We start from the raw sequence: 115,343 nt of genomic DNA, 5'->3' as shown, positions 1-115,343 counted from the left end.
CCTTTACCCAGTGGGTGTTGGAAGATCACTTCCCCTTGGGCCGCCCGGCGTTCGAGAAGGTCGGCGTGCAAGTTGTTGAGGATGTCGAGCCGTACGAACTCATGAAGCTGCGCCTGCTCAATGCCAGCCATCAGGCGCTGACCTACTTTGGCTATTTGGTGGGCTACCGCTACGCCCATGAAGTGTGCCAAGACCCGCTGTTTGTCGAGTTCTTGCTCGGCTACATGCGCGAAGAGGGCACGCCGACACTGTCCCCCGTGCCGGGGGTGGATCTAGAAACCTACCGGCTGACGCTGATTGAGCGCTTTGCGAACCCGCAAATCAGAGACACCTTGGCGCGGCTGTGCGCCGAAAGCTCGGATCGCATTCCTAAATGGTTAGTGCCGGTGATTCGCCAGCAGCTTGCCCAGGGCGGTGAGATTGAGCGCAGCGCCGCCGTGGTGGCCAGCTGGGCACGCTACGCCGAAGGCGTCGATGAGCAGGGTCAGACCATTGAGATCGTGGACCGTTTGCGCGAGCCGTTAATGGCCATTGCCGCCAATAACCGCACCCATCCAGCGGCCTTCGTGGAAAACCGCGAGCTGTTTGGCGACTTGGCGGACCAGCCTCGCTTCCTTAACGCCTACCTGGAGGCGCTGAAGTCGCTGCATGAACGAGGCGCACGGGCTACTCTTGAGGCTCTGGTCGCGTCCAAAGGAACGTTGTGATGTATATCGGGGTGGATTGCGGTACGCAAAGTACCAAAGTCGTGGTAGTGGATGTAGAACGGGGCGTCATTCTGGGCGAAGGCAGCCGCCCGCATCGCCTGGATGAAGGGGAGCATGGCCGCCGGGAGCAGGCACCCGCGGAGTGGCTGGCGGCGCTCAAGGGCGCGTTCTTTCAAGCGATTGAGCGCGCCGGGATCGATGCCAAGCAGGTGCGCGGTATTGGTGTGTCTGGCCAGCAGCACGGCATGGTCGCGATTGATGCCGATGGCGTGCCGGTGTATCCCGCCAAGCTGTGGTGCGATACCGAAACCAGCGCTCAAAATAGCGCACTAGTGGAAACGCTGGGGGGCGAGGCGGGCTGCCTGGAGAAGCTGGGCCTGGTGCTGCAAACGGGCTATACCGCTTCCAAAGTGGCCTGGTTACGCGAGCATCAACCAGATGCCTACCAGCGTATTGCTACGCTCTTGCTGCCCCATGACTACCTGAATTTCTGGCTGACTGGCGAACGGGTTACCGAGGCAGGCGACGCCTCGGGCACCGGTTACTTCGATACCCGCGCCCAGTGCTGGCAGAAAGAGGTGTTTGCTGCCATTGCACCGGAGCTCGACCCTGACCGGGTACTGCCTCGGATCATTGACGCCCATGAACCCGCTGGCCGCGTGCGCCCATTAGTGGCTCAGGAGCTGGGGCTAGGCGATAACGTGGTGGTCTCCTCCGGCGGTGGCGACAACATGATGGGGGCGATTGGCACCGGCAATATTACCCAGGGGCTGGTCACGCTCAGTTTGGGCACTTCCGGCACGGTGTGTGCTTACTCACCTAATTCGGTGGTGTGTGACAGCGCCATGGTGGCGAATTTTTGCGCCAGCCACGGAGGATGGCTGCCGCTGATCTGCACCATGAACGTGACCTCGGCAACGACTCGCGTGCGTGAGCTGTTTGGGTTGGACTTGGCTACTTTTGGCGATCAGGTCGCCAGCGCCCCGATTGGTGCCGAGGGCGTCACCGTGCTGCCGTTCTTCAACGGCGAACGGGTGCCCATGCTGCCCGATGCCACCGGCGATTTTCTCGGGTTGACCAGCCTGAATATGACCCAGGCCAACCTCTGCCGAGGCGTGATGGAGGGCGCGACCTTTGGCCTACGCTATGGGCTGGAGCTGTTGGGCGAGCTGGCGGCGGGCACCAGCCAGATTCGATTGATTGGCGGCGGGGCGAAAAGCCCGGTGTGGCGGCAAATGGTCGCTGATATTACCAACACCCAGGTGATTTGCCCCGAGATTACCGATGCCGCTGCGCTAGGGGCAGCCATTCAAGCGGCCTGGTGCGATTTACAGCCCGAGGGCGTTAGCCTGGCATCACTCTGCGAGCGCCTGGTGCATCTGGATGCGGCCTCGCTGGCGGAGCCTGATGCCGAGCGTGTGGCCGCCTATGAAGGGGCCTATCAGCGCTATTTGGCCGCGCTAGGGCAGCGCCATACGCTGTAACCACCCATTGCCTCCATGGCCGATTGCCCTGTACCGTGATCCACTCAACCACGGTAACGCAGCGGAGAATGCCATGGAGGCCAGCTTACGCCATCTGCTCACTACTCACGATATAGCGCCCACCGGCGAGCTAGAGCCGCTAAGCGGCGGCGACAGTGCGGCGGTGTATACGTTAGCCACGCGCCAGGGGCGGGTGATCGTGAAGCATGACGATCCCGAGCGTCTCAGGGGCGAGGCAGAAGGGCTGCACGCTCTGGCCGGGGCCAACACTTCGCTCATCATTCCCGAAGTGCTCGGCCAGGCGGAAGGCTGGCTAGTGATGGAAGCCCTGGAGACTCAGCCCGCCAACAAGCAGGATGCGACCGCGCTGGGAGAGGGCCTTCGCCAGCTGCACGGCGTGATAGGCGCCTCCCACGGTTGGCATGAAGACAACGCCTGCGGATTGACCCCGCAGCCCAATGCGCCACTGGCTGACGGGCGGCAGTTTCAGCGCGAGCGCCGCCTGCTCCCCCTTTGCGAGGCCTGCTTTCAGCATGGTTTGCTTGATAGCGCGCTACGTCGCCGTATCGAGCAGCAGGCCGAACAGCTGGAGCGCTGGTTGCCGGATGCTCCTGGGAGTTTGGTTCACGGCGACCTGTGGTCGGGCAATGTACTGACCACGCCCCGCGGGCCAGCGCTGATCGACCCGGCGATTTATCGCCACTACCCCGAAACCGACCTTGCCATGCTGACGCTGTTCGGCTCCCCCGGTGACGCATTTTTCGAGGCCTACTGGAACGGCAACGCCCCGGCCGACTGGCCGAGGCGTGAAGCGCTGTTTCAACTCTACCCACTGCTTAACCATCTGCTGCTGTTTGGTGCCAGTTACCGCAGTGGGGTCGAGCGCAGCGTAACGCTGCTGGAACGCGATTAAGCGCGCGTATTAACGTTACCAGGACTTATAAGGCAGGAATTTGCCGTTCAGGGTCAGCAGTACTCGGTCGCCTTTCGGGTCTTCGATTTTGTCCACTTCCATGGTGAAGTCGATGGCGCTCATGATGCCGTCGCCGAACTTCTCTTGCACCACGTCTTTCAGCGTTTCGCCGTACACGCCGACCACTTCGTAGAGGCGGTAGACGAACGGGTCTTGGGGGATGGCTTCATCCCACGCTTTTGTGGGGAAGGCCGTGAGCGCGGTGGCGACGTCGCCATCCACTTCGAGTACGTCGCAGAGTTTATGGGCGATATCGGCGCTGGCGCTGTTCATGCCGTAGCAGGCAGAGGCGACCCACACCGGCGACATGCCGACGGCGCTGGCAATGTCATCCCAACTCATTTTTTTACGGGCTTTGGCAGCCAGCAGGGTATGGCGCATTTCGAGCTTATCCATGACGGACCTCCTTGGGAGTGAACTTCACTAGGTTTTCTTGTGGTTCGGTGGCAGGGGATGCCGGGGTTGAATCTGTAGTGGTGTCTGCAGACGCTAGCTGTACCGGGTTCACCGGCGTCGGGTAGCGCAGGCCTTGGCCGTCGAACTCCTGGGTGCGCAGCTCGCTGGAGCGGTTCACCAGAAAATCGACCAGGTAGTTACGAATCGTGTAGAAGTGCGGATGCTTGACGATCTCTGCCCGCTGGCGGGGCCTTGGCAGGTCAATTTCCACCGCTTCGGCGATACGCGCTTGGGGGCCGTTGGTCATTAAGAAGATGCGGTCGGCCAGTAAGATCGCTTCGTCCACATCGTGAGTGATCATGAACACGGTTTGCTGATCCTGGCTCCAAATTTTGATCAGCTCGTCTTGAATGACGCCCCGGGTCAGCGCATCCAGCGCGCCGAACGGCTCATCCAACAGCAGCAGTTTGGGTTTGGTGGCAAACGCCCGGGCGATGCTCACCCGCTGGCGCATACCGCCAGAGAGCTGGGAGGGCTTGCGGTCTACCACCTCTTTCAAGCCGACCATTTCCAAATACTTCATGCTGTGGTCGGTGACTTCCCGATCGCTCCACGCTTTCCAGCGGGCGCGTACGCCAAAGCGAACGTTTTCAAGCGCGGTGAGCCAGGGCAGCAGGCTGTAGTTTTGAAACACCACGCCACGCTCAAGGCCAGGGCCACTGATCTCTTTGTTCTCCATCACCATGGAGCCTTCAGAGAACTGATCCAGCCCGGCGAGTGCGTTCATAATGGTGGATTTGCCGCAGCCAGAGTGGCCGATGATGCACACAAACTCGCCCTTCTTGAGCTGAAAACTAATGTTCTCAAACACCGTTAGCGGTTCTGCCTCTTTAGTGGCGCCGGGGAAGCGCTTGGCAGCTTTCTGTACCTCTACAAAAGCATGACTCATGGTCGGCTCCTTATTCGGCGTAAGTGACAAAGCGGGCAATATAGGCAAGCGACATATCCAGCAGCATGCCCACCACGCCGATCATCAGGATGGAGAAGATCACGCTGGTCAGGTCGAGGTTGTTCCACTCATTCCAGACGTAGTAACCAATGCCGGTGCCGCCCACCAGCATCTCGGCAGCCACGATGACCAGCCAGGCAATGCCGATGGAGATCCGCATGCCGGTCAGAATGGTGGGTGCGGCCGCAGGTAGAATCACTTTGAAGGCCGTTTGCAGCGACGACAGCTCGTGGGTGCGGGCCACGTTCACCCAGTCGTTGCGCACGCCCGCCACGCCAAAGGCGGTGTTGAGCAGCATTGGCCAAATCGAGCAGATAAAGATCACGAAGATAGCGGAGGCTTCAGAGTCGCGAATGATGAACAGTGCCAGTGGCATCCAGGCCAGCGGCGAGATAGGCCGCAGCACTTGAATAAACGGGTTGAGCGCTTTGTACGCCAGGGGCGACATGCCAATTAAGAAACCAATCGGAATCGCCACCAGCGCGGCCAGCAGGTAGCCGCTGAGCACGCGGTAGAGCGAGTAGCCCAACTGAATGCCAATGCCTTTGTCGTTGGGGCCTGCATCGTAAAAGGGGTTAGAAAGCTCCTGCCACGCTTTCACGGCAATTTCCGAGGGCGGCGGTACTTTGGCGCTCTCATCGGCCCCGGCCAGCAGCTGTTCGTACTCGCTTAGCGCCTCGCCGCCGCCCATCAAGGGCGATTGATTCAACCCTTCCCAGACGCCCAGGCCAACCACGAGCAGCATAATGGCGAGAATCGTGGCGCGGGCGTTCAGGCTTAATTTCCATTCGGTGGTGGTGCGATCCATGGTTAGCCCCTCCGAATGGCGAAGCTTTCGACATACGCTTCAGGCTGGGTGTAATCAAAGGTTTTACCCATGATTTGGTAGTTGCGGGCGGTCTCTTCGGGCGCTTCGTACCCCAGCTCGCGCATCACGGTCTGGGCATCGGTGGCCAGATACACATCCCGGGCAATCTGCTGATAATCCACGTCGCCTTCGATATAGCCCCAGCGCTTCATTTGCGTCAGGATCCACACCGCCATGGAGTGCCAGGGGAAGGGATCGAAATCGATGCGGTCCGGCACGTTCTGTACGCCGCCTAAACCGTCGGCAAAGCGCCCGGTGAGTACCTGTTCAATGACCGTGACCGGCTGGTTCAGGTAGTTCGTCGGGGCAATGGCTTCGGCAATTTCTGAGCGGTTAGCGGGGTCTGAAGAGTACTGGGTGGCATCGATAATCGCCCGCAGCAGCGCGCCATAGGTGTTCGGGTTTTCGCGGGCAAAGCGGGCGCTGGTGGCAAAGGCGCAGCAGGGGTGGCCGTCCCAAATCTCTTTGGTCAGCAGGTGAATAAAGCCGATGCGTTCAAACACCGCGCGCTGGTTAAAGGGGTCGGGGGATAAGAAGCCGTCGATGTTGCCTGCCCGCAGGTTGGCGACCATTTCGGGCGGCGGAATCACGCGGATTTGAATATCTTGATCCGGGTCTAAGCCGTGCTCGGCCACGTAGTAGCGCAGTAGGAAGTTGTGCATGGAGTACTCGAACGGTACGCCAAAGGTGAAGCCTTTCCACTGCTGGGGGGCGCGCTTATCCAGGTGGTCGTTATGCAGCACAATCGCCTGACCGTTGATGTTTTCGACGGCGGGCATAATGAACGGCTCTGGGGTAGAGCCTGCACCGAGGGTCATCGCCAGCGGCATGGGCGTTAGCATGTGCGCCGCGTCGTATTCGCGGTTGAGGGATTTGTCCCGCGCTACCGCCCAGCCAGCGGTTTTAATCACCGAGACATCCAGGCCGTAGCGCTCATAAAAGCCCATGGGGTGGGCCATGATGATGGGCGTGGCGCAGGTGATCGGAACGAAGCCGACATTAAGCTGGGTTTTCTCAAGCGGCCCTAAACTCTCTTTTACCGCGGCTTTAATCGAATCCAGGGGGAACAGGCTCGCCAGCGCCGCAGCGGCCGTGCCGCCACCTACCAGCTTCATAAACTGGCGGCGGTGCATATCGCTATGGCCAAACATGCCGCGCACCAAAGCGCTTTCGACCATGCGATCCATCACATCATCGGCACTATTCGGCGTGGACGCCGCTGTTTTCGCGGTTGGCTGAGTAGACGACGTAATAATGCTGGGTTGGGAAGAGTGGCACTGATGACAATCGCACTGCCGTCCGTGAATCAGTGATTGGCGATGATCAAACGGGTTGCCAAGACTGCTGTGGTCGTTGTTCTCTTTCATGGACGTTTACCTCACAGGAGCAAAAGGGCTTTAGGCTGCGCCGTCTTGGTGCGTGATGATTCCCTGCGGCGCTATTCCTATGGATAGCGAGTTGCATGCCAGAACGCTTGTTTCTGGATTTTTTGTATATCGATCATGGGTTTGCTGTTGTTAAGCGGCGAGCTTGTAGTTCCTCGAGTAGTCACGGTTTTTCGTAAATAACGATATTTCGTTGTTTAAATAACGAAAGTTCGTGATTGGCCCGTTGTTTGTATGGAGTAAGCGACATCCTGCTGGCAAATGAGGAGCCTGCGATGCACGCTGCCACCCTGAAAGATGACGCTCACCCGTCCTTAACGCTGATGGCTCACTACACGCCGTTGGCCATGGTGATTATTGATCCTCTGAGCGACCGCTTAATTGATGCCAATACCGCAGCGTGTCAACTGCTGTTGATTCATCACGAGCAGCCGCTCGCTACTCCTTTTAGCCACCGTCTAAGCGCTTCATTGCCGCTATGGGTCAGCTTTACCGATGAGGTGCTGACGACCGGCCAAGGCTGGTCGGATGATTTAGTGCTGTTGGATAGCGTCCGCCAGCCTCGCCGTGTCGAGGTCTATGGGCAGCGCTTACACGACTCCTCACAGCTATTGCTGACGGTGATAGATCGCAATAAAGCCGAGCAGCGCCGCGCCAAGGCCGAACTCAGCCGCCAGCACCGCCAGGGGGAGGTGGGTTGGCAGCGGGTCGAGCAGGTGTTCGAGCGTATCGAAAAGCAGAACCAGCTGATTCTCAGCGCCGCCGGGGAGGGCATTTATGGCCTGGATGCGGAGGGGAAAACCACCTTCGTCAACCCGGCTGCCGAACGCATTCTCGGCTGGAGCACGGAAGATATGGTGGGCCACGATGCGCACCTAATGTTCCACCACACCCACGCCGATGGCAGCCACTTTCCGGTACAGCAGTGCCCCATCCACGCCTCGTTTAGCGATGGCCAAGTGCACCATGTGGATGACGAGGTGTTCTGGCATAAAAACGGCGAGGCGATTCCCGTGGAGTACACCAGCACACCGATCTTTGAAATGGGCCGCCTAGTGGGGGCCGTTGTGCTGTTTCGCGATATCCGTGAGCGCAAGCACGCCGAGCAGCAGCTGCGCGATGCACTGGAAGAGGTGGAGTCGCTCAAGCGCCGGTTGGAGCTGGAGAACCAGTACCTGCAAGAAGAGATTAAAGCCGAGGTCAACCACCGCAATATCGTCGGCAACAGCCCGGCGGTCGCAAAGCTGGTGCAGCAGATCGCCATGGTAGCCCCCACCAGCGCGAACGTGTTAATTAGCGGCGAATCGGGCACGGGTAAAGAGCTGATTGCCCGGGCGATTCATGCGGGCAGTAGCCGCAGCGACCGGCCGTTGATCCGCGTGAACTGCGCCGCGATTCCTCGTGACCTCTTCGAGAGTGAGTTTTTTGGCCATGTAAAAGGCGCCTTTACCGGTGCGGTACAAGACCGGCCAGGGCGCTTTGAGTTGGCCCACGGCGGCACGCTGTTTCTGGATGAAGTGGGGGAGATCCCGCTGGAGCTACAAAGCAAGCTGCTGCGCGTACTGCAGGATCAGCAGTTCGAACGGGTGGGGGATAACCGCACTCGCGAAGTGGACGTGCGGGTGATTGCGGCGACCAACCGCGAGCTAAAAGAGATGATCGATGCCGGTCAGTTTCGCGAGGATCTCTACTTCCGTTTGAACGTTTTTCCCATCGATTCCGTCCCGTTGCGAAAACGTATCGAAGACGTCCCGCTGCTGGCGCGCCACTTCTTGCATCGCGCCTGCCTGAAATTCAACAAGCCGGGCGTGCGAATACCGCCAGCTCAGCTAGAGGTCCTCGCTCGTTACCCATGGCCGGGCAATATTCGTGAATTGGAGAACGTGATCGAACGTCAGGTGATCGTGACCCAGGATCAGCGGCTCTCTTTTGATGATTTGCTACTGGCAGAGCCGCCATCCCGTCATACGACGTTCAACATACCGGCGCAAGATCATAGCGCGCTACCTGACCACCCGCTCACCGAGCAAGCGCTATGTCACCAGCAGCGCTGCAATGCGCTAAAAGCGTTGAAAGCGGCAAAGGGCAAAGTGTCTGGAGCGGGAGGGGCGGCGGAACTGTTAGGGATGAAACCGACGACGCTGACCTCACGGCTACAGAAATGGGGCGTCGATCCGCGGCAATATCGCCAGCGTGGTCGCAAAAGTGCGCCCACCAACGATGCTTTGGACTAAGGTAAGGAAGGATCCGCTTGACATCAGTGTTGTACACACAAATCAGGCAAGTTCAAGTCTAGCATACATACATGAATGTAACTATAATGCCACTCTTTCAGAATGGCGCTCTGCCGCGCCGTCTTACGTTGACACCTAGAGGCAATCCCATGCGACTAGCACACTGGGCAGTCAATGCCCCCTTTCGCCCCCTGTTGTTAGCAGTGCTCACGTCTTCGTTCATCCTGCCTGCCCAAGCGGCCGACTTGGTGACCATTACCCGTGATGCGCTGAATAACAACGCGGCCCTGGCCTCTGCACGGTCTGAGTTCTCCAGCGTCGAGGCGGCACGAGACGTTGCACGTGGCGGACTGTTGCCGCAGGTGAATGCCTCCGGTAGCGCTACGCATAACGAGCAATTCGAGAGCCAGGGCTCTGCCCGCAGTGCAGGCACTGGCACCGGTGCTGGAGCGGGTTCCAGCGCTGGCGTCGGCGTCAGTGATGATAGCTATAACACTGTCTCCTTGACGCTAGAAGCCACCCAGGCGCTGTTCAACGCGGTCACGCGCCAGGAAGTCAACCAGGCAGAGCGTCAGATCGATCAGCAGGTGTATCTGCTGGCCGCCACCGAGCAGCAACTGCTGATCGATGTGGCAAGTGCCTACTTCGATATTCTACGCGCCCACGAAGTGTTAGAAGCGCGCTTGGCCCAAGAGCGTGCCATTGGTCGCCAGCTCGAGCAGGCCCGCGAGCAGTTCGAAGTCGGCCTGATCGCGATTACCGAGGTAGAGGAAGCGCGGGCGAGCTTCGATCAATCTCGCGCCGATCGCATTGCCGCCGAGAGCAACCTGCAAGTGGCGTTTGAAGTATTAGAGCAGCTCACGGGGCAGCGTTATGCCAGCATCGAAGCCCTGGGCGACAGCATGCCCATCGCGCTGCCGACGCCCACCGACCGTGACTACTGGGTTGAGCAGTCTCTGGAGCGCAACCCGCAGGTACTTGCCCAGCAGGCGGGTATCGAAGTTTCCCGTGTGGGGGTAGAGCTGGCCCGCGCGGGTCGCTTGCCCACCGTGCAAGCGTTTGCCAACTACCAGTACGCCGACAGCGATAGCGAGCTGGTCAGCGGTTACGACACGTCCGCTCAGGTCGGTGTGTCAGCGAACGTGCCGATTTACACCGGCGGCAGTACCAGCGCCAGCATTCGTCAGGGCACGTTCCAGTTAGAGAGCAGTCAGTACGACTTCGAGTCTCAGCGCCGCACCACGATTCAGCAGGTTCGCTCGCTCTACACCCAGGTCAGCAACAACGTCGAAACGGTCGAAGCGCGCCAGCAGGCCATCGTGTCCAACCGCAGCGCCCTGGAAGCGACCCGCGCCGGTTACGAAGTGGGAACCCGTAACATCGTCGACGTGCTGAACGCCGAGCAGAATCTCTATAACGCCATCGCCAACTACGCCGAAGCGCGTTACGACTACGTCGTGAACCTGTTGTCGCTGCGCCAGCAGGCGGGACTGCTCGACGTGGACGCCATCGAAGAAGTGAACGCATGGCTCACCGGCGATGACGTCAACTTCACCCTACCGGAAAGCAACGAGCCCGACGCGTACCAGCGCGCGATGGATATTGGCGCGCCGCCCACCCCAGGCGCCTAATCTTCGTTGTGCATGCCCCCGTGGCGATCGGTCAATGTTTAGAAAAATGAATGGGAAATCGACGCATGAAAAGAGTGATTCACTCAGGTAGAGCGAGTCTAGTGACGCTGATCGCCGCGTTAGCGCTCACGGCATGTGGTCAGGAGCAGCCACAAGAGCAGCAAAGCCAGCAGGAAGCGCCGCCCCACCCGGTGGAAGTCGCTGAAATAGCGCGTCAAGACATACCGCTGGATAAATCCTACCCCTCGCTGCTACGCAGCGACAGCGAAGTGACGCTGGTGGCGCGGGTGAGCGGGTTTCTGGAAGAGCGCCACTTCGAGCCGGGCCAAATGGTGGAGCAGGGCGACCGGCTTTATACCATCGAGCCTGACCTTTATCAGGCGACCGTCAACCAGCGTGAAGCCGACCTGCAAAGCGCTCGCGCCGAGCTGGCGCGTGCCCAGCGGGATGCTCAGCGTTTCGAGCAGTTGCTGAGCCAAAACTCCGTTAGCCGCCAGCAGTACGACCAAGCGCTTGCCGAGCAGCGCGTGGCGCAAGCCAACGTGGCCCAGGCGGAAGCGGCGCTGACCAGCGCCAATCTGGATTTAGGCTACTCCAACGTGACGGCACCGGTGTCCGGTATGATCAGCTTGAGCCAGATCAACGTCGGTAACCTGGTGAATTCGGGCACCGAGCTCGCCACGATCACGCCGCTGGATCCGCTGGAAGTACGCTTCCAACTGCCCCAGCGGGATGCCTTCGAGCTGCGTCGTCAGCTTGGCAACGACGGTGATGCTTCCCAAATCACCGCTCGCCTACAGGTGCCTGGGCTGGATGGTAGTGAAGGCAGCGAGCTGGAAGGTCGTTTGGACTTCCTCGGCTCCCGCGTGGATACCGGCACCAGCACCGTGCAGGCCTCGGCGACCTTTGCCAATCCCGATGGCGCGGTACTGCCCGGCCAATTCGTGCGCGTGCGCATCGAAGGTTTGAAACGCTTCGATGTACTGGCCGTGCCGGAAATTGCCGTGACCCAAGGTCTGATGGGCCCGCTGGTCTACGTGCTGGATGACGAGAACAAAGCTCGCGAACGCACCGTTCAGTTAGGCGAAGTCGCAGGCCCCTGGCAAATCATCCGCGATGGCTTGGAGCCAGGTGACCGCGTTGTCGTCGGCGATCCGGCTGGCTTGGAGGCGGGCGTCGTGATCGACCCTCAGTCGTTTAGTGGCGACGCTGCTGACCTCGTGGAAGAGACCGAGCAAGAAGAAGCCCAGGAAGAAGCGGAAGCCGCCGACGCGATGCAACAAGCCGACGGCGCACAACCCGCTGCTGAAGGGGAAGAGGGCGCGCAATAATGAATTTCTCTAACTTCTTTATCAGCCGCCCGATTTTTGCCACGGTACTGGCAATTATCGTCACGCTGGTAGGCGTGATGGCCATGCGGGTGCTGCCGATCGAGCAGTACCCTAGCGTGGTGCCGCCCACGGTATCGGTTCAGGCCCAGTTCCCAGGGGCGGATGCCGAAACCGTGGCACAGACGGTGGCTGCGCCGCTGGCCGAGGCGATTAACGGCGTCGAGGACATGCTCTACATGACCTCCAACAGCGCCGATAATGGCACCATGAGCCTGAGCGTGGCGTTCAACATCGGCACGGATGGCGACATCAATACGATCAACGTCAATAACCGTGTTCAGGGGGCACTATCGCAGCTGCCCGAGGCCGTCCAGTCTCAGGGGGTGACTGTCGAGCTGCGGTCAGACTCGATCCTGATGCTGGTGGCCTTGACCTCCCAGAGCGGTGATTATGACAAGATCTATATGCAGAACTACGCCACGCTCAATATTCTCGATGAGCTGCGCCAAGTGCCTGGGGTGGGTAATGCCGAGGTACTTGGCGGTGGCGAGTTTGCCATGCGTATCTGGATGGACCCTGACAAGCTAGCGCAGTACGACCTTACGCCTAGCGAAGTGGCCAGTGCCATTCGTGCTCAGAACACCGAAATCCCCGCCGGTAACTTGGCCGCTACGCCACAAAGCGAGCCGCGCGCCTATACCTATACGATTACCGCCGGTGGACGTCTCACGAGCACTGACGACTTCCGCGAAATCTTCCTGCGTACCAACCCCGATGGCTCATCGCTGCGTCTGGAAGACGTCGCACGGATCGAGCTGGGTGCCTCCTTTTATGGTGTCGATGCGCGTTTGAACGGCGATGCCATGACGCCGATCATTATCAACCAGCAGCCGGGGGCCAACGCGCTGGAAACCGCGGATGCGGTGCGCGCTACCATGGAGGAGTTGTCCGGGCGTTTCCCGCCGGGCCTGGAGTACGTAACTCCGTATGATACGACGCTGTTCATCGATGCCTCGGTCGAAACGGTCATCAAGACGTTCATCGAAGCGTTCCTGATCGTTATCGTAATTCTGTTTATCTTCCTGCAGAACTGGCGCTTTACCGTCATCGCCATGTCGGTGGTGCCGGTATCGGTGATCGGTACCTTCGCAGGCTTCTATCTATTCGATTTCTCGATCAACCTGCTGACGCTATTCGCGTTGGTGTTGTCGATAGGTATCGTGGTGGATGACGCGATACTGGTGGTCGAAAACGTCGAGCGGGTCATTAGCGAAGAGGACGATATCAGCGTTCGTGACGCGACGATCCGCGCTATGAAGGAAGTGGGCGGGCCGGTTATCGCCACGTCACTGATCATGGCGGCGGTCTTCGTGCCGGTGGCTTTCCTGGGCGGGTTTACCGGGCAGATCTATCAGCAGTTTGCGATCACCGTGGCCATTTCGGTAGCGCTGTCGGCGTTGATGGCGTTGACCTTTACCCCAGCCCTGTCGGCGATCTTCATCAAGCACAACTTGCACCATTCCAAGCAGTCGGCCTTTAGGCGTGCCATCAGCACGCCACTGCGTCTGTTCGACCGCTTCTTTGCCGGTTTTACCGCCGTGTACATGTGGTTCGTCAAGAAGCTGGTGCGCTTCTGGGTGCTGGCGTTGGCGCTCACCGTGGCAGTGGGCGCGGGCTCCTATTGGCTCTACGCCAACACGCCCTCGACACTGGTGCCCGAGACCGACCAGGGGATCGTGCTGGCGAGTATCTCCTTGCCGGATGCTGCCTCGCTGAGCCGTACCCAGGCATACATGGCGGAGCTGAGCGAGCAGATCGAAGCGATTCCAGGGGTCGAGTACTCTTCTGCGGTGGCGGGCTATGACATTCTGTCCAGCGCGGTGAATACCGCACGCGGCATCATGTTCATCAACATGAAGCCATGGGCGGAGCGTGAGCTCACTGCCAATGAGCTGGTTGGCCGCATCATGCAGCTGGGTGCCAGTATCGATGGCGGTTCGGCGATGGCCTTCAACGTGCCGCCGATCATGGGACTGTCTACCACCGGTGGTTTCACCGGTTACCTGCAGTCGTTCGACGGGGCGTCTACTCGGGAACTGTATGAAGCCTCGCTGCAAATCATGCAGGCCGCGAACCAGCACCCTGTATTGAACCGAGTGTTCACGACGTTCAACGTAAACGTGCCCTCGTACCGGGCGGAGATCGACCAGCAAAAAGCGCTCAGCTACGGCGTCGCGCTTGAGAATATCAATTCGGCGCTGGCGAACACCTTTGGTAACGGGTTCGTGAACTACTTCAGCTACCAAAACCGTAACTTCCAGGTGTACTTGCAGAACGAAGACGAGTTCCGTAAAACGCCGGAAGATGTCAACAACGTCTACGTGCGCGGCGGTAATGGCGAGCGTATCCCGCTCTCTGAGTTCGTCACCCTCGAACGCCAGACGGGGCCTGCGGTCGTGTCACGGTTTGGGGTCTACGCAGGGGCGCAGTTCCAGGGTAACCCGGCACCGGGCTACAGCTCGGCTCAGGCCATCGAAGCCATGGAAGAAGTGGTGCAGGAGACGCTGGGCGATAACTGGGGCATGGGCTGGACCGGTACGGCGTATCAGGAATCCAACCTGGGGAATACGGCAACGCTTGCGATCGTGTTCGGTATCCTGATGGTGTTCCTGATCCTAGCGGCGCAGTACGAAAGCTGGTCGTTGCCGCTGGCGGTACTGACCGCCACGCCTTTCGCATTCCTTGGCGGTATTGGGGGGATCGTGCTGCGTGGTTTGGATACCAGTGTCTATGTGCAGATCGGCATGCTAGTGGTGGTCGGTCTGGCGGCGAAGAACGCCATCCTGATCGTCGAGTTTGCCGAGCTGCAGCGTAAAGAGCTGGGTAAATCGATTCGCGAAGCGGCGATTACCGCAGCAGAACTGCGCTTCCGTCCGATCGTCATGACGTCGCTGGCGTTTGTCTTCGGTACTTTGCCCTTGGCCTTGGCGACCGGTGCCAGTGACGTAAGTAGTCACCACATCGGTACCACGGTCGCCGTGGGGATGGCATCCGTAGCGATTCTGGGGAGTCTGTTCATTCCCAGTTTCTACGCCATGATTGCCGCAGTATCGGATTGGCTCTACCGCAAGCGCCATCCGAACCAGGAGCGTCAAGAGCAAGCGGAGCTCGGCCACGATAAGGCGTAACCTATCTGGCCAGGCCTACCACGGGCGCCCCTTTACGGGGCGCCCGTTTTTTTTGCCAGCGTTATGATGCGGGTCAAATCTGCCGCTTCATAAGCGATTAAGATGAGCTACGCTAGTAGTGACCACCGCTTTCAGCTTGTACTAATAAACGCCAATAAATAGAGCTTGGGTCAGGCGAAAACAAGACTGGGCAACGCGCTCAGAGGAGAACACGCCATGCAAACGCTTATCTCTGCTGCTCTGCAGTTTCCTACCATCGTTTTTACCTTTTTATTAGCGCTCATTGCGCTCTATTGGCTGCTGGTGCTCATTCGGCTAGCGCCGTTGGAGCTATTCGAACGCGACAGCTTGCGCGATGATCACATGGCCAGCACGCTCGTTTCGCTAGGGTTTGCTGGCGTGCCCGCCACGCTAGCGCTCAGCGTCTTAGTGCTCTTTGCTGGGGCGCTGTCGCTTGCCGTTGAGCTTTTGGCCCTGCGCTGGATGGCGCTGGGCATGCTTAGGGTGCCGGTGGGGGTACTGGTGGTGTGGGCTGCGCTCGCGGTGGCTTCTCCCATGGCCGCCGCTGTATGCCATGTGTTGCAGCGTGGGCTGCACCGTTATCAACCCTTCAAACGTCGCTGCCTGCTGGGCGCTACCGTCGTGGTGGCAGAGCGCCAAAACGATGAATCTGCCAGCGCTACGCTGCTCAATGAGCCCAGCAGTACGGTCAAATTGCACTGCAAAGCCGGGGACTGCCCGCAGCCAGGGGAGCGCCGTGTGCTGGTGAAATATCTTGCTGAGGAGGGTGCGTACCGAAGCGTTTTAGAGCAGCACTACTTGGACACGCGCGTGCGTATCAATAAGCTTCGTTTGCAGCACAAGCATCACCCTAACGGCTACTCTACCTGACTTCTGTTTGGGTTAATGAAACCAGCGCCGCCACTGCTTCGTCAGCCAACTCAGTAATGAGGACGAAACGGCGGTGCTGGGGGCCGCTGCGCGATGTGCACGTGCCGGTTCGTTGAGGAAGTGGCGAATGGGCGTAACCTGCTCAGGCGTATTGAGCATCGGCGCGTGACCACAGCCCGCTGCGGTCAACGTCGTCAACGTAGGCTGTGCCTCCGCCATCTTGGGAAGCGTCTCGGCGTCGAGCAGGGTCGATGTCTCCCCTCGAATCACCATGATCGGGCAGCGTATATTGGCCCAGTCCGCCCAGGTGTCCCTGGGCGTGTCGTGGATAAACTGCTCGCCGATGCGTGGGTCGAAGTGGTAGGTCCAACTGCCATCGGGCAGGCGGCGGGCACTATGAAGGGCAAGCTCTCGCCACTCCTCGGCGCGAGTAATGCCGAAGCTAGCGTAATGCTTGGTGAGTTCCGCTTTTAAGTCGGCAAAGTTGTTGAACCGATGCGTCACGCCAAAGTAGCTCGACAGAGCGATCAATCCCTCTTTGTTCAATTCTGGCCCTACGTCGTTGAGGATCAACCGTGAAATACGCGCGCGATGCTGCTCGTTAGCCGCGATCAGTATCCCTAACAGGCCGCCCATCGACGTGCCGAGCCAGTCCACCTGTTCGAGCTGATAGTGATCCAGTAGTGCGATCGCGATGGTGAGGTAGTGACTGTAGAGATAGTCGTGAGCGGGAAACAGCGACCAGCTCGATAACCCTCGTCCGGGGGTATCGGGCGCGAGGATTCGCCATTCACTGCCCAGCTCTCTTGCCAGCGCAGCAAAGTCGCCGCCGTGACGGGCAAGCCCGTGCCAAGCGATCAACGTGCGTGGTGCATCTGGGTTCCAGATGCGAACGGCAATGTCCAGTTCGCGCACGCGAACAAACTCTAACGCATCCATACGGGGTACCTGTCAAAACGGATACGCTCAGTATAGTCCGCTATGCTGCAACGCAATAGGAAGAGTCAGCTCAGCGGTGAAGCATGGCCATCAGGGCATCGATCAATTCGCCGCCTCGTTCGCGAAGCGAAAAGGCATCCGGGTTGCGCAGCCAGTCGTGGAACAGGCCGCCCAGCGTGGACTGCATGAGCCGCGTGGCCACCTCCGGCGTGACATCATCGCGTAAAAGCTGTTGCTGTTGGGCGAGCTGAAAAACCACGAACATCTCGTCGAAGCACTCTTCCGCAATTTCGTCCTGCATTTCGATGGGATTGATATCACTAAAGAATTCACAGCGATGCAGCAAAATGGAAAGGATGCGCTGGTGGGAGGGCTGCTCCAAACGGTTCAACCCCGCGTGGCAGGCAAGACGAATGGCATCGAGCGGCGATACGGTTGGGTCGGCGTTATTGACCTCTTCCATCAGCGACTGGAACGGCATGCGCACTCGCTGCACCAGGGCCATGAACAGGTCGCCTTTGTTCTTAAAGTGCCAATAAACGGCGCCTCGGGTAAGGCCAGCATGGCGAGCGATTTGCTCTAACGACGTGCGTGCAACGCCTTTTGCGAAAAACACCTCTTCAGCAGCATCCAACAGCGCTTCGCGAGTTGCAGCAGCCTCCGCTTTGGTTTTTCTTGCCATGAAACCATTACCTCAATATCAACACAGAATGGCACTATTTTATCTGATGTGACGGCTTTTTTACATTCAAAACTGTATGGATAGCGGGTTAAGTTGATAATGTAGGTTATCAAGCGCGTTACTTGATGCTGAAAAGCGTATAAGATCGATTTAGAAACGCTGTTTTAAAACCCTGAGGCACCGTGTTTTGGCGTGTCAGGCTCTGTCTCAACGTACGTGTAAGGAATGGCAATGGCGCGAGCACCTTTCTCTCTAGCTGGGCATACTGTGATGCCCGGACAACGTTTACAGATCGACGTGCCGGTGGCGCGCCTGTATACCCATACGCCGCTGCATATTCCGGTCGAAGTGGTCCACGGCCGCAAAGAGGGGCCGGTGATGCTGGTGTGCGGCGGGATTCATGGCGATGAGATCAATGGTGTGGAGATCGTCCGCCGCTTGCTGCGCTCGAAAGCGATCAATAGTCTGCGCGGTACGCTAATTGCGGTGCCGGTGGTGAATGTCTTTGGCTTTCTTCAGCAGACTCGTTACCTCCCTGACCGCCGGGATTTGAACCGCTGCTTTCCGGGCAGTGAAAAGGGCTCGCTGGGTGGCCGCATTGCGGCGCTGTTCCGGGAGGAGATCGTCGATCATGCCACCCATATCATCGATTTGCATACGGGGGCCATTCACCGCACTAACTTGCCTCAAATCCGTGCACAGTTGAGTGCGGGCAGCGAAACCGAGCGTATGGCCGACGCTTTTGGCGCGCCGGTCATTTTGAACGCGGAACTGCGCGAAGGCAGCCTGCGCCACTACGCCCAAAGCCGCGGTATTCCGGTACTCACCTATGAGGCTGGTGAAGCGTTGCGCTTCGATGAGTGGGCTATCGCCCCTGGCGTGCAGGGCGTTCTGCGCGTTATGCGCCGGTTGGGCATGCTGACAGGCGAGCAGCGCCGCCGAGCACCGGCCCCGGCGGAGCTGGCCAATGGCTCAAGCTGGGCGCGTGCGCCCATCGATGGCATCCTGCGCCCCAAAGTGCGCCTGGGGGCACGGGTGGCCAAGGGCGAAGTGCTGGGCAAGGTAGCGGACCCATTCGGCAACGATGAAGATGAAGTACGCTCCATGGCCGACGGCATCGTCATCGGCATGAGCCGCTTGCCGCTTGCCAACGAAGGGGAAGCGCTCTACCACATCGCCCGCTTCGACGAAATCGAAGAGGCCGAAACGGCGATCGAGAGTTTTCAATCCAGCCTAACGCCTCCGCCAGACGCAATGTATTAATACGCTTCGATAGGAAAATGCTATTAGGCTAATAGCCATGCAACCAGCGCCATGGATGGCGAGATACCGCCTTGTTGACTATACCTGTGTGGGTGCCGCCTTAGCTTACGTTAAAAAAGCAGCAGCGAGCGGTGCTTTCCAGTGGTACAGACCGTGCCATGTCGAGCGTGACAAGGAGGAAGAGTAATGAGCAGTGGTAGCCAGCATCCCACCACCAATGAAGCAGGTATTCCGGTATCGAGCGATGAGCATTCGCTATCGGTAGGCGCGGATGGCCCGATCGTCATGCACGATCACTACCTGATGGAGCAAATGGCGGCGTTTAACCGGGAAATGATTCCCGACCGCCAGCCCCACGCCAAAGGCAGCGGCGCGTTTGGCCACTTCGAAGTCACTCACGACGTCAGCCAATACACCAAAGCGGCCTTCTTGCAGCCAGGCACAAAGACCGATGTGCTGATCCGTTTTTCCACCGTGGCAGGCGAGAGCGGTAGCCCGGACACGTGGCGCGACCCTCGTGGCTTCTCGATTAAGTTCTACACCGAAGAAGGCAACTTCGACATGGTGGGTAACAATACCCCCGTGTTCTTCGTGCGCGATCCCATGAAGTTCCAGCACTTCATTCACTCCCAAAAGCGCCGCGCGGATAACGGCCTGCGGGACCACGATATGCAGTGGGATTTCTGGACGTTGGTGCCCGAATCTGCCCACCAAGTCGCGTGGCTAATGGGCGACCGCGGTGTGCCCGCCACGTGGCGACATATGAACGGCTACTCCAGCCACACCTATATGTGGGTGAACGAGGAAGGTGAGCGGTTTTGGGTGAAGTATCACTTTAAAACCGATCAGGGCATTAAGTGCATGACCCAAGAGCAGGCCGACCAGATGGCCGGTAGCGATGCGGACTACCACCGCCGGGATCTGTTCGAGGCGATCAAGCGCGGCGACTACCCGACTTGGACGCTGCACATGCAGATCATGCCGTTTGAGGATGCCAAGACCTACCGCGTTAACCCCTTCGACCTTACCAAAGTGTGGTCGCATAAGGATTATCCGCTGATCGAAGTGGGCAAGCTGACGCTAGACCGCAATCCCACGGATTTCCATAGCGAGATCGAGCAGGCCGCGTTCGAGCCCAACAATATGGTGCCGGGCACCGGGCTTTCGCCGGATAAAATGCTTTTAGCCCGCTCCATTTCCTACGCCGACGCTCACCGTGCGCGGTTGGGGGTGAACTACAAGCATATTCCGGTCAATACGCCCAAGTGCCCCGTGCATAGCTACGGTCAGGGTGGTGCGATGCGCATTCGTCATGCCACCGACCCGGTGTACACGCCCAATAGCAAAGGCGGTCCCAAGGCCGACGGACAGCGCTATCCGGAAGACGCGGTGTGGTCGACGGACGGGCAATTCGTGCGCGCCGCGTATACGCTGCGCAAAGACGACGATGACTGGAGCCAAGCGCACGCACTAGTGCGTGAGGTGATGGACGATGCCCAGCGCGACCGTTTGGTTTCCAACGTGGTGGGGCATCTTTCCGGTGGCGTGACGGAACCGGTCTTGGAACGCGCCTTTGAGTACTGGCGCAATATTGATCAAGAAGTAGGCGAGCGTATTGAACAAGGCGTTCGCGCGCAGTAGCCCCTCAAAGAAAACGCCCAGCGATAGCATCGCTGGGCGTTAGCTAAATATCCAGCCCGCAGGCCGTTAGGTCACGGGCTGGTCGGTTGTATTTTCCTCAAAAGCTTCCACTTCGAACTCAGGCTCGCGAACGAGGCCGAGCGCGTCATCAAACAAGCGTAAGCCCGCGCCCTCTTTATGTGCGTGCTCCGACAGGTGACGACGGAACCGACGCCCGCCAGGGCAGCCCTGGAAAAGTCCTAGCAAGTGGCGAGTAATATGGTTGAGCTTCGCCCCTTCATCTAGCCGCTGCTGAATGTACGGGCGAAACGCCGTGGCCGCTTCCAAGCGTGTACGGGCAGGGCCCTGCTCGCCAAAGAGCTGCTCATCCACACCCGCCAGTAGCCATGGGTTTTGGTACGCTTCACGACCCACCATCACGCTATCCACCTGCGCAAGCTGCTCTTGGCACTCCGCCAGGGTTTTAATCCCGCCATTGATACCGATATGCAGCTCAGGATGGCTCTGCTTTAGCCGATGTACGCGGGGGTAATTGAGCGGCGGAATATCGCGATTCTCTTTCGGCGACAGCCCCTGCAGCCACGCCTTACGGGCGTGTACGGTAAATACTTCACAGCCTGCTGAGGCCACAATATCAATAAACCGCGCTAAATCGGTGTCTTCATCCTGGTCATCGATACCAATACGACACTTCACCGTGACCGGAATCGACACCGCCGCCTGCATGGCCTTCACCGCAGCGGCCACTTTGTCGGGGTGGCCCATTAGGCACGCGCCAATCATATTGTTCTGCACCCGGTCACTGGGGCAGCCAACGTTTAAGTTGACCTCATCATAGCCCCACGCCTGCGCAATCGCCGCGCATTCCGCCAGCTCACCCGCATCGCTGCCTCCCAACTGCAAAGCAATGGGATGCTCCACTTCGCTATATCCCAAAAAGCGCTCGCGGGGAGAACCATGCAGCACCGCCCCGGTGGTCACCATCTCGGTATACAGCAGCGCCCGCTTGGTGAGCGTGCGGGCGAAGGCGCGGTAATCGCGGGTCGTCCAATCCATCATGGGGGCGACGGAGAATCGGCGGGCCGCGTTTGCTGGGTGTTGTGTCGTCATATCAATCACTTGCATCAGTAGGATGCTGTCTATATGTCTTGCTCGGAGGACCACTCATGTACCAATGTCAACGTTCTTGCCGTGTCACGAAAAGAGGTGGTACGCCGTGGCTATGTAGTCGGAGGGGTATCGTTAGCGTGCAATTGTACGCAAGAAGGGCTGAACAGTACAAAGCTGGGCGTACCGCTCAAACGTTAATAGGGCAGTGTCGCCCAATGATGCGTGGCTTATCAAAGGGGGCGATGTGGGAAGGCTTGTATCAATAATGGCACAGCAGATCGCTCTTCTTATAAACCCTTGCATCACTTTGCGTATTTTGCGGTCAAAAGCGGTATGGTGAGAGCTTGCGTTGTGCTGTCGTGGGCGGAACACTAACAAGAGGAGTCGTTATGGGGAAAACGCTCGGTAGTATTGGCGTGGCGCTGGTAGGCACCCTGCTATTGAACGGCTGCAGCGGGCCGGAAGAGGAGGTGGCCCAGTCACAGCCGACCTCGGTTGCCGAGGAGCGTGCATCGGAGCCAGAGCAACCGACTGAGTCAATGGAGCCGCTGCAGGTCGCGATCTCTACCACGGCATCGTTAAGGCCGGATCGTCGTCTCATGGTGCAAGGGGAGACCAACTTGCCGGATAGCGCTCAGGTGCAGGTGATCGTCGAAAGAGAGCTTAGTCGTGTCCGCTGGCAGGCGCGGACGCGGGTTGACGGCGGCCGATTCGAAGCAGGGCCGTTTGGCTCGGGCAGCGGACTCCCGGATGGCGGCTACTTGGTTACGGTACAGCTAGGCGAATCCACCGTTCAACCGGAAAGCGTACAGACACGCATTGGCCCGGAAGGCGAATATTTGGCGGGAGAGCTAGTGAGCCAATCCCGCCATGGGTTAGGACAGATAGCCACCTACTCGCGCCGTTTCTTGATTGGCAACGAACCAAGACGAACACGCGACCAGGTGGAAGTGATTGAGGACAACTAAAGGGATGGGGAGGTAGTTGCTTTAGGCAGGACACCAGTGTGCCAACAGCACGGCATGGATAGAGGTGTCACTGGGGGCTTTCGCAAAGTGTTCGATCACGAAGCGGTCATCACGTTGGACCAAGTAATGGCCTGCTTTGTGGAACACATGCGTCGGGCCGAGCAGGAGTAAATCACCGGATGCAATGGGTGAAAAATCCGTGTCTTTTCCAGGAGTCGCCATCACGCAAGGCGCTTTCCAGTCGATCTTTAACGGCAGATGATGCGGTACGGTAATGGTCGTTGCCTGAACCTGTTCCCAGGGGAGGGGACCCGTATGGCTCAGGGTTAACAGTTGTGGTGCACTGTCGCCTTCTAGCAGGGTAGCCAGCGAACAATCAAGGGCATCAGCCAGCGCGACCAAGCGCTCGTGGCCGATCTGTTTGATCGCCCCAGACTCCCAGTAAGAAATGGTGACATCTGACACGCCAACTTTACGTGCAAGGGCAGCTTTGTTGAGCTTGGCCCTAAGCCGCAGTTGCTTGATACGTGAGCCTAGCGATTCCATTTCATTTTCCTGTCGATGAGCCAAATCAGCTCGTTGAATGTACTTCCACCCGTAAGGTGGCGCTCTGATCATATTGAGAAAGGCGCAACTCTTTCTCATGTATGAACACGAATCATAGGTACTACGCCATACTAAGCGATTGTGCTTTAACGCGCATCTTCCTATCGACGATCCTTGAGCATCCGATCAGACGCTTTTAAGTCGAACTCGTTCCCTTGCTAAGGCTGTTGGTTGTTCTAAGGGTGCGTATAATGGCGCCACGCTTCATTGCCAAAAGGATCCGTTGATGACCGTTCGCACTCGCATCGCGCCTTCTCCCACAGGAGATCCGCACGTAGGCACTGCTTATATTGCGCTGTTTAACCTCTGCTTTGCTCGTCAGCATGGCGGCCAGTTCATTCTGCGTATCGAAGATACCGACCGGGTGCGTTCCACGCCTGAATCCGAGCAGATGATTCTGGATTCCCTGCGCTGGCTGGGGTTGGAGTGGGACGAGGGGCCCGATGTTGGCGGCCCCCATGGCCCTTACCGTCAAAGCGAGCGGGGTGATATTTACGCAGTGCACGCTCAACAGCTGCTAGACGCCGGACATGCGTTCAAGTGCTACCGCACGAGTGAAGAGCTGGACGAGCTGCGGGAGTCGCGTAAAGAAGCGGGGCTTCATCTTGCGCTGAAGCCCGCCGATCTGGCCCTAGAGGCCGCCGAGCAGGCGCGCCGTGAGCAGGAAGGCTGGCCGTACGTGATACGTATGAACGTGCCCAGCGAGGGCGTATGCGTCGTGAATGATATGCTGCGCGGCACCATCGAGGTGGACTGGGCGCAGGTCGATGCGCAAATCCTCATGAAGTCTGACGGCATGCCAACCTATCACCTGGCTAACGTGGTAGATGACCACTTGATGGGCATTACCCACGTGCTGCGCGGTGAAGAGTGGATCAACTCAGCGCCGAAGCACCAACTGCTATACGAGTACTTTGGCTGGGACATGCCGCAGCTGTGTCACATGCCGTTGCTGCGTAATCCGGATAAGTCCAAGCTCTCCAAGCGTAAAAACCCCACGTCGATCAACTACTATCGCCGCATGGGTTTTTTACCTCAGGCCGTGACCAACTACCTGGGCCGTATGGGTTGGTCGATGCCTGATGAGCGTGAAAAATTCAGCCTGTCCGAGATGATGGCGGAATTCGATATTCAGCGAGTCTCACTCGGTGGGCCCGTGTTCGATCTGGAGAAGTTGACATGGCTGAACGGCGTCTACATTCGGGAAGACCTGGATGACGACTCACTGCTGCAGGCGCTCCGTGAATGGGCGTTCAACGATGCGTACGTGAAGCAGATTTTGCCGCAAGTACGTCCCCGAGTAGAGACGCTTTCCCAGGTCGTTCCGCTAGCGGGGCACTTCTTCTCGGGCTTACCGGCGCTTAGCGAAGATGACTTCGAGAGTGTCAAGCTCGAGAACGAGGAGCTCGTCAAGCTCCTGCAGTTCCTGGTATGGCGCTTTGAAGCCGTGCCTGCATGGCATAAAGAGGCGCTATTGGCCGAGGTGAAAGCATTGGCGGAGCACTTCGATCTCAAGATGAAGGCTTTTTTGGCACCGGTGTTCATCGCCATCACAGGAAGCACGTCTAGTACGTCGGTCATGGACGCGATGGCCATCCTGGGCTCCGACGTGACGCGTGCTCGGCTGCGCAACGCCATCGAGGTGCTTGGGGGCGTGTCCAAAAAGCAGGCGAAGCGCTTTGAAAAAGAGTATCGCGACCTGTAATTGACCATCTTCCCTGCACACGAGGAGCGCCACGTGACCCCTAGTGAGAAAGCGTGGCGTTTTCTTCGATAAATACGCTTGACGAAGATCAGGCGAATCAGTAATATACGCTCCGTCTTCACGACATGTGGGGCCTTAGCTCAGCTGGGAGAGCGCAACACTGGCAGTGTTGAGGTCAGCGGTTCGATCCCGCTAGGCTCCACCAACATCAATTTCCATTGGTGTTGTTTTGTCCAAGATATCTCAGGTCAGATACGTCCCATTCGTCTAGTGGTCTAGGACACCGCCCTTTCACGGCGGGAACAGGGGTTCGAACCCCCTATGGGACGCCACCTCGTTTATCTGCTTCTTCAAAACAGTCTAATTCGCAAATAGCAATGAGTCTTCTCACTTGCCTTTTTTGCATTCCCGCCGTTTAGAACTTGCGTCCATTTCACGCGTTTTTTGTCAATATTGTGCTTGACTTGTCCACTTTTGCGTCTCGATGAAACGGGTTGTGCACAACCGCATAAATATGACGCAAAAAATCAGCGATTTACCTTAAACCCTTTTAAATCAGTAACTTATGTTAGGTTAAAAAATAACCAATTTAAGGCTGGGTCACTGTTCATGGCGATTGTGGGACGTTTTCTAGTGGTTGTGAACAGGGTTATCCACAGATAGTGTGGAAAACCCTGTCCAGATTGGCAGTGCCCGAAAGTCAAGCGTTATTCTGGCTTGCGCAGCCGTTTTAACAGCGAGGACGTGTCCCAACGGCCACCGTCCATACGCTGTACGTCCGCATAGAATTGGTCGACCAGGGCGGTGACGGGGAGAGTGGCGTTCAGTCGTCGCGCCTGCTCTAGGCAAATGCCCAAATCCTTGCGCATCCAGTCCACCGCGAAGCCGTGGTTGTACTCGTTGGCGATCATGGTGGTGTGGCGGTTCTCCATTTGCCAAGAGCCAGCGGCGCCTTTGGAGATGACGTCGATCACCTGGTGCTGATCGAGGCCGGCCTGTTCGGCAAAGTGCAGGCCTTCCGCTAAGCCTTGTACCAGTCCAGCGATACAGATCTGGTTCACCATTTTCGTGAGCTGACCGCTACTGGCAGGACCCATGAGCGTCACGGCACGTGCATAGTGGTTCAGAAGGGGGGCGACCGCATCGAAGTGAGCCTGCTCGCCACCGCACATGATGGTGAGGGCGCCGTTTTCCGCCCCTTGCTGCCCGCCTGAGACAGGGGCGTCGATGAATGCTACGCCGCGCTCCCGGCACGCAGCTTCTAGCTCCAGCGCTAAATCTGCCGATGCGGTGGTGTGATCGACCAGGTAGCTTCCGCTGTCCATGGTGCTCAGGGCGCCGTCGCTGCCGGTAGTCACTTGGCGCACGTCGTCGTCGTTGCCCACGCAGACCAGCACTAGGTCGGCCCCTTTGGCGGCCTCGGCAGGCGTCGCGTGGGCTGTGCCTCCGAATGCGTTGGCCCATGCCTCCGCCTTGCTGGCGGTGCGGTTATAAACCCGTGTGGTGAGACCTTGCTTGGAGAGGTGGCCCGCCATGGGGTAGCCCATGACGCCAAGACCGATAAACGCAACGGTTTTGATAGATCGCATAAAACACCTTTGTTGTTGGTAGAAGGTACGAGCAAACAAAAGGCCACCCGTGGGTGGCCTTTGTCATCCTATGCGTGCATTAGCGCGTTAGCCGCCAAATCACTTGCTAGGATAGTCACGTTTTTCGTGACCGACGTACAGCTGGCGCGGGCGGCCGATTTTGTAGCTTTCACTGAGCATTTCATGCCAGTGAGAGATCCAGCCAATGGTGCGCGACACCGCAAAGATTACGGTAAACATGTTGGTCGGGATGCCCATGGCTTTCAGGATGATGCCCGAGTAGAAATCGACGTTCGGGTACAGTTTACGTTCGATGAAGTACTCATCCTCGAGCGCGATCTGCTCCAGACGCTTGGCGATTTTGAGCTGCGGGTCGTCGGCCATGCCGAGTTCGGCCAGCACTTCATCACAGGTCTCTTTCATCACTTTGGCACGCGGATCGAAGTTGCGATACACGCGGTGACCAAAGCCCATCAGCTTGAACGGGTCGTTCTTGTCTTTCGCTTTGTCGACGAAGCGCTGAATGTTCTCTTCTGAGTCGTCGCCGATCTCGTCGAGCATGTTCAGCACGGCCTCGTTTGCGCCGCCGTGGGCCGGACCCCACAGGGCGGCGATACCCGCGCTGATGCAGGCAAACGGGTTAGCGCCGGTGGAGCCCGCCAAACGAACGGTCGAAGTCGAAGCGTTTTGTTCGTGGTCCGCATGCAGCATAAAGATGCGGTCCATGGCTTTCGCGTAGACCGGGTTGATTTTGTACTCTTCGCACGGATTGCTGAACATCATGTAGAGGAAGTTCTCTGCATAGCTCAGATCGTTACGCGGGTAGTTGAACGGCTGACCCACGTTGTACTTGTGCGACATGGCCGCCAGGGTCGGCATCTTGGCGATCAGGCGGATAGCGCTGATGACCCGGTCTTCCTCTTGAGTGATGTCCATGTGGTCATGGTAGAAGGCTGCTAGGCCGCCTACGACACCACACAGAATCGACATCGGGTGCGCGTCGCGGCGGAACCCTTTGAAGAAGTTGTTGATCTGGTCATGCACCATGGTGTGATTGCGAATGCGCGATTCGAAATCAGCGTACTGCTCGTCGTTGGGGAGTTCGCCAAACAGCAGGGTGTAACAAACTTCTACAAAGTTCGACTCTTTCGCCAGTTGATCAATGGGGTAACCGCGGTGCAGCAGTACGCCCTTGCCGCCATCAATATAGGTGATTGCGGACTGGCAGGAAGAGGTGGCCATAAAGCCGGGGTCGTAGGTAAACAGGCCTTCAGCACCTAGGCCGCGCACGTCGATGACGTCGGGGCCAAGTGTGCCGGAATACATGGGCAGCTCGATCGTTTTATCAAGACCGTCTACCGTCAATGTCGCTTTCCTGTCAGCCATGCTGGCCTCCTTTCGAATTCGGTTTGGGACGTAAAGTCGTTGTTTCGCATACCGCGCCGGCGAAAAGGCTTGCCCACTATAGAAGTGTGCGACATTTTGTCAATTAGCCTAAGCGCTAGTAACGCTTGTACAGACATTGTTGTTTTGAACAATTATTGTATATGATGAATAGGGTGTTCATAGTAGCGAAGTGCCAGAGGATTGACGATACGTTAACAGGCTTATCAAACCATCAATCTGCTGTCACTATAACCATGCTGCATCGCAAAATCGACTCGGGTAGGCGGCATTTTTCTTGCACCATGGTCGAGTTAAGCCTGAGATCGGTTTGTCAGCAGGGGCTAAGGTTCTTATAATCCACGGCGCGCGACCGGCAGGTAGGTGGTCGTGCCCGACTTGGCAACGGCCGAGCCCCTTCCAGCAACCACTGCCCGCTCGGGCTATGCCCGACCTGTCGCAGAGCGGGCCAAGAGAGTGTGTATAACGCCGTGAATAGCAAACGACCCGTAAACCTAGACCTAACCACGATACATTTCCCACTACCGGCGCTAACGTCGATTACACACCGTATCACGGGTGTCATCCTGTTCGTTGGCCTGATCTTCGCTTTTTGGGCGTTGGGTAAATCCCTGTCATCTCCGGCTGGCTTCGACGCTGTCAGCAGCGCCTTGGCTAACAATTTCTTCGCCAAGTTCGTTGCGTGGGGGCTGCTGTCTGCCTTGGCGTTCCACTTCGTCGCGGGCATCAAGCACTTGTTGATGGATGCCAACATTGGCGTGACATTAGAAGGTGGCGTGAAAAAAGCACAGGCGACCGTCGTAGTAAGCGCAGTTCTGATCATTCTGGCAGGAGTTTGGGTATGGTAACCAACATCACAAGTTTTGGGCGCAGCGGGCTGTCTGACTGGCTAATGCAGCGTGTTTCTGCGGTCGTTCTGGCCCTTTACACCGTTTTCGTGGTCGCCTACCTGCTGCTCAATCCGAATCTGGATTACTACACCTGGAGCGGTCTGTTCGAGCAAACCTGGATGCGCATTTTCTCGCTGCTGGCGTTTATCTCGATCGCCGCGCACGCCTGGATCGGTTTGTGGACAGTCACCACCGATTACCTCAAGTCCACTCGCCTGCGCGTGGGTGCCCAGACGCTGATCATTCTGGCCATCTTCGTGTACTTGGTGTGGGGCATTCAAATTCTGTGGGGAGCTTGATACATGTCTAACCTTCGTAGCCTGACATTCGACGCCATTATCATCGGTGGCGGTGGCTCTGGCCTGCGTGCTGCGCTTGAACTGGCGAAATCCGGTAAGAAGACAGCCGTTCTGTCCAAAGTGTTCCCGACACGCTCTCACACGGTTTCCGCTCAAGGCGGCATCACTTGTGCCATCGCGTCTGCCGACCCGAACGACGACTGGCGTTGGCACATGTACGACACGGTCAAAGGCGGCGACTACATTGCTGACCAAGACGCCGCAGAATACATGTGTTCCGAAGGCCCCAAAGCGGTCTTCGAACTGGAGCACATGGGCCTACCGTTCTCGCGGTTCGATAACGGCCGTATCTACCAGCGCCCGTTTGGCGGTCAGTCAAAAAACTTTGGCGAAGGCGGCCAGGCGGCTCGCACCTGTGCGGCAGCCGACCGTACCGGCCATGCGCTGCTGCATACTCTGTACCAGAACAACCTCAAGAACAACACCACGTTCTTGAACGAGTGGTACGCGGTGGACCTGGTCAAGAACGCCAGTGGTGATGTAGTAGGCTGTATCGCCATGTGCATCGAAACCGGTGAAGTGGTGCACGTCAAATCGAAAGCCACGGTTCTGGCCACTGGCGGTGCGGGCCGTATTTACGCCTCTACCACCAACGCTCTGATCAATACCGGTGACGGCATTGGTATGGCGCTGCGCGCTGGCTTCCCGATGCAGGACATGGAAATGTGGCAGTTCCACCCGACCGGTATTTACGGTGCGGGTACCCTGGTGACCGAAGGTTGCCGTGGTGAAGGCGGCTACCTGATCAATAAAGACGGTGAGCGTTTCATGGAGCGCTATGCGCCCAACGCCAAAGACCTGGCAGGTCGTGACGTCGTGGCACGCTCCATGGTCATGGAAATCCTCGAAGGCCGCGGTTGTGGCGAGAAGGGCGACCACGTCTTCTTGAAACTCGATCACCTTGGTGACGAAGTTCTTGGCAAGCGTCTGCCGGGTATCGTAGAACTGTCTAAAACCTTCGCTCACGTCGATCCGGCGAAAGACCCGATTCCGGTCGTGCCGACCTGCCACTATATGATGGGCGGTATTCCGACCAACATCCATGGCCAGGCCATCACCCAAGACGACGACGGCAACGATCGTATCGTCAACGGCCTGTTCGCTTGTGGTGAAGCGGCGTGTGTATCTGTTCACGGTGCTAACCGCCTGGGCGGTAACTCACTGCTCGACCTGGTGGTGTTCGGCCGTGCGGCGGGTATGTTCATCGAAGGCGCGCTGAACGAAGGTATCGAATACCTCGACGCTTCCGAGTCGGACATCGAGTTCGCCATGAAGCGCATCACGCGTTGGAACGAATCCGAAGAGGGTGGCGAAAGCATTCCGGCGCTGAAAGCCGAGCTGCAAGACATCATGCAGAACTCTTTCGGTGTATTCCGTGAAGAGAAAAACATGCAAGAAGGTGTCAAAAAGCTGGCGGACCTGCGTGGCCGCATTGCCAATGCGCACCTGCCGGACAAATCCAACGCGTTCAACACGGCTCGTGTCGAAGCGCTGGAGCTGGACAACCTGATGGAAGTGGCAGAAGCAACGGCGATTGCTGCCCTCGAGCGTAAAGAGAGCCGTGGTGCCCACTCGCGCTACGACTACCCTGACCGTGATGATGTCAACTGGCTGAAACACTCGCTCTACTTCCCGGCCAGCAAAGAGCTGAAGAAGCGCGACGTCAACTTCAAGCCGAAAACCGTCGATACGTTCGAGCCCAAGGTTCGTACCTACTAATCTCTGCACCGACGAGAGGGAGTCACCATGTCCAATCTTCAGGTATCCGTATACCGCTACAATCCGGAAACCGACTCCGCACCTTATATGCAGGAGTTTCAGGTCGATACCAAAGGCCGCGATCTGATGGTGCTGGATGTTCTGCACTTGATGAAAGAGCAAGACAGCGGTCTGGCCTATCGCCGTAGCTGCCGTGAAGGCGTGTGCGGTTCCGATGGCATGAACATGAACGGCAAAAATGGCTTGGCGTGCATCACGCCGCTGTCAGACGTTGTGAAAAACAACAAGCTGACGCTGCGCCCGCTGCCTGGCCTTCCGGTCATCCGCGATATGGTGGTCGATATGGGGCTGTTCTATAAGCAGTACGAGCGTATTCAGCCGTACCTGCAGAACGACACCCCGGCACCGGCCATCGAGCGCCTGCAGTCGCCGGAAGAGCGCGACAAGCTCGACGGCCTGTACGAGTGTATTCTCTGCGCGTGCTGCTCCACGTCGTGCCCGTCGTTCTGGTGGAATCCGGACAAGTTCGTAGGCCCAGCGGGTCTGCTGCAGTCCTACCGCTTCCTGGCCGACAGCCGCGATACTGCAACTCGTGAGCGCCTGACCAGCCTGGAAGATCCGTTCTCGGTCTTCCGCTGCCGTGGCATCATGAACTGCGTCGCCGTGTGTCCGAAAGGGCTCAACCCGACCCGTGCGATTGGTAAAATTCGTGAAATGTTGCTCGCGGACGCCACGTAACTACTTAATCCTATGAAGAAAAAGCGTCTACCACGTAAGTTGCAGCATAAAGCTACTTAAATCGTAGCGCTTCGCTTGTTATCATAGGGGCTGTCACGGTGCGGCGACGCGTCGCACCATGACCAGTCAAGTTTAAAAGCCGGTGCTTTAAGTACCGGCTTTTGAGCATGAACTGAGTGAGAAACGCGTCGCAAATACGTGTATGAACAAGGGCTTCCGGCCTTCGGTCGGCGCCGCCGGCAAACGTCCCGCCCCGCCGGCAGGGCAATAGCGATGTCGTTGCGCGCATGCAGCGATGCCGATACCACCCCATCAGTGCAGGGTGACCGAGAGATGCAACAAGGCATAATGGAGTTGATGTGGCGTTCCTCTCACGTTAGTGGTGGCAATGTCCACTACGTGGAAGCGCTTTACGAGCAGTACCTCGCCGATCCTGATTCTGTCTCAGACGAGTGGCGCAGCTATTTTGACCAGCTGCCGCGTCCTGAGGGCAGTGCCTCCCACGATGTTCCACTAAGCCCCATTCGTGATCAGTTCTACCAACTGGGCCGTGAAAGCCGCCCGGGCCGGGTAGCCGCCGCCCCCGACAGCGGTGAGAACAAAAAGCAGGTCAAAGTCCTGCAGCTGATCAACGCTTATCGCTTCCGTGGCCATCAGAAGGCCAATATCGACCCGCTTGGGCTGCGTAATCCCACCCCCGTTCCCGACCTCGACCTGTCGTTCCACCAGCTCTCTAAAGCTGATCTCGACACCGAGTTTCAAACCGGTTCGTTCTTCCTGGGTATTGATAAAGCGCCGCTGCGTGACATCGTCGACGCGCTGGAGCAGACCTACTGTCGCTCCATCGGTTGCGAAATCATGCACATCGTCGATACCGAAGAGAAGCGTTGGTTGCAGCGTCGTTTCGAGTCTGTCCGCAGTGCGCCCAAGTTCAGCGACGATGTGCGTAAGCACGTACTGGAGCGCTTGACCGCAGCGGAAGGTTTGGAAAACTACCTGGCGTCCAAGTACCCAGGCACCAAACGCTTCGGTCTTGAAGGTGGTGAGTCGTTCGTGCCAATGATGGACGAACTGATTCAGCGCGCCGGTGGTTACGGTACCAAAGAAGTCGTCATTGGCATGGCTCACCGTGGCCGCTTGAACCTGCTGGTCAATATCCTGGGTAAAAACCCGGCGGATCTGATCGACGAGTTCGATGGCAAGAAAGTCATCGAGCGTGGCTCTGGCGATGTGAAATACCACCAGGGCTTTAGCTCGAACGTCATGTCACCGGGTGGGGAAGTCCACCTCGCCATGTCGTTCAACCCGTCGCACCTGGAGATCGTTGCGCCGGTGGTCGAAGGGTCCGTACGCGCCCGCCAGGATCGTCGTAACGACGATGAAGGCAGCAAAGTACTGCCCATCAACGTCCATGGTGATGCCGCTTTCGCCGGTCAGGGCGTGGTGATGGAGACATTCCAGATGTCTCAAACCCGTGCCTACAAAACGGGCGGCACGGTGCATATCGTCATCAATAACCAAGTGGGCTTCACCACCTCGAACCCCTTGGATGCGCGCTCTACGGAATACTGTACTGACATTGCCAAAATGGTTCAGGCGCCGATTTTCCATGTCAACGGCGATGACCCTGACGCAGTGATTCACGCCACCCAAGTGGCGCTGGATTATCGTCAGCAGTTTAAGAAAGACGTCGTGATCGATCTGGTGTGCTACCGCCGCCGTGGTCACAACGAGGCGGATGAGCCGTCAGGCACTCAGCCGATGATGTACGCCAAGATCAAAGATCATCCCTCTTCGCGCACGCTTTACGCGCAGCGCTTGGTAGAGCAGGGCGTTATCTCGGAAGAGGACGCCAAAGCGATGGTGGAAACCTATCGCGATGATCTCGTGGCGGGTAACCACGTGGCCAACGCCCTGGTGCAAGAGCCGAACACGTCGCTGTTCGTGGATTGGGCGCCGTACCTTGGCCACGAGTGGACCGGCGATGCCGATACCACCTTCGATATGAAGCGCCTTCAGCAGCTAGCCGCGAAAATGTGCGACATTCCGGACGGTGTCGACGTTCAGCGCCAGGTTGCCAAGATCTATGAGGACCGTCGAAAAATGCAGGCGGGCGGCATGGGGCTCAACTGGGGCTTTGCAGAAACCCTGGCGTACGCCACGCTGCTGGACCAAGGCCATCCGATCCGTATCACCGGCCAGGACGTAGGTCGCGGGACGTTCTCCCACCGCCATGCGGTCGTGCACAACCAGAAAGATGGTTCGACCTACGTGCCGCTGCAAAACATGTCCGATGGTCAGCCGCGCTTCACCATTCACGACTCGTTCCTTTCGGAAGAGGCCGTGTTGGCGTTCGAATACGGTTACTCGACCACCGCCCCGAATGACCTGGTCATCTGGGAAGCTCAGTTCGGTGACTTCTTCAACGGCGCCCAGGTAGTGGTGGATCAGTTCATCTCCTCGGGTGAAACCAAGTGGGGCCGTCTGTGTGGTTTGACCATGCTGCTGCCTCATGGCTATGAGGGGCAGGGGCCCGAGCACTCCTCAGCCCGTTTAGAGCGCTTCTTGCAGCTGTGCGCCGAGCACAACATGCAGGTGTGCGTACCGACGACGCCTGCGCAGATTTTCCATTTGCTGCGCCGCCAGGTGATTCGTCCGCTGCGCAAGCCGCTGGTGGTCATGTCGCCGAAGTCGCTGCTACGCCACAAAGAAGCAGTGTCGAGCCTGGAAGATCTCGCCCACGGCAAGTTCCACATGGTACTGCCGGATCAAGCGAATCTCGACGCCGACAACGTCACCCGCGTCATCATGTGTGCCGGTAAGGTCTACTACGATTTGGCTAACTGGCGCGCTGAAAACGAGCGTGACGATACGGCGATCATTCGTCTAGAGCAGCTCTACCCCTTCCCGAAAGAAGAGCTTCTGGAAGTGCTCCAGGCGTATGCCAATGTGGAAGACATCGTGTGGTGTCAGGAAGAGCCGCTGAACCAAGGCGCCTGGTACTCCAGTCAGCACCACATGCGTACCGTGGCCGATATGTTGAAAGACGGCCTTGGGCGTGAATTGAAATTCGCAGGGCGTCCTGCCTCGGCTGCTCCGGCAGCGGGCTACATGTCCGTCCACACTGAACAGCAGCGCCAGCTGGTGGAAGACGCTTTTAATCTATAAGCGCCCACCGGGTTTAGAGAACACATAAGGGAAACGACATGGCTACTGAGATCAAAGCGCCAACCTTTCCGGAATCCGTTGCCGAAGGCACTGTGGCCGCGTGGCATAAAAAGCCGGGTGACAGCGTCGAACGCGACGAGCTGATTGTTGAAATCGAAACCGACAAAGTGGTGCTCGAAGTCGTCGCACCGGAAGCGGGTACCCTAACCGACGTAATGGCCGAAGAGGGCGATACCGTCGAGTCTGAGCAAGTATTGGGCAAAATTGGCGAAGGCAGCGCGTCTGGCAGCAAAGAAGATAGTTCTTCTAAAGAGAGCGCTTCTAGCGATAGCAGCGCTGAAAAAACCGAATCAAAAGCAGAGTCTAAGCCTGCTGGCGGCGGTAAAAAGCACGATGTAAAAGCGCCTAGCTTCCCTGAGTCCATCCAGGAAGGCACCGTCGCCACGTGGCACAAGAAGGTCGGCGAAGCGGTCAAGCGTGACGAAGTACTCGCCGACATCGAAACCGACAAAGTCGTGCTGGAAGTCGTAGCACCGGCTGACGGCGCGCTGCAAGAGATCAAGGCCGAAGAGGGCAGCCAAGTAGAGTCCGAAGCGATTTTGGCGACCTTCGTTGAAGGTGGCGGTAGCGATGAAGCTAGCGCACCGGCTTCTAACGACACTTCCAGCAGCGACGACGAAGGCGCTGACGAGAAAGTCGGCGATAAGATTCTCGCACCGGCGGCACGTAAAATGGTGGCCGAGCACGATTTGGATGTGTCCAAGATCGAAGGTACCGGCAAAGGCGGCCGTATTCTGAAAGAAGACGTTCAGAAAGCCGTTAAAGATGGCTCGGCCAAGAAAACGGCCAAATCTTCTGCGCCTGCCAAAGCCGCTGCTGCGCCAGCGGTCGAGGGTGAGCGTGCCGAGAAGCGCGTGCCGATGAGCCGTCTGCGTCAAACCATCGCCAAGCGTTTGGTTCAGGCTCAGCAGACCGCTGCCATGCTGACCACGTACAACGAAGTGGACATGGGCGCGGTGATGTCACTGCGTGCCCAGTACAAAGATACCTTCCTGAAGGCCCACGACACCAAGCTCGGCTTCATGGGCTTCTTCGTGAAAGCCGCATCCGAAGCTCTCAAGCGCTTCCCGGATGTCAACGCCTCCATCGACGGTACCGATATCGTTTACCACGGCTACCAGGATATCGGCGTGGCCGTATCGACGGATCGCGGCCTCGTGGTACCGGTTTTGCGTGATACCGACAGCATGAAAATCGCCGACGTCGAGAAGACGATCGTCGACTTTGGTAAGCGGGCGCGTGACGGTAAGCTGGGCATCGACGAAATGCAGGGCGGCACCTTCACCATTACCAATGGCGGTATCTTTGGCTCGCTGATGTCGACGCCGATCATCAACCCGCCGCAAACTGCGATCCTGGGCATGCACAAGATCCAGGAGCGTCCGATGGCGGTCAATGGCAAGGTCGAGATTCGCCCGATGATGTATCTGGCACTCTCTTACGACCACCGCATGATCGACGGCAAAGACGCGGTACAATTCCTGGTTACGATTAAAGAGCTGTTGGAAGACCCGGCTCGTCTGCTGCTGGACGTATAACGAAGCGCGCTGATCCGCCTTCGCTATTCATGAGCACGCTTAGTTAATCGCACTCAGCCTCCTGCCCGCTGTCATCCCACCGGGAGGAGGCCACCAAGCTAAAGGAGCCAACATGGCTGACAAGTTTGACGTGATCGTTATCGGTGCAGGCCCTGGTGGCTACGTAGCGGCTATTCGCGCTGCGCAGCTGGGTCTGAAAACCGCCTGTGTTGAAAAATGGATCGGTAAAGAAGGTAAGGTCGTACACGGCGGCACCTGCTTGAACGTAGGCTGTATCCCGTCCAAAGCGTTGCTTGAAGCGTCGCACAAGTTCGTCGAAGCCAAGCACGATTTCGACGACATGGGTATTGAAGCCGGTGACGTCACCATGGACGTCAAGAAGATGATGGCGCGTAAGGACAAAATCGTTAAGAACTTGACCGGCGGCATCTCTGGCCTGTTCAAGGCTAACGGCGTTACCGCCATCGAAGGGACCGGTAAAGTGGTTTCTGGCAAGCAGGTTGAGGTGACCGACCTCGACGGCAACACCACCACTTACGACGCCGACAACATCGTCATCGCAGCAGGTTCCGTGCCGGTGGAAATTCCGCCGACCCCGCTGACCGAAGGCCTGATCGTCGATTCTACCGGCGCACTGGAATTCCAGGAAACGCCGAAGCGTCTTGGCGTTATCGGTGCTGGTGTTATCGGCCTTGAGCTGGGCAGTGTTTGGAACCGTTTAGGTTCTGAAGTGACCGTTCTGGAAGCGATGGACTCCTTCCTGCCGATGGTCGACACCGCCATTGCCAAAGAGACCCAGAAACTGCTCAAGAAGCAAGGTCTGGACATCAAACTGGGCGCCCGTGTGACCGGTTCGGAAGCGAAAGGCGACGAAGTCGTCGTCAAGTACACCGATGCCAACGGCGAACAGGAAATGACCTTCGACAAGCTGATCGTTTGCGTTGGCCGTCGCCCCTACACCAAAGGCGTGATCGCTGACGGTGTAAGCGTCGAGCTGGACGAGCGTGGCTTTATCTTCGTCGACGACCAGTGCCGCACCAACGTGCCGGGCGTTTACGCCATCGGTGACTGTGTACGCGGTCCGATGCTGGCGCATAAAGCGTCTGAAGAGGGCATCATGGTGGCGGACATCATCGCTGGCCACAAAGCCGAGATGAACTACGACACCATTCCGAACGTGATCTACACCTTCCCGGAAGTGGCGTGGGTGGGTATGACGGAACAAGATGCCAAAGCTAAGGGCATCGAAGTCAAAACTGGCAGCTTCCCGTTCGCGGCCAGCGGTCGTGCCATGGCGAACAACGCTACCGAAGGCAGCGCCAAGATCATTGCCGATGCGGAAACTGACCGTATCCTCGGCATGCACATCGTGGGTCAGCACGCGGGTGAAATGATCGCCCAGGGCGTTATCGCGATGGAATTCGGCTCTAGCGCTGAAGACCTCGCGCTGACCTGCTACGCGCACCCGACCATGTCGGAAGCCGTGCACGAAGCGGCACTTGCGGTAGAAGGCCATGCGATTCATATGGCAAACCGTAAGAAGCGTAAGTAATTCGCTAAGCAACAACCAAGCGCCACCGTCAGGTGGCGCAACACTTTCAGCCCTGCGCGGTAGCTTGTAGGAAACTGAAAGTACGGGGATGATCAGTGCCTTGCAGGTAGTCTGTCGAGCCAGCTGATCATCGTTCGAGTCACATGCAACCAATGGCATGAATCGATGAACCTTCACGAGTATCAAGGCAAACAGCTGTTTGCTGATTATGGTCTGCCAGTGTCCAAAGGCTTTGCCGTGGACACTCCCGAAGAAGCAGTAGAAGCGTGCAAAAAAATCGGCGGTGACATGTGGGTGGTTAAAGCCCAGGTTCACGCTGGTGGCCGCGGTAAAGCGGGCGGCGTTAAGCTGATTAAAGACCCGGCAGAAGCTAAAACCTTCGCCGAGCAGTGGCTGGGTAAAAACCTGGTGACTTACCAGACTGACGAAAAAGGTCAGCCGGTTGCTAAAATTCTGGTAGAGACCTGCACCAACATCGCAGACGAGCTCTACCTGGGTGCGGTTGTTGACCGTACTACCCGCCGTGTGGTCTTCATGGCCTCTACCGAAGGCGGTGTTGAGATTGAAACCGTCGCCGAAGAGACGCCGGAAAAGATCCTCAAAGCTGAAATCGATCCGCTGGTCGGCGCACAGCCCTACCAAGCTCGCGAGCTGGCCTTTGCGCTGGGCCTGGAAGGTGATCAGGTGAAGCAGTTCACCAAGATTTTCCTGGGTCTGTCCAAGCTGTTCCACGACAAAGATCTGGCACTTCTTGAGATCAACCCGCTGGTCATCACTGACGAAGGCAACCTGCACTGCTTGGATGCCAAACTGGGCCTGGATAGCAACGCCCTGTACCGTCACCCGGACCTGCAGGCCATGCGCGATCCTTCCCAGGAAGATCAGCGTGAAGCCGACGCGGCGAAGTGGGAACTTAACTACGTCGCCCTCGACGGTAACATTGGTTGCATGGTGAACGGCGCAGGCCTGGCCATGGGCACCATGGACATCGTCAACCTGAGTGGCGGCAAACCCGCTAACTTCCTGGACGTTGGCGGCGGCGCGACCAAAGAGCGCGTCGCAGAAGCGTTCAAGATCATCCTGTCTGACGACAACGTGAAAGCTGTTCTGGTGAACATCTTCGGCGGCATCGTTCGTTGCGACATGATTGCTGAAGGCATCATCGGTGCCGTTGAGCAAGTGGGCGTTAACGTCCCGGTGGTCGTTCGCCTGGAAGGTAACAACGCTGAATTGGGCGCTGAAAAACTGGCGTCTAGCGGTCTGAACATCATCGCTGCTACCAGTCTGACCGACGCGGCTCAGCAGGTTGTAAAAGCAGCGGAGGGCAAGTAATGAGCATCCTGATCGATAAGAACACCAAGGTCATCTGCCAAGGTTTCACCGGTGGCCAGGGCACGTTCCACTCCGAGCAGGCGATTGCCTATGGCACGCAAATGGTCGGTGGTGTTACGCCGGGCAAAGGCGGCCAGACGCACCTGGGCCTGCCTGTTTTCAATACCGTGAAAGAAGCGGTCGAGAAAACTGGTGCAGAAGCTAGCGTGATCTACGTACCGGCACCGTTCTGCAAAGACTCGATCCTTGAAGCTGCGAACGCTGGCATCAAGCTGATCGTGTGCATCACCGAAGGCATCGCAACCCTCGATATGCTTGACGCAAAAGTAAAATGCGACGAGCTGGGCGTACGCCTGATCGGCCCGAACTGCCCGGGCGTGATCACTCCCGGTGAGTGCAAAATCGGTATCATGCCGGGTCACATCCACCAGCCGGGCCGCGTTGGTATCGTTTCCCGCTCTGGTACTCTGACCTATGAAGCCGTTAAGCAGACCACTGACCACGGTTTCGGTCAGTCTACCTGTGTCGGTATCGGCGGCGACCCGATTCCGGGTTCTAACTTCATCGACATCCTGGAGATGTTCGAGAAGGACCCGAAAACCGAAGCGATCGTGATGATCGGTGAAATCGGCGGCACCGCCGAAGAAGAAGCCGCGGCTTACATCAAGGCCAACGTTTCCAAGCCGGTGGTTTCCTACATTGCCGGTGTCACTGCACCTCCTGGCAAGCGTATGGGCCACGCGGGCGCCATCATCTCTGGCGGTAAAGGTACTGCCGATGAGAAATTTGCGGCTCTTGAAGACGCCGGTGTGAAAACCGTTCGTTCTTTGGCGCAAATTGGCGACGCGCTGAAAGAAGTGACCGGCTGGTAAGCCGCGCATTTTCTTCGTGACGCTGAAAAGGGCACCTTCGGGTGCCCTTTTTGCGTTTGAGGAGGTTAAGTCAAGCGGTGAGGTGGCTAGCGCTGACGCAGCATGCGCGCGCTGTAGAGCAGTAGCAGCGGCGCGCCAGCGGCAAGATACAAGTGGTAGCTAATCAGCCGCCAAACCAACACGGCGGCAGCGGCCTGCTCCCGGCCCATTAAGGGCAGCAGCAGGCTTCCCACCCCCACTTCAGCCGCCCCCGCGCCGCCAGGCAGAAAGCTGAATTGGCTAGCGGCCATAGCTAGCATCTGGGTTAAAAACGTCCAGAGCCAGTCGGCATGCCCCCCGATGCCAATCACCGCTAGGTAAAGCAAGCTGTAGCGCAGCAGCCAGTGTAGGGTTGTGAGTGCCAGCATCGCTGCCAATGTGGCTTTGGGTAGCGCCAGCGTCATACGCAGCGCATGGCGACAGCGTAACAGCCGCCGGACCAGCCAGCGCCTGCGGCTAGGACGTAGCCAGGCCAGCCACTGGCGTCGAGTACGCAGCAGCCTGGGTAAGTACCCCATCATCAGCGAGACGCCCACCGCTAACAGCGCCAATCCCAGTAACGAGAGCTGAACCAGCCCCTGGTGTGGCCACTGGGCATCCCCGAAAACCGACATCGCCACCAAACCGCTCAGCATCAGCAGAAAGAACAGCAGGTCGCACCCCTGGTCGATGAGAAACACGGCGGTGCCTTTTGAGGGCGAAAATCCCCGCTGGGCAAGTAGTAACAGCAGAGTGGCCGGGCCGCCGCTACCGCCTGGCGTGGCGCAGAGCGCGCACTTCGCCGCCAGCTCGATGCCCAGCGCGCCCCGCTGCCCAAGCTGGCCAGCGCGGCCGTTCAGCATCAGGCGTAGCCGGGCAGCGTTCAAGTTCCAGCACAGCGCCGCCATGGCGATCATCAGAACCAGTAGGCCAATGGGAAACTGCGCCACATGCTCAAACGCTTGGCTGCCCCCTGCAAGCGATGTGAGCACCAGCGGCGCTACCAGGGCAGCCAGCAGCAGAGCGCCGTGTAGCGGACGAAAGCGCAGCAGCCGTTGGGCGTTAGCGGCGGACGACACGGGCATCGGGCTGTTCGAGTCCACAGAGGTCGACATAGTGCGTCAGCAGCGAGCCAATGACGCTATCCCAGCTAAACTGGCGCTCAACAAAATGGCGCGCGTAGCGTCCGCTGGCGGCAATATCGTTGCTAAACAGCGCGGAGCAGGCGTCCGCCATCGCGTCCGGGTCAAGAGGCTGGCAAAGCACGCCCGCGCCCAGCGGTACGTTCTCGATCAGCGCGCCCGCCCGCGCGCCAATCACCGGCAGGCCGCTGGCCATCGCTTCCTGGGCCACCAGCCCAAAGGTTTCGCGGGTGCCCGCATGCAGCAGCGCATCGCTACTGGCAAGCGCGCGGGCCACTTCATGGCTACCGCAGCAGCGATTGACCACCGTGACATTGCTAGGTACTTGAGTCGGCATGCCCGGTCCCATTAGCAGCAGGTGGTAGTCGCTGCCAAGCGCCCGCATGGTGGCGAGTAGTACGTCGATATTCTTTTCTCGGGAAAAGCGGCCGACAAAGATCAGCAGCTTTTTATCCGCAGGAATACCCATGGCCGCACGGAAGCCGGGGTCGCGCCGTGACGGGTGAAACTGCTCTAAATCAACCCCTAACGACTGCACGCGCACGTTGGGCACGCCCCACTCGGTGAGTCGGTTGGCCATCGCATGACAGGGGGCCAGTACGCTATCAAAGCGCTGGTACAGGTCCACCACGTAGCGAATTAGTCGCTGGCGAACATGGCGGCCAAAACGGTCGCCCATCAAGTGGGGTAAATCGGAGTGATAGAAACCCACCACCGGCACGCCCAAGCGTTGGCCAGCCTCCAGCGCTGCCCAAGCGGTAACGTAAGGGTCGCCTGCTTCGATTAACGTGGGGGAGAGGTCTACCAAGGCATCACGCCAAGGGCGGCGGCGCAGCGGGAATCGATAGCCTTGCCCAAGAGGCAGATGCAGCGCTGGTAGCGTGTGGTGGTCGCCCAAACTATCACGCTCAGCCCCTGGCACCAGCAGGCTGGTACGGAGGTTGGGTGTGCGCGAGAGGACGCGATGTTTGGCCTGTAAATAGGTGCGAACGCCGCCGCTTGCCGGGGCGTGGAACATGGTCACATCGGCGATGTGCAAGGTAACCTCCGAGCCACATGAGTGTCATCGAATTACCTTAGGGTAGAAATAAGTCAGTTCTGCGACAACGTCACCGCGCGGCGGAAATAAAAACGCCACGGCATGGCCGTGGCGTTTAGCGCTTGCTGGCAAATGCCCCGTGGGTTTAGGCAGCGGGTTTGGCAACCAGCGAGCGCGTCTCTTCGCGGGCTTCCGTGAGCGATACGCGCAGGCTATCGCCCAGCTTGAAGCGCTCTTCGCCTTCGATCTGAATGCGGCCCTCTTTGTCATCGATGACCACTTTATCGCGGTCGCTGTGCATCAAGGGGGCGGGCACGAACGCCGTCGCGCCGTTCTCGATCAGGCGAACCCGCATGCCGCCACGGTTGATCGCCATGATCTCTGCGTCAAAGGTGTCCTGATTCTGCGCGGCCGGGGTCAGGTAGCGCACGTAGAGCCAATCTTTCACGTCGCGCTCGGCCATGCGGTTCAGGCGGCGGCGCTCGGTGAGCTGCTCGGTGAGCTGTTGGCTGGCTTCTGCCGGAGCCTGCTCGCCCTTCAGCACGCGCTTGATCAAGCGGTGGTTGACCATATCGCCATATTTACGAATCGGCGAGGTCCAGGTGGCGTAGGCGGGCAGGCCCAGGCCGAAGTGCGGGCCAGGTTGGGCCGACATGCTGGTGAAGCCCTGGAAACGGCGTAGGCGCGCATCCAGCCAAGCGTCGTCGCGGCTCTCAAGCGCACGCTTCAGCTCTTTATAGTGGGCAAGCTCGGTGAGCGCTTCCTGGGCCACTTCGATGTCCTGAGTCGCCAGGAACTCTTGTGCCGCTTCGGCTTTTTCCGGCTCGAAAGCGCGGTGCACGTTGAAGATGCCGTGGCCGATATGGCTGGCCAGGAAGTCCGCACAGCAGGCGTTGGCAGCAATCATCGACTCTTCGATCATGCGGTTGGCAATGCGGCGGTCTTCGGTATGAATCCCCAGCACGTTGCCCGCTTCATCCAGATCGAACACGTAATCAGGACGATCTTTAAATACCAGCGCGTGCTCGTTACGCCACGCGGTACGCGCTTCGGTCAGCTCACGCAGGGCGTGTAGCTGCTCAGCAATATTATCTGCCGGTGCCCAGTCGCCTTGGCCTTCAATCCAGTCAGAGACGCGCTCGTACACCAGCTTAGCGTGGGACTTCACGTTGGCCGCGAAGAAGCGGTAGTCGCCCAGGCTGCCGTCGGCGTTAATGTTCAGCGTGCAGGCCAGGGCAGGGCGCTCTTGGCCTTCCCACAGCGAACACAGGTTATCCGCCAACTGCTCGGGCAGCATGGTCACGTTCTGGCCCGGCAGGTACACGGTAAATGCACGAACGCGGGCTTCCAGGTCGGCAGCATGGCCCTCTTCCACATAAGCGGTGGGGTCGGCAATCGCCACGCTCAGTTGCCAGCCGCCTTCCGGGCGTGCCACTACGTGTAGCGCGTCATCCATATCGCGGGTTTTTTCACCGTCGATCGTGAAGTACGGCTGCTCGGTGAGGTCTTCACGCGTCAGGCCTTCATCGTGCAGCGGCCAGTCGCTGCCGGCATCCGGGCACTCTTGCTCCAGTGCGTGGCGAGCAAGCGTCACGCGCCACGGTACGGCCGGGTTATCGGCTTTGGCCACTAGCTCATCAATCTGAGTGAAGAAGCCGCGGTCGTTCTCTTTTAGCGGGTGACGCACCAAACGCGCCACGACCCAATCGCCGTCGGCAATCGAGTCTTCATCCAGGCTGTTTTTGATGCGTGCTTTTAGAACGTTGCGAATCGAGGGATGATCCGGCACCACCGCGAGGCGGCCTTCGCGCTTTTGCACGCGAGCAACGAAGCGGTCTAAACCGGCTTCAATAAGCTTTTCAGGCTCAACCGACTTTTTATCACCGTTTTCGTGAATCACGGCTTCCACACGGTCGCCGTGCAGCACCTGTTTCATGGCGGGGGGCGGCACGAAATAGGATTCGCCGCTATCAGTTTCAAGAAAACCAAAGCCTTTTTCTGTGGCTTTGATCACCCCTTCAGCGCGCGGGGTGGTTTCACGGATCTGTTGCTTGAGCTGGGCAAGCAGGGAGTTGTTTTGAAGCATGTGTTCAATCAGTTGGCGAGAGTAGGTTGCCACTATACGGATTCCCACTGGCCGCGCCAATCGTTGCCCCTGGGGAAGTGGCGACGGCGACGGCAGGTCAATGACTTACTTACGGTTGGCTGAATCGGTTAAGCTGAGCGAACTGCCACGCTAACCCTGCTAACGCACAAGGAGCGCTTTGATGACCCCTCGCCTGATCGTTTCCGACCTGGATGGTACGTTGCTGGGCAGCGACCACCGGTTACATGACAGCACCGTGGAGGTGCTCCGAGAGTTGGTTCGGCAGGGGCACCATTTGGCGCTGGCCTCTGGCCGCCACTACCACGATATGCGCGTCTTCCGCGATGAGCTGGGCGTGCCTGCTCACCTGATCAGCACCAACGGGGCTTACACCCACGACCCGGACGATGGCTTGGTGAGCGCGTCGCACCTCAACCCGGATCACGCCCACACGCTGATTCATTTACCCCGGCCGCCACAGGTGCGCCTCAACCTTTACCGCGAAGCGGGCTGGCATGTGGACGCCGAAGCGCCGCACCTGCTTTCACTGCACGCCTCGACGGGCTTTCGCTATGAGGTCGTGCCACCGGAGAAGATGGACGCCAACGGCGTAGGTAAAGTGCTCTATTTGGGCGACCCGGATGCGCTGGCAGAGCTGGAGGCTCAGGCCCAAGCGGCGCATGGCGATGGGCTGCACATTACCTACTCCACGGTGGACTCGCTAGAGATCATGGCGGGCGGGGTGAATAAAGGCGTGGCGCTAGCGGCGTTGCTGGAGTCGCTTGGGCTCACCGCCGCCGACTGCCTAGCCTTTGGCGATAACCTCAACGACACCGAAATGCTCACCCTGGCAGGCGAGGCCCAGGTTATGGCCAACGCTCATCCGGCGCTGTTCGATCGCGTGCCAGACGCCCAGCGGATCGGCCACCACGGCGAAGCAGCGGTGGCGTTATTCCTGAAGCAGCGCTTTGGGCTTTAGCATTTGTCGCTGTCATTTTCGCTCTGCCACCTTAGTCGATAGCCGCTTGCGGTAGGCGGAGCGCTCCACCATCATCTAGCCCTTAAAACGATAATAACTTAGGGGCGCTTTCCACGATGACAACCACGCCTGCGACCTTGATGGTGGTCGACGATGACCCGGAAATTCGCGAGCTGCTGGCGGATTACCTGGGGCGGCACGGTTACCACGTGCTGACCGCAGAAGGGGCGAATGCGCTCTACCAACAGCTTGCCGAGCACACGCCGGATTTACTGATCGTCGATGTGATGATGCCGGGGATGACGGTTTTACCATCTGTCGGGAGCTGCGCAAAACCAACGACACTCCCATCATCATGCTCACCGCTAGCGCTGACGATACCGACCGTATCCTGGGGCTGGAGCTAGGGGCCGACGATTACATCGGCAAACCCTTCAATCCCCGCGAGCTGCTGGCGCGCATTAAAGCGGTACTACGCCGCACGCGCCCGGCGGCCGCAGCGGCCGCCCCTCATGAAGCGCGCTGGGTACGCTTTGGTGAGTGGCAGCTCGACCGAATGACGCGGGAACTAGTTGATCACACCGGCGAGCGCACCGCGCTTTCCGGGGCAGATTTTCAGCTGCTCCAGGTGTTTTTAGAGCGCCCCGCCCAGGTGATTACTCGCGATGATCTCTACACCCTGACCCGTGGCCGCGATGCGCCGCCGTTGGACCGCTCGATTGACGTGCACGTGTGTCGGCTGCGTCAGCGCTTAGGTGAAGATGCCCAGCATTCACAGTTGATTCGTACCGTACGCGGGGCGGGCTACGTGCTCACGGCCAGGGTAGATGCGGCACCGTGAGGCAGTGGCGACGCTGGCTGAAACGACACTCGCACTGGCTGCCCGGCAGCCTGCGCGGGCGCTTTGTCATTATTATGATTGCCGGGGTGCTGGCCGCTCAGGTGGCAAGCTATACCATTTGGACTTCCCAGGTGCGCGCCAGCCAGCTCGAACAGCTCGATGAGCTCTCCAGCAATATGGCGTTTAGCATCGCCTCCACCATGAAATTCTTCCGTTCACTGCCGGTGGACTATCGGCATATCGTGCTCGACCAGCTGCGCAGCATGGGCGGCACGCGTTTTTTTGTCAGCGTGAATGAGCGGCGTATTCCCGTGGCGGATATCGGCAGCGGCCCGGAAAAAGAGGTGGTGGTGAGCAACGTGCGCACCATTCTGACCCAGCAGCTCTCGATTGACGATGTGGTGGTGGAGTTCTCCCGCCCGGAAACCCTACGGGTCTTCAATAATGAAGTGCTGCTTTACGACCTGCCGCCCCGCTGGGGCCAGCACAGCCTGCTGATGGAGCCCCTTTCGCCGCCCATTCTGGTGGTGCAGCTGGAGCTTGCTCCCGATACCTGGCTCTATGTCGCCACGCTGCTGGGCGTGCCGGATATTTTCAGCGGCTACCGCTGGCTCTCAGAAGAGCGACTGCTAGCGGGCATCGTCGTGCTGCTCACCGTGCTGGCGCTGTCGCTATTGGGCATCACCAGCGTGACGCGGCCGCTGGCAAGGCTCTCCCGGGCGGCACGTCAGTTAGGTGATGACCTGGACAGCCCGCCGCTGAAAGAGAGCGGCCCCAAGGAGGTAGCGGCCACCGCCGTAGCGTTTAACCGCATGCAGCGGCGTATTCGCGAGCAGGTGGAGGAGCGCGAGCGGCTCTTCTCTGCGATCTCCCACGACTTAAAAACGCCGATTACCCGCATGCGCTTACGAGCTGAAATGCTGGATGACCCGCTTCAGCGCGAACGCTTCTGCGCCTCGCTGGATGAGCTATCCGAGCTGGTCAAAGGCGCGCTCGCCTCGGTCAAGGGGTTAGACCTGCATGAAGAGCCGCAGCCAACGGATCTCAACGCGCTAACGACCGAGCTGGCCGAGGCGCTGCGCTTGCAGGGGGGCGAAGTGCAGGTGGCAGGGCAGGTGGCGCCACTCACGGTCAAACCGCTGGCGATGAAGCGCTGCCTGGCGAACCTATTAGAAAATGCGGTGTTTTACGGCCAGCGGGCGAGGGTAACGCTGGAAGAGCAGGCGGGCGTGGTGCGCCTACATATTCACGACAGTGGCCCTGGCATCCCTAAGGATCAGCTTGGCCGCGTGTTTTCACCCTTTGTACGCCTGGAGGTGTCCAGAAGCCGCCACACCGGTGGAAGCGGCCTGGGGCTAGGCATTGCCCGGCATATCGCCCGTGCCCATGGGGGCGATATTACCCTTGCTAATCACCCCGCAGGCGGCTTGCTGGCCACGCTAACGCTGCCTCGCCAATCAAGTGTTACAGACTTGTAATACATCGCTAACACTATGCAGGACTCGGTAACTCCCGTTATGCGGCTCGCTGTCGTACTCTGCTAAAAGCCGTTTTGCACCGCGTGTGTCACGGCATTACAACAGCGACAGCCGCCAAGTCTTTCAGGGCTGGTGTTCGCGATAACAACAATAGCAGGAGCTACCCATGCTGATTAAGCAGTTGCCCACGTTTAAAAAATCCGCCCTCGCACTGGCCTTAGCGGCAGGCACCGCCATGGCCGCAGGCACTACCCAAGCAAGCGATGTAGAAGTACTCCACTGGTGGACATCCGGTGGTGAAGCCCGCGCGGCCAACGTCCTCAAAGAGCTACTCGAAGCCGAAGGTTACGGCTGGCAGGACTTTGCGGTGGCCGGTGGTGGCGGTGAAACCGCCATGACGGTGCTTAAATCCCGCGCCATGTCAGGTAATCCACCCTCCGCCGCGCAAATTAAAGGCCCGGAAATTCAGGAGTGGGGCGAGCTTGGCCTGCTGGGTGACTTGAACGAAGTGGCGGATGCCGAAGGCTGGAACGACCTGTTACCAGAGATTGTGGCCGATATTATGCGTTACGACGGCCAGTACGTAGCCGTGCCCGCGAACGTACACCGGGTTAACTGGCTATGGGCCAACCCGGACGTGCTGGAAGCCGCAGGCGTAGAAATGCCCACCACCCTAGATGAGCTGTTTGCCGCCGGGGAAGCCATTCGAGAAGCGGGTTTTGTGCCGCTAGCCCACGGTGGCCAGTCCTGGCAGGATGCCACCGTGTTTGAAAGCGTGGTGTTAGGCAGCCAAGGCACCGAGTTTTACCAGCAGGCGCTGGTGGAGCTCGACCCAGAAGCACTGGGCGGCGAGCAGATGGTCGCCGCACTGGAAGACTTCAAACGCCTGCGCGAGCTGATGGATGAAGGCATGCCGGGCCGCGATTGGAACATTGCCACCGCAATGGTGATTGAAGGCGTGGCCGGTTTCCAGTTGATGGGTGACTGGGCGAAGGGGGAATTCACCGCCGCGGGTCTGACCGCCGGTGAAGACTACCTGTGCGCCGCCGCTCCGGGCACCGAAGACGCCTTTACCTTCAACATCGATAGCCTGGCGATGTTCCGCGTGACCGATGATGCCGAGCGTGAAGCTCAGCACACGCTGGCGCGCCTGGTGTTAGAGCCCACCTTCCAGGAAGCCTTCAACCTAGCCAAAGGCTCCATTCCCGCGCGTCCTGACCTGGATATGAGCGAGTTCGACAGCTGCGCCCAACAGTCGATGGCCGATTTCCAGAGCACTGCTGATGAGGATGGCTTAGTACCCAGCATGGCCCATGGTATGGCCGTTCGTGCCGACGTTCAGGGGGCTATCTTTGACGTTGTGACCAACTACTTCAATGACGCCGATATGCCCGCCGAAGAGGCTGCCCAGCGACTGGTCAGCGCCGCAGAAGCCGCCTCGTTTTAAGCGCGGCACTGTTGGCAATAGCGCAAGCACGCGCTAAACGTACGTAACCAGCGCCGCCGCAACGGCGGCGCTAGCGGTTGACTGGTGAGGAATTCCCCATGAGCGAAACCCCAACGCGCACCGCGTTGCGGCCAACGGCCTCTGGTCGGCTGCAGGCCTGGCTGCCAAGGCTAGTGCTGGCACCCTCGGTGGCGGTGTCTCTGTTTTTCGTTTACGGCTTTATGCTGTGGACCTTTGTTCTATCACTCACCAGCTCGCGCATGCTGCCCAGCTACGATTTTGTCGGGTTTGGCCAGTATGCGCGGCTGATGGCCAACGAGCGCTGGTGGGTGGCCTCTACCAACCTGATGATCTTTGGCACGCTGTTTATCGTGATCTGCTTAGTGCTGGGTGCGCTGCTGGCGATGCTGTTGGATCAAAAGATTCGTCAGGAGGGCGCGCTACGCACGGTGTATCTCTACCCTATGGCGCTGTCGTTCATCGTCACGGGGGTCGTGTGGAAGTGGCTGCTGAACCCGCAGCTAGGCATCCAGGCCATGGTGCGCAGCTGGGGCTTCGAGTCGTTCGAGTTCGACTGGATCGTTGATCCGGATATGGCGGTGTATACCTTGGTGATCGCCGCCGTTTGGCAGGCCTCTGGCTTTGTGATGGCGCTCTTTCTCGCCGGTCTGCGCGGTATCGACGATAGCGTTATTAAAGCTGCCCAGCTCGATGGCGCGAGCCTGCCGCGCATTTACTGGCGGGTGGTCATGCCCTGCCTGCGCCCGGTGGTGTTCAGCGCGGTGATGATTCTGGCCCACATTGCGATCAAGAGTTTTGACTTGGTAGTGGCACTTACCGGCGGCGGGCCGGGTTATGCAACGGACTTACCCGCCACCTTTATGTACACCCACGCCTTTAACCGCGCGCAAATCGGCCTGGGCTCTGCCAGTGCCATGCTGATGCTCGGCGGTGTGCTGGCCATCCTGATTCCTTACCTCTACTCCGAATTAAGGAGCCGCAAACATGGCTAATGTGATTCGTCGCCAAACGCCTGCGGCCAAGTTGTGGCGGGGCGTGCTGTACGCGGTGCTGGTCATCGCTGCGCTGTTCTACGTGCTGCCGCTGGTGGTCATGCTGATGACCTCCATTAAGCCGCTGAGCGAAATCAGCGCCGGTACGCTGCTGTCGTTACCGCAAAACCCAACGCTGGCCCCCTGGACAAAAGCCTGGGGCGAAGCCTGCACCGGCATGCGCTGCGAAGGCGTGGGCGGTTATTTCTGGAACTCTTTTGCCATCGTCATTCCTGCGGTGCTGATCTCCACCGCCGTAGGGGCGCTGAACGGCTACGCCCTGACCAAATGGCGCTTCAAAGGCTCTGAGCTGGTGTTTGCGCTGATGCTGTTTGGCTGCTTTATCCCGTTTCAGGTGGTGCTGCTGCCCATGGCACAAACCCTGGGCTGGCTGGGGCTTTCCAGCTCGCGGGCGGGGCTGATCCTGGTGCACGTGGTGTTTGGTATCGCCTTTACCACGCTATTTTTCCGCAACTTCTATGTGGGCATTCCCAACGAGCTGGTCTCGGCGGCCAAGCTGGACGGTGCCGGATTCTTCCGTATTTTCTGGCGCATCCTGCTGCCGGTGTCCGCCCCTATCATCGTGGTCTCGGTGATTTGGCAGTTCACCCAAATCTGGAACGACTTCCTATTCGGCGTGGCGTTCTCGGCACACGACACCCAGCCGGTTACCGTGGCGCTCAATAATTTGGTGAACACCTCCACCGGCGTGCGCGAATACAACGTCGATATGGCCGCCGCCATGATTGCCGCGCTGCCCACCCTGGTGGTGTACGTGCTGGCGGGTAAATACTTCGTGCGTGGGCTGACGGCAGGCTCCGTAAAGGGCTAATAACAATAGGATTTTGATAATGGCAGCGTTAGAGATTCACAACGTACGCAAAGAGTTTGGCAGCGAACGGGTGCTGAAAGATGTCAGCATCTCCATCGATTCCGGCGAGTTTTTGATTCTGGTGGGGCCATCCGGCTGTGGTAAATCCACGCTGATGAACGCCATCGCAGGCCTTGAACCGGTCACCAGCGGCAATATTTACATCGACGGCGAAGACGTCACCTGGCGCACCCCCGCCGAGCGCGATATTGCCATGGTGTTCCAGTCTTACGCCCTGTACCCCAGTATGACTGTGCGCCAAAACATCAGCTTCGGCCTAGAGATGCGCAAAGTGCCCAAGGCCGAGCGGGAAGCCGCCGTGGAGCGGGTGGCCGATCTGCTGCAAATCTCCCACCTGTTAGAGCGCAAGCCCGCCCAGCTCTCCGGCGGCCAACGCCAGCGGGTGGCCATGGGGCGCGCCCTAGCGCGGGAGCCTAAGGTCTATCTGTTCGACGAGCCGCTCTCGAACCTGGACGCCAAGCTGCGCGTGGATATGCGCACCGAGATCAAAAAGCTCCACCAGCGTTTAGGCACCACCATCGTCTACGTTACCCACGACCAAGTAGAAGCCATGACCCTGGCGGACTGCATCGCGGTGATGCGTGATGGCCATATTCTGCAGTTAGGCAGCCCTGATGAGGTCTATAACAACCCGGTGGATATGTTCGTAGCGGGTTTTATGGGCTCACCGTCGATGAACTTCATCCGCGCTACGCTGGAAGCCGACGGCGATGGATATGCACTGCGCATTGCCACCCCCGACGAAGCCGACCTGCTGCTGCCGTGGCCAGCGGCCCGCCATACGGCAGGGCTGGTGGAGCAGCTCGACAAGCCGGTGATTCTCGGCCTGCGGCCTGAACATTTAAGCGAAGAGGATGTGCGGCTCAGCGAGCAGGCCGAAGGCACGCTGCTGGAAGCCAAGGTGAGCGTGGTGGAGCCGACCGGTGCCGATATTCTGCTGCGCCTGCCGTTAGGGGAGCAGGAGATTACCGCGCGGGTCGGGCCGAAGTGTGAGGTGTCGCCCGGTGAGCGCTTGGCGCTGAGGGTCGATATGTCCCGGGCGGTGCTGTTCGATGCTGAAACCGAGCAGCGGCTGGCTTGAGCCGCTGGGTAAGCGGTATTAATCGCTGTTGCGTGCGGCGGGGGCGGGCTCTTTATCTAGCCGCTTGATCTGCCGCCAGAGGTCTTGGCGAAGGTCGGCTAGTTTGGGCTGCTCTTCTGGTGTAAACGCCACCGGGCGGCACAGCCGCTGAGCGCGCATACCGAGGCGGGCGCTTAGCAGCCCTGTTGCTAAGCCTTGGCCGGCTCTTGCTGAAAGGCGGCCTGCCAAATCCAGCGAGAGCATGTCCATGCTGGCATCGGTAGCCAGTTCGCTGGCGCCTGCAAACGCCATGTTATGCAGCACGTGGCGAAATAGCCGCAGGCGGCTGGCGTAGCCAAGCTCCAGGCCGTACAGGCGGCTCAGCCTATCCACCATGGCAAGGCTGCGCCACGCCACCAGCGCCATATCCACCAGAGTTAGCGGGGAAACCGCCACCATGATGGCGGTTTCCCCCGACATGCGCGTAATCAACCGCTGAGCTTCCCGGTCACGGGGGGCTAGCAGGTGGTAGCGCAGCAGGGTTTGAATCTCTTCACCGCTATGGTGCGGCTGGCACGCCCGCTGAAAGGCCACCCAGTGCGGGTCGTCGTTGCTCAGTGCAAGCTGCTGTTTTAACTGAACGGCCATCGCCTGGGCTTGTTTGCTGGAGCGCTGGGGAAGCTCGGCTAGGTTGGCCCGTAGCTGATCGTGCCGCTTTAAACGCCGCAAACGGCCCAGCTCCTTGAGAAGCGATATGCCGCCCAAGCCAATCAGGCTAATCCCAAACAGCTGCCACGCCATCGCCATCCACTGAGACTGGGACAGCGCTTCAGGAATGCCGGTTGCCAGCTCTACCGTGCCGAGTGTGGCACCGCCTGCCAAAGCGAACATCAGCCCCCAGCGGCGCTTGCGGGGCGCGCCAAGGGTCTCTTCCGGCAACGCTTTGAGTTCGGCTTGGGTCGCTAGCGGCTGGTGCGATTCAGTCGCTGCAAAGCGTTCATGCTGGCGCAGGGTTTCCTGGGTAGGTTCGGGCGGCGCTTCGGTTTGGAAGTCGCGGCGGGGCTGAGGGTTGCTCATGTCAGTTTGTCTCCAATCAGCCAGTCAATCGCGGCGTCCATACGGATGTGGGGCAGTGCCTCGCTATCGGCGGGCATCGGGCGGAAGCTGGGGAAATCAAACCCTTGCTGCTGCCAGAAATCGGCTTTGGGCAGGCGGCTGGGCACATCGCCGGGGTACACCAGCACATCTTCACCTTCTAACGTGGTGCCTTTCAGCGCTGGCGTTCGCTTGCCATCATGCAGCACTTCGCGGGCCTCGGTGGCGCGAATGGCCGCCAGCGATAGCGCTTTCACCGGGATATCGGCAAAGCGTAAGTCTTTCAATGGCTCCGCCAGCAGCGCTTCTAACAGCTGCACCACGTGGGTGTGTTGGTCGGGCGTCACGTGGTCCGCTTTGGTGGCGGCAATGGCGAGGCGGTCAATTTTGGGAGCGAACAGGCGGGTCAACAGGCTGCGCTTGCCGTAATCAAAGCTCTTCATCAGCTGTTGCAGCGCGCGGGAAAGATCCTCAAAGCGCTCCGGCCCGGCGTTGAGCGCGCCCAGTACGTCCACCAGCACAATCTGGCGGTCAAAGCGGCGGAAGTGGTCGCGGTAGAAAGGGCGCACCACCTGCTGCTGATAGTAGCGAAAACGCGCCGCCAGGGTGGCATAGAGGCTCGATTCGGGCAGGGCGTCGAGGGTTTCTTTGGGAGTATCTAATCCGGGCAGCGGGAAGAACTGCAGCACCGGTGCGCCATCCAGCTCGCCGGGCAGCAAAAAACGCCCCGGCTGCAGGTCAGAGAAGCCCGCCTGCTTGGCGCGACGCAGGCCCAATGCGTAGGCCTCGGCAAGCGTGGCGAGCTGCGCTTCATCGGCTTCTGCCCTGGGGTCTAGCTGCTCTGCCTCGGCCAGCCATTCGCTAAATAGTGCCCGGCGATGAGGGCCTTCGTGCTGGGCCTGGCTCTGGCTCCAGCTGTAGAAGTCGTGCTGCAGTAGCGGCAAATCCAGCAGCCATTCGCCGGGGTAGTCGAACAGATCCAGCGTCAGGTGAGCGATATCCGGCGTAAACCAGCCCTGTTGGGCAGGGCGGTAGCGCAGCTGTAAACGCAGCTCGCTAATGCCTCGAGTGGGCTCGGGCCAGCGCGGCGGTACGTCTCTCAGCGATGCCATGCCGGGGTCATAAGGGAAACGTGGCACGCCTAAGTCCGGCTGATTTAAACGCTGCGCGCCTAGCAGGCGGCCTTCACGGGCAACCGGTAGCAGGTCTAACTGTGCTTCTACGCCCGCATGGCGTAGTTGGTTCACCAGCGAGGTTAAAAACGCCGTTTTACCCGCTTGCGAAAGGCCCGTTACCGCCAGCCGCAGCTGCCGGTCTCGGCTTCGCTCTAACATGTTGCTCAATTCGCGGCTTAACGGCTGGCGCATCCTGTCGCTTCCTTCATCGGGTGGGGCATCTTGGCAAGGTAGTCGAGCGTTAACGCTGCCACATCAAGACAAGCTGGGAGAGCATGGGCAGGGTCGCAATGATAAAACCGACGACCGCGAGGCTATAGCCGGGCCAGCGGCGCTGCATTTTTTGTGCAAGCGTTAAGCCAACCAAGCACACCACCATACCGATCAGGTTAAAGGCAAGCGTGGCTGCTTCCAGCCATTGCTGTGGATCCATCGTCGCTCCTTGGGGATATCAATGGCTTGATCATAGCAAAGCCTCAATGAACCGATCATTAACCGCGGCTTATTGTCGTCCCTAGAAGGTGCTGTGCCCCGGGTACCAACCAAACGGGGTCAAGGCGCGTATTGGCGGCCTCGACGCATAAAAAGTGTTTGGCTGCGTCGGCGGGCGTGTCGCTGGGCAGGCCGCTATCCGGGTGCCAGACCACCGTGGAGTCGCTGGACTGCTTGCCGATGCGCAGCGTGCGCTGGCCGTCGTTGAGCAGCACCGCTTCATTGGTATGATAAATACGGTCGACGGGGCCACGAATCGCCAGCGTGCCCTGTTGCTCAGATTCAGCAAAGTCACGCAGCTTATCCAAATAGCGCGCACCCGCGAGGCCCTCTAAGCGGCATTGATGCGTCTCATTAACGGCCAGATAGGTATGCAGTGCGCCGCTGGTTTTGATCGGGGCATCGCCAATGTTTTCGCTGATGATCTCAACGTTTAACCGCTGGGCGTTGGCTTGAATGACCACGCGGGCGGTGAGCTGGCTATGTAAGCGCTCTTCCGGTGACAGGTGCACTTCGATGCCTTCGGCGTGGTCGTCAACGGCGTCCAGACGCCACATGGCGTGGCGGGCAAGCCCATGGAAGGGGCCGTTACGCTCAGGGCTCTCATCGGCGTAGCGCTCGTCGGCAAACCAGGGCCAGCAGAGCGGGATGCCGCCACGGATCGCGCCCGGCAGCGCCTGCGGCGTTGGCGTCACCCACAGCCAGCCGGTGTCGTCTGCTGGCTGGAAGTGCAGCACTTGAGCGCCCTGTAGGCTGATCGCCATTTCCCCCCAGGCCATGTTGAAGAGCGCGACGTCACGGCCTTCCCAATGGGCCCGTTGATGGCCATCAACGTGGCTAAGTAGCTGTTTAAGGGAGTCGGGAATCATAAGGGAATCCTTGTGGGCAAAGGCAACAAATGGGCAGAACAGTAGCGCCGTGTGCTATGGTAGGACAAGCATAGGTGGAAGAATAGTTTGAAGGTAAAACCCCAAGCTGAGTGAAACCAAGGAGGTAGTATGGGCTTTATTGCGTGGTTAATCATTGGTGGTTTAGCTGGCTGGATCGCTGGCAACATCATGCGTGGCGGCGGTTTTGGCGTACTCGGTAACATCGGTGTGGGGGTGGTCGGCGCCCTCGTAGGTGGCTTCCTGTTTAGTCTGCTGGGGCTGCAGGCGGGCGGCTTCATCGGTTCGCTGGTGACGGCGACCGTGGGGGCGGTGGTCTTGTTATGGGTGATCAGTAAAGTCAAAAGCGCTTAGCGCTTCTCCCCCTAAGTGGTACCCGCTGCCCGGCCTTTGTGCCGGGCAGCGCTGTTTTGTGCGGCTGCTATCGGTCTTGGCAATAGTTTCCGTTACACTATGCGTCTTTGGGCAGCCTTATCAGGCTGCTTTATTTTGTACGGTTTTCATTGATCGCTTTCTGCTTCTTGTTCGAGGTGTCTTTTGGTCGACGCACTAAATACCTGGTGGGCCCAACAGCTGGTGCTGTGTGACTGGGCTTTTACACCGCACCCACTGGCGGTGGATGCGGTAGCGGCTGAACAGCGCTTGCTGCAGCTGGGTATTGCCGATCGTGGCGCGTTGGCGGATCAGCTGTTTTTTTCACTGGGCGCACCGTCAGGCAGTGCCGATCAGCTGCTGGGTGCGCTGGAGTGGGCCGCTCTGGCGGGCGCGGCGGGCTGGTTGAGCCAAGCGCAGGCGACGAACTGGGCACACCATCTCATACGACGCATCACGTCGGACTACAGCGATCAGCGAGCGTGGCTGTCGGATCTACGTCGCGCGCTGGGGGCCAAAGGTTGGGAAACCGGTGCCGACGACCGCTTCATCGACGCTTGCCAAGCGCTGTCCAACCTGGAGAGCGAGGGGGAGGGGGTGACCTGGCAGTCGCTGGATGCCGCGCTTGCCCAGCGCGACGCTCCCACATCGCTATGGCCGCAGCCCGCCGAAGCGCAGCCTTGGCGGCTAGGTGCTCTGTTTCGCCCCCTGGTGTGCTATCCGGCCAGCGCTGCCGACTGGCCCGACGCCACTCAGTGGTTGGAGCGTATCTGGCAGATTTACGACCGTGAGCAGCTACTGGAAGTGATGCTCTGGCTAAGCGCTCAAGGTGAACGTCAGCGCTGGGATATCGAAGCCCGCGAGCTTCTGACCATGGATCACGCGCAGCGTCAAGAGTGGCAGCGGGGGGCAGTAAACGATGCTCCCTACGCACCGGTGCTCACGACGTTCGTCAATCAGGGCGAGCCGTTGGAGTGGGCCGCCTGGGACTGGCTGCGGCTAGTGGAGCTCGCCTGGGCCGGTGCCTGCTGTGGCTGGCTAAGCCAGGCGGAAGCGGACGACCTAGCGGCCCATGCGGCTGATCTCGTGGGGCGCCGTTACCACGACTGGCACGCAGTGCTGAAAGCCTACCTGCGCGGGCAAAGCCTCTTCGAGGGCGTCGATCGGCGGGGGATGACACCCAGCGCCCGCCACAAGCTGTTAATGCACGCTGCCCATAGTCCCTGGAAGCACTCGCTGGCTGCACTTTTGGACGAGCCGACGCGGCAAGCCTCGCGTACGCGTATCAAGGCCTGGCGCAACACGGCTCACCATTGGCTGCTCGCCCTGGCTGGCGTACGCGAGCCGGATGTCATGCTGCGTCAACTCAATCCCTCGGCCCCGATAGCCGAGCAGCGCCGCGCGGATGCCGCTGTTTACCTTCAGGATTCGCTTGGCCTGCATGCGGATGAAGGTCACCAGGTGCTGGCGCGCTACTGGCTTCCTGCTCAGGCGCACCACCTCAACCAGCTCGCGGCAGATGCTGTGCATGGCGTACTGCCTCCATCGCAAACGCGCTTTGGCCAGCCCACGCCTGATGAGCTAAAACAGCGTAACGCGGTGAAAGGAGTCAGTCGTCACGCCGCCACGATTCACATGGCCGAGAAGTTTGCGTTCTACCTGCACATGGCGCTCGACAGCGGCCTGTTCGAGCGCGAACCGCTCATGCAGCACGCCAGCGCTCTGCGAAGCTGCCTGTGCCGTTTTTATGCCACGCCCAAGCGCCTGCTAGAGGCCTGGTTTGCCTGGGAGAGCTGCCTGCCCGAGCCCGAGCATGACTCGTTGATCAATGAAATCGCGTGGCATCTGGAAGACCCAGGCAGCCTGTTCCATTGGTTGGATTGGCGCCCCGATGCTTGGTGCGAGCCGGGTGAGCGGCCAACGTTGACTCACTTCACGGCGATGTCGCTGGTAGGGCCGCTGAACAGCGCGGTGTGGAGCGAGCCGCAGTTGGAAAGTCCGCGCGAGTGCGCCGACATTCGCGAATGGGTCGAGAGCCACTACCACCTGACCAGTGCCGACGACATGCAGGAATTTTTGACCTTCATGTTGGAAGCTGGGGACCGTCAGGAATATCAGATCAACTACGCGCCCTACACGCTGAACCCGGAGCGGTTGGCGGCGGAAATCGCCATATTGGAGTCCGGCGACTGCGGCGAAGAGGAGCGTCACCACTTGCTGCGTCTGCGCCGAGTGAGCACCAACGAAGATGGTTGTAATGACGTTGACATGGCCGCCTGGGATATTGCCCAACTCGTGGATCTTGCCATTGCGGCACGGCAGCTAGGTTGGCTCGACAAGCCAGCGTTTGCGAACGTGCTCGACCGCGCCTACCAGTTGGCGGCAGACCACTACGCTGGTTGGCAGGAGTATGCGGCAGGCATGTACGCCGGCTTCTCGTTTTTCATGGGCGAAACGCCTGAGCGAGAGAGTTTCTTGGCCGGGTTTCGTCAAGCGCTGGTGGCGTGGCTGTGCGGTGCGCCGGTGCTTGCCGGCCCCTGGGCGAGCCTGGATTTTCCCGGCAACAAGCCGCGCCATTTCGCGCCGCTGCATATCGATACGTTGCCCGGGGATCAGCGAATCTTACATTAGACTCGCCAAGCATAGGATAACTGGCTTATAGTCCAGAGTTTGTAAAAAATGAGTTTTCTCATGCTTGGGTCTTTTCCATTTTTCATTCTGTCACGAGGTTAATCGCATGGTTGCGTCGCCACACCCCGCTGTGACCGCTGTCCGTGTTGTGAGTGTTTGTGTCGTCGTTGCTTTGTTAGCTGGCTGTGCAGGCTCCGCCTCGCGCCAGGGCATGGAAGCCCCCGAGGATTATTTCTCGATGTCGCTTCCGGGCATGGAGGGAGCCGATCCTAAAATGTCGCCCGTTGACCCGATTGATGCGCATCTTCGCAGTTTGCAGACGCCACCACCAACAGTGGTGCGCCAAGCGCTGTTAGAGCAGCACCAGCGGTGGGCGGGAACGCCTTATCGCATTGGTGGCACCACCGAACGTGGTATCGACTGCTCGGCCCTGGTCAGAAACGTGTTCCGCGATACCTTTGATGTTGAGCTACCCCGTTCTACCTACGATCAAGTGCATGAGGGACGCCCGATCGACCGCCAAGAGCTGCAGGCGGGCGATCTGGTCTTCTTCCGCCCACCCGGACGCTACAACCATGTGGGCATTTACGTCGGAAATGGCTATTTCCTCCATGCGTCCACGTCGAAAGGCGTGATTATTTCCAGCTTGGACAATAGCTATTGGCGGCGCTATTACTGGCAGTCGCGTCGTGCCTTGGAGCCGACCAACCTTGCCCAGCTAAGCAGTCGCTTCCTGCCGTAAATGCGCGCTGGCGGCGTCGGTTACTGTTGGAAAGGACATGATTGAAGCAAAAACGCGCGCCTGGTGGCGCGCGACGGCGGCTCTATGTTTAGGGTCGTTCCTGGTATTCATCAATCTGTACGTGCCACAACCGTTGTTGCCGGGCCTCAAAGAGACCTACGGGGTGTCGACACTGGGCGTCAGTTTGCTGATGTCGGTGTCGACCCTTTCGTTGGCCCTGGCACTGCTGGTGTTTGGACCGCTCTCCGATGCGATTGGCCGTGAAGGCATCATGCGCATCACCCTTCTTTTGGCCGGCGGGCTGTCGCTTGCCCTAGCCTTTGCACCGACCTTCGAAAGTTTACTGGTACTGCGTTTGCTGCAGGGTTTCGTGCTTGGCGGCTTGCCCGCCGTGGCGATTGCCTGGATGGGCGACGAGTTCGATAAAACCGCCTTGCTGAGCGCCGTGGGGCTCTACATCGGCGCCAACTCACTAGGCGGGATCAGCGGGCGTATCGTGGGCGGTGGGGCAGCGGCGATCGGTGGGCCGACGGCGGCGTTTCTCTCGGTAGGGGCCATGACGGTCGTCGGCTGTGTGCTCTTTTGGCGGTTGCTACCCAATAGCCAAGCCTTCGTGCCTAAACGCTTTCACCTGCGCGATGCAGTGACGGATCTGTTGGGGCATCTGCGTTCCCCCGTGCTGCTCGCTGCCTATTGTTTGGGCGGTATCAACTTCCTGATTTTTATCAATCAATATAGCTACATCACCTTTCGATTGGCGGAGGCGCCGTATCAACTGGCGGCGAGCGGCCTGGGACTGATCTTTCTCACCTACCTAGGCGGTACCTTTGGCTCGACAGTGTCAGGCAAGTTGGCAGGGCGCTTTTCCCCCGCCAGCTGCATGAGTGCGGGCATCGTGATTCTCATGCTAGGCACCGCCATTACTCTGGCGGACTCGCTGGCGCTCATCATTCTCGGTTTGACCATTAACGCTTTCGGCTTTTTCATGGCCCACTCGTTGGCGTCTAGCTGGGTGGGGCGCTATGCCCGAGGGGCGCGAGGCAGCGCCTCGGCGCTCTATTTGGTGTTTTACTACCTGGGGGCGAGCATTGGCGGTTTCTGGCTAGAGCCGTTCTGGCGTTGGTCGCAGTGGCAGGGGGTGGCCATCGGCTCATGGCTGCTGCTGAGCGTTACTCTGTTGATCTGTCTGGGGTTATGGCGCTTCGAGCGTCGTGCCTAATCGGCCGTGGGCCAAGTGGTAGCGCCGGTGGCATAGCCGGTCGAGCAGCGCTGCATCATGACTGATGACGATGATGCCAAGGGCATGGCGCTTGGCGTATCCGTCGAGTGCTTGCCAGAGCGTTAGCTGGGAGATGGGATCCAGCATGGTGGATATTTCATCGGCCACCACGTAACGCACGCCAGGGGCGAGGGCGCGCAGCACGCACACGCGCTGTAGCTGCCCGCCCGAGAGAGCATTGGGAAAGCGTGTCAGCCATTCGGGCTCGATGCCAAATGCCGCCATCAGGTCACTGGGCGGCGTCCAGGCTTCTTTGAGGATTTGACCGACCCGCCAGCGCGGATTGACCGCCAGCTCCGGCGATTGCGGCAGCCACTGCACCGGGCGTAGCCCACGTCTGGGCAGCGGCGAGCCATCTACCCACACGCTGCCTTGATGGGGCGTGAGCTGGCCTGCCAACAGCTTGCCCAGCGTCGATTTCCCTGCGCCTGAGTCGCCGCTGAGTCCGAGCCACTCTCCAGGGGCCAGGTGTAGCGAGACCTTCTCCAGTAGCGGCTGGCGTGGCGAAAAGTGAAACGATAGCTGATGGGCGTCAAGCAAGCGTTGGCTCCATGGGCTGAGGTGGGGAGGCGTATGTGGTGAACGCGTTATCCGGTAGCGCCTGCCAGAGTGCCCGAGCATAGTCATTCGTCAGCTGTTCGCCCTGGCCTTGGAAAGCCTGCGCAGGTGCGGTTTCCAGCGCTTGGCCTTGGCGCATAACGGTGACCTTATCAGCCACGGTGAGCGCATGGCGCAGGTCGTGGGTAATTAGCAGCACCGTTTTGTCTTCTCGCGCCAACGCCTTGAGCGCTGCCAGCACACGATCGCGCTGGATGGGGTCCAGACCCACGCTGGGTTCATCGGCAATCACCAAGCGTGCGCTGCCCGCCTGGGCCATGGCGATGAGCACTCGGCGCGCCATGCCGCCTGATAGCTCGTGGGGGTAGTGAGTCGCCGCGTGGTCGAGCTGGTAGCGGCGCAGTAGCCCATCGGCGCGCTGCTGAGCGTCAGGGCGACTGAGCCCTGCTCGTTGGGCCGCCCAGCGCACCTGATGCTGGCTGCGGGCGAGCGGGTCAAGCGCGTTCAACGACTGAGGAATGAGCGCCAACTGATGGCCTCGCAGCCGTTTCTGGCGGGTCGGTGTCAGTTTCTCCCCCTGGAAGAACACGTCGCCGGTGACCCGTGCCGGTTGGGGCAGAAGCCCTAAAATGGCGTAGGCCAATAGGCTTTTCCCTGCCCCGGAGGCCCCCACGACAGCATGCACGTCGCCCGTTTGTAAGTGGAGTGACAGTGAGTCAATGCAGGAGGTCCACTCTCGCCGCCACCAGCGTGGGTAGTGAGGCAGCTGCACGGTCAGACGGTCGATGGTCAACATGGCAAACTCCTTGGTCACAATCGCTAGCGCGCTAGCACTTCGCGCAGCATCGAGGCGAAGCGTCCAATCGCCAACACCATGAGCAGTAACCCCAGCCCTGGAAATACCCCCAGCCACCAGTAGCCGCCGGTCAGGTAGCGCATCGCGTCTGCGAGTAAAACGCCGATGGCGGGTTGCGTCGGGTCGAGGCCGACGCCTAAAAAGGTCAGGGCGGCCTCGTGCAAAATGGCGTGGGGAAAGAGGAGAAGCGCGCCCACGAGGCAGTGGGGTAGCACATGAGGCAGCAAATGACGGCTGATGATGAACCCTTGACCTTTACCCAGCCCCCGGGAGATGGCCACGTAGGGTGCATGGTGAACGTGGCGTAGCTCGGCTCTGAGTACGCGGGCAAGGCTCGGCCAGTGGGTCAGCGCCACGGCGATGATGACCGCCTCCGTGCCGCCGCCCAGCGCAAAGGCAATCAGTAGCAGTAGCAGCAGGTGTGGCACGCTCAATAGCGTATCGATCAGCAGGCTCACTAACGCATCCAGCAGGGGGGACAGCATGGCAAGACTGGCGAGACTCAACGCAACCAGCGTGCCCAGCAAGGCAGCGCTCAACCCTACCTGAAAACTCAAGGCAAGCCCCGCCAGGGTTCGCGCCCAAACCTCACGCCCGAGGGCATCGGTGCCTAGCCAGTGCTCGGGGCTGGGTGGCAGCAGTCGCGCCGCGAACTGCATCCGTGTCGGGCTATCCCCGAGCCAAGCGGTGCTGCCAAGTAGCAGTAGGGCGAGCAGGGCCAGTAAAGCGGCATAGCCTGCCGCGATCAAACGCGGCTTGCTACTCATTGGTATGGCTCCGCCGAGTCCGCGGGTCGGTCAATCGAGAGAGCCCATCGGCCGCCAGATTCCCTACGCTGACGAAGAGGGCGGTGAAAAGCGATATGGCGAGCAGCAGCGGCACGTCGCTGCGTAATCCTGCCGCGACGGTGGCTTGCCCAAGACCTGGGTAAGCAAAGACATGTTCGACCAAGAGCGAACCGCCAAACAGTTCGCCCAGTGAAGCAAACGCCAGAGTAATCGCGGGAAGGCTGGCGTGGCGCAGGCCGTGGCGCCAGGCGATATCGACACGGCTAGCGCCTTGGGCAAAGGCGTGAAGGGCAGTGTCTGAACGCATGAACGCCACCATCTTGGCGCGCGTGTGAAGAGTGAGGGTCGCGACACCTAATAGTGCCAGCGTAAGGGTAGGCAGCAGCAAGTGATGAAGGCGTGTGAGTAGCGTGACCTCTTGACTCAGCACGCCGGTTGGCCCTGCGCAGCAGGTAGGCGTCCACCCCAGCGTGACCGAAAAAAGCAGCAGTGCCAGCATGGCAAGCCAAAACGTGGGTGTCGACGCGGTGAGGTAGGCGTAGCCGCTAATCAGACGATCCAGCCAGGAGCCCTCGTTGCTCCCAGCCGCGATGCCGAGCAAGATGCCCAACGCAAGAGAGAGCAGCCAAGCGCCACCCAGCAGGAGAAACGAGCGATGAACGCGTTGGCCGATGACATCGCTGACCGGCTGATGGTAGATATGACTCCAGCCCAGCTCACCGCTAAGCAACTGCTGCAGCCAGTGGCGAAACTGCACGGCTGGTGAGGCGTCAAACCCCCAGCGCTCGGCAATCAGCGCCCGCTGTTCTGGGCTGACCTGAGCCATTTGTGGGCCCAGGTAGGCATCCACCGGGTCGATGGGGGAAAGCATCATCAACCCAAACGACACTGCGGCCACGCACAGCAGAACGAGCATCAGCCGCAGAAGGCGGTGTGCGAGCCATACCGCTAATCGCACGTCCAGCGCCACTCGAGCAGATTGGCGGTCACCGGCCAGCCGTGGCCGTGCGGGGCAACGCCCAGGTCGCCAAGGTCCAGGCAGCGGTTGGTGGCGTACACGTGAGCGAGATTGACCATCCACGCCCAGCTCGTGTCGCCCTGTACGCCATAGCCCGTAGTGCCGTCCCACTGGGCCGCTTGCCAGTGCCGGTAGGCGTCTTCGGCGCTAGCCGCCGCTTGGGCTGCCTCCAGGTGTTGGTCGACCGTCTCATTAGCGTAGTAGCCACTGTTATAGAAGCCGACCCCGGCGTGAGCACTGTGAAAGAGGTAGTACACCTCCTGAGGGCTTTGGCTGCCAAAACCAAACACGATGGCATCTTGATGGAGGGCTTCCCGTTGAATTTCGTCCCAGTGGCGGCCGGTGGGCTGCATCTCGATGCCGAGCGGCCGCACCATCTCGGCACTCACCTGAGCGAGCTGTTGGCGGGTGGTGTCGCTGCTGGGATAGGTAAGACGAAAGCGGGCCGGTTGGCCGTTTTTATAACGTAGCCCGTCGTCCTGTTTGCGCTTCCAACCCGCCTCGTCCAGTAGGGCGTTCGCGCGGGCTAGGTTAGGGGTGGCGAGTTGCTCATCCCCATGACTCCAGGGTAGGCCATCAGCAGGGCCAAACGCAGGTCGCCCAAAGCCGTTCAGCGCTACGTCCACAAGCGTTTCCCGATCGAGTGCGAGATTGATCGCTTGGCGAATGGCGAGGTCGGACGTGACGTCATTCCCCATCGGGGCGCCGTTGGTGGCGTGCTGGCCCTCGTCTGGTTGCATGGGAAACAGAATGCCTCGGTTATCGACACTCTCCATGATGACCCGCCGCATCGGATCGGGAATGTTCTCAGCCAGAGCCGGGGGGATGGCGGCCAGGTCGACCTGACCCGCGTGGGCGGCGCTGAGCGTCGCAGCTTCATCGGTGAAGAGGAACACTAGCCGCTCGAAGATCGGCGCAGGGCCGTAAAAATAGGGGTTGCGCTCTACGATCAGTTGCTCACCCTCCTGCCACTCGACTAACCGGTAAGGGCCCGATCCCAGCGGCTGTCTGCCGTACCCGTCGTCATAGCCATTGTCTCGCTCGGCGTGGGGAACGATTCCCAGCGTCATCAACTGGTCGATAAACGTAATGCGCGGTGCCTTGAGAGTCAGTTCGACGGTATTGCCATCTACGGCCCGGGCGCTCGCTAAGGCGCTGAGATCGGCTCTGCCGCCTGCTTTGGCGGCGGCACTAAACGTGAAGGCAACGTCCTCTGCGGTTAGCGGCGTGTTATCGGAAAACCGGGCATCCGTGCGTAGCGTGAGCCGCCAGGTCAAATGATCGTCCGACAGCGACCATGTCGCGGCGAGTCCTGGCTGGGGCGTTAAATCCGGCCCTCGGTTGAGCAGGGTGGATTGAAAGAGCGGGTTACCGTACTGGCCCCAGCCGAGCAGTGGGTCGAACCCCTGCTCCGGTTCGCCGCCTATGGCGAGCACTAACTGGTCTTTGGCCCACGCTGGCGTGCTTAGTGCTACGCATGTGGCCGCCAGAGCCAGTATGATAGTGCGACGCATGAGTCACCTTTTAGGCTGTTAGTATGATGTTTTCACAATAACATCATACTAACAGCGCTGGAAGTTGCGGCGATGCACCATGAGAGACCGGCGAAGGAGAGGGTATGCAGCGGGTAACGGTAACGCTGGATGAGGAGCTGTTAGGCGAGGTCGATGCGTTGATGGCGCTGCGCGGCTATCAAAATCGCTCAGAGGCGATTCGTGATCTCACGCGCAGTGGGTTGACGCAGGCCAAAGAGCAGGTTGCGCCCGAAGCCCCGTGCATGGGCGCGCTGGTGTATGTATACGACCACGCGGCGCGGGATCTTTCCAAACGGTTGACCCGCCACTCCCACGATCACCACGACTTAACGCTCTCGACGCTGCATGTGCACATCAACCACGATAGCTGCCTGGAAGTGGCACTATTGAAGGGGCAGGGGAGCGCACTAAAGCAGTTTTCCGATGAAGTGACGTCATCGCGTAGCGTACGCTACGGTCAGCTCGTGCTGATTCCGAACGACTAGCACCCTATCGCCCACAAAAAAGGGCGGCCCAGTGGCCGCCCCTTGATCGCTTCGAGCTGTTTAGTGCTCGACGCCACCTTCGCCGTGCACGTGGCCGTGCTCGACTTCTTCCTGGCTTGCTTCACGAACGGTCGCGATCTCAACGTCAAAGTTGAGGTGCTGACCCGCCAGCGGATGGTTGCCATCTACAACGACGGTGTCGCCTTCGACTTTCTTGACGGTAACCATCAACGGGCCGCCTTGAGTTTGCGCTTGGAACTGCATGCCCGGCTCGATGCTCTCGACGCCTTGGAACGCATCGCGCGGCACTTCTTGCATCAGCTGTTCCTGAACTTCGCCGTAACCCTCTTCCGGGGCAACTTTGACGTTCAGTTTGTCGCCAGCAGCGCGGCCTTCAAGCTCTTTTTCCAAGCCCGGGATGATGTTGCCCGCGCCGTGGAGATACGTCAGAGGCTCGCGGCCTTCGGAACTGTCTAGCACCTCACCTGCATCGTTGGTCAGGGTGTAGTGGAACGCGACAACCGAGTTTTGCGCAATTTGCATTGATTAACCTTTCGGTGAGTGCATGTCCCAACATGGTAACGCGTGTGGAGCGGCTTGTCAGGGGGTAAGCGGGGTTTTTCCACCCCCACGCCTTTAGCGCTATTGCGCCTGGGGGTGTGCAGGGATACCCTACATCCATCATTTTTTCACCTGCCATACACTCACTGGAGTCCGTTATGACCATCTTCTTGATTTGGGTTGTCGCCTTCGTGCTGATTGCATATTTTGCCAACAAGCGTTGGGAAAGCGGCGTTAGCCAGGGGCTGGACAAAATGCTGCCCGAGGTATTGAAAAGCCACGGTGATAACCGTTACCTGTGGGTCGCTGCATTGGCCGTGCTGGGTGCGACGACGCTGATTCGCCCGGTGGACGTGCTGCTGGTAGCGATTTTGCTGGCCGTGATTGGCTTGATCATCGTAAAACTCGCCAACTGGGCAAGCAGCATGGCGCACTGAGTGGTCATGCCCTAGACGTTCTTTGCCTAGACGTGCGTTGATTGATACCTAACGACAGCAGCCCGGCCAACTTGGCCGGGCTGCTGTCGTTTGACGAGCCATCGCTTTAAGTGCTTGCGTATGGTCTGCCAGGGCACGCTGCTGGGTAGGCGCGCCCGATCTGTTTAGTAAGGGGCTACGCTTAGGTTGGCACCGCTGCCAATCAAGCGAACCCGCTGGCCTGCCTGGAACTGGCGGTCGGCGCTCTGCACGACGACGACATCCGTGCCGTCGTCACGACGGATTTCCATCTCCAGCGCGTTAACGCGGTTAGCGCGGTCTTCTGCAGCAGTACCAGCAACTGCGCCGCCCAGCGCACCCGCCACGGTCGCGAGCTGGCGACCAGAGCCACCGCCGATTTGGCTACCCAGCAAACCGCCGATGACGGCGCCACCGCCACCGCCCAGCAGGTTGCCAGTACGGCTATCGGCTTGAATTTGGACGGGGCGGACGGCCACGATGGTGCCATAGCTGACGCTTTGCCCCGTTTGCGCTTGGTTACCACGGTAGACATCGCCTGAGTAGGGTGCGGTGTTGGCGCAACCAGCCAGTGTCAGAATGCTCAATGCGGCAACGGGTAGTAAACGTTTCATTAAAACCTCCAGTGGGTATCAGCGTCGATGGCGGTTAACCGATCGCAAAACGTTGCATACATCTCGTTTTAGAACAGCGTTCGTTAAAAGATAACGGAAACGTACAGCTTTGACCAGCCATCCCAAGAAAAGGTCACAAAGTAGAGTGTAGACAGGCATTAAGAAAGCAGTGTGCAAAAAATTTGCAGCGGGGCGGTCGCAAAGAAAACAGGAGGCCGAAGCCTCCTGTGGGTCATGCAAAGAGAGGGTTAACCAAACTGGTTCATGGTGTTGTCTTTACCGCCCGCTTTCAGCGCGGCATCGCCGTGGAAGAACTCTTTATGGTCGTCGCCGATGTTGGAACCTGCCATGTCCTGGTGTTTGACGGTGGCGATACCCTGGCGAATCTCTTGGCGCTGCACGCCTGCGACGTAAGCCAGCATGCCTTCATCACCGAAGTAGCCCTTGGCCAGGTTGTCGGTCGACAGGGCCGCCGTGTGGTAGGTGGGCAGCGTGATCAAGTGGTGGAAGATACCGGCTTCACGGGCACCGTCGCGCTGGAAGTTGCGCGTCCACTCGTCGGCGAGCTGGCCAAGTTCGGTGTTGTCGTACTCGACGCTCATCAGCTTGTCGCGCTGGTAAGCCGACACGTCCTTGCCTTCTTTCTCCCAGGCATCGAAGACCTGCTGGCGGAAGTTCAGCGTCCAGTTGAAAGAGGGCGAGTTGTTGTACACCAGCTTGGCATCCGGCACCACCTCGCGGATACGGTTCACCATGCTGGCGATTTGGCCAACGTGGGGCTTTTCGGTCTCGATCCAAAGCAGGTCGGCACCGTTTTGCAGGCTGGTGATGCAGTCCAGCACCACACGATCTTCGCCAGTGCCCGGTTTGAACTGGTAGAGGCCGGAGGCCAGGCGCTTGGGCTTGACCAGCTTGCCGTTTTGCTTGATGACCACATCGCCGTTATTGATATCCGCTGCGTTGTCGATCACATCCCCATCCAGGAAACTGTTGTACTGATCGCCCAAGTCGCCCGGCTCGTGGGTCACGGCGATCTTCTGAGTCAGGCCTGCGCCGAGCGAGTCGGTGCGAGCGACGATGACGCCATCTTCTACGCCCAGCTCCAGGAAGGCGTAACGCACCGCGTTGATTTTCGCTAGGAAGTCTTCATGGGGCACGGTGACTTTGCCGTCTTGGTGGCCGCACTGTTTTTCGTCGGAGACCTGGTTTTCAAGCTGGATACAGCAGGCACCTGCTTGAATGAATTTTTTGGCCAGTAGGTAGGTCGCCTCGGCGTTACCGAACCCGGCATCGATATCGGCGATGATCGGCACGATATGCGTTTCGTAGTTATCGATCTTATGGATCAGTGCTTGCTCTTTTGCGCTGTCACCGGCGGCCTTCGCTTCATCGAGAGCGCGGAACAGATGGTTGAGCTCCCACGCGTCGGCTTGTTTCAAGAAGGTGTACAGCTCTTCGATCAGGTTGGCGACCGAGGTTTTCTCGTGCATGGACTGGTCTGGCAGCGGGCCGAACTCGGAGCGCAGCGCGGCCACCATCCAGCCGGAGAGGTAGAGGTAGCGACGCTTGGTGGTACCGAAATGCTTCTTGATAGAGATCAGCTTTTGTTGGCCGATAAAGCCGTGCCAGCATCCCAGTGATTGCGTGTACTGGGAGGTGTCGGCATCGTAGGCGGCCATGTCGTCGCGCATGATCTTAGCCGTGTAGCGGGCGATGTCCAAGCCGGTGTGGAAGCGGTTTTGGGCACGCATACGGGCAGCGTATTCCGGTTTGATGGCTGACCATTTGCCGCCTTGGGCTTCGCGAAGTTGGGCCATCGCTTTGATATCGTCGAGCAGTCCTGACATGAGCTGATTCCTCCAGGGTTATCGTCATTCGCACGTTAGCTTGTTCTTATGCTGCACCTGCGAGATAGACTCCAGCATTGTTCAATTTCGCGGTGCTGTCTCTACACCAATCGTCTCTCAGCAAAACGTCGCGGTGAGGCGCTTCGCTTTGCACAGCGTTCATGTCTCCGAAGAGAAACTCATTAACGCTGCAGTGCAATAACTATCGACTAGCCGAGGGGATCCAACAATTGTCACTTGGGGGCACACGGCGTTGTAGTCCGACGACAGCGACTACGCCAAACGCCCTGTTTGTGTAGTCGTTTTTCGTCAGTGGTGGGTCATGGACGTGACCGTAGGCATAAAAAAAGCGCCACACGTGGTGGCGCTTTCATCAATCAAAGACGCGTTACAAGGCCAACATCATCTCACGATGGGGAATGCCTGCATCCATGAACACATCGCCATGGGCCACGAAGCCGAGCCGCTCGTAAAAAGCGAGGGCATGAAGTTGGGCGCTCAGCACCGCCTGGGTGTGGCCAGCGTCGCGGGCCGCGTGAATAGCCGCCTGCATGAGCTGATAGCCAATGCCTGTGCCGCGGGCGCGGCTCAGTACCGCCACTCGACCAATATGGCCGTCGGGCAGGAGGCGAGCGGTGCCGACCGGTTCCCCTTGCAGCATCGCGAGAAAATGCAGGCATGCCGAGTCAAGGCCATCCCACTCCTCCTCTTGAGGCACCTGCTGTTCATCGATGAAGACGACTCGGCGAATCAGCGAGGCGGGTTCCCCCAGCGATTCCCAGTCGCCGCTTGTCACGGTGACCGTTCCTACCATGGGTTACTCCTCGTCGTCGCCTTCACCCATGAAACCCAGGCTGCCGCTATTGATCAGCTGGGTAATCAGGGCCGCGGCGCCGTCGATATCCAGCACGTCCGCGTACATCGGTGTGGCGTCGGCAAGGCGTTTGGCGAGGGGTTCTGAGCAGGCGTGCCCATCGCCATCGACGAACAGCGTGGTGCCAGAAGCATCGCTACGCCAGGCAAAACGAGACCCTGGCATGTGGAAGAGCGGTTCGCCGTCTTGTAGTTGAGCAACAAGGTCGGCTTCGCTCATTGGCGTTTCGAGGGGCACGACTTGATCGATATATTTGGGCTGCGTCATCACTCTGCCAAACCACTGGGCTACCTGTTCGGGGTTGTCCAGCGTCTTCAGAATGAATTGACGCATGCGCTCGACAGCGGCATCGTCCAGCTCGCCCACTTCCTCGGTGGGTGTCATACCGGCATCGCTGTAACGCTGGGAATCCGACATCTGCTCGCCGACGTAATCGGCATACGACGTGATCGCTTCGTCTGCCGAAGGGGCGCGGAAGCCGACCGAGATGGTCATGCAGTCGTCGGTTTGGCTGACGCCATGGTGGGCCCAGCCGGGGGGAAGGTAGAGCATGTCGCCGGGTGCCAGGGTCCAGTCCGAATCCGCTTCGATGTCGAACGTCTCGAGAATGCGCAGGTCGATGCCCTGAATGATCGGCGCGTTGTCCGGCTGCTTGCCGCCCAGCTGCCAGCGGCGGTGGCCGCTAGCCTGCAGGAGGAAGACGTCGTACTGGTCGATATGTGGACCGACACTGCCACCGGGGGGAGCGTAGCTCACCATGATGTCGTCCAGACGCCAGCGGGGCAGGAAATCGAACTCGTCCATCAGCGCAGCAATGGAAGGCACGTAGTGGTCGACTGCCTGCACCAAGAGGCTCCAGTGACCTTCAGGCAAACGCTCGAAGGTTGCGTCATCGAACGGCCCGTGTGATACCTGCCAAGGGCCGTCGGGACCCTTCTCCTCGACCAGTCGCGCTTCGACACCGGGCTCGCAGGCAAGGCCTGCCAACTCATCGGGGTCGATGGGGCTGACGAAATCGGGGATAGCGCCACGAATCAGCAGTGGCTTCTGCTGCCAGTAGTTGGCCAAGAAGTCTGCAGGCGTTAAATCGCCCAGCAGGGTGAGTGGCTTATCGTGATGACTCATGGCGTTATCCTAGTTCAAGTGAGCGCTACGTCAGTGTCGCAGGGCGTCGTTTAGAGTGCAGCAAGCCGCTGGTTGAGTGCTTCGGCCTGGGCCTTCGCATTACCAATATAGCTGGCTGGCGAGAGGGCTTTCAGCTCTTGTTTTACCTCGTCGGGCAGCGCGAGGGTATCGATGAAGGCGGCGAAGCCCGCTTGGTCGATCCGCTTGCCCCGGGTCAGTTCTTTGAGCTTCTCGTAAGGCTTTTCGATGCCGTAGCGACGCATGACGGTCTGGATCGGCTCGGCCAGCACTTCCCAGCTGTTGTCCAGATCTTCCGCGAGGCGTTCGGGGTTGGCTTCCAGTTTGCTGATGCCTTTTAGGCTAGCGTGGTAACCAATCAGGGCGTAGGCCAGGCCAACGCCCAGGTTGCGCAGCACGGTGGAGTCGGTCAGATCGCGTTGCCAGCGGGAGATCGGCAGTTTTTGCGCCAGGTGACTCATGACTGCGTTGGCGAGTCCCAGGTTGCCCTCGGAGTTTTCGAAGTCGATGGGGTTGACCTTGTGCGGCATGGTAGACGAGCCAATTTCGCCTTCTACGGTGCGCTGTTTGAAGTAACCCAGCGAGATGTAACCCCATACGTCGCGGTCGAAATCGATCAAAATGGTGTTGAAGCGGCAAATCGCGTCGAACAGCTCGGCAATGTAGTCGTGGGGTTCGATCTGTGTGGTGTAGGGGTTGAAGCTTAAGCCCAGGCCTTCCACAAAGGTGCGCGCGTTGGCTTCCCAGTCGATGTCCGGGTAGGTGGTCAGGTGAGCGTTATAGTTGCCTACCGCACCGTTGATTTTACCCAGAATCTCCACGCTTTCGATCTGCTTGAGCTGGCGCTTCAGGCGGTACGCCACGTTGGCCATCTCTTTGCCAAGCGTAGTGGGGCTAGCGGTTTGGCCGTGGGTGCGCGACAGCATCGGTTGGCCTGCGTGAGCAATGGCCAGTTTGGCAATCTCGTCGGCGACTTCGTGCATCGTCGGCAGCATAGCTTTTAGGCCGTCTGCCAGCATCACGCCGTAGGAGAGGTTGTTGATGTCTTCACTGGTGCAGGCGAAGTGGATGAACTCGGTGACCGCGTTCAGCTCGGCCTGGCCTGCAATCTTCTCTTTCAAGAAGTACTCGACCGCTTTGACGTCGTGGTTGGTGGTACGCTCGATCTCTTTGATGCGCTCGGCGTCGTCTACGGAGAAATCGCGAATCAACTGCTCTAGAAACGCGGTGGCTTCTGCGGAGAGCGGCGGGACTTCGACAATCTGGCCGTGCTCAGCAAGGCGCTGCAGCCAGCGCACTTCCACAATCACGCGCGCACGGATCAGGCCGAATTCGCTGAAGTGTTCACGTAGCGCGGCGGCTTTGGCGCCGTAGCGGCCGTCAACGGGAGAGAGAGCGGTCAGAGCAGAGAGTTGCATGGCTTGGTTTCCAGAGTGGTCAAAGTCGGAGGTCGAGTGTGAGGTGGCAAGGCGGCTAACTGAAGCCATCCAGGGCTCGGCGTAGCGCCTTGCGTTGGAAGACCAGCTTCCAGCGGCGCCCGCCCTGCTGATGCCACAGCAGGGCAAAGCGAATGCCCGCCATCAAGCAGGCGCGTACCCGCTCGGGCATCATGCGGGTTTGCAGCAGTGAGGGGTCACCCTGCACCACGATGCGCGTTTTAAACGTCGAAATGGTCTCTTGGTAGGCTTCGCCAAGGCTGGCAATGACGTTTTCATGGGTCGTACCAAAATGCTCCGCTTGCCCTTGGACATGGGCGAGCTTTTGGCCCAATAGGTCCATCATTCGTCGGTCGGTGCGCAGCTTGTTCATCAACAAAAGCAGCGAGAAACCGTAGCGAAGCACGACTGGATTGGCTTGTTTGCGGCCTACCAAGGCCTCCAGTGTCTCCAGCCCGCGGCGCAGATTGTTGGGGTGGCCGCCGTAGATGGCTTCAAAGCTTTCGGGATTGGTATCGACCGTCGCGTTGATCAGCGTTTCCCAGGCGCGGGTATCGACTTGCCCGGTGCGGGCCAGCTCATCCACCAAACTGGCAGCTTGAAATACCCCCGCCAGCGCGAGGGCTTGTCGCGCGGCGGGTGTGTCGGGCGCACGGTGTATCGGGGTGGCGCTCATGCGGCGGCCTCCGTAACCTTCCAGGTGGCGCGGATAACGCCGCCGCCTAAGCAGATGTCGTTATCGTAAAGCACCAGCGACTGGCCGGGCGTGACCGCCCACTGTGGATCGTCGAACACGATTTCCACACTGCCGTCCGGCTGGGCAGTCATCTCGCAGGGGCAGTCGCTTTGGCGGTAGCGGGTCTTGGCGGTAAAGCGGCCTTGCTGAACCGGCGGCTTGCCAGCGACCCAGTCCATGGGCTCGGTGGCTAGGGCGTCGGTGTATAGCAAAGGGTGATGCTTGCCCTGCACCACGATCAATACGTTACGGTCGAGGTCTTTTGCCGCCACGTACCAAGGCTCTTCGGAGTAGTTAGCCAAACCGCCGATGCCTAACCCTTGGCGTTGGCCTAGGGTGTAGTACATCAAGCCCATGTGCTGGCCGATCACATCGCCCTCGGGGGTCTCGATGGTACCTGGCTGAGCCGGTAGGTACTGCTGTAGGAAGTCGCGGAAACGACGCTCACCGATGAAACAGATACCGGTGGAGTCCTTTTTCTTCGCGGTGACGAGGTCGTGCTGCTCGGCCAGCGCGCGTACTTCCGGCTTTTCCAGTTCGCCCACTGGAAACAGCGTGCGGGCAATGGCCGCTTCCGGTACGGCGTGCAGGAAGTAGCTTTGGTCTTTGTTGCCGTCCAGGCCTTTCAACAGGCGAGGGTGACCGTCGCGGATGCCTTGGCGCACGTAGTGACCGGTGGCGATTTTATCGGCACCCAGCATCTCGGCATACTCCAAGAAGACCTTGAACTTGATCTCCCGGTTGCAAAGGATATCCGGGTTTGGCGTACGGCCCGCCTTGTACTCCGCTAGAAAATGCTCGAAAACGTTGTCCCAATATTCGGCGGCGAAGTTGGCGGTATGAAGCTTGATGCCCAGCTTGGCGCACACGGCTTCCGCGTCGGCCAAATCCTCTTTGGCCGTGCAGTATTCGGTGCCGTCGTCTTCATCCCAGTTTTTCATAAACAGGCCTTCGACGTCGTACCCCTGCTGGAGCAGAAGGAGCGCCGATACGGAGGAGTCGACGCCGCCCGACATGCCGACGATGACCTTGCCGGTGGCAGCGCTGCGGGTGTCTGACGCGTCCTGGGTGGCTGTGCCATGGGTGGATGTCATGAGCATCCTCGGTTGAAGTGGTGTGCAATTGGGCGGCGATTATACACGATGGGGGCTCGATGCTTCGAGTGCTTCACTCCTTGATCACGCCAAGCGGGTAGCGGTGGCCGTTTAGCGCGTCGTCGATACGTTGGAGAACCAGCGGGCTTCGCAGCCGTCGGGCGCCGTCCAACATGGCAATCTCCTCTCGTGTCAGCCAGTGGGTCGCGACGATGGCCGGGTCGATAGCTGAGCTAAGGCGCTGGTTGGGCAAGGCAACGAAACCGTGACTATGGAAGGTCGTACCGGTCGGCGTGTGAAAGACGTACAGCCCCAGATAGCCGGCCAAGGTGATCTGCCAAGCGGTCTCTTCCATGACTTCACGGTGAACGGCGGCCACTGGGCCTTCCCCACGTTCGACGTGTCCGGCAGGCTGATTGAACAGCGTGTGTGGGCCACCTTTATCCTCTTCCACCATCAGAAAGCGCCCCTGCTGCTCAATCACGCAGGCAACGGTGCTGTGAATGATGGGGCGGGCAACGTCCGTTTGGGCGACGCGGCTCATTTGCGTCCCCCTTTTGGTGTTGCGTTTCTCTTCGTGCCGCGCTTGGCGCTCTTGTCAGCGCCTTTGCGGGTGTGGAGTGGCTGTTGTTGCCTAGTGCGGGGCTTGGTCGCGTGGGTCGGCCGTGGAGCATGTAGCGTCTCTTTGCGCCACTCCCCGGGAGCGAGATCACCCAATTGCCAGGGGCCAATCGCGGCACGTATCAGGCGCAGCGTGGGAAAGCCAACGTGGGCGGTCATGCGGCGCACTTGGCGATTACGCCCCTCGCTAATGGTGAGTTCCAGCCAGCTGGTCACAGGATGGCGTTTGGGGTCGATGGCTGGATCGCGCTCAGCCACGTTAGGGGGCGATATACGCCGAGCTTTGGCAGGCAGGGTAGGGCCATCTTTTAAGGTAACGCCTGAGGCGAGTGCACGAATGGCTTCGTCGGTAATGTCGCCTTCCAGCTGTACCCAATAGGTTTTCGGCTGTTTATGACGTGGATGGGCGATACGGTGGATCAGACTGCCGTCATCACTCAGTAATAAAAGCCCCTCGGAGTCGAAGTCGAGGCGTCCGGCCGCGTAAACGCCCGGCGCATTGAGCACGTCGGCCAGGGTGGCTCGGCCTTGGCTGTCAGTAAACTGGGAAAGCATGCGGTAGGGTTTATGCAGTAAATATAGGGTGCTCATCGTCTCACGAACGGTCTCAAGATCTGGAGGTGGAGGATTTGTCGACAATCGCTCATGCGGTTAAAGTGCAGCGCTGGTATAATCTGGCGCAGCTGTTTGAGATGACCCGGCAGCACAACGATGCTCACCGTATCATCCGTCGTCATCGTTACCGCAGTAACCACCGAGTGACCATAGGGGCAGCGCATACAGGATGCTCCAAACGCTTCGCGGCAAGGCCTATCGTCGTATGAGCCGCGTAGCTCAGGATTTTTTATAATCACAGCGACCGAAAAGAGGTTAACGCAAAAATGTCTAAAACGCCGAAGATCATTTATACGCTCACCGATGAAGCTCCTGCGCTCGCTACCTATTCCTTGTTACCCATTATTGATGCCTTTACTGACTCTGCCGGTGTCGAAGTAGAGACCCGCGATATCTCGCTTGCCGCCCGTGTGCTGGCACAATTTCCCGATCTTCTGAACGATCAGCAGCGCGTCAGCGATGACCTGGCGGAATTGGGCGAGCTGGCGAAGACGCCCGAAGCCAACATCATCAAACTGCCCAATATCAGCGCTTCAGGCCCGCAGCTCAAAGCAACCATCAAAGAGCTGCAAAGCCAGGGCTACCCGCTGCCGGACTACCCGGAAGAGCCGAAAAACGACGAAGAAGCCTCCATCAAAGCGCGTTACGACAAAGCCAAAGGCAGTGCAGTAAACCCGGTGCTGCGTGAAGGCAACTCCGACCGCCGTGCGCCGAAATCGGTCAAGAACTACGCGCGTAAATACCCGCACCGCATGGGCGAGTGGAGCGCTGACTCCAAGTCCCACGTGGCGCATATGAGCGACGGTGACTTTTACGGCAGCGAGCAGTCGGCAGTAATGGAAAAAGCTGGCACGCTGAAGATCGAGCTGCAGCAAGCGGATGGCACCCAGGTGGTGCTGAAAGAAGGGCTCGCGGTTCAGGCTGGTGAAGTGATCGATGCGGCTTGCATGAGCAGCCGTCGTCTGCGTCGCTTCATCGACAGCCAGATCAACGATGCCAAAGAGAGCGGCGTGCTGTTCTCGCTGCACCTGAAAGCCACCATGATGAAAGTCTCCGACCCGATCATGTTTGGCATCGTGGTCGAGGAGTTCTACAAAGAGGTGCTGGAGAAGCACGCTGACGCACTGAAGAGCGCGGGCTTCAACGCCAACAGCGGTATTGGCGACCTGTACAGCGCCATCGAGAAGCTGCCCAGCGACCAGCAAGAAGCCATCAAAGGCGATGTTGAGGCGCTGTATCAAACACGCCCGGCCATGGCGATGGTGAACTCCCATAAGGGCATCACCAACCTGCACGTGCCCAGTGACGTGATCATCGACGCCTCCATGCCAGCGATGATTCGTGACTCCGGCAAGATGTGGAACGCCAACGACGAGCTGCAGGATGCCAAAGCCGTCATCCCAGATCGTTGCTATGCCACTATTTATCAAGCGGTGATCGACGATTGCAAACAGTACGGTGCGTTCGATCCGACCACCATGGGTAGCGTGCCCAACGTGGGTCTGATGGCGCAGAAGGCCGAAGAGTACGGCTCTCACGACAAGACCTTCCAAATGCCTGCCGACGGTACCGTCGTAGTGACCGATGACTCGGGCAACACGGTATTTAGCCATGCAGTAGAAGCGGGCGATATCTGGCGTATGTGTCAGACCAAAGATGCTCCGATTCAGGATTGGGTGAAGCTGGCCGTGACTCGCGCCCGCGACAGCGGTGCACCGGCGCTGTTCTGGCTGGATGCCAACCGTGCCCACGACGCCCAACTGATCAAGAAGGTCGAAACGTACCTGAAAGATCACGACACCGCTGGCCTGGATATCCGTATCCTCGCACCGGTCGACGCGATGAAAGTCTCCCTGGAGCGTATTCGCAAGGGGGAAGACACCATCTCCGTCACCGGTAACGTGCTGCGTGACTACCTCACCGATCTGTTCCCGATCATGGAGCTGGGCACCAGCGCCAAGATGCTCTCTATCGTTCCGCTGATGAACGGCGGTGGTCTGTTCGAAACGGGCGCTGGCGGCTCTGCACCGAAGCACGTTCAGCAGTTCCTGGAAGAGAACCATCTGCGCTGGGATTCACTGGGTGAGTTCCTGGCACTGGCTGCATCGCTCGAACACCTAGGTAGCACTTTCGGCAACGCCCGCGCCACGCTGCTGGCCAAGGCGTTGGATGAAGCCAACGGCAAATTCCTCGACAGCAACAAGTCGCCGTCGCGTAAAGTCGGCGAGCTGGACAACCGTGGCAGCCACTTCTATCTGGCCCTCTACTGGGCAGAGGCGCTGGCAGCGCAGGACCAGGATGCTGAAATGAAGACCCTGTTCGCCCGCCTAGCCGAAGCCCTGAAAGCCAACGAGACGGCCATCGTGGACGAGCTCAACAGCGTTCAGGGACAGGCGGTCGATATCCAAGGCTACTTCCACCCGAACGGTGAGCTGGCTAGCCAAGCCATGCGTCCGAGCAAGACGCTGAACGATGCGCTGGCGATGGTCGTCAAGGGCTAAGTCGCCCCACGTTTAGCTACGCGCTATGCGCGGCTCGACCCCCTGCCTGCTTTGCGGGCAGGGGTTTTTTGTTTAGCCCAGTGTGATAATTTTGAGTTTTTCATGAACCCTTGTTGATGGCGCGCGTCTTATACAGCAGGTTATAGTGTGTACAACTGAACCACGCGTCTAGCGTCTTCAGACGACCTGCGTGTCAGACATCGCCCGTCAGCCGAGAGAAGATGATCCTTGCTGCTTATGCGTACTACAGAAAGCCCCCTCGTGGCGGCCACGTTACAGGCAGGCATGACGCGCCCTGGCATGCCCGAGCATGATGATGACTTGGCAGTACAGTCTGCCGAGCCCGCGTTGGCGCAGCCGCCGCTTTACAAAGTGGTCTTGCATAACGACGACTACACCCCCATGGAGTTCGTCGTTGAAGTACTGCAAGGCTTTTTCAATATGGACAGTGAAAAAGCTGTGCAGGTCATGCTGGCCGTACACACTCAGGGAAAAGCCACGTGCGGCATTTTTACCCGGGATATTGCTGAAACCAAGAGTTATCAAGTGAATGAGTATGCCCGTGAGTGCGAGCACCCGTTGATGAGCGATATCGAAGCGGCGGACTGACCGAATCGATGTGAGCTGCGTTGAAAAAAAGTAGTGAAGGGGCTTGCAACCACGCCATTTGTACCCGATGTTGAAAGTGCCGGTCGATTAAACTGATCCGACGCAAGCCCTAGGTGGCGATATGCCCTAGGTAGTAGCGAAAAGGGGACTGCCATGCTGAGCAAAGAACTTGAACTGACCCTGAACACGGCCTTCACCGTGGCTCGCTCAAAGCGCCACGAATTCATGACCGTTGAGCACCTGCTTCTGGCGCTGCTGGACAATGCTTCTGCGGTGGATGTGCTGAAGGCGTGCGGGGCAAACCTCGACAAGCTGCGGTCCGATCTGCAGGATTTCATTAACTCGACCACACCGCTGATCCCCGAGGGTCAGGGTGATCGTGAAACACAGCCGACGCTGGGCTTCCAACGCGTGCTTCAGCGTGCGGTGTTCCATGTGCAATCGTCAGGTAAGAGCGAAGTCACTGGCGCTAACGTCTTAGTGGCGATTTTCTCTGAGCAAGAGAGTCAAGCGGTCTATTTCCTGAAGCAGCAGAGTGTGGCGCGGGTCGATGCGGTGAACTACATCGCTCACGGCATCTCGAAAGTCTCCGGTCATGGCCCGTCGCCGTCTCCCTCGTCTCAAGAGAACGACGATGCGGAAGAGGGCAGCGCCGAAGGGGCTGCGCATCCGCTCACCGGCTATGCTACCAACCTCAACGAGCAGGCGCGCCAAGGTAAAATCGACCCGCTGATTGGTCGTGATCACGAGCTCGAGCGGGTGGTGCAGATTTTGGCCCGTCGCCGTAAAAACAATCCGCTGCTCGTGGGTGAGGCCGGTGTCGGTAAAACCGCCATCGCCGAAGGATTGGCCAAGCGCATCGTCGAAGAAGACGTGCCGGAAGTCATCGCCGATGCAGTCGTCTACTCCCTCGATATGGGTGCACTGCTGGCGGGCACCAAGTACCGCGGCGACTTCGAGAAGCGTCTCAAGAGCCTGTTGAGCGAGCTGCGCAAGCAGCCCAATGCCGTCCTGTTCATCGATGAGATTCATACGGTGATTGGTGCAGGCGCTGCCTCGGGTGGCGTGATGGATGCGTCCAATCTGCTGAAACCGCTGCTCTCCTCAGGCGAGCTGCGCTGCATTGGTTCGACCACGTTCCAGGAGTTTCGCGGTATCTTCGAAAAAGATCGTGCCCTGGCGCGCCGTTTCCAAAAGGTCGACGTGTTGGCGCCGTCCGTGGAAGACACCATCAAGATTCTCAAAGGGCTACGTTCGCGCTTCGAGGAGCACCACGAACTGAAGTACACCGATGGCGCTCTGGAAAGTGCGGCGCGTCTGGCAGATCGCTACATCAATGACCGCTTCTTGCCTGACAAAGCGATCGATGTGATCGATGAAGCGGGCGCGCATCAGCGGATGCTGCCTCCAGAAGTGCGTGCAAACACGATCGACGTGGAGCAGGTGGAAGCGGTAGTGGCCTCTATTGCCCGCATTCCACCGAAGAGCGTGTCGAGCTCGGATCGTAAGCAGCTCGAGAAGTTGGACCGCGATCTGAAAATGCTGGTGTTTGGACAGGATGAAGCCATCGACTCACTGTCGGCGGCCATCAAGCTCTCGCGCGCAGGGCTGAAGTCTCCTGATAAGCCGGTCGGCAGCTTCCTGTTTGCTGGCCCGACTGGGGTGGGTAAAACGGAAGTGGCCAAGCAGCTGGCGCATATCATGGGCATCGAGTTGGTGCGCTTCGATATGTCGGAGTACATGGAGCGTCACACCGTATCGCGGTTGATCGGTGCTCCTCCTGGCTATGTAGGGTACGATCAAGGCGGTCTGCTGACCGAAGCGATCACCAAGCAGCCTCACTGCGTATTGCTTCTCGATGAGATCGAAAAAGCGCACCCAGAGGTCTTCAACCTGTTGCTGCAGGTCATGGACCACGGGCGTCTGACGGATAACAACGGCCGCGAGGCAGACTTCCGCCACGTAATTCTGATCATGACCTCGAACGCCGGGGCCGAGCAGGCGTCGCGTCGCTCCATCGGCTTCCAGAGCCAGGATCATTCGACGGATGCGATGGAAGTGATTCGTCGGACATTCTCGCCCGAATTCCGCAACCGCTTGGACGGTATTATCCAGTTCCATGCCTTGCCCACCACGGTGGTGCGCAACGTCGTCGACAAGTTCCTGATCGAGCTACAGGCGCAGCTGGACGAGAAGCGCGTACAGCTGGACGTAGACGACACCGCGCGGGATTGGCTGGCAGAGAAAGGTTACGACCCGGATATGGGTGCAAGGCCGATGGCTCGCTTGATCCAAGAGAAGCTCAAGAAGCCACTTGCAGAAATGATTCTGTTCGGGGAGCTTGCCGAGCACGGCGGTATCGTGCATGTCAGCTTGGAAGAAGGAGAGCTTCGCCTCTCGACGGAGTCGGAGATGGCAGATGCGCCCTGAAAAGGGCGCTAAGATGACCGACAAGCAGTAACGCACAGCGCCCTGTCTTCGACGGGGCGTTGTCGTTTCCAGGGAGCGGCGCCGTAATTACGCGGTACGAATAGCCGTGGGGCGTGTCTGCGAGCAGACGTTGCTTGAGGGCACTAGCAAGGCTTAGCGAGAGCGGTAAACGATACGGCCTTTGGACAGATCGTAGGGCGTCAACTCTACCTTGACCTTGTCGCCAGTCAGAATGCGGATGTAGTTTTTACGCATTTTGCCAGAGATGTGAGCCGTCACGACGTGGCCGTTTTCCAGCTCAACCCGGAACATGGTGTTGGGAAGGGTATCAACAATAACGCCTTCCATTTCAATATGATCTTCGCGTGCCATATAGGCAGATCCTCACTTATTTTACATCGTGGATAGTCGAATGAGTGTTTCCGACGGCGTCGACACAAACCAGCACGCCTAAGAAACAGCGCTATATTGTGCCGTAAGCCTGCCGTCAAGGCAAAAAAGCTGGCCAGATTAGCGCATCAACGGTCGCCAATGCCGCCCGTCCAGTAGCTCGATAGGCGAAAACGCCTGCTTGTAACGCATCTTGCGGCACTCTTCGATCCAGTAACCGAGATATAGATGCGGCAACCGTTTCTCTTGGCACAGTTCGATCAGCTTTAAAATCGCCAAGGTGCCAAAGGAGCGCCTCTCCAGGGCTTCGTCCACTTTGAAAAACGTATAAATGGCCGATAGCCCGTGCTCAAGCTGATCGAAGGCTGCCACCGCTACCAACTCGCCTTCCAGGTACATTTCCAGCAGATGCGCGTACGGCTCTTCTAGCGTCAAGAACGTTCGATATTGATCGCGGCTAGGCGGAAACATGTCGCCGTCGGCGTGTCGCTGTCGAATGTAGTCGGCGTAGAGGGCATAGTGCGCTGCATCGAAACGCGCTGGGATGACGCGGGTCTCGATATCGGCGTTGCGCCGCCAGACTTTTCGCTGGGTGCGATTGGCGCGGAAGTCATTGACCGGTATCCGCACCGATCGACAAGCGTTGCATCCCTCGCAGTGGGGGCGGTATAAGTGGCGTCCGCTGCGTCGAAAGCCCAGTAGCGACAACGAATCGTACACCCCAGGCACGGGCGACTCCTGAGGGTCGAGAAACAGCGTGGTTGCCTCTTTGCCTGGCAGATAGCTGCAGGCGTGAGGAACGGTTAGGAAGAAGCGCAAATCCCGCACGGGGCGGCGAGGAGCGTTACTACTCACGGCTTGCCTCCTTGGTCATGAACGGCAGTCACTCTGTTGCTGCGGTGCCTGATGCAATCGCGGCGAGCCACGGCGAGTCGGGGACGCTCGGCACTTGATCCGCAGCGCTGGCCAAGCAAAATGCTTTGTCTGGCAACCACTCTTCAAGATAGTTGATGAACGTACTGCGGGCGACTGTCGTTGCGCCCAGGCTGGCCAGGTGCGGCGTGTGCATTTGGCAGTCGATCAGCTTGCCGCCATGGGTGTGCATGGCGCTTGCCAAATGGGCCAAAGCAATTTTAGAGGCGTCGGGCTGGCGTGAAAACATCGACTCGCCGAAAAATACTGGTCCCATCGCCAAGCCATAGAGCCCGCCCACCAACTGGCCGCCGTGGTGGACTTCGACGCTGTGGGCAATGCCCAACGCATGTAGACGCTGGTAGGCGTGGCGCATCTCTGGATGGATCCAGGTGCCAGGCGCGTCTTTGCGCGGGGCGGCGCAGCCTTCGATCACTTGCGTGAAGTGTTGATTCAGCGTCACGTGAAAGCCACCATGTCGCAGCCGTTTAGCTAGGCTGCGGCGTCGTTTAAACTGTGCAGGCAGCAGGATCATGCGCGGATCTGGGCTCCACCATAAAATGGGGTCATCGTCGCTATACCAAGGAAATATCCCTTTTCGGTAAGCGTCTACCAGCCAGGCTGGTGTAAGCTCTCCACCGGCAGCCAGCAGGCCGTTAGGGTTATCCAACGCCCGCTCGGTGGAAGGAAAAGTGGGGTGTGGCGATGAGAGCCAAGGTAGCATCGCTTGCTCCTGTTGCTAGTGGCGTCCGTCGAAGCGCTGTGACGGCGGAAGGATGCTCGGTATGATGCAAACTCGCAAGTGGATTAAAGACACCGTGTGGTGTAAAGGGAGAATCGCTTGAAAGTAAATAAGGCGGTAGACAAGCGAACGCAGCGGCAGTCGCGTCAGTCACCATCGAGTTCTCAATCATCGACGCGGGTCAATGCCGCGAAGGACAAGGCGCGCCGTTTTGGCCTGCGCCTGCAGGGCTCCGCCCGTGAAGGGGTGGTGGTCGTCATGCTGGCGCTGTGCGTCTTCTTGTTATTAGCGCTGTTTAGTTATCACCCTGCCGACCCTGGCTGGTCGTATCAAGGTCCGGAAACCGAGGTGCGCAATTGGATGGGGCCGGTCGGAGCTTGGCTGGCCGATGTGCTGTATTCGCTGCTCGGAGCGAGCGCGCTCTGGTGGCCGGGCATGTTTGGTTACGCCGCCTGGTGGCTAATGCGCTCACGCCAGGTGCGCTTCGAATTAGACCCCGTGGCGATTGCCGTGCGGGCGGGTGGCCTTGTGCTGCTGATGTTCGGCACGACCATGTTGGGCGCCTTGCACTTTTATCACCCCGATAGCATTTTGCCCTATGCCTCCGGCGGTATCCTGGGAGAGGGGCTCGTGGGCACCTTGAAACCCCTCGTCAGTAGCGGCGGCGTGGGCCTGATCGCGGCAGCGCTCATCCTGATTGGGTTTCCGCTGTTTAGTGGCATGTCGTGGCTACAGGTTGCCGATGAAGTCGGTCGTAAGCTTTGCCGTATCGGCGGTTGGTTTGGCGAGCGTCGTGCCAAGCGGCGCGAAAAGCGTGCCGAACGTGCTGCCGTGCGTGCAGCGGCCAAGGCGGCGTCCAACAAAGTGAAGCAGCGCTCCTGGGCAGAGCCGAGCGATACGAGTACTGACCCTGTCGATGAAGAGGTCGAAGAGGAGAAAGCGACAGTCGCTCCGCGCATCCGTGAAGCCCCCGAGCCACCCGTGCGTGCTGCCGTGAGTGAGCGTTCACCTGCCGGTCGTCGTGAGCGCCGTGAGCCGAGCTTCACGGCACCCGCCGAAGAGGAAGAGGCGTCGTCGGTCACCGATACGTCGATTCCTTGGGAAGCGGCCGCTGTACTGAGCGAGCGTCATGCACCGCCCCCTCCCGCTGCTGCCGCATCTCAAGACCCCGAGCCGGAGACAGCGCCTGCTCCGAAGATGACGCCAGAGAAAGACGCGCCCGGCGAGCCGATCATGCCGCTCTCCGCGCGCAAACCGGAGGACGTCGAGGAGCCTGCTCCAGAGCCAACGCCCTCTATCGCCGATACTGAGGTGCCGCTCGAAGCGTCCGAGGCATCCTCGCCAAACGCACAGGCGTTTGCGACCAAGCCCGTGGGTGAACCAGAGCCTGCAGTACATCAGAAAGAGAGTGAGTACTCACCTTTAAACGCCAGCGAGGAGCAGGCAAGCGATGCCTATGCCCCGACCGTGCCGCTGCGCGCAACTCGCGATGAACACGACGAGCAAGAGTCATCTGTACCTATCGCGCCGGGGACGGTGACGCGTCGTTCGGAACCAGAGCCAGAGCCAAAGCCAGAACCAGAACCAGAACCCCGCACGCTGCGCAGTGAGGCGCATCCACCTGCCTATCAGGCGCCTCCCATGTCAGCGGAGCCGCGCCGAGAGCGTGTGCCCGAGGTAGTGCCCGAGCCGGTGTGGGAGGACGATGACGAGGAGCTCCCGATTCGTCCGGCCACCGCTCCACAGGCTGCGGCCAGCGCCCGGCATGAACCCACGTTCTCGACCGACTCGGTGGACGACGAGGCCGATAACGGCCCCACCCTCTGGACCGTCGAACACCTGCAGAGCCAGCGTCCCGCCTTTGAAACGCTGCCGGAGCCCGAGGGCGATGTGCCCAGTTTGCAGCTACTTACGCCACCGGAGCCGCATCAGCCGAACTATACCGACGAGCAGCTTGCCGACATGGCCGAGCTACTGGAAGTACGGTTACGGGAGTATGGCGTCAAAGCCGAGGTAGTGGATACCTGGCCCGGCCCGGTCATTACCCGCTTCGAAATCAAACCGGCTGCTGGAGTGAAAGTCTCCAAAATCAGCAATTTGGCGAAAGACCTTGCGCGCTCGCTGATGGTGAAGAGCGTTCGCGTGGTCGAGGTCATTCCCGGTCGGCCCACGGTGGGCATCGAGATCCCTAACCCGCACCGTGCCATGATTCGCCTGCGCGAAGTGATCGACTCGGACCGCTACCAGCAGGAGAGCTCGCCGCTCACGATGGCGCTTGGCCAGGATATCGGCGGAGGCCCAGTGGTCGCGAACTTGGGCAAAATGCCCCATCTGCTAGTGGCCGGTACGACCGGTTCGGGGAAATCGGTGGGCGTCAACGCGATGCTGATCTCCATGCTGCTCAAGGCCAAGCCCGACGAACTCAAGTTGATCATGGTCGATCCCAAGATGCTGGAGCTGTCGGTGTATGACGGCATACCGCACTTGCTGGCTCCGGTCGTCACCGATATGAAAGAGGCCGCCAACAGCCTGCGCTGGTGCGTGGCCGAGATGGAGCGCCGTTACAAGCTGATGGCTGCCATGGGTGTGCGCAACATCGCCGGATTCAACGCGCGCCTCGATGAAGCTGAGCGCGCGGGTGCCCAGGTCGCCGACCCGTTGTGGGAGCCGCAGCCTTGGGAGATGCACCAAACACCGCCGGTGCTGGAAAAGCTGCCCTACATCGTGGTGGTCATCGATGAGTTTGCCGATATGTTCATGATCGTCGGCAAAAAGGTCGAAGAGCTCATCGCGCGACTGGCACAGAAAGCGCGGGCCGCCGGTATCCATCTGATTCTGGCCACCCAGCGCCCCTCGGTGGATGTGGTGACCGGTCTGATCAAGGCGAACATTCCGTCACGGATGGCGTTCCAGGTCTCCTCACGCATCGATTCGCGCACCATTCTCGATCAGGGCGGTGCTGAAAGCCTGTTGGGTCATGGCGATATGCTCTACTTGCCCGCGGGCTCCGGTCCGCCGAATCGTGTCCATGGTGCCTTCGTGGACGACGATGAAGTCCACCGGGTGGTCGATGACTGGAAACGTCGCGGTGAGCCGGAGTACATCGAAGAGATTCTCTCCGGCGGCGTATCTGCCGATGCGCTTACCGGGCTCGAAGCGGAAGGCGTCGACGGTGACGATGCCGAACAAGATGCCCTCTACGATGAGGCGGTGCAGTTCGTTACCGAGACCCGCAAGGCGTCCATTTCCGCCGTACAGCGGCGCTTTAAGATCGGCTATAACCGCGCGGCGCGGTTAGTCGAAGCCATGGAAGGCGCGGGTGTGGTCTCTTCCATGGGAACCAACGGTGCCCGCGAGGTGCTGGCGCCGCCACCGGTGGGCCACTGAGCGTGACCACACCAACCATGCAACAAGCGTGAAAGTCGCGCCGCTGGTGAAACCCCGCGGCGCGTTTCGCGTCTGAGGGGCATAGGGAGCTTTTTTACGCTCTTTGCCTCGTCCGCTATTCGGCAATGATTGCCTAGGGAGAAAGAACATGCGCGAACCCTCTAACCGCCGCTCACCGGCCTTGGCACTGGCAGCCAGTGCGCTCGGTCTGACCTTTGCTGCCCCCATGGCAGCCTGGGCCAATGAAGCTGCAGAACGGCTCACCGAACGTCTAGATCCGCTGGAAAACTACCACGCCACTTTCGAACAGCAGATTCTCGATGGAGGCGGTGATCGTTTGCAGAGCGCGCGTGGGGAAATGTGGCTGTCGCGTCCCGGCATGTTGCGCTGGGAAGTCGAGGCGCCCTATTCGCAAACCGTGGTTTCCGATGGTGAGGACGTTTATCTCTACGACCCCGACCTGGAGCAGGTGACGGTACAGGCGATGGATGACCGGGTCACCCACACGCCCGCGCTGCTGCTATCAGGCAGTGCCGACGAGCTGACCGAAAGCTACGATGTGTTCTACGAGCAGCAGGATGGCGACGATGTCTTTACCTTGATGCCTACGCTGGCAGATACGCTGTTTGAAGAGCTCAGCATGGTGTTCGACGGCGATACCCTCACCGAGCTGTGGATGATGGACAGCACCGGTCAGCGCACCGCCATTACCTTTAGCGACATTACTCGCAACGGTAATATCGACCGCGAACTGTTCGATTTCCAAATTCCGGAAGGCACGGACGTTATTCGCGAAGAGATGTAGAGAGCGAGTCCGTAGAGAAGGGCGGGCGTGTTCAGCCCCGCCTGTGATGTGACGATCGAGCGCTCTATGGCGCTCGATCTGCCTCCTGGTCGCGCTCTTCCCGCCACGCCATGATCTCTGCGAAGCGTTTCTCCTGTCCAAATGCGCTCGGCTCGTAGAAGCGTGCGTTGGGCACGTCTTCCGGCCAGCAGTCGTGGGCGCTGCCTGCTGGATAACCGTTCGGCTCGTTATGGGCGTAACGGTAGCCCTCACCATGACCCAGCTGCTCCATCAGTTTGGTGGGCGCATTACGCAAGTAGGTGGGCACCTCTACCTGCGGCTGCTGTTGCACGAACTGCTGGGCGCTCTTCCAGGCGCGGTCGATGCGGTTGCTTTTGGGAGCCACCGCTAAATGAATGGCCGCGTGAGCAATCGCCCGCTGGCCTTCATAATCACCTAGCCGTAAATAGGCATCCCAGGCAGCGATGACCAACGGCAGCGCACGCGGGTCGGCATTGCCGACGTCTTCGGAGGCAATGGCGGTCAAACGCCGCACGATGTCCAGCGGGTCACCACCGCCCTGAATGAAGCGTGCCATATAGAGAAGCGCAGCATCGGGGCGGGAGGAGCGAATCGATTTATGAATCGCCGATAGCAGGTCGTAATAGGCATCGCCCTGTTTATCGAACGCGCTGGATTGATGGCCCACTACATCTGCCAGCACCGCTTTGCGCAGCACGTCACGTCCATTCTGCCGTTCGGTGAAGTCGCAGGCGGTTTCAAGCAGCCCTAGGGCGCGCCGGGCATCCCCCGCGCTGGCGTGTGCCAATGCTGCCAATACGCCGGGCTCCACCTCGATGGCCCGTTTGCCCAGCCCGCGCTGCGTGTCGGCAAGCGCTTGCTCCATCACCTCGATCAGCTCTTGCGGTGTCAAGGATTTCAGCACGTAGACGCGCGCTCTGGAGAGCAGCGCCGAATTCACCTCGAACGAGGGGTTTTCGGTGGTGGCACCAATCAGCGTTAACAAGCCGGACTCTACGTGAGGCAGCAGCGCATCCTGCTGGCTCTTGTTCAAACGGTGAATCTCATCTAAAAAGAGAAGCGTGGGCGCGGTGCGCTGGCGTGCGCGCTCCACCACCGAACGAATCTCTTTGACGCCAGCCATTACCGCACTTAAGTGCTCGAGATGGGCGTCGGACGCCCGTGCCAACAGCTCTGCAAGGGTGGTCTTACCAACGCCGGGTGGGCCCCACAAAATCATCGAGCGCACTACCCCCGACTCGGCCATACGGCGCAGCGGCTTGTCTGGCCCAACGAGTGCCTGCTGGCCGATGTAGTCATCCAGGGTCAACGGGCGCATGCGATAGGCTAGCGGGGCCTCGTCACCGGGGGTTGCATCAAAAAGATCCATATAAACTTCCGTTGTAAATCGAGACGTTGAACGACCAACGCTTAACAAGTGTCTGTGGTAAATAGCGTAACGTCAGGCTACCTTTTGGCATAACCGTGAATAAGCGCCCGTCCTGTGTGGATCAATCTAGAGGCGCATGGCAAGGATTAACGCTAGTGTAGTAGAACCCAGCTCATGATCGCGTGCCTATTGCTTTTGTAGGGAGAGAGCAGCAGGCATGACACTTACGAAGGAGACGGCACGATGTTAAACCAACTGCGTCTAGATCATGCCAACATGGCGCGAATGCTCCATGTGCTTCAGCTAAAGCATAAAACCTTGGCCAGCGGTGAGCGGCCTGACTTCCAACTGATGCGCGAAGTCGTGGACTACATTCTGTCCTACATGGATGGTTTTGCAACGCCGCTGGAGCGGATTTGTGTCGAGCGGCTGCAGGTTAAGGCTCCGGAACACCTGCCTCTGATGGAGCAGATGGCCAGCGATTATCGTGAGCTCAAGCCCCGTTTGATGCGCCTTTCCCATGATATCGACATGATTCTCATGGATAACATTCTGCCGATGGATCGCTTTGCCGAAGATCTCAAGGCGTACCTGGACGCGCATCGCGGCTATCTTCGCCACGAGCGTGAAGGGCTTTTCCCGCTGATCGACAAACACTTCAGCGAAGAGGACATGGAAGAGCTTCGTCAGGCCCTGCCGGACGGTGCCGAAAAAGAGCTGGAGCGGCTTCAGCTTGCCTACCCTGAGCTATACGCCGAGCTGTGCGGGGCTGATGTGCCCGCGCTGTAAGTGCGTCCCATGTGAATCCTTCTGTGCCGAACGGGGCGTGTTAAACTAGCGCCCCGTTTTTATGGGCGGCTGACACGTTACGCCAACGCGTGACGTGACTGGCCATGGGGCGTTGCGTAGCGCTGGGATTTAACAATGCGGATGGGCAGGTGAGGGGTGATGTCAGGGCCAATACTGATTTTTGATTCCGGCGTGGGCGGGCTGTCCGTTGCCCATGCGCTGCGCCAGCACTATCCCTCGGCTGCCCTTTGCTACGCCTGCGATAACGCTTGGCTTCCTTACGGGCTACGTGACGACACGACGCTAGCCGAGCGCATCGTCACGGTATGCCAAGCGGCGGTAACAGCCTGTCAGGCTAGCGTGCTTGTCGTGGCGTGTAATACCGCCAGCACCCTCGCTTTGGAGGGGCTGCGCCAAGCGCTTTCGATTCCAGTGATTGGCACCGTACCGGCGATCAAACCGGCGGCGCAATTGAGTGCCACGCGGCATATCGGTTTACTCGCCACGACGGCCACGGTGAATCGCCCCTATACCCAAGGGTTGATCGATAGCTTCGCCAGCGATTGCCGCGTCACCAAAATAGCGGCAGATGCCCTGGTAACGGAAGCCGAAGCGTGGCTGGCGGGCGTGCCTCTCGACATGTCGCGTGTGCAGCAGGCGCTGACGCCCCTATGGCAAGCCACCAAGGCGCACCCCGAGCTGGATACCGTGGTGCTGGGCTGCACCCATTTTCCGCTACTGCAGCCGCAGTTGGTCACGCTGGCCCCGGTGCCGATTACCTGGGTCGATTCCGGCGATGCCATTGCCCGCCGGGTCGGGCAAGTTGCCACCACGCTGGTCAGCAGCGCCCATGATGGTCGCTGCTACACGACAGCCCCCGCTACCGCGTTGACCGATGGCTTCGCCCGCTACGGCTTTCAGCCACCACGGCTGCTGGCGCTGCCCGATGCCCGTGAGGCTGTCGACCAGTAAAGCGCCTTTTTAGACGTTCACCATGAGTAATGAGGAGCCACCTTGGCGATCCCGACTGTAGATCCAGCACGCTACGACGAGCAGCTGGCCGAAAAGCAAGCCTACGTGGCCAGCACCTTCGCCGCGTTCGATACACCTGAACTGGAGGTGTACCCCTCGCCGCCCAGCCACTATCGCCAGCGCTGCGAGTTCCGTATTTGGCATGAAGAGGATGACCTGTTCTATGCCATGTTCGAGGTCGACCCGGAGAACCCCAAGAATAAACGCGTCGTGCGCCTCGATCAGTTTCCAGTCGCCAGCGCCCAGATCAACGCGCTGATGCCCAAGCTTCGTGAGGCATGCCTGGCCAGCGACGAACTGCGCCGCCGTCTGTTTCAGGTGGAGTTTCTCACCACGCTGTCCGGCCAAGCGCTGGTGACATTGATTTATCACCGCCCGCTGGGGGAAGCCTGGGAGGCAGAAGCGCGTGCCCTGGAGAAAGCGCTGGATATCATGATCATTGGCCGCTCCCGCAAGCAGCGTCTGGTACTGACCCAGGATCACGTATGGGAGCGGCTCACGGTGGATGGCCGCACGCTGCACTACCAGCAGGTAGAAAACAGCTTTACCCAGCCCAATGCCCACATTTGCCAAACCATGCTGAGCTGGGCCAAAGAGGTGACGCAAGGTCGCCAAGCAGAGGATCTGGTGGAGCTCTACTGCGGCAACGGCAACTTCACGATTGCTCTGGCCGACAATTTTCGCCGCGTACTGGCGACTGAAATCTCGCGCACCTCGGTGGCTAGCGCCAACGTCAATCTCGAGGCCAACGGCGTGACCAATGCCCACGTAGCGCGCATGTCGGCGGAAGAGTTTGCGCTGGCGTTGAAGGGCGAGAAGACCGGCCGCCGCGTGGCCGACATGGCCCTCGACCAGTACGACTTCACGACCGTGCTGGTCGATCCACCCCGAGCGGGGCTGGATGAGCAGAGCTGCCATCAAATCAGCGAATACGCGCAAATCGTCTATATTTCATGCAACCCGGTCACACTGGCCGAGAACTTAGCGCTGCTGACCAAGACCCACGACATCGAGCGATTCGCGCTATTTGACCAGTTTCCGTTTACCCACCACTGTGAATGTGGCGTGCTGCTCACTCGACGCGCGTCTTGAACAAACGCACATGAGCGGCGAGGAACTTGTCAATAGTGCTTATGATGCACAAGCGGCATACACCATGAATAACCTGTCAGATGGTTAGGGTGGCGATGATGGGTAGCGTAAGCTAACGGGTAGTGTGGCCTAAAGGCCTATTGTCCTTCGTTTTTTTGGCCTAAGTAGTGGCCCCAGGCAGTCGAGGTGATGGATGCATTACGTTGCGATCGAAGAGAGTCGGCGGGATCTTTTAAAGCAGCTACAAGAGCGCTTGGAAGCGCGACTGGAGCCAGCGCGGGCGGCCGACATCGAAGCCTTTGCGCGCCACTTTTATGCCACGGTGCCGGTAGAGGACTTGGTCGACCGTCGCTTGGACGATCTGTACGGTGCGACGCTGTCCATCTGGCAATTTCTCCAGCACCATGATCCGAAAAGCCCCAAAGTCCGCATCTTCAATCCGGATTTCGAAGAGCACGGCTGGCAGTCTACCCACACCTTCGTGGCGGTGCTGCATGAAGACATGCCGTTTTTGGTCGACTCCGTGCGCATCGAACTCAACCGTCGCGGCCTAACGGTACACGCCATTCAAAACGCCGTGTTCGCTGTGGCCCGTGATAGCCAGCATCAGTTGAAGGCGCTCACCTCTCCCAAAGATGAGAATGCACCGGACGCCCGTGAATCGCTGATCGTCATCGAAGTTGATCGCCACACCGATGCCGAGTCCCTGGCAAAAATCGAGCGTAACCTGCAAGAAGTCCTACGGGACGTGCGTACCGCCGTGGGCGATTTCGATGCCATGTGCGGTCAAATTACCTTCGCCATTCAAGAGCTGGAAAAAAACTGCCCGCCGCAGATCGACCCGGACGACCATGAAGAGGCCATCGCTTTCCTGGAGTGGTTGCTGAAAGATAACTTCACCTTCCTGGGCTACGATGAGTACCTGCTGGAAGGCAACGAGCTGCAGCGTGATCCCAACAGCGTGCTGGGTGTGTTCCGGTTGGACCAGCCGCGTTACCGCGAGCGTATCCGCACCGAAGAGGGCATCGATGAGCACGATGACTATGTGCTGGTGCCGCAGCTGCTCTCGTTCGCCAAAAGTGCCCACCACTCCCGCGTGCATCGGCCAACGTACCCGGACTACATCACCGTCGACCGCTACGACGATGACGGCAACGTGATCGGTGAGCGTCGCTTCTTTGGCTTGTTCACCGCCACGGTGTACAACGAGTCGCCGCGCAATATTCCGCTGCTACGCCGCAAACTCAAGGCCGTGATGGATATCGCTGGCTTCAACCCCCAGGGCCACAACGGCAAACAGCTCTTGCAGGTGCTGGAAGTCTACCCCCGCGATGACCTGTTCCAGATCAGCACGGAATCCCTGGCCAGCACCGCGTTGGGTATTCTCAATATTCGTGAACGCCGTCAGGTGCGGCTATTCATCCGCGCCGATGTCAGCGGTAAGTTCTACTCCTGCTTGGTGTTCGTGCCGCGCGACGTCTTCTCGACCGACCTTCGCCAGCGCATTCAGGGCATGCTGTGCGATGAGCTCGACGCCCACTTCGGCGACTTCAACACCTATTTATCCGAGTCGGTGCTGGCGCGTATCCAACTGATCCTGCGCTTCAACGGCGATGCCCCGAGCCAATACGATCTCAAACGTCTGGAGAGTAAAGTCGCTCGCTTAGCCCGCAGCTGGCGCGATGACCTGCAGGCGGCGATGATCGAAGGCTTCGGTGAAGAGCGTGCGAACCACCTAATCGATCAGTTCCACGATGCGTTCTCCGCCAGCTATCGGGAAGACTTCAACGCTCGCACGGCCGTGTTCGATGTCCAGCACCTGCTGAATCTGGATAACGGCGACGATCTCTCGCTCTCGCTTTATCGCCCGCTGGAAGAGCAGGCGGGCGGCATGAACCTGAAGTTGTTCCACCGCGAATCGCAAATTCCGCTCTCTGACGTGCTGCCAATGATGGAAAATCTGGGGCTGCGCGTGATTGGCGAGCGCCCCTACGATATCAATGCCCCACAGCAGCGCTACTGGATTCACGATTTCGAGCTGGAGCACAGCCGTGAAGGCGTCAACCTGAGCGAAATGCGTGACACCTTCAGCGAAGCGTTCAAGCGTATTTGGGCAGGCGAGGCCGATAACGACGCCTTCAACCGCCTGATCATCGGCGCTGGGCTGGACTGGCGCGAAGTGGCCATGCTGCGCGGCTACGCCCGCTACCTGAAGCAGATTCGCTTCGGTATGTCGCAAGATTACATTGCCGCAACGCTGGCCAACTATCCGGCCATTACCCAGACCCTGGTAGAGCTGTTCCGCTTGCGTTTCGACCCTGCCCTGCAGCCCAGCAATGTCGATGATTGCCTTGCGCGACTCAACGAGCACCTGGAAGGCGTTGCCAGTCTCAACGACGACCAGCTGCTGCGCCGCTTCATGGAGCTGATTCAAGCGACGCTGCGCACCAACTACTACCAGACCACCGATGACGGCCGCTACAAGGATTACATTGCCTACAAGCTAGAGCCATCGAAAGTCACTGGGATGCCCAAGCCGCGTCCGGCGTTCGAGATCTTCGTCTGCTCGCCGCGGGTCGAAGGCGTTCACCTGCGCGGTGGTAAAGTGGCGCGGGGTGGCCTGCGCTGGTCGGACCGTCTTGAAGATTTCCGGACCGAAGTGCTAGGCCTCGTGAAAGCGCAGCAAGTGAAAAACGCAGTCATCGTGCCCGTCGGCGCGAAGGGCGGTTTCGTATGCAAGCGCATGCCGGAAAACGCCGATCGCGAAACCCAGCAGAAAGAGGGGATCGCCTGCTACCAAATCTTCATTCGCGCGCTGTTGGACGTCACCGACAACCTCGTAGGTGGCGAGGTAGTGCCGCCGCAAAACGTCGTGCGTCACGATGATGACGATACCTACTTGGTGGTTGCTGCCGATAAAGGCACCGCGACCTTCTCCGATATCGCCAACGCGATTTCGGTGGAGTACGGTCACTGGCTAGGCGACGCCTTTGCTTCCGGTGGTGCCAACGGCTACGACCACAAGAAGATGGCGATTACGGCTCGTGGGGCGTGGGAGTCCGTGAAGCGCCACTTCAAGAACCTGGGCGTGAATACCCAAGAAGATCTGTTTACCGTGGTGGGTATCGGAGACATGGCGGGGGACGTGTTCGGTAACGGCATGCTGCTCTCCGACAAGATCCAACTGGTGGGCGCCTTCAACCATCTGCATATCTTCGTCGACCCGAATCCGGATGCCGCAGCGGCCTTTGCCGAGCGTAAGCGCCTGTTCGATCTGCCGCGCTCCAGCTGGGAAGATTACAGCAGCGAACTGATCTCCCAAGGGGGCGGTGTATTCAGCCGCAGCGCCAAGTCGATCACCATCACGCCGGAAATGCAGCAAGCGTTTGGGATCGAAGACGCTCGCCTGTCGCCCAACGACCTGATTCGCGCCATGCTCAAAGCGAAGGTCGATCTGATTTGGAACGGCGGCATCGGTACTTACGTGAAGAGTTCTGAAGAGACCGATGCAGACGTGGGCGACAAAGCCAACGATGCGCTGCGTATCAACGGTAAAGAATTGAACTGCCGCGTGGTCGGCGAGGGCGGTAACCTGGGCCTGACCCAGCGTGGCCGGATGGAAGCCGCCGCCAACGGGGTACGCGTCTACACCGACTTTATCGACAATGCGGGCGGCGTAAACTGCTCGGATCACGAGGTCAACATCAAAATCTTGATCGATGAAGTGGTCAAGCGTGGCGATATGACCGACAAGCAGCGTAACCAGCTGCTGGCCGACATGACCGAAGAGGTCGCCGACCTGGTGATTCTGGATAACTACCGCCAGACCCAGGCGCTGGACCTGTCGGAGATCTTGTCTCACCAGGGCATGGGGCCGTACCGTCGCTTCATCAGCGAGCTGGAGTCCGCCGGTCAAATCGACCGCGAGCTGGAGTTCCTGCCCGCCGATGACGTGCTCAAAGAGCGCGCCAGCAACAATCAGGGCATGCGCTTACCGGAACTGTCGGTGCTGATCTCCTACGCCAAGAGCACCCTGAAGGGCGACTTGATCAACTCCGACGTACCGGACGACCTCTATATCCATCGTCACCTGGAGCGTCTCTTCCCGGCCGTGCTCACCGAGCGTTATCAGAGCGAGATGTACGATCACCGTCTGAAGCGTGAAATCGTCGCCACGCAGGTGGCCAACGATCTCGTCGATCACATGGGCATCGTCTTCGTACGCCGCTTGATGGACTCGACGGGCGCTGGCCGCGCCGATATCGCCCGCGCGTACGTGGTGGCTCGCGACGCCTTCAACCTGCCGTCACTGTGGGCGCAGATCGAAGCGTTGGATAACCAAGTGCCGAGCCGTGTGCAGTACTCCATGATGCTGGACCTGATGCGTATGATCCGCCGCGCTACGCGCTGGTTCCTGCGTCAGCATCTGGGGCTCTCGACCCAGGACACCATCGAGTACTTCGGTCCCCGCTTGGCGCAGTTGCAGGAGGGCATCGGCGAGCTGCTCAGCGGCGAAGAGCAGGCCGTATGGCGTCAGCGCTGCGACGAGCTGCAAGCAGCCGGCGTGCCGGAAGCACTGGCCGCTACGGTGGCCGCCGCGCCCAGCCTCTACGCTGGTCTGGGCATCATTCAGGCCGCACGGATCACCAACGAGAAACCCCAGCGGGTGGCCGAGGTATTCTACGAAATCGGCAGCCGCCTAGAGCTACCTTGGATGATCCAACAGGTCACGCATCTGGAAGTTCGCGACGCCTGGCAGGCCCAGGCGCGGGAAACCTTCCGCGACGACATTGACCGCCAGCAGCTGGCGCTGACCACCAGCGTCCTGAAGTTGGAGGCGGGCAGCCGCGATACCCAGGAGCGAGTAGCCCAGTGGCTAGAGCAGCATGCCGAACTACACCGTCGCTGGTGCCGCTTGATCGACGAAGTGCGCGGTGGCAGTGAAGGTGGATTCGCACTGTTTGCCGTGGCCGTGCGTGAGTTGGTCGACCTCGCCGAGAGCGACAGCGAAGCGTAAGCCGCAACGCGTACTCAGCGACTCGCTGTACGCTCGTGGAAAAGCCGCGCCTTGGGAGACCAAGGCGCGGCTTTTTTCATCCTGCGAAGCCCGGGCGATGTGCGCTATACTGCGCCCGCCCGCATGTCGCCCACCGCTTAGGAGAGTCTTGCCGATGTACCCAATTGCCCGCTCGCTGCTGTTTCGCCTGGATCCCGAAACCACCCATGGCATGGCGCTGAGCGCGCTCGACGCGTTGCACAAAGTGGGCGGTATTCAGCGGCTATATGGTGAGCCGGTGAGTGACCCTATCGAACTCATGGGGTTACGTTTTCCTAATCGGGTCGGGCTGGCGGCCGGGCTGGACAAGAACGCCGACCATCTCGATGCGCTGGGCGAGCTGGGGTTTGGTTTTGTGGAAGTGGGCACCGTGACGCCCAAAGCCCAACCGGGTAACCCGAAACCACGCCTGTTTCGGCTGGCTGGGCATGAGGCGATCATCAACCGCTTCGGGTTCAACAACAAAGGGCTGGCGCATCTCGTTGCCCAGGTCAAAAAGCGCCACTACAACGGTATTGTCGGTATCAACATCGGTAAGAATCTGACGACATCGGTAGAGCATGCCTTGGATGATTACCTGATGTGCCTCGACGCCGTACATGGCGCGGCGGACTACATTGCGGTGAATATCTCGTCACCCAATACGCCGGGGCTACGCACGCTGCAGTTTGGCGAACAGTTAGACGCGCTGCTGGGGCCGATTCGTGAGAAAAGCCGAGAGCTGAACGACCAAGCAGGCCGAAACGTGCCGCTGCTGGTAAAAATCGCACCGGACATGAGCGAAGAGGAAGTCGCGCTGGTGGCTGGCAGCATTGCGCGCAACGAGCTGGACGGCGTGATTGCGACCAATACCACCGTCTCCCGTGACGCCGTGCAGGACGACCCTCAAGCACAAGAGGCTGGCGGACTTTCGGGTAAGCCGGTGTTCGATGCATCCAATAAGGTGATTCGTCTGCTGCGTTCGCATCTCCCTAAGCTGCCGATCATTGGCGTAGGCGGTATCGATAGCGGCGAGGCGGCCAGGGCGAAAATAGCCGCGGGAGCGGATGTCGTACAACTCTACTCAGGGCTGATCTACCAAGGGCCTGGTCTGGTGAGGCAGTGTGTCGAGGCGCTAAAGCAGCAGGGCTAACACTGCAGTGTTGAGAGGAGACGTGGCGTCGAGACGATAAAAAGCCCGCTTGGCAGCGGGCTCCGTCTCCAATGTTTGGGTAAAAGGTAAATAAACTAGGTCATGACCATGGGGTTTTTGTGAATGCCGGAAACGCCGATCATTCCATCCCACTGGTCGCCGCGACCTTCACGCCAACCGCTCATCCAATACTCGCGTAAATTGACATCTTGACTGGGACAATCATCACGGGAGCGACCCGTAATGCCCGCTTTGTAGCCGTGAACATAAGCCCGTTGGAAGCGATCACGTTTTTGTCGTTTCATTGGCTAACCTCTTTGCATGAAAGCCTTTGATAAGAAGCAGTGCATAGGGCAACGTGGTAATAGCAGGCCCGCAGGCGTGCTTTACCAGGATTGCCAACTCCACTTCGAGAGGTGACTTCAAGTTCAAGAGCGAGCTGCTGCCTCAGCGCTAATGCCTAGCACTCACGTGCTGAACGGGCGAAGCGGCAAGCTCAAACGAGCCATGGGTCGTTATCGGCGTTTTGAAACAGACACGATAGAGACCCTGACAAGCAACGCATGCGTTTTTAGTAGCTACCCTCTTATTGTTAGACCATGATGGGGTCACTTGTCGACCATCAAATTGTCATAAGACATACATTCATTTGCCATATATAGGAATATCGCGCGGTTACGCGCGGCGATCATCATGACCGAGCTGAGCCAAACTGCCCCTCTTAATCTCCTGGCGACCTGCCCCAAAGGCATCGAAGGCCTGCTGGCGGATGAACTGTCGGCCCTGGGCGCCGAACCGGGTAAAACCACTGTGGCGGGGGTCTATTTTTCTGCCGATCAAGCCACTGCCTACCGGGTTTGTTTATGGTCCCGCCTAGCGAACCGCGTGATTCTGCTATTGGCGCGTGAAGCGATGATAGAGACCGCCGAGCAGGTGCGCGACGTGGTTGCGCGCATCGCCTGGAGCCAGCATCTTGCCCCCGGCAAGACCCTGGCCGTGGATTTTCATGGCCGCAGCGACCATATTCGCCACACGCGCTTCGGCGCACAAACGGTGAAAGATGGCGTGGTGGATGCGCTGCAGCTGGCCGGTCAAGAACGGCCCAATGTCGATACCAAAACCCCCGACCTGCGTATTTACGCCCACCTGCACCGGGCCAATCTGAGCTTGGGGATTGATCTCTCTGGCGAGAGCCTGCACCGCCGTGGCTACCGCCGCGATGTAGGCCACGCGCCGCTTAAAGAGAACCTAGCGGCAGCGCTGCTGGTGCGGGCCGGCTGGCCGGAGCGGGCCAAAGCGGGCGAGCCATTGATCGATCCGCTATGTGGGGCAGGAACGCTGCTGATCGAAGCGGCGCTGATGGCGGCTGACCAAGCCCCTAACCTGAACCGCGAGCGGTTTGGCTTTCACGGCTGGGCAGGCCATCAAGACGCGGTGTGGAGTGAGTTAAAACGCGAAGCCGAAGCACGCGCCTCCATTGGTCGCAAACGCTGTAAAACGGTGCTTATGGGCTTTGACCAAAGCCCGGCAGCGCTCACTGCCGCGAAATCCAATGCCATGCGGGCGGGCATTCCGGCGTTAATTACGCTCCACGGTCAGAGTCTGGCTCAACTGAGCCGACCAGACACCCTGACCGCCGAGCAGGGGCTAATGATCACCAACCCGCCCTACGGCGAGCGCTTGGGCGAGCTGCCGGAACTGGTGCGGCTCTATGCCCAACTAGGTGAAAAAGCCAAGGCGCTGTTCCCAGGCTGGACGCTGGCGCTGTTTACCGGCAACCCGGATCTCGGCCACCGCTTAGGCCTGCGTGCCCGTAAACAGTACGCACTGAAAAACGGCGCGCTGGATGCCAAACTGCTGTTAATGGAGATTGGCAGCTCCCGCCCTGCGCCCCAGCAGAGCGGTGAGCCGTCAGAGGACGGCGTGGCGCCCCAGGCAAGCCGTACGGTAAAACCGGCGGTGTCGGAAAATGCGCAAATGTTTGCCAATCGTCTGGCGAAAAACCAGAAACGTCTGAAAAAATGGCTGAAGCAGAGCGGTGAGACCTGCTACCGCATTTACGATGCCGATATGCCGGAATACGCGCTGGCGGTGGATCGTTACGGCGACCGCGTGCATGTGCAGGAGTACGCGGCACCCAGCTCTATTAATCCGGCGCAGGCGCAAAAACGGCTGTTCGATGCCCTGGACGTGCTGCCCGAGGCGCTGGGTGTCGACCCCAGTAAGATTTACGTCAAGCGCCGCGAGCGGCAAACCGGTGCGGCCCAGTACCAAAAGCGCGATGCCAGCGGCGAGCGTTTTGAAGTGCAGGAGGGCAGCGCTCGGCTATGGGTCAACCTGCGCGATTACTTGGATACCGGCCTGTTTCTGGATCACCGTCCGGTACGTCGGATGCTCGGCGAGATGGCCAGCGGCAAGCGCTTTCTCAACTTGTTCTGCTATACCGCGACGGCCACCGTGCAAGCCGCGCTGGGCGGGGCCAGCGACAGCGTTAGCGTGGATATGTCCAACACCTACTTGGAGTGGGCGCGGGACAACTTTGCGCTCAACAAGCTCGACCCTAGGCTGCACCGCGTGGTGCGGGATGACTGCTTCCGCTGGCTGGAAACCGCCAACGCGCAGTTTGATCTGATCTTTATGGATCCGCCGACCTTCTCGAACTCGAAGAAGATGCGCGACACGCTGGATGTGCAGCGCGACCATCCGCGTTTGGTGGAACTGGCCATGGCACGCCTGGCCCCCGGCGGCACGCTGGTGTTCTCCAACAACCAGCGGCGCTTTAAGCTGGATGAAGCGCTAAGCGAGCGCTATGCGGTAGAGGAGATCACCACGCGCACCTTCGACCCGGATTTCCAGCGGCGCACCAACCTGCACCACGTGTTTTTGCTGCGCCACTCTTCATGAGCCACTCCTCCTGAGCCGATAAAGAGCAAGGGCGATGATTGAACTATCGATTTATACCACGCTGGGGTGCCATTTGTGCGCCCAGCTAGAGGCGCTGGTGGCCACACTGGCTAATCAAGAGGTGAGGTTGCACCACATCGAGATCAGCGACGACGACGCGCTGATGGAGCAATACGGCACGCGGATTCCGGTACTGGTGGATGCCAACGGGGTTGAGCTGGATCGCGGCTTCGATGTGGCGCGTTTAAGCCACTGGTTGAACGAGCGGGGCTGGTTGGATGAGGCGGCACTTGCCGCGCTCACTACGCCGCCAGAACACGCGCCTCCTGTGGGGGCGCATCAGCGCAACGGGCGGCGCTTCTTAGGCTAATGAAGCGGGGAGAGTCGTCTAAAAGAGTGATGCGTCAGAGCGCGTCTAATAGCGACAGCTGGCGCATCGCTTCTTGGCCTTCCGGTGTATGGTCGGCGGCTTCCAGCACTTTGCGAAACCCGCGTGAGGATTGAATCGTCGTTTCATCCTCTAGCCACATCTCTGCTTGCTCCAGAGTGTCCGCCAACTGGTGTTTCAACCCGCCAAACTGGGTGCCGATTTGCCCCCAGGCGCGGCTGAAAATCCAGTCGCCGAACATATCCTGGTGAATATGCACCAACACATAGTCATGGTCGGTTTCCCAGCGTACGATCACACCCATCTCCTTAACCACTGCTTGATCACGCCTGCACAGCAAGCCATTGCGGGCGTATTGTAAAGCCCGGATACCAAAACGCCTATGAAACTTGTTATCGACGCTAATATCCCCGCTGCCGACGCCTGTTTTGGAGGCCTAGGGTTGCTGCACCGCCTGCCGGGCCGTGAGATCCGAGCGGCAGACGTGAAAAACGCCGATGCGCTGATCGTGCGCTCCATCACTCAGGTGAATCGCGCACTGCTGGCGAACAGCCCGGTACGTTTTGTGGGCACCTGCACCATAGGTACCGACCATATCGATCTCGATTATCTAAAAGAGCGCGATATTGGCTTTGCCAGCGCCCCGGGATGCAATGCGGAAGCGGTGGTGGACTATGTGCTGAGTAGCCTGCTGACGGTGAGCGAGCGAGAAGGCTGGCCGCTGTTGGAGCGAACCGTGGGTATCGTCGGGGCAGGCAAGGTGGGTAGCCGCTTACAGCGCCGTTTACAGGGGCTTGGCGTGGCGGTACGGGTGTGCGATCCACCCAGAGCAGAACAAGAGGGCGCAAGTGGCTTTGTGTCACTCGATAAACTGATTGATGAGTGCGACGTGATTTGTCTGCACACCCCGCTGGTGAAGGCTGGCCCTCACGCCACCTACCAACTGCTGAACGCTCAGCGCATCAACGAGCTGGCCCCTGGTACGCTGCTGCTAAACGCTGGGCGTGGCGACTGCATTGATGGCCTAGCGCTGCGTAGCCGTTTGGCAGGGAAGGGCGATATCACCGCCGTGTTGGACGTTTGGGAAGACGAGCCGGGCATTGATGCCGGGCTGCGCGATTTGGTCACTTTAGCAACGCCGCATATTGCCGGGCATAGTCTGGATGGTAAGCTGCGCGGCACCTGGATGATTCAACAGGCGTTGGCAGCACAGTTAAACCTGCCCAGCGGTATGCCGTTTAGCGAACTCTGCCCGCCGCCAGCGCTGGCCACCCTCACGCTGCAGAGCGCATTGCCGGTGGAAGATGCACTTCGGCTGTGTGTTCGGGCCGTGTATGACGTGCGCCGTGACCACGATGCGTTGCAGCGTCAGGTGATGCACCAGGGGATTGCCAAGGGCTTTGATAGCTGCCGCGCCAACTACCCGCTGCGCCGCGAGTTTGCCACGCTGACCGTTTACCTGGAGAACGATGCGGTGTCATTGCAGCCATCGCTGCAGGCAGCCGGTTTTCAGGTGCGCTGCGGCTAACCCACCTTATGGGTTTGTTTAAATGCGCAAGGCCCGCATTGGCGGGCCTTGGCGTATCTTATCAAGCGTTCACAGCTTACTGACGGTACGCGGCTTCTTTCAGGGCGCGAATGCGGTCATCCAGCGGCGGGTGGCTGGCGAACAGCTGCTCGACCAGCGAGCGGGTCTGACCTTTTGTGATTGCCATCGCGCGCAGGGTGTCCGGCATTTGATCGGGCATCTCGGTTTCGGCTTTCAGGCGTGCCAAGGCGTTGACCATCGCACCAGTGCCAGCCAAGCGGGCACCCGCTTCATCGGCACGGTACTCGCGGTAGCGGGAGAACCAGGCCACAATCGCGGAAGCAACGATGCCAAATACAATCTCTGCTACCATCACCACTGCAAAGTAGCCCATGAAGCCTAGGCCACCTTCGCCGTCGCTGCGGCTTTTCAGGAAGCTATCGACCAAGTGAGCGACAACGCGGGCAAAGAACATGACGAAGGTGTTCACCACGCCCTGGATCAGCGCTAGCGTCACCATGTCGCCGTTAGCCACGTGGCCAATTTCGTGCGCCAGCACCGCGCGGACTTCTTCAGGACGCATGCGGTTGAGCAAGCCTGCCGATACCGCTACCAGGGCATCGTTTTTATTCCAGCCGGTGGCAAAGGCGTTGGACTGCTGGGCGGGGAAGATACCCACTTCCGGGGTTTTAATGCCCGCTTCGCGGGAAAGCTCGGCCACGGTATCCACCAGCCACTGTTCGGTGGAGTTCGACGGGTTTTCGATAATCACGGTACCCGTCGAGCGCTTTGCCATCCATTTGGAGATGAACAGCGATACCAGCGAGCCCGCCATACCGAACACAAAGCAGAAGATCAGTAGGCTGGTAAAGTTAATGCCCTGGCTACTGAGATAGCTCTCAACACCCAACAGTCGCAGCGTGATGCTGGCAACCAGCAGCACGGCAATGTTGGTGGCTAGAAACAGCACGATTCGCATCATGGGTTAGGGTCTCCCTCAAGGTCATAACAAGTGTCAATGGACTGATGGCTTAGATACGTGCTTTGCATGACAGTTTCAAGTCGCTGTTTTTTCTGTCGATCGTTACTGTCGATAGCGAGACAGGAAATTGGCAAAGCGGTCGAGCGCGTCACCCAGCTGGTCGGCCCAGGGCAGCGTGACGATACGCACGTGGTCGGGGTCTGGCCAGTTGAAGGCAGTGCCCTGCACCAGCAGAATTTTCTCCTGCAAGAGTAAGTCCAGCACCAACTGCTGGTCGTCTTTGATATTGAACACCTTGGGGTCCAAGCGCGGGAACGCGTAGAGCGCGCCTTTGGGTGTCACGCAGGAGACCCCAGGAATCGCGTTGAGCTTCTCAACGGTAATGTCGCGCTGGGCCAGCAAGCGCCCGCCCGGCAGAATCAAATCGTTGATCGACTGATAACCGCCTAGCGCCGTTTGAATGGCGTGCTGGGCAGGAACGTTAGCGCATAGCCGCATCGAGGCCAGCATGGTCAGGCCCTGAATAAAGTCCTTCGCCCGCTGTTTCGCTAGCGTGCCGGAAATAGTCATCCAGCCAGAGCGAAAGCCCGCGCAGCGGTAGCTTTTAGACAGCCCGTTCATGGTGATCACCAGCTGGTCATCGTCGGCCAGCGCGCCGGTAGCAGTGTGCTCGACGCCGTCATAGAGAATCTTGTCGTAGATCTCATCGGAGAACACCACCAGATTGTGCTCTTGGGCGATATCCAGCACTTCCCGCACCACTTCCGGTGGGTAGACCGCACCGGTGGGGTTGTTTGGGTTAATAATCACAATGGCGCGGGTGCGGCTGGTGACTTTGGCACGAATATCGGCGATATCCGGTGCCCAGTCGGCCTGCTCGTCGCACAGGTAGTGCACGCCGTGGCCGCCGGAAAGGTGGGCGGCTGCTGTCCAGAGCGGGTAATCCGGCGCGGGGATCAGCACTTCGTCGCCATCGTTCAACAGCGCCTGCATGGCCATGACGATCAGCTCGGAAACGCCGTTACCAATATAGATATCTTCGATACCCACCCCAGGAATCTGCTTACGCTGGCACTCCTGCATGATCGCCTTGCGGGCAGAGTAAAGGCCTTTGGAATCACAGTAGCCCTGGGCAGTGGGCAGATTGCGCATCACATCCTGCAGAATCTCTTCCGGCGCTTCGAAGCCAAACGGTGCCGGGTTGCCAATGTTGAGCTTCAAGATTCGCTGGCCTTCTTCTTCGAGGCGCTTGGCGTGGTCGAGGACCGGGCCGCGAATGTCGTAGCAAACGTTGTGCAGTTTGTGTGATTTTTTCAGCGTGTGTGAGTCTCTAGGCTGCGGGGTGTCCATGGGGTGCGTTATCCAAAAGTGTCCAGTGCCGAGGAAGTATCTGTTGTGCGGTTCATTATGCGTCGGATGGTGCCGGGCTGTCTTGGTCGTTTTGCTCGGGCGGCGGCGGAATGTCTGCCGGGGTTTCCAGCGTGATGCGTCCAAGCTTACCGTCGCGCAATTCATGCAGCAGCACTTCGGCGCCACGGTGCAGGTCCACTTCCCCGCCAGGGCGCAGGCCGCCGCGTTTTCCGGCGATCTCTTTGAGAATGGCGTGGCCGTCAAACCCGGCAATAGCAAGGAAATCAGGCTTCTTCGGGCCATCAGCATCGACTTCCTCTACCACGGGGGCTTCGTAGGTGGGCAGTTCTTTCAGCTTATAACGGGCGGTGAGCTCGGCAGGGTAGCGTTTGGCGAGCTCCGCACTGGCAACAATAGCCACATCGGTATACTCAATGGCGGTATCGCGAATCGCGCCGCTGGCCGCCAAGCGGTAGGCGCTGGCTTGGTCTTCGATTTTGGGCCACAGAACCCCAGGGGTGTCGATCAGCGCTACTCGGCCATCAATACGCACTTTTTGCTGGCGCTTGGTCACCGCAGGCTCGTTGCCGGTTTTGGCAATTTTGCGCCCGGCTAGGCCGTTAATCAGCGTCGATTTCCCTACGTTGGGAATGCCCATCACCATCACGCGCACGTCGCGGTCGGCGCGCACTGCACCGGCCAGCTCGTGGCAGAGCTTGGGAATTTTTTTTAGCTCGCGGGTGTTAGTGGTGGTAATCGCCAGGGCGCGGGTGTCTTCCTGGGCATCGAAAAAGGCGACCCACTCGTCGGTACGGGTGGGGTCTGCCAAATCCGCGCGGGAAAGAATTTTCAGCACCGGCTTATGGCGGGTCAGCTCGGCCAGCATGGGGTTGGCGCTGGAGTAGGGCAGGCGCGCATCGAGCACCTCGATCACCACATCAATTTCCGGCAGTGCGTCCTTGATCTGGCGGCGGGCCTTGTTCATATGTCCGGGGAACCAGCCGAGCATGGGTTTCTCCTACAAGCACAAAAAAGCGGGCGCCCATTCTAGCAGATGGTGCCCGCCTTGCCGTGCTTCCTTTCAGGGGTTACTCGTCGGGGTGGAACTCCAACGAGACGGAGTTGATGCAGTAGCGCAAGCCGGTGGTGTCTGGCGGCCCGTCCGGGAAGACGTGGCCCAGGTGGGCATCGCAGTGAGAGCAGACCACTTCGGTGCGAATCATGCCGTGGGAGGTGTCGCGGTGCTCCTCGACGCAGCGCGTTCCTAGCGGCCGGTCAAAGCTTGGCCAGCCGCAGCCCGCGTCGAATTTGTGCTCGTTTTCAAATAGCGGTGCGTGGCAGCAAACACAGTGATAGATACCTTGGGCATCGCTCACTTGGTAGTCACCGGTAAATGGCCGTTCGGTGCCTTTCTCCCGGGCGACCCGGTACTGCTCTGGGGTGAGCTGCTTGCGCCATTCGTCGGGGGATTTTTCTATTTTCGCCATGGGGTCTCCTCTCCCTCTGGTTGCCGTTCATCAGAGGCTATCTAGGTCGGCTAGCCTATCATCGTTAGGCCGCGCTGTGGCTAATGACAATAGGCCGACCATCCTAGTTCAGCATGTGCGAAACTCGCCAAATTCGCCAGTGGGCTTTATACGCTAGCGGCACCGCCGTTGCTGCGTGGGTCGTGAGCGCTCTCGATCAGCCCGTCTGGGTGGCGCACGATGCCGCCCGCGTGGCCCATGGTGTCGCTGAAGGCGTCGGGCAAAACCTCGACATCGTGGCCCGCCGTGGCCAGCGCCGCGACCAGCTCATCATCGAAGCGTTTTTCCAGCTTGAGATTGGTACTCGTTTCGCCCCAGGTGCGGCCTAGCAACCAACGCGGGGCGGTGATGGCCTGTTGCAGCGGAATGCCGTGCAGCGCGTAGCGGGAGAACACCGCCGCCTGGGTTTGCGGTTGGCCTTCGCCGCCCATGGTGCCGTACACCATGGTGCGGCCATCGTTGAACAGTGCCAGTGCCGGGTTGAGCGTATGAAAGGGTTTGCGTCCCGGGGCTAAGCCGCGTAAATCGTCTGGGTCGAGCGAAAAACTAATGCCACGGTTTTGCCATAGCACGCCGCTTTCAGGCAGTACCACGCCGCTACCAAACTCCCAGTAGATGCTTTGAATAAAGCTCACCGAGCGGCCTTCGCTGTCGACGGTGCCCATCCAAATAGTGTCGCCGGGCGCGGGCTCGTAAGGCCAAGGCAGTGCTTGAGCGGCATCAATTTCGGCGACTTCTGCGCTAAGGCGTTCGTCGCTGAGCAGCGCCTGCAGCGGCGTGGGCACTCGGTCTGGGTCGGTGACATAGCGGTCGCGCAGCATGAAGGCGCGTTTGGTGGCTTCAATTAACCCGTGCAGGTGGTCAAAGCCGTTGGGCTCGGCGGCTTTAATGCGCTCGTAAATGCCCAAAATCATCAGCGACGCCATGCCTTGCGTCGGTGCGGGCAAGTTATACAGCGTAGCGTCATTGAGTTGTACGTGCAGCGGTGTGACTTGCTGAGCACGGTAGGCGTGAAAATCGGCTAAGCGCAGCGGGCTGCCGAGTGCCTCTAACTCCTTCGCCATGCTGGCGGCAAGCTCGCCCCGGTAGAAATCCTCCAGCCCGGCACTGGCCAAGCGCTTTAACGTATTAGCCAAGCGCGGCTGGCGCAGGCGCTCGCCTTCACGGGGAACTTGGCCGTTAAGCAGCAGGGCATCGCTAAAGCCGGGGCTTTGGCGCAAGCGCTCCAAGTGTTTGGCGGTAAGCGTTTCCTGGCTCTGTGAGACGGCCACGCCCTCATCGGCATGGCGAATGGCATCGGCCAGCAGCGTGGGCAGCGGCAGCGCGTTACCCCAGCCCGCCGCTACGTTGAGCGCTTCCTGCCAACCGCTAATGGTGCCCGCCATGGTCAGCGCGGCTTTTGGCCCACGTTCCGGGATCTGCGACTCGCCTGCGTAAAAATCACGGTTGGCGAGCTGTGCGGCGGGCCCGCAGGCGTCGATGGCCACTGGCGCTTTGCCCGGCTCGTGAATCAGCCAAAAGCCATCGCCCCCCAAGGCATTCATGTGCGGGTAGACCACGGCGATGGCCGCCGCCGCGGCAACCATGGCTTCGACGGCATTGCCGCCTTGCTTTAATACATCGCGACCGGCGCTCGCGGCAAGGTGGTGCGGCGCGACACAGCTGCCGCCGTAACTACGTTGGGTATGGAGCATTGAAAAGTCCTTTGTTATTGGTTGTGGTTACCAGCCAATGGCATTGGGTAGCCACGTGGCAATGCTTGGGAAGATAAACACCAGCGCCACGGCTAAAAACTGTAGCCCGATAAACGGCAGCGCCCCTTTATAGATATCCAGGGTGGAGACTTCTTTAGGCGCCACGCCTTTCAAGAAAAACAGCGACCAGCCAAACGGTGGGGTTAGAAACGACGTTTGTAGCACCAGTCCCACCAAAATGCCTAGCCACACCATATCCACGCCCATCTGTACGAAGAAGGGTAAAAAGAGCGGCAGGGCGATATAGCTAATCTCAATCCACTCCAGGAAAAAGCCAAGTACAAACATCAGCAGCAGCATGAACAGCAGGGCGCTGACTTCTCCACCGGGCACCCACTCAAACATCCGTGCGACCAAGTGCTCGCCGCCCAAGCCCCGGAACGCGAGGCCGAACACCTGAGCGCTGATCAAAATAAAGAACACCATGGCGGAGATCACCAAGGTGGCTTTGGCCACGTCGCTCAACAGCGATACGGTTAAGCGTCCAGAGCAGGCAACAAACACCAGCGCCCCCAGCGCGCCCATCGCGGCGGCTTCGGTTGGGGCGGCAATACCGCCAATGATGGAGCCCAAGACCGCAAATACCAGCCCTACCGGTGGGCCGACCACGGTGACCACTTTATACAGCAGCCGTTTCTTGCTGAGCTGGGCACGCTCTTCAGCGGGAATGGGTGGCATCATGCCAGGGTAGAGTTGGGCCACCACTAAGATGGCCACGATGTAGATGCCTGCCAGCGCCAAGCCAGGCACCATCGCGGCGGCAAACATGGTGCCTACGGATTCGCCGAGGATTTCTGCTAAGAGAATCAGTACCAAACTAGGTGGGATAATTTGCCCCAGCGTACCTGATGCGCAGATCATGCCGGTGGCCAAAGTTTTGGGATAGCCCCGGCGCAGCAGGGTGGGCAGGGTGAGCAGGCCAAGTGTGACGATGGTGGCCCCCACGATACCGGTGGCGGCTCCCAGCAGCACACCCACAAAAATAATCGCCACGCCCATACCGCCGGAAATCCCGCCGAACAGGTGGCCAATCACATCGATTAACTCTTCGGCCAGTTTCGACTTCTCTAGCATGACCCCCATAAATACGAAAAGCGGTATCGCCATAAAGGTGTAGTTCGTCACTACCCCATAAATGCGTGACAGCAACAGGTTGAACAGCATTGGGCCAAAGCCCAAATAGCCAAACACAAAGGCGGTGACGGCAATGCTGATGGCCACCGGTATACCAATGATCAGCAATACGAAAAAAGCGGCGATCATGCCGATCGCGAGCCACTCATTAGGAGACATGCGTTATTCACCTCGGCTTGGAAGGGCAAACCCTTGGCGCAGCGCGTGGGCCAAGCCCTGCATTGCCAGTAAGAGAAAGCCAAAGGGGATCAGGGCTTTGAGCACCCAGCGAAGCGGCAGGCCGCCAGGGTTGGGGGACGCCTCGCTACGTAGGTAGGACTGCTCGACCCAAGGCAGCGTAAGCCAAGCGATATACAGCCCCATGGCGAGCAGCAGCAGGCCGCCAATCACTTCAATTACCCGCTGGAGCGCCACTGGGAAGCGTTCATAAAACACGTCGACCCGCACCTGTTCGCCCATAAACAGCAGATACGACATACCAAATAGAGCAATGGGGGAGATTAAGTGCCACTGCAGCTCTTGTAGCCATACGGCACCAATGCTGAATAGGTAGCGCATCACCACATCGCCCGCAACCAGAGCCACTAATACCACGCAGGTCCAAGCGGCGATCCAGCCAAACAGCCGGACCACCGCTTCGATCCCGTGGACAACACGTTCCACGGCTTGCATATCACACCCCGATAATGTCGTTTAACCAGGCACGTTCGCTGGCACCTGCCCAGCGGTCATGGTTGGCCTTAAAGGCCATGTAGCTGTCGTGTACTTTGCGCACTAGCGGGTCGGCGTTGGCTTCGGTGGCGAGCGTATCCATGGTGGCTTCGCGCAGGGCGTTCACTACGGGTTCCGGCAGCATGCTGGCGGTCACGCCGTGGTTATCAACAAGGTCGGTCATTGCTTCGCCGTTCACCGCTTCTGACCACGTCACGCTTTCCAGGCAGGCTGCCATACAGGCGCTCTTCACGATCATCTTCAGGTCATCAGGCAGTTCGTCCCAGTGCTGCTTGGAAATCAGCAGTTCACCGGTGGTGGAAGGTTCGTGCCAGCCAGTGGTGTGGTAGAACTTGGCCGCATTTTGCAGCCCCATGCGGCGGTCTTGGTAAGGGCCAACGAATTCAGCGGCGTCAATCACGCCACGCTCCAGGGCTGGGAAAATTTCACCGCCGGGCAGTACGCGGGCATCGACACCCAGGGCTGAGTACACCTTGCCTGCCAGGCCAGGTACGCGCATGCGTAGGCCGTTCAATTGGCCGATGTCTTCAATCGGCTCACGGAACCAGCCGGTCATCTGCACGCCGGTGTTGTTGAGCGGCAGGGCGATCATGCCGTAGGGCGCATAGACTTCTTCCCACAGTTCTAAACCGCCGCCGTGGTAGAGCCAAGCCATGTGGCCCATAAAGCTCATGCCGAAGGGCACGGTGGTGAAGTACTGGGCAGCGAACGTGGTTCCCGACCAGAAGTAGCTGTTGGCCGCATTCATTTGAATGGTGCCGCTTTGTACGGCTTCGAAGCCTTCCAGGGCAGGAATCAGTTCGCCCGCGGAAAAGTGTTGAATGTTCAAGCGCCCGCCAGACATGGCATTGATTTTGGCGATCACATCGGTGGGGCTGCCGGGACCTTCGACATAGAAGGGCGAGCCGGGGCTGTAGGCGTTGGTCATGCGCCAGTTGAAGCGCTCGGCGGATTGAGCGGCGGCCACGCTGGGTGCGCCAAGCACCAAGCCAGCCGTGGAGGTCAATGCAGCGGTGGTAAGAAACTTGCGTCGGGTAAAGGACATTGGGCACCTCAAGCCGTCAGGAGAAACGAGAGTTAGCGGATCAGTCACGTCGTTCGTTCACTAAAGGCGTTGCAAGGGGTGTGCCAAAAAATCGATTTTATTTTAAATGAAAGATTTTTGCCGGTTTGTCGTTACTTTGCCATGGGAAGGCTGGGCTACTACTGGCGCACGAAGAAGGGAAATGCACCGCGATGATGCGGAAACGAGGTGTACCCTCCTTGATAAGCACTACGATTGCGCAGTCGCTGCGTGGGGTGGTCACCTCTCATGATTCGTTAATTAATGTTTTGATATTAGAGTGCTTGACACTCACCCCCTGCTCTGAGTAATATACGCGCCACCTCGACGAGGCAATGAAACGTCCCATTCGTCTAGTGGTCTAGGACACCGCCCTTTCACGGCGGGAACAGGGGTTCGAACCCCCTATGGGACGCCAATTAAGTCGTTAAGGTATAGGAGTTGCGGGAATAGCTCAGTGGTAGAGCATCGCCTTGCCAAGGCGAGGGTCGAGAGTTCGAATCTCTTTTCCCGCTCCAGCACGTCCCATTCGTCTAGTGGTCTAGGACACCGCCCTTTCACGGCGGGAACAGGGGTTCGAACCCCCTATGGGACGCCACTCACTCTTAAGCGTGTAGCATGTTTGCAGTGCGGGAATAGCTCAGTGGTAGAGCATCGCCTTGCCAAGGCGAGGGTCGAGAGTTCGAATCTCTTTTCCCGCTCCATGCAAACTCCTTCCTGTTTTTTTATATCTCCCTAGAAGATTCTTTTGACACCGCCTCGAAGCGGCGTTTTTGTGTGCCCGTGATTTGCGTCAAGCGATGCGGATGGCAGATGGCAGGTGCGTGCCCAGGCCAACGGCCTGGGCAGTCGGCGGGTCAATCCACCAAGGTGAAGTGGCCGACGACGCTGTTGAGCGATTGGGAGCGCTGCTTCAGGTCGTGGGCAGATGTGGCGGTCTGCTGCACCATGGCGGCGTTGTCCTGCGTGGCCTGATCCAACTGAGCAATGGCGACGTTGATCTGTTCGATTCCGCGCGTTTGTTCATGGGTGGCGGCAGTGATGTCAGTGAATAGGTCGTTGACCCGCTGTATGCGCTGATCGATATCCTGCATGCGCTGTTTAGCGGTATCTACTAAGGTAGCGCCGTTGCTGACCTGGGCGTTGGACGTATGGATCAAGCCTTTGATCTCATGAGCCGCGTTGGCCGAGCGGTTGGCTAGCTGGCGCACTTCACCGGCCACCACCGCGAAACCGCGGCCATGTTCACCCGCCCGGGCGGCCTCGACAGAGGCGTTGAGGGCCAGAATGTTGGTCTGAAACGCGATGCTGTCGATCAGCGTGACGATCTCGGTGATTTTGTCCGCTTCGGCCGTGATCTCTTTCATGGACGCCACGGCGTCGCCGATGGCTTTCTGACCCGCTTGAGATGTTTCACCTGCGCTGCGCACCAGCTCTTTGGCTTGTTCCACGCTGTCGGCCGTTTGACGGACGGTGGCGGTCACTTCTTCCATGCTGGAGGACGTTTGCTGTAACGCAGCAGCCTGCTGTTCGGTTCGCGATGACAGTTCCTGGTTGCCCGCAGCGATATCGCCCGCGTTATGATTCACAGCGGTGCTAGTGGAGTGAATCTCTTGCATCGCATCGCGCAGCTTGTCGCGCATTTGTCGAATGTCATACAGCAGGCTGCTCGTGTCGTTGGGGTGAAGCGTTACGGGGGCAGTCAAGTCGCCCTGGGCGATGCGCGATACCACACCCGCAGCGTAGCGTGGCTCTCCGCCCAGCCGGCGCAGAATGAGTGAGATCATGCCCCAAAAGGCCAGTGTGACCAGCGCGCCTGCCACGATGCCGACCAAGATGCTTTTGACGAGCTGGCGCATGATGGTGCTACTGACGTCACCCACGAAGACGCCGCTTGCCACGTAGACATCCCACGGCGTAAAGGCGGCTGAGTAAGCGCGCACTTTGGGCTTGGCGTCGCCCCCACGAGCAAAGTTGGAGAAGTACTCGGTAAAGCCACTGCCGGTTTGCTGCGTATTATCCAGAATGGTTTGGAAGATCAGCGTCCCCTCGGGGTCTTTGACTTGCGAAATGTCCTCTCCTACGTCACGGCTTGGGTGAGCAAGCATGCGCAGGCTGCCGTTGAACGCGAACAGGTAGTTGTCCTCTTCGCCGAAGCGCACGTCGCGTAGGGTGTTGAAGGCTTGTCGCTGCGCTTCTGGCATGGAGAGCTGGCCCTGTTCGGCAAGCTGATGGTAATGCTCCAGCGTAGACACGGCGATATCCACGGCGGTGACCATGCGCTGCTCGCGCTCGGCGTAAAGTAGCGCGCGGCTTTGAAACGCGTTGATCGCAATCATTATGCCCAGAATCAGCCATAAAATGGCGACGCCCAGCAGACGCTGGCGACGCAGCGGTAGGGCGGCCAGCCCTTTTTGTGCGGAAGCAGTCGACCCTGATGACGGGTGAGTGTTAGCGACGGGTGACGACGTAATGGCGGTGCTCATTATCGGTTAGGCTCGCTTATATGGTCAGTATGTTTCCTTGAAGTGCCGCTGCCTGGGCAGGCGGGCACTGGGCTAATACTAAAGTATTAATCGAGGCGCTACCGCAGCAATAGCGTGGCAAAGTGTCACCTAATGTAGTGCTAAATAGAGAAAAATCAGGGGCATGGAAGTGGTGGTTCAGAGGTTATAAGCCGCAAACTTGAAAAAACATATGCATGCCCCGATATCCTGCCTTCTAGCTCTTTTTTGCTCCCCACTTGCTGACAGGACATGTTCATGGCCGAACCGGCATTGTCGATCCGTGGCCTTACCAAGATGTATGGCAACGGTTTTCAAGCGTTAAAAGGTATCGATTTAGACGTCCAGCAGGGCGATTTTTTTGCGCTGCTGGGTCCCAATGGGGCGGGAAAGTCCACCACTCTGGGTGTGGTGTGCTCGCTAGTGCAGAAAACGGCGGGCAAGGTGTCGATTTTTGGAATCGACATCGACAAAGACTTCGCCAAAGCGAAATATCAGCTTGGCGTGGTGCCCCAGGAGTTCAACTTCAACCAGTTCGAGAAGGTGCTGGATATCGTACTGGCCCAGGCGGGCTATTACGGCATGAAGCGCAGCGAAGCGCTGCCTCGCGCCAAGCAGCTCTTGACTGACTTAGGGCTATGGGAGAAGCGAAACGGCAGCGCGCGGATGCTCTCGGGTGGCATGAAGCGCCGCCTGATGATTGCGCGTGCCTTGATGCACCGCCCCAAACTGCTGATCCTTGACGAGCCCACCGCCGGGGTCGATATCGAGCTTCGCCGCAGCATGTGGGAGTACATGCGGCGTATCAATCGTGAGGAAGGGACGACGATCATCCTCACCACGCACTACCTCGAAGAAGCCGAGAGCTTGTGTCGTAATATCGCGATCATCAATCACGGTGAGATCGTGCGAAACACGAGCGTGCGCGAGCTGCTGGCAGAGCTGGATACCGAAACCTTCCTGCTGGATCTGGCCGAGCCGGTAGAACAAGTGCCCACTCTCGAAGGCTTCGAACTGCAGCAAATCGAGCCGTCTC

The 115,343-nt window shown here is 59.2% G+C and carries 94 protein-coding genes, 6 tRNA genes and 1 pseudogene (2 of these 101 only partly in view); 54 read left to right on the top strand and 47 right to left on the bottom strand.

Going from position 1 to position 115,343, the window contains the following annotated elements:
* The 3 genes from QIT27_RS01300 to QIT27_RS01290 form a co-directional block, all read left to right on the top strand.
* Positions 1 to 707, top strand: partial view of a mannitol dehydrogenase family protein gene (locus QIT27_RS01300; protein ID WP_285262643.1) — the 3' portion only. 781 nt of this gene lie to the left of the window's left edge; the window shows 707 of its 1,488 coding nt (coding positions 782-1,488); the start codon falls outside the window, past its left edge; its stop codon occupies positions 705 to 707.
* Positions 707 to 2,191, top strand: coding sequence for a xylulokinase (gene xylB / locus QIT27_RS01295; RefSeq protein ID WP_285262642.1), 1,485 nt, complete (start codon positions 707 to 709; stop codon positions 2,189 to 2,191). Before QIT27_RS01300 ends, xylB begins: the two co-directional genes overlap by 1 nt.
* Before the next feature lie 73 nt (positions 2,192 to 2,264).
* Positions 2,265 to 3,104: a fructosamine kinase family protein gene (locus QIT27_RS01290; RefSeq protein ID WP_285262641.1), complete on the top strand. Its 840-nt coding sequence runs from the start codon at positions 2,265 to 2,267 to the stop codon at positions 3,102 to 3,104.
* A gap of 15 nt (positions 3,105 to 3,119) precedes the next feature.
* Here QIT27_RS01290 and cynS read toward each other — a convergent pair whose 3' ends face one another.
* From cynS to QIT27_RS01270, 4 genes are read right to left on the bottom strand one after another with little or no spacing between them, the layout of a single operon-like run.
* On the bottom strand, positions 3,120 to 3,560 hold the full coding sequence (gene cynS, locus QIT27_RS01285; RefSeq protein ID WP_159341475.1) for a cyanase: 441 nt from the start codon (positions 3,558 to 3,560) through the stop codon (positions 3,120 to 3,122).
* On the bottom strand, positions 3,553 to 4,509 hold the full coding sequence (locus tag QIT27_RS01280) for an ABC transporter ATP-binding protein (protein WP_285262640.1): 957 nt from the start codon (positions 4,507 to 4,509) through the stop codon (positions 3,553 to 3,555). Before QIT27_RS01280 ends, cynS begins: the two co-directional genes overlap by 8 nt.
* 10 nt (positions 4,510 to 4,519) lie before the next feature.
* The gene (gene ntrB, locus QIT27_RS01275) at positions 4,520 to 5,377 is read right to left on the bottom strand and encodes a nitrate ABC transporter permease (protein WP_159341477.1); all 858 of its coding nucleotides are present in this window, start codon (positions 5,375 to 5,377) and stop codon (positions 4,520 to 4,522) included.
* Between the two features lie 2 nt (positions 5,378 to 5,379).
* The gene (locus QIT27_RS01270) at positions 5,380 to 6,804 is read right to left on the bottom strand and encodes a CmpA/NrtA family ABC transporter substrate-binding protein (protein WP_285262639.1); all 1,425 of its coding nucleotides are present in this window, start codon (positions 6,802 to 6,804) and stop codon (positions 5,380 to 5,382) included.
* A gap of 293 nt (positions 6,805 to 7,097) precedes the next feature.
* Here QIT27_RS01270 and QIT27_RS01265 point away from each other — a divergent pair, with 293 nt between their 5' ends.
* The 5 genes from QIT27_RS01265 to QIT27_RS01245 all read left to right on the top strand — a co-directional run bounded on the left by QIT27_RS01265 (position 7,098) and on the right by QIT27_RS01245 (position 16,097).
* Positions 7,098 to 9,056, top strand: coding sequence for a sigma 54-interacting transcriptional regulator (locus QIT27_RS01265; RefSeq protein ID WP_285262638.1), 1,959 nt, complete (start codon positions 7,098 to 7,100; stop codon positions 9,054 to 9,056).
* Positions 9,057 to 9,205: 149 nt separating this feature from the next.
* On the top strand, positions 9,206 to 10,687 hold the full coding sequence (locus QIT27_RS01260; RefSeq protein WP_159341480.1) for a TolC family outer membrane protein: 1,482 nt from the start codon (positions 9,206 to 9,208) through the stop codon (positions 10,685 to 10,687).
* 65 nt (positions 10,688 to 10,752) lie between these two features.
* Positions 10,753 to 12,018, top strand: coding sequence for an efflux RND transporter periplasmic adaptor subunit (locus QIT27_RS01255; RefSeq protein ID WP_253017030.1), 1,266 nt, complete (start codon positions 10,753 to 10,755; stop codon positions 12,016 to 12,018).
* Positions 12,018 to 15,206, top strand: a complete 3,189-nt coding sequence (locus QIT27_RS01250) for an efflux RND transporter permease subunit (RefSeq protein ID WP_159341482.1) — start codon at positions 12,018 to 12,020, stop codon at positions 15,204 to 15,206. The genes QIT27_RS01255 and QIT27_RS01250 overlap by 1 nt, the downstream gene beginning before the upstream one ends.
* 216 nt (positions 15,207 to 15,422) lie before the next feature.
* Positions 15,423 to 16,097: a hypothetical protein gene (locus QIT27_RS01245; RefSeq protein ID WP_062373565.1), complete on the top strand. Its 675-nt coding sequence runs from the start codon at positions 15,423 to 15,425 to the stop codon at positions 16,095 to 16,097.
* Between the two features lie 12 nt (positions 16,098 to 16,109).
* On the opposite strand, the gene QIT27_RS01240 is transcribed toward QIT27_RS01245, so the two are convergent.
* On the bottom strand, positions 16,110 to 17,036 hold the full coding sequence (locus tag QIT27_RS01240) for an alpha/beta fold hydrolase (protein WP_159341484.1): 927 nt from the start codon (positions 17,034 to 17,036) through the stop codon (positions 16,110 to 16,112).
* A gap of 70 nt (positions 17,037 to 17,106) precedes the next feature.
* Positions 17,107 to 17,718: a TetR family transcriptional regulator gene (locus QIT27_RS01235; protein ID WP_285262637.1), complete on the bottom strand. Its 612-nt coding sequence runs from the start codon at positions 17,716 to 17,718 to the stop codon at positions 17,107 to 17,109.
* A gap of 231 nt (positions 17,719 to 17,949) precedes the next feature.
* Between QIT27_RS01235 and QIT27_RS01230 the strand changes: the two genes are divergently transcribed.
* Both QIT27_RS01230 and QIT27_RS01225 read left to right on the top strand, forming a co-directional pair.
* A complete protein-coding gene (locus tag QIT27_RS01230; RefSeq protein WP_159341485.1) occupies positions 17,950 to 18,981 on the top strand; it encodes a succinylglutamate desuccinylase/aspartoacylase family protein in 1,032 nt (343 codons plus the stop codon).
* A 186-nt stretch (positions 18,982 to 19,167) separates the two neighbouring features.
* A complete protein-coding gene (locus tag QIT27_RS01225) occupies positions 19,168 to 20,622 on the top strand; it encodes a catalase (protein WP_159341486.1) in 1,455 nt (484 codons plus the stop codon).
* A 66-nt stretch (positions 20,623 to 20,688) separates the two neighbouring features.
* On the opposite strand, the gene dusA is transcribed toward QIT27_RS01225, so the two are convergent.
* Positions 20,689 to 21,732 (bottom strand): tRNA dihydrouridine(20/20a) synthase DusA, encoded by a 1,044-nt coding sequence (gene dusA, locus QIT27_RS01220; protein WP_285262636.1) that lies wholly within the window; start codon positions 21,730 to 21,732, stop codon positions 20,689 to 20,691.
* A 389-nt stretch (positions 21,733 to 22,121) separates the two neighbouring features.
* On the opposite strand from dusA, the gene QIT27_RS01215 reads away from it, so the two are divergent.
* Positions 22,122 to 22,700, top strand: coding sequence for a hypothetical protein (locus QIT27_RS01215; RefSeq protein WP_285262635.1), 579 nt, complete (start codon positions 22,122 to 22,124; stop codon positions 22,698 to 22,700).
* Between the two features lie 21 nt (positions 22,701 to 22,721).
* Here the strand turns inward: QIT27_RS01215 and QIT27_RS01210 are convergent, their stop codons facing one another.
* The gene (locus QIT27_RS01210; RefSeq protein WP_253017041.1) at positions 22,722 to 23,246 is read right to left on the bottom strand and encodes a helix-turn-helix domain-containing protein; all 525 of its coding nucleotides are present in this window, start codon (positions 23,244 to 23,246) and stop codon (positions 22,722 to 22,724) included.
* Positions 23,247 to 23,532: 286 nt separating this feature from the next.
* On the opposite strand from QIT27_RS01210, the gene gltX reads away from it, so the two are divergent.
* The 3 genes from gltX to QIT27_RS01195 all read left to right on the top strand — a co-directional run bounded on the left by gltX (position 23,533) and on the right by QIT27_RS01195 (position 25,343).
* Positions 23,533 to 25,011 carry a glutamate--tRNA ligase gene (gltX, locus tag QIT27_RS01205; RefSeq protein ID WP_285262634.1) on the top strand — a complete coding sequence of 493 codons (1,479 nt, stop codon included), beginning with the start codon at positions 23,533 to 23,535 and terminating at the stop codon, positions 25,009 to 25,011.
* Positions 25,012 to 25,140: 129 nt separating this feature from the next.
* Positions 25,141 to 25,216, top strand: a tRNA-Ala gene (locus QIT27_RS01200).
* Positions 25,217 to 25,267: 51 nt separating this feature from the next.
* A tRNA-Glu gene (locus QIT27_RS01195) sits at positions 25,268 to 25,343 on the top strand.
* 375 nt (positions 25,344 to 25,718) lie between these two features.
* Here the strand turns inward: QIT27_RS01195 and QIT27_RS01190 are convergent.
* The gene (locus QIT27_RS01190; RefSeq protein ID WP_285262633.1) at positions 25,719 to 26,600 is read right to left on the bottom strand and encodes an NAD(P)-dependent oxidoreductase; all 882 of its coding nucleotides are present in this window, start codon (positions 26,598 to 26,600) and stop codon (positions 25,719 to 25,721) included.
* 99 nt (positions 26,601 to 26,699) lie between these two features.
* The gene (gene gltA, locus QIT27_RS01185; protein ID WP_139525436.1) at positions 26,700 to 27,986 is read right to left on the bottom strand and encodes a citrate synthase; all 1,287 of its coding nucleotides are present in this window, start codon (positions 27,984 to 27,986) and stop codon (positions 26,700 to 26,702) included.
* Positions 27,987 to 28,474: 488 nt separating this feature from the next.
* Here gltA and sdhC point away from each other — a divergent pair, with 488 nt between their 5' ends.
* The 9 genes from sdhC (at position 28,475) to sucD (ending at position 40,232) form a co-directional block, all read left to right on the top strand.
* Entirely contained in the window at positions 28,475 to 28,852 is a 378-nt protein-coding gene (gene sdhC, locus QIT27_RS01180) for a succinate dehydrogenase, cytochrome b556 subunit (RefSeq protein WP_217352983.1), read from the top strand.
* Positions 28,846 to 29,193, top strand: coding sequence for a succinate dehydrogenase, hydrophobic membrane anchor protein (gene sdhD / locus QIT27_RS01175; protein WP_139525437.1), 348 nt, complete (start codon positions 28,846 to 28,848; stop codon positions 29,191 to 29,193). The genes sdhC and sdhD overlap by 7 nt, the downstream gene beginning before the upstream one ends.
* Before the next feature lie 3 nt (positions 29,194 to 29,196).
* Positions 29,197 to 30,972, top strand: coding sequence for a succinate dehydrogenase flavoprotein subunit (gene sdhA / locus QIT27_RS01170; RefSeq protein ID WP_285262632.1), 1,776 nt, complete (start codon positions 29,197 to 29,199; stop codon positions 30,970 to 30,972).
* Between the two features lie 27 nt (positions 30,973 to 30,999).
* A complete protein-coding gene (locus QIT27_RS01165) occupies positions 31,000 to 31,710 on the top strand; it encodes a succinate dehydrogenase iron-sulfur subunit (protein WP_016914530.1) in 711 nt (236 codons plus the stop codon).
* Positions 31,711 to 32,043: 333 nt separating this feature from the next.
* A complete protein-coding gene (locus QIT27_RS01160; RefSeq protein WP_253017043.1) occupies positions 32,044 to 34,878 on the top strand; it encodes a 2-oxoglutarate dehydrogenase E1 component in 2,835 nt (944 codons plus the stop codon).
* 38 nt (positions 34,879 to 34,916) lie between these two features.
* Positions 34,917 to 36,476 carry a 2-oxoglutarate dehydrogenase complex dihydrolipoyllysine-residue succinyltransferase gene (gene odhB, locus QIT27_RS01155; RefSeq protein ID WP_285262631.1) on the top strand — a complete coding sequence of 520 codons (1,560 nt, stop codon included), beginning with the start codon at positions 34,917 to 34,919 and terminating at the stop codon, positions 36,474 to 36,476.
* 112 nt (positions 36,477 to 36,588) lie between these two features.
* The gene (lpdA, locus tag QIT27_RS01150) at positions 36,589 to 38,028 is read left to right on the top strand and encodes a dihydrolipoyl dehydrogenase (protein WP_253017045.1); all 1,440 of its coding nucleotides are present in this window, start codon (positions 36,589 to 36,591) and stop codon (positions 38,026 to 38,028) included.
* Between the two features lie 165 nt (positions 38,029 to 38,193).
* Complete coding sequence (sucC, locus tag QIT27_RS01145; RefSeq protein WP_016914526.1) at positions 38,194 to 39,360, top strand: ADP-forming succinate--CoA ligase subunit beta; 1,167 nt, start codon at positions 38,194 to 38,196, stop codon at positions 39,358 to 39,360.
* A complete protein-coding gene (gene sucD, locus QIT27_RS01140; protein WP_044627828.1) occupies positions 39,360 to 40,232 on the top strand; it encodes a succinate--CoA ligase subunit alpha in 873 nt (290 codons plus the stop codon). Before sucC ends, sucD begins: the two co-directional genes overlap by 1 nt.
* Positions 40,233 to 40,318: 86 nt before the next feature.
* On the opposite strand, the gene gpgF is transcribed toward sucD, so the two are convergent.
* The 3 genes from gpgF to QIT27_RS01125 form a co-directional block, all read right to left on the bottom strand.
* Positions 40,319 to 41,335 (bottom strand): glucosaminyl phosphatidylglycerol flippase, encoded by a 1,017-nt coding sequence (gpgF, locus tag QIT27_RS01135; protein ID WP_285262630.1) that lies wholly within the window; start codon positions 41,333 to 41,335, stop codon positions 40,319 to 40,321.
* The gene (gene gpgS, locus QIT27_RS01130) at positions 41,313 to 42,431 is read right to left on the bottom strand and encodes an N-acetylglucosaminyl phosphatidylglycerol synthase (protein ID WP_253505728.1); all 1,119 of its coding nucleotides are present in this window, start codon (positions 42,429 to 42,431) and stop codon (positions 41,313 to 41,315) included. Before gpgS ends, gpgF begins: the two co-directional genes overlap by 23 nt.
* 145 nt (positions 42,432 to 42,576) lie before the next feature.
* Positions 42,577 to 44,517 carry an exoribonuclease II gene (locus QIT27_RS01125; RefSeq protein WP_285262832.1) on the bottom strand — a complete coding sequence of 647 codons (1,941 nt, stop codon included), beginning with the start codon at positions 44,515 to 44,517 and terminating at the stop codon, positions 42,577 to 42,579.
* A 181-nt stretch (positions 44,518 to 44,698) separates the two neighbouring features.
* On the opposite strand from QIT27_RS01125, the gene QIT27_RS01120 reads away from it, so the two are divergent.
* From QIT27_RS01120 to QIT27_RS01090, 7 genes and pseudogenes are all read left to right on the top strand, one after another.
* Positions 44,699 to 45,496: a Cof-type HAD-IIB family hydrolase gene (locus tag QIT27_RS01120; protein ID WP_285262629.1), complete on the top strand. Its 798-nt coding sequence runs from the start codon at positions 44,699 to 44,701 to the stop codon at positions 45,494 to 45,496.
* 116 nt (positions 45,497 to 45,612) lie between these two features.
* Positions 45,613 to 46,337: pseudogene (locus QIT27_RS01115) on the top strand (response regulator).
* 74 nt (positions 46,338 to 46,411) lie between these two features.
* A complete protein-coding gene (locus QIT27_RS01110; RefSeq protein WP_285262831.1) occupies positions 46,412 to 47,815 on the top strand; it encodes an ATP-binding protein in 1,404 nt (467 codons plus the stop codon).
* A gap of 166 nt (positions 47,816 to 47,981) precedes the next feature.
* Positions 47,982 to 49,262 carry an ABC transporter substrate-binding protein gene (locus QIT27_RS01105; RefSeq protein ID WP_285262628.1) on the top strand — a complete coding sequence of 427 codons (1,281 nt, stop codon included), beginning with the start codon at positions 47,982 to 47,984 and terminating at the stop codon, positions 49,260 to 49,262.
* Positions 49,263 to 49,360: 98 nt separating this feature from the next.
* Positions 49,361 to 50,275 (top strand): carbohydrate ABC transporter permease, encoded by a 915-nt coding sequence (locus QIT27_RS01100; protein WP_253017050.1) that lies wholly within the window; start codon positions 49,361 to 49,363, stop codon positions 50,273 to 50,275.
* Positions 50,268 to 51,146, top strand: a complete 879-nt coding sequence (locus QIT27_RS01095; protein ID WP_253017051.1) for a carbohydrate ABC transporter permease — start codon at positions 50,268 to 50,270, stop codon at positions 51,144 to 51,146. Before QIT27_RS01100 ends, QIT27_RS01095 begins: the two co-directional genes overlap by 8 nt.
* Before the next feature lie 19 nt (positions 51,147 to 51,165).
* Complete coding sequence (locus QIT27_RS01090) at positions 51,166 to 52,287, top strand: ABC transporter ATP-binding protein (protein WP_285262627.1); 1,122 nt, start codon at positions 51,166 to 51,168, stop codon at positions 52,285 to 52,287.
* A gap of 18 nt (positions 52,288 to 52,305) precedes the next feature.
* Here the strand turns inward: QIT27_RS01090 and QIT27_RS01085 are convergent, their stop codons facing one another.
* Genes QIT27_RS01085 through QIT27_RS01070 form a run of 4 tightly spaced genes read right to left on the bottom strand, consistent with a single transcriptional unit; the run spans position 52,306 to position 55,897 of the window.
* Positions 52,306 to 53,343 (bottom strand): YcjF family protein, encoded by a 1,038-nt coding sequence (locus QIT27_RS01085; protein WP_285262626.1) that lies wholly within the window; start codon positions 53,341 to 53,343, stop codon positions 52,306 to 52,308.
* Positions 53,340 to 54,728: a YcjX family GTP-binding protein gene (locus QIT27_RS01080; RefSeq protein WP_285262625.1), complete on the bottom strand. Its 1,389-nt coding sequence runs from the start codon at positions 54,726 to 54,728 to the stop codon at positions 53,340 to 53,342. The genes QIT27_RS01085 and QIT27_RS01080 overlap by 4 nt, the downstream gene beginning before the upstream one ends.
* A gap of 49 nt (positions 54,729 to 54,777) precedes the next feature.
* Positions 54,778 to 54,969: a hypothetical protein gene (locus QIT27_RS01075; RefSeq protein WP_058576924.1), complete on the bottom strand. Its 192-nt coding sequence runs from the start codon at positions 54,967 to 54,969 to the stop codon at positions 54,778 to 54,780.
* A gap of 58 nt (positions 54,970 to 55,027) precedes the next feature.
* Entirely contained in the window at positions 55,028 to 55,897 is an 870-nt protein-coding gene (locus QIT27_RS01070; protein ID WP_285262624.1) for a D-hexose-6-phosphate mutarotase, read from the bottom strand.
* Between the two features lie 129 nt (positions 55,898 to 56,026).
* On the opposite strand from QIT27_RS01070, the gene QIT27_RS01065 reads away from it, so the two are divergent.
* The 4 genes from QIT27_RS01065 to QIT27_RS01050 all read left to right on the top strand — a co-directional run bounded on the left by QIT27_RS01065 (position 56,027) and on the right by QIT27_RS01050 (position 60,879).
* Positions 56,027 to 56,269, top strand: a complete 243-nt coding sequence (locus QIT27_RS01065) for a GlsB/YeaQ/YmgE family stress response membrane protein (RefSeq protein ID WP_139525453.1) — start codon at positions 56,027 to 56,029, stop codon at positions 56,267 to 56,269.
* 183 nt (positions 56,270 to 56,452) lie between these two features.
* Positions 56,453 to 58,918 carry a DUF1266 domain-containing protein gene (locus QIT27_RS01060; protein WP_159341555.1) on the top strand — a complete coding sequence of 822 codons (2,466 nt, stop codon included), beginning with the start codon at positions 56,453 to 56,455 and terminating at the stop codon, positions 58,916 to 58,918.
* Positions 58,919 to 59,024: 106 nt separating this feature from the next.
* On the top strand, positions 59,025 to 59,660 hold the full coding sequence (locus QIT27_RS01055; RefSeq protein ID WP_159341556.1) for an NlpC/P60 family protein: 636 nt from the start codon (positions 59,025 to 59,027) through the stop codon (positions 59,658 to 59,660).
* 37 nt (positions 59,661 to 59,697) lie between these two features.
* The gene (locus QIT27_RS01050; protein WP_285262623.1) at positions 59,698 to 60,879 is read left to right on the top strand and encodes an MFS transporter; all 1,182 of its coding nucleotides are present in this window, start codon (positions 59,698 to 59,700) and stop codon (positions 60,877 to 60,879) included.
* Here QIT27_RS01050 and QIT27_RS01045 read toward each other — a convergent pair.
* Genes QIT27_RS01045 through QIT27_RS01025 form a run of 5 tightly spaced genes read right to left on the bottom strand, consistent with a single transcriptional unit; the run spans position 60,853 to position 65,673 of the window.
* Positions 60,853 to 61,479: an ABC transporter ATP-binding protein gene (locus QIT27_RS01045; RefSeq protein WP_159341558.1), complete on the bottom strand. Its 627-nt coding sequence runs from the start codon at positions 61,477 to 61,479 to the stop codon at positions 60,853 to 60,855. The two genes, QIT27_RS01050 and QIT27_RS01045, sit on opposite strands and share 27 nt — an antisense overlap.
* Positions 61,472 to 62,293 (bottom strand): ATP-binding cassette domain-containing protein, encoded by an 822-nt coding sequence (locus QIT27_RS01040; protein ID WP_159341559.1) that lies wholly within the window; start codon positions 62,291 to 62,293, stop codon positions 61,472 to 61,474. Before QIT27_RS01040 ends, QIT27_RS01045 begins: the two co-directional genes overlap by 8 nt.
* 23 nt (positions 62,294 to 62,316) lie before the next feature.
* Entirely contained in the window at positions 62,317 to 63,120 is an 804-nt protein-coding gene (locus QIT27_RS01035) for an ABC transporter permease (protein ID WP_159341560.1), read from the bottom strand.
* The gene (locus QIT27_RS01030; RefSeq protein WP_159341561.1) at positions 63,113 to 64,099 is read right to left on the bottom strand and encodes an ABC transporter permease; all 987 of its coding nucleotides are present in this window, start codon (positions 64,097 to 64,099) and stop codon (positions 63,113 to 63,115) included. Before QIT27_RS01030 ends, QIT27_RS01035 begins: the two co-directional genes overlap by 8 nt.
* Positions 64,090 to 65,673 (bottom strand): ABC transporter substrate-binding protein, encoded by a 1,584-nt coding sequence (locus QIT27_RS01025; RefSeq protein ID WP_159341562.1) that lies wholly within the window; start codon positions 65,671 to 65,673, stop codon positions 64,090 to 64,092. The genes QIT27_RS01030 and QIT27_RS01025 overlap by 10 nt, the downstream gene beginning before the upstream one ends.
* 104 nt (positions 65,674 to 65,777) lie before the next feature.
* Between QIT27_RS01025 and nikR the strand changes: the two genes are divergently transcribed.
* On the top strand, positions 65,778 to 66,179 hold the full coding sequence (nikR, locus tag QIT27_RS01020; RefSeq protein ID WP_159341563.1) for a nickel-responsive transcriptional regulator NikR: 402 nt from the start codon (positions 65,778 to 65,780) through the stop codon (positions 66,177 to 66,179).
* 60 nt (positions 66,180 to 66,239) lie between these two features.
* Here nikR and QIT27_RS01015 read toward each other — a convergent pair whose 3' ends face one another.
* A complete protein-coding gene (locus QIT27_RS01015) occupies positions 66,240 to 66,722 on the bottom strand; it encodes an FKBP-type peptidyl-prolyl cis-trans isomerase (RefSeq protein ID WP_159341564.1) in 483 nt (160 codons plus the stop codon).
* Between the two features lie 176 nt (positions 66,723 to 66,898).
* Here QIT27_RS01015 and QIT27_RS01010 point away from each other — a divergent pair, with 176 nt between their 5' ends.
* A complete protein-coding gene (locus QIT27_RS01010; protein WP_159341565.1) occupies positions 66,899 to 67,177 on the top strand; it encodes a hypothetical protein in 279 nt (92 codons plus the stop codon).
* A gap of 164 nt (positions 67,178 to 67,341) precedes the next feature.
* Here the strand turns inward: QIT27_RS01010 and QIT27_RS01005 are convergent, their stop codons facing one another.
* The 9 genes from QIT27_RS01005 to QIT27_RS00965 form a co-directional block, all read right to left on the bottom strand.
* Positions 67,342 to 67,809, bottom strand: coding sequence for an outer membrane lipoprotein (locus tag QIT27_RS01005; RefSeq protein ID WP_062373622.1), 468 nt, complete (start codon positions 67,807 to 67,809; stop codon positions 67,342 to 67,344).
* Positions 67,810 to 68,057: 248 nt separating this feature from the next.
* Complete coding sequence (locus tag QIT27_RS01000; RefSeq protein WP_159341566.1) at positions 68,058 to 69,656, bottom strand: isocitrate lyase; 1,599 nt, start codon at positions 69,654 to 69,656, stop codon at positions 68,058 to 68,060.
* 388 nt (positions 69,657 to 70,044) lie between these two features.
* Complete coding sequence (locus QIT27_RS00995) at positions 70,045 to 70,470, bottom strand: GNAT family N-acetyltransferase (protein WP_159341567.1); 426 nt, start codon at positions 70,468 to 70,470, stop codon at positions 70,045 to 70,047.
* Positions 70,471 to 70,473: 3 nt separating this feature from the next.
* Positions 70,474 to 71,655 (bottom strand): cupin domain-containing protein, encoded by a 1,182-nt coding sequence (locus QIT27_RS00990; RefSeq protein WP_159341568.1) that lies wholly within the window; start codon positions 71,653 to 71,655, stop codon positions 70,474 to 70,476.
* Positions 71,656 to 71,705: 50 nt separating this feature from the next.
* Positions 71,706 to 73,091, bottom strand: a complete 1,386-nt coding sequence (gene purB / locus QIT27_RS00985) for an adenylosuccinate lyase (protein WP_159341569.1) — start codon at positions 73,089 to 73,091, stop codon at positions 71,706 to 71,708.
* 55 nt (positions 73,092 to 73,146) lie between these two features.
* Complete coding sequence (gene hflD / locus QIT27_RS00980) at positions 73,147 to 73,785, bottom strand: high frequency lysogenization protein HflD (RefSeq protein ID WP_159341570.1); 639 nt, start codon at positions 73,783 to 73,785, stop codon at positions 73,147 to 73,149.
* Entirely contained in the window at positions 73,782 to 74,939 is a 1,158-nt protein-coding gene (mnmA, locus tag QIT27_RS00975; RefSeq protein WP_159341571.1) for a tRNA 2-thiouridine(34) synthase MnmA, read from the bottom strand. Before mnmA ends, hflD begins: the two co-directional genes overlap by 4 nt.
* Before the next feature lie 73 nt (positions 74,940 to 75,012).
* On the bottom strand, positions 75,013 to 75,483 hold the full coding sequence (locus QIT27_RS00970) for an NUDIX domain-containing protein (protein ID WP_285262622.1): 471 nt from the start codon (positions 75,481 to 75,483) through the stop codon (positions 75,013 to 75,015).
* A complete protein-coding gene (locus QIT27_RS00965) occupies positions 75,480 to 76,151 on the bottom strand; it encodes a pseudouridine synthase (RefSeq protein ID WP_285262621.1) in 672 nt (223 codons plus the stop codon). The genes QIT27_RS00970 and QIT27_RS00965 overlap by 4 nt, the downstream gene beginning before the upstream one ends.
* 290 nt (positions 76,152 to 76,441) lie before the next feature.
* On the opposite strand from QIT27_RS00965, the gene QIT27_RS00960 reads away from it, so the two are divergent.
* From QIT27_RS00960 to clpA, 3 genes are all read left to right on the top strand, one after another.
* Positions 76,442 to 78,676 (top strand): NADP-dependent isocitrate dehydrogenase, encoded by a 2,235-nt coding sequence (locus QIT27_RS00960; protein WP_285262620.1) that lies wholly within the window; start codon positions 76,442 to 76,444, stop codon positions 78,674 to 78,676.
* 300 nt (positions 78,677 to 78,976) lie between these two features.
* Entirely contained in the window at positions 78,977 to 79,285 is a 309-nt protein-coding gene (clpS, locus tag QIT27_RS00955; protein WP_044627932.1) for an ATP-dependent Clp protease adapter ClpS, read from the top strand.
* A gap of 153 nt (positions 79,286 to 79,438) precedes the next feature.
* A complete protein-coding gene (gene clpA, locus QIT27_RS00950) occupies positions 79,439 to 81,715 on the top strand; it encodes an ATP-dependent Clp protease ATP-binding subunit ClpA (RefSeq protein ID WP_159341575.1) in 2,277 nt (758 codons plus the stop codon).
* A gap of 153 nt (positions 81,716 to 81,868) precedes the next feature.
* Here the strand turns inward: clpA and infA are convergent, their stop codons facing one another.
* The 3 genes from infA to aat form a co-directional block, all read right to left on the bottom strand.
* Positions 81,869 to 82,087, bottom strand: coding sequence for a translation initiation factor IF-1 (gene infA / locus QIT27_RS00945; RefSeq protein ID WP_007111068.1), 219 nt, complete (start codon positions 82,085 to 82,087; stop codon positions 81,869 to 81,871).
* Positions 82,088 to 82,225: 138 nt separating this feature from the next.
* Positions 82,226 to 82,960, bottom strand: a complete 735-nt coding sequence (locus QIT27_RS00940) for an arginyltransferase (RefSeq protein ID WP_159341576.1) — start codon at positions 82,958 to 82,960, stop codon at positions 82,226 to 82,228.
* 28 nt (positions 82,961 to 82,988) lie between these two features.
* Positions 82,989 to 83,741 (bottom strand): leucyl/phenylalanyl-tRNA--protein transferase, encoded by a 753-nt coding sequence (gene aat / locus QIT27_RS00935; RefSeq protein WP_159341577.1) that lies wholly within the window; start codon positions 83,739 to 83,741, stop codon positions 82,989 to 82,991.
* A gap of 117 nt (positions 83,742 to 83,858) precedes the next feature.
* Here aat and QIT27_RS00930 point away from each other — a divergent pair, with 117 nt between their 5' ends.
* Positions 83,859 to 87,146 (top strand): DNA translocase FtsK, encoded by a 3,288-nt coding sequence (locus QIT27_RS00930; RefSeq protein ID WP_285262619.1) that lies wholly within the window; start codon positions 83,859 to 83,861, stop codon positions 87,144 to 87,146.
* 148 nt (positions 87,147 to 87,294) lie between these two features.
* On the top strand, positions 87,295 to 87,951 hold the full coding sequence (gene lolA / locus QIT27_RS00925; RefSeq protein ID WP_159341579.1) for an outer membrane lipoprotein periplasmic chaperone LolA: 657 nt from the start codon (positions 87,295 to 87,297) through the stop codon (positions 87,949 to 87,951).
* A gap of 64 nt (positions 87,952 to 88,015) precedes the next feature.
* On the opposite strand, the gene QIT27_RS00920 is transcribed toward lolA, so the two are convergent.
* The gene (locus tag QIT27_RS00920; protein ID WP_253017081.1) at positions 88,016 to 89,341 is read right to left on the bottom strand and encodes a replication-associated recombination protein A; all 1,326 of its coding nucleotides are present in this window, start codon (positions 89,339 to 89,341) and stop codon (positions 88,016 to 88,018) included.
* A 243-nt stretch (positions 89,342 to 89,584) separates the two neighbouring features.
* Between QIT27_RS00920 and QIT27_RS00915 the strand changes: the two genes are divergently transcribed.
* The 5 genes from QIT27_RS00915 to QIT27_RS00895 all read left to right on the top strand — a co-directional run bounded on the left by QIT27_RS00915 (position 89,585) and on the right by QIT27_RS00895 (position 98,442).
* Positions 89,585 to 90,130: a hemerythrin domain-containing protein gene (locus QIT27_RS00915; RefSeq protein WP_285262618.1), complete on the top strand. Its 546-nt coding sequence runs from the start codon at positions 89,585 to 89,587 to the stop codon at positions 90,128 to 90,130.
* Positions 90,131 to 90,289: 159 nt separating this feature from the next.
* Complete coding sequence (gene murI / locus QIT27_RS00910) at positions 90,290 to 91,102, top strand: glutamate racemase (protein ID WP_285262617.1); 813 nt, start codon at positions 90,290 to 90,292, stop codon at positions 91,100 to 91,102.
* Positions 91,103 to 91,144: 42 nt separating this feature from the next.
* On the top strand, positions 91,145 to 92,254 hold the full coding sequence (gene trmA / locus QIT27_RS00905) for a tRNA (uridine(54)-C5)-methyltransferase TrmA (protein ID WP_285262616.1): 1,110 nt from the start codon (positions 91,145 to 91,147) through the stop codon (positions 92,252 to 92,254).
* Positions 92,255 to 92,447: 193 nt separating this feature from the next.
* On the top strand, positions 92,448 to 97,271 hold the full coding sequence (locus tag QIT27_RS00900; RefSeq protein ID WP_285262615.1) for an NAD-glutamate dehydrogenase: 4,824 nt from the start codon (positions 92,448 to 92,450) through the stop codon (positions 97,269 to 97,271).
* 154 nt (positions 97,272 to 97,425) lie between these two features.
* The gene (locus QIT27_RS00895) at positions 97,426 to 98,442 is read left to right on the top strand and encodes a quinone-dependent dihydroorotate dehydrogenase (protein WP_285262614.1); all 1,017 of its coding nucleotides are present in this window, start codon (positions 97,426 to 97,428) and stop codon (positions 98,440 to 98,442) included.
* Positions 98,443 to 98,537: 95 nt separating this feature from the next.
* Here QIT27_RS00895 and rmf read toward each other — a convergent pair whose 3' ends face one another.
* On the bottom strand, positions 98,538 to 98,747 hold the full coding sequence (gene rmf / locus QIT27_RS00890) for a ribosome modulation factor (RefSeq protein WP_159341586.1): 210 nt from the start codon (positions 98,745 to 98,747) through the stop codon (positions 98,538 to 98,540).
* Positions 98,748 to 99,135: 388 nt separating this feature from the next.
* On the opposite strand from rmf, the gene rlmKL reads away from it, so the two are divergent.
* Both rlmKL and QIT27_RS00880 read left to right on the top strand, forming a co-directional pair.
* Positions 99,136 to 101,346 (top strand): bifunctional 23S rRNA (guanine(2069)-N(7))-methyltransferase RlmK/23S rRNA (guanine(2445)-N(2))-methyltransferase RlmL, encoded by a 2,211-nt coding sequence (gene rlmKL, locus QIT27_RS00885; RefSeq protein ID WP_285262613.1) that lies wholly within the window; start codon positions 99,136 to 99,138, stop codon positions 101,344 to 101,346.
* A gap of 34 nt (positions 101,347 to 101,380) precedes the next feature.
* Positions 101,381 to 101,716: a glutaredoxin family protein gene (locus tag QIT27_RS00880; protein WP_285262612.1), complete on the top strand. Its 336-nt coding sequence runs from the start codon at positions 101,381 to 101,383 to the stop codon at positions 101,714 to 101,716.
* Between the two features lie 34 nt (positions 101,717 to 101,750).
* On the opposite strand, the gene QIT27_RS00875 is transcribed toward QIT27_RS00880, so the two are convergent.
* A complete protein-coding gene (locus tag QIT27_RS00875) occupies positions 101,751 to 102,032 on the bottom strand; it encodes a hypothetical protein (RefSeq protein ID WP_139525487.1) in 282 nt (93 codons plus the stop codon).
* An 84-nt stretch (positions 102,033 to 102,116) separates the two neighbouring features.
* On the opposite strand from QIT27_RS00875, the gene pdxB reads away from it, so the two are divergent.
* Complete coding sequence (gene pdxB / locus QIT27_RS00870; RefSeq protein ID WP_285262611.1) at positions 102,117 to 103,262, top strand: 4-phosphoerythronate dehydrogenase PdxB; 1,146 nt, start codon at positions 102,117 to 102,119, stop codon at positions 103,260 to 103,262.
* A 76-nt stretch (positions 103,263 to 103,338) separates the two neighbouring features.
* Here the strand turns inward: pdxB and htpX are convergent, their stop codons facing one another.
* The 8 genes from htpX to QIT27_RS00830 form a co-directional block, all read right to left on the bottom strand.
* A complete protein-coding gene (gene htpX / locus QIT27_RS00865; RefSeq protein ID WP_159341590.1) occupies positions 103,339 to 104,244 on the bottom strand; it encodes a protease HtpX in 906 nt (301 codons plus the stop codon).
* 102 nt (positions 104,245 to 104,346) lie between these two features.
* On the bottom strand, positions 104,347 to 105,594 hold the full coding sequence (locus QIT27_RS00860) for a pyridoxal phosphate-dependent aminotransferase (protein WP_285262610.1): 1,248 nt from the start codon (positions 105,592 to 105,594) through the stop codon (positions 104,347 to 104,349).
* Between the two features lie 55 nt (positions 105,595 to 105,649).
* Positions 105,650 to 106,603: a ribosome biogenesis GTPase YlqF gene (gene ylqF / locus QIT27_RS00855; protein WP_285262609.1), complete on the bottom strand. Its 954-nt coding sequence runs from the start codon at positions 106,601 to 106,603 to the stop codon at positions 105,650 to 105,652.
* A 79-nt stretch (positions 106,604 to 106,682) separates the two neighbouring features.
* Positions 106,683 to 107,081 carry a peptide-methionine (R)-S-oxide reductase MsrB gene (gene msrB, locus QIT27_RS00850; RefSeq protein WP_159341593.1) on the bottom strand — a complete coding sequence of 133 codons (399 nt, stop codon included), beginning with the start codon at positions 107,079 to 107,081 and terminating at the stop codon, positions 106,683 to 106,685.
* A gap of 146 nt (positions 107,082 to 107,227) precedes the next feature.
* Complete coding sequence (locus QIT27_RS00845; protein WP_285262608.1) at positions 107,228 to 108,814, bottom strand: gamma-glutamyltransferase family protein; 1,587 nt, start codon at positions 108,812 to 108,814, stop codon at positions 107,228 to 107,230.
* 27 nt (positions 108,815 to 108,841) lie between these two features.
* Positions 108,842 to 110,167: a TRAP transporter large permease gene (locus QIT27_RS00840; RefSeq protein WP_285262607.1), complete on the bottom strand. Its 1,326-nt coding sequence runs from the start codon at positions 110,165 to 110,167 to the stop codon at positions 108,842 to 108,844.
* A 3-nt stretch (positions 110,168 to 110,170) separates the two neighbouring features.
* Entirely contained in the window at positions 110,171 to 110,680 is a 510-nt protein-coding gene (locus tag QIT27_RS00835; RefSeq protein ID WP_058576902.1) for a TRAP transporter small permease subunit, read from the bottom strand.
* Position 110,681: 1 nt separating this feature from the next.
* On the bottom strand, positions 110,682 to 111,785 hold the full coding sequence (locus QIT27_RS00830) for a TRAP transporter substrate-binding protein (protein ID WP_062373665.1): 1,104 nt from the start codon (positions 111,783 to 111,785) through the stop codon (positions 110,682 to 110,684).
* Between the two features lie 360 nt (positions 111,786 to 112,145).
* Between QIT27_RS00830 and QIT27_RS00825 the strand changes: the two genes are divergently transcribed.
* From QIT27_RS00825 to QIT27_RS00810, 4 genes are all read left to right on the top strand, one after another.
* Positions 112,146 to 112,221, top strand: a tRNA-Glu gene (locus QIT27_RS00825).
* 25 nt (positions 112,222 to 112,246) lie between these two features.
* Positions 112,247 to 112,321: transfer RNA gene (locus tag QIT27_RS00820), tRNA-Gly, on the top strand.
* A 4-nt stretch (positions 112,322 to 112,325) separates the two neighbouring features.
* Positions 112,326 to 112,401: transfer RNA gene (locus tag QIT27_RS00815), tRNA-Glu, on the top strand.
* Positions 112,402 to 112,432: 31 nt separating this feature from the next.
* Positions 112,433 to 112,507, top strand: a tRNA-Gly gene (locus QIT27_RS00810).
* Positions 112,508 to 112,660: 153 nt separating this feature from the next.
* Here the strand turns inward: QIT27_RS00810 and QIT27_RS00805 are convergent.
* Positions 112,661 to 114,289 (bottom strand): methyl-accepting chemotaxis protein, encoded by a 1,629-nt coding sequence (locus QIT27_RS00805; protein ID WP_285262606.1) that lies wholly within the window; start codon positions 114,287 to 114,289, stop codon positions 112,661 to 112,663.
* Between the two features lie 276 nt (positions 114,290 to 114,565).
* On the opposite strand from QIT27_RS00805, the gene QIT27_RS00800 reads away from it, so the two are divergent.
* On the top strand, positions 114,566 to 115,343 hold the 5' portion of the coding sequence (locus QIT27_RS00800; protein WP_285262605.1) for an ABC transporter ATP-binding protein. 185 nt of this gene lie beyond the right edge of the window; only the first 778 of its 963 coding nucleotides appear in the window; its start codon is at positions 114,566 to 114,568; the stop codon falls past the right edge of the window.

It is taken from the genome of Halomonas sp. LC1 (assembly GCF_030247125.1).
Lineage (GTDB): Bacteria > Pseudomonadota > Gammaproteobacteria > Pseudomonadales > Halomonadaceae > Vreelandella.
This window is presented reverse-complemented; position numbering and strand designations above follow the sequence as displayed.

Bases quoted from the DNA above. Each gene is read 5' to 3' on its own strand.
- xylB (WP_285262642.1), top strand. From the start codon at position 707: ATGTATATCGGGGTGGATTGCGGTACGCAAAGTACCAAAGTCGTGGTA.
- QIT27_RS01290 (WP_285262641.1), top strand. From the start codon at position 2,265: ATGGAGGCCAGCTTACGCCATCTGCTCACTACTCACGATATAGCGCCC.
- cynS (WP_159341475.1), bottom strand. From the start codon at position 3,560: ATGGATAAGCTCGAAATGCGCCATACCCTGCTGGCTGCCAAAGCCCGT.
- QIT27_RS01280 (WP_285262640.1), bottom strand. From the start codon at position 4,509: ATGAGTCATGCTTTTGTAGAGGTACAGAAAGCTGCCAAGCGCTTCCCC.
- ntrB (WP_159341477.1), bottom strand. From the start codon at position 5,377: ATGGATCGCACCACCACCGAATGGAAATTAAGCCTGAACGCCCGCGCC.
- QIT27_RS01270 (WP_285262639.1), bottom strand. From the start codon at position 6,804: ATGAAAGAGAACAACGACCACAGCAGTCTTGGCAACCCGTTTGATCAT.
- QIT27_RS01265 (WP_285262638.1), top strand. From the start codon at position 7,098: ATGCACGCTGCCACCCTGAAAGATGACGCTCACCCGTCCTTAACGCTG.
- QIT27_RS01260 (WP_159341480.1), top strand. From the start codon at position 9,206: ATGCGACTAGCACACTGGGCAGTCAATGCCCCCTTTCGCCCCCTGTTG.
- QIT27_RS01255 (WP_253017030.1), top strand. From the start codon at position 10,753: ATGAAAAGAGTGATTCACTCAGGTAGAGCGAGTCTAGTGACGCTGATC.
- QIT27_RS01250 (WP_159341482.1), top strand. From the start codon at position 12,018: ATGAATTTCTCTAACTTCTTTATCAGCCGCCCGATTTTTGCCACGGTA.
- QIT27_RS01245 (WP_062373565.1), top strand. From the start codon at position 15,423: ATGCAAACGCTTATCTCTGCTGCTCTGCAGTTTCCTACCATCGTTTTT.
- QIT27_RS01240 (WP_159341484.1), bottom strand. From the start codon at position 17,036: ATGGATGCGTTAGAGTTTGTTCGCGTGCGCGAACTGGACATTGCCGTT.
- QIT27_RS01235 (WP_285262637.1), bottom strand. From the start codon at position 17,718: ATGGCAAGAAAAACCAAAGCGGAGGCTGCTGCAACTCGCGAAGCGCTG.
- QIT27_RS01230 (WP_159341485.1), top strand. From the start codon at position 17,950: ATGGCGCGAGCACCTTTCTCTCTAGCTGGGCATACTGTGATGCCCGGA.
- QIT27_RS01225 (WP_159341486.1), top strand. From the start codon at position 19,168: ATGAGCAGTGGTAGCCAGCATCCCACCACCAATGAAGCAGGTATTCCG.
- dusA (WP_285262636.1), bottom strand. From the start codon at position 21,732: ATGACGACACAACACCCAGCAAACGCGGCCCGCCGATTCTCCGTCGCC.
- QIT27_RS01215 (WP_285262635.1), top strand. From the start codon at position 22,122: ATGGGGAAAACGCTCGGTAGTATTGGCGTGGCGCTGGTAGGCACCCTG.
- QIT27_RS01210 (WP_253017041.1), bottom strand. From the start codon at position 23,246: ATGGAATCGCTAGGCTCACGTATCAAGCAACTGCGGCTTAGGGCCAAG.
- gltX (WP_285262634.1), top strand. From the start codon at position 23,533: ATGACCGTTCGCACTCGCATCGCGCCTTCTCCCACAGGAGATCCGCAC.
- QIT27_RS01190 (WP_285262633.1), bottom strand. From the start codon at position 26,600: ATGCGATCTATCAAAACCGTTGCGTTTATCGGTCTTGGCGTCATGGGC.
- gltA (WP_139525436.1), bottom strand. From the start codon at position 27,986: ATGGCTGACAGGAAAGCGACATTGACGGTAGACGGTCTTGATAAAACG.
- sdhD (WP_139525437.1), top strand. From the start codon at position 28,846: ATGGTAACCAACATCACAAGTTTTGGGCGCAGCGGGCTGTCTGACTGG.
- sdhA (WP_285262632.1), top strand. From the start codon at position 29,197: ATGTCTAACCTTCGTAGCCTGACATTCGACGCCATTATCATCGGTGGC.
- QIT27_RS01165 (WP_016914530.1), top strand. From the start codon at position 31,000: ATGTCCAATCTTCAGGTATCCGTATACCGCTACAATCCGGAAACCGAC.
- QIT27_RS01160 (WP_253017043.1), top strand. From the start codon at position 32,044: ATGCAACAAGGCATAATGGAGTTGATGTGGCGTTCCTCTCACGTTAGT.
- odhB (WP_285262631.1), top strand. From the start codon at position 34,917: ATGGCTACTGAGATCAAAGCGCCAACCTTTCCGGAATCCGTTGCCGAA.
- lpdA (WP_253017045.1), top strand. From the start codon at position 36,589: ATGGCTGACAAGTTTGACGTGATCGTTATCGGTGCAGGCCCTGGTGGC.
- sucC (WP_016914526.1), top strand. From the start codon at position 38,194: ATGAACCTTCACGAGTATCAAGGCAAACAGCTGTTTGCTGATTATGGT.
- sucD (WP_044627828.1), top strand. From the start codon at position 39,360: ATGAGCATCCTGATCGATAAGAACACCAAGGTCATCTGCCAAGGTTTC.
- gpgF (WP_285262630.1), bottom strand. From the start codon at position 41,335: ATGCCCGTGTCGTCCGCCGCTAACGCCCAACGGCTGCTGCGCTTTCGT.
- QIT27_RS01125 (WP_285262832.1), bottom strand. From the start codon at position 44,517: ATGCTTCAAAACAACTCCCTGCTTGCCCAGCTCAAGCAACAGATCCGT.
- QIT27_RS01120 (WP_285262629.1), top strand. From the start codon at position 44,699: ATGACCCCTCGCCTGATCGTTTCCGACCTGGATGGTACGTTGCTGGGC.
- QIT27_RS01110 (WP_285262831.1), top strand. From the start codon at position 46,412: ATGATTGCCGGGGTGCTGGCCGCTCAGGTGGCAAGCTATACCATTTGG.
- QIT27_RS01105 (WP_285262628.1), top strand. From the start codon at position 47,982: ATGCTGATTAAGCAGTTGCCCACGTTTAAAAAATCCGCCCTCGCACTG.
- QIT27_RS01100 (WP_253017050.1), top strand. From the start codon at position 49,361: ATGAGCGAAACCCCAACGCGCACCGCGTTGCGGCCAACGGCCTCTGGT.
- QIT27_RS01095 (WP_253017051.1), top strand. From the start codon at position 50,268: ATGGCTAATGTGATTCGTCGCCAAACGCCTGCGGCCAAGTTGTGGCGG.
- QIT27_RS01090 (WP_285262627.1), top strand. From the start codon at position 51,166: ATGGCAGCGTTAGAGATTCACAACGTACGCAAAGAGTTTGGCAGCGAA.
- QIT27_RS01085 (WP_285262626.1), bottom strand. From the start codon at position 53,343: ATGAGCAACCCTCAGCCCCGCCGCGACTTCCAAACCGAAGCGCCGCCC.
- QIT27_RS01080 (WP_285262625.1), bottom strand. From the start codon at position 54,728: ATGCGCCAGCCGTTAAGCCGCGAATTGAGCAACATGTTAGAGCGAAGC.
- QIT27_RS01075 (WP_058576924.1), bottom strand. From the start codon at position 54,969: ATGGATCCACAGCAATGGCTGGAAGCAGCCACGCTTGCCTTTAACCTG.
- QIT27_RS01070 (WP_285262624.1), bottom strand. From the start codon at position 55,897: ATGATTCCCGACTCCCTTAAACAGCTACTTAGCCACGTTGATGGCCAT.
- QIT27_RS01065 (WP_139525453.1), top strand. From the start codon at position 56,027: ATGGGCTTTATTGCGTGGTTAATCATTGGTGGTTTAGCTGGCTGGATC.
- QIT27_RS01055 (WP_159341556.1), top strand. From the start codon at position 59,025: ATGGTTGCGTCGCCACACCCCGCTGTGACCGCTGTCCGTGTTGTGAGT.
- QIT27_RS01050 (WP_285262623.1), top strand. From the start codon at position 59,698: ATGATTGAAGCAAAAACGCGCGCCTGGTGGCGCGCGACGGCGGCTCTA.
- QIT27_RS01040 (WP_159341559.1), bottom strand. From the start codon at position 62,293: ATGTTGACCATCGACCGTCTGACCGTGCAGCTGCCTCACTACCCACGC.
- QIT27_RS01035 (WP_159341560.1), bottom strand. From the start codon at position 63,120: ATGAGTAGCAAGCCGCGTTTGATCGCGGCAGGCTATGCCGCTTTACTG.
- QIT27_RS01025 (WP_159341562.1), bottom strand. From the start codon at position 65,673: ATGCGTCGCACTATCATACTGGCTCTGGCGGCCACATGCGTAGCACTA.
- nikR (WP_159341563.1), top strand. From the start codon at position 65,778: ATGCAGCGGGTAACGGTAACGCTGGATGAGGAGCTGTTAGGCGAGGTC.
- QIT27_RS01015 (WP_159341564.1), bottom strand. From the start codon at position 66,722: ATGCAAATTGCGCAAAACTCGGTTGTCGCGTTCCACTACACCCTGACC.
- QIT27_RS01010 (WP_159341565.1), top strand. From the start codon at position 66,899: ATGACCATCTTCTTGATTTGGGTTGTCGCCTTCGTGCTGATTGCATAT.
- QIT27_RS01005 (WP_062373622.1), bottom strand. From the start codon at position 67,809: ATGAAACGTTTACTACCCGTTGCCGCATTGAGCATTCTGACACTGGCT.
- QIT27_RS01000 (WP_159341566.1), bottom strand. From the start codon at position 69,656: ATGTCAGGACTGCTCGACGATATCAAAGCGATGGCCCAACTTCGCGAA.
- QIT27_RS00995 (WP_159341567.1), bottom strand. From the start codon at position 70,470: ATGGTAGGAACGGTCACCGTGACAAGCGGCGACTGGGAATCGCTGGGG.
- QIT27_RS00990 (WP_159341568.1), bottom strand. From the start codon at position 71,655: ATGAGTCATCACGATAAGCCACTCACCCTGCTGGGCGATTTAACGCCT.
- purB (WP_159341569.1), bottom strand. From the start codon at position 73,091: ATGCAACTCTCTGCTCTGACCGCTCTCTCTCCCGTTGACGGCCGCTAC.
- hflD (WP_159341570.1), bottom strand. From the start codon at position 73,785: ATGAGCGCCACCCCGATACACCGTGCGCCCGACACACCCGCCGCGCGA.
- mnmA (WP_159341571.1), bottom strand. From the start codon at position 74,939: ATGACATCCACCCATGGCACAGCCACCCAGGACGCGTCAGACACCCGC.
- QIT27_RS00970 (WP_285262622.1), bottom strand. From the start codon at position 75,483: ATGAGCCGCGTCGCCCAAACGGACGTTGCCCGCCCCATCATTCACAGC.
- QIT27_RS00965 (WP_285262621.1), bottom strand. From the start codon at position 76,151: ATGAGCACCCTATATTTACTGCATAAACCCTACCGCATGCTTTCCCAG.
- QIT27_RS00960 (WP_285262620.1), top strand. From the start codon at position 76,442: ATGTCTAAAACGCCGAAGATCATTTATACGCTCACCGATGAAGCTCCT.
- clpS (WP_044627932.1), top strand. From the start codon at position 78,977: ATGCCCGAGCATGATGATGACTTGGCAGTACAGTCTGCCGAGCCCGCG.
- clpA (WP_159341575.1), top strand. From the start codon at position 79,439: ATGCTGAGCAAAGAACTTGAACTGACCCTGAACACGGCCTTCACCGTG.
- infA (WP_007111068.1), bottom strand. From the start codon at position 82,087: ATGGCACGCGAAGATCATATTGAAATGGAAGGCGTTATTGTTGATACC.
- aat (WP_159341577.1), bottom strand. From the start codon at position 83,741: ATGCTACCTTGGCTCTCATCGCCACACCCCACTTTTCCTTCCACCGAG.
- lolA (WP_159341579.1), top strand. From the start codon at position 87,295: ATGCGCGAACCCTCTAACCGCCGCTCACCGGCCTTGGCACTGGCAGCC.
- QIT27_RS00920 (WP_253017081.1), bottom strand. From the start codon at position 89,341: ATGGATCTTTTTGATGCAACCCCCGGTGACGAGGCCCCGCTAGCCTAT.
- QIT27_RS00915 (WP_285262618.1), top strand. From the start codon at position 89,585: ATGTTAAACCAACTGCGTCTAGATCATGCCAACATGGCGCGAATGCTC.
- murI (WP_285262617.1), top strand. From the start codon at position 90,290: ATGTCAGGGCCAATACTGATTTTTGATTCCGGCGTGGGCGGGCTGTCC.
- QIT27_RS00900 (WP_285262615.1), top strand. From the start codon at position 92,448: ATGCATTACGTTGCGATCGAAGAGAGTCGGCGGGATCTTTTAAAGCAG.
- QIT27_RS00895 (WP_285262614.1), top strand. From the start codon at position 97,426: ATGTACCCAATTGCCCGCTCGCTGCTGTTTCGCCTGGATCCCGAAACC.
- rmf (WP_159341586.1), bottom strand. From the start codon at position 98,747: ATGAAACGACAAAAACGTGATCGCTTCCAACGGGCTTATGTTCACGGC.
- rlmKL (WP_285262613.1), top strand. From the start codon at position 99,136: ATGACCGAGCTGAGCCAAACTGCCCCTCTTAATCTCCTGGCGACCTGC.
- QIT27_RS00880 (WP_285262612.1), top strand. From the start codon at position 101,381: ATGATTGAACTATCGATTTATACCACGCTGGGGTGCCATTTGTGCGCC.
- pdxB (WP_285262611.1), top strand. From the start codon at position 102,117: ATGAAACTTGTTATCGACGCTAATATCCCCGCTGCCGACGCCTGTTTT.
- htpX (WP_159341590.1), bottom strand. From the start codon at position 104,244: ATGATGCGAATCGTGCTGTTTCTAGCCACCAACATTGCCGTGCTGCTG.
- QIT27_RS00860 (WP_285262610.1), bottom strand. From the start codon at position 105,594: ATGGACACCCCGCAGCCTAGAGACTCACACACGCTGAAAAAATCACAC.
- ylqF (WP_285262609.1), bottom strand. From the start codon at position 106,603: ATGCTCGGCTGGTTCCCCGGACATATGAACAAGGCCCGCCGCCAGATC.
- msrB (WP_159341593.1), bottom strand. From the start codon at position 107,081: ATGGCGAAAATAGAAAAATCCCCCGACGAATGGCGCAAGCAGCTCACC.
- QIT27_RS00845 (WP_285262608.1), bottom strand. From the start codon at position 108,814: ATGCTCCATACCCAACGTAGTTACGGCGGCAGCTGTGTCGCGCCGCAC.
- QIT27_RS00840 (WP_285262607.1), bottom strand. From the start codon at position 110,167: ATGTCTCCTAATGAGTGGCTCGCGATCGGCATGATCGCCGCTTTTTTC.
- QIT27_RS00835 (WP_058576902.1), bottom strand. From the start codon at position 110,680: ATGCAAGCCGTGGAACGTGTTGTCCACGGGATCGAAGCGGTGGTCCGG.
- QIT27_RS00830 (WP_062373665.1), bottom strand. From the start codon at position 111,785: ATGTCCTTTACCCGACGCAAGTTTCTTACCACCGCTGCATTGACCTCC.
- QIT27_RS00805 (WP_285262606.1), bottom strand. From the start codon at position 114,289: ATGAGCACCGCCATTACGTCGTCACCCGTCGCTAACACTCACCCGTCA.